At 72.8% G+C, this 113,783-nt stretch carries 99 protein-coding genes and 1 pseudogene (2 of these 100 cut by a window edge); 41 read left to right on the top strand and 59 right to left on the bottom strand.

Annotated elements, in window-relative coordinates; translation table 11 throughout:
• Positions 1–35, top strand: the 3' end of a protein-coding gene (locus tag JAO84_RS29165; RefSeq protein ID WP_370415495.1) for a class I SAM-dependent methyltransferase. 718 nt of this gene lie to the left of the window's left edge; only the last 35 of its 753 coding nucleotides appear in the window; the start codon falls outside the window, past its left edge; it ends in the stop codon at positions 33–35.
• Here JAO84_RS29165 and JAO84_RS29160 read toward each other — a convergent pair.
• Positions 32–397 (bottom strand): DoxX family protein, encoded by a 366-nt coding sequence (locus JAO84_RS29160; protein ID WP_370415494.1) that lies wholly within the window; start codon positions 395–397, stop codon positions 32–34. The two genes, JAO84_RS29165 and JAO84_RS29160, sit on opposite strands and share 4 nt — an antisense overlap.
• Before the next feature lie 101 nt (positions 398–498).
• Between JAO84_RS29160 and sigJ the strand changes: the two genes are divergently transcribed.
• On the top strand, positions 499–1,446 hold the full coding sequence (gene sigJ, locus JAO84_RS29155) for an RNA polymerase sigma factor SigJ (protein ID WP_370415493.1): 948 nt from the start codon (positions 499–501) through the stop codon (positions 1,444–1,446).
• Between the two features lie 57 nt (positions 1,447–1,503).
• Positions 1,504–2,865, top strand: a complete 1,362-nt coding sequence (locus JAO84_RS29150; RefSeq protein ID WP_370415492.1) for a hypothetical protein — start codon at positions 1,504–1,506, stop codon at positions 2,863–2,865.
• Here the strand turns inward: JAO84_RS29150 and JAO84_RS29145 are convergent.
• A complete protein-coding gene (locus JAO84_RS29145) occupies positions 2,862–3,266 on the bottom strand; it encodes a RidA family protein (protein WP_370415491.1) in 405 nt (134 codons plus the stop codon). The two genes, JAO84_RS29150 and JAO84_RS29145, sit on opposite strands and share 4 nt — an antisense overlap.
• Before the next feature lie 93 nt (positions 3,267–3,359).
• On the opposite strand from JAO84_RS29145, the gene JAO84_RS29140 reads away from it, so the two are divergent.
• Together JAO84_RS29140 and JAO84_RS29135 are read left to right on the top strand one after the other, a co-directional pair.
• On the top strand, positions 3,360–4,355 hold the full coding sequence (locus JAO84_RS29140) for a helix-turn-helix transcriptional regulator (protein WP_370415490.1): 996 nt from the start codon (positions 3,360–3,362) through the stop codon (positions 4,353–4,355).
• Positions 4,336–4,722 carry a VOC family protein gene (locus tag JAO84_RS29135; protein WP_370415489.1) on the top strand — a complete coding sequence of 129 codons (387 nt, stop codon included), beginning with the start codon at positions 4,336–4,338 and terminating at the stop codon, positions 4,720–4,722. The genes JAO84_RS29140 and JAO84_RS29135 overlap by 20 nt, the downstream gene beginning before the upstream one ends.
• Here the strand turns inward: JAO84_RS29135 and JAO84_RS29130 are convergent.
• Positions 4,717–5,148, bottom strand: coding sequence for an ATP-binding protein (locus JAO84_RS29130; RefSeq protein ID WP_370415488.1), 432 nt, complete (start codon positions 5,146–5,148; stop codon positions 4,717–4,719). The genes JAO84_RS29135 and JAO84_RS29130 overlap by 6 nt on opposite strands.
• 137 nt (positions 5,149–5,285) lie before the next feature.
• On the opposite strand from JAO84_RS29130, the gene JAO84_RS29125 reads away from it, so the two are divergent.
• The 3 genes from JAO84_RS29125 to JAO84_RS29115 are packed head-to-tail and all read left to right on the top strand — an operon-like array spanning position 5,286 to position 7,122.
• Positions 5,286–6,107, top strand: a complete 822-nt coding sequence (locus JAO84_RS29125) for a Scr1 family TA system antitoxin-like transcriptional regulator (protein ID WP_370415487.1) — start codon at positions 5,286–5,288, stop codon at positions 6,105–6,107.
• The gene (locus JAO84_RS29120; RefSeq protein WP_370415486.1) at positions 6,104–6,349 is read left to right on the top strand and encodes a DUF397 domain-containing protein; all 246 of its coding nucleotides are present in this window, start codon (positions 6,104–6,106) and stop codon (positions 6,347–6,349) included. The genes JAO84_RS29125 and JAO84_RS29120 overlap by 4 nt, the downstream gene beginning before the upstream one ends.
• Positions 6,349–7,122, top strand: a complete 774-nt coding sequence (locus JAO84_RS29115; RefSeq protein ID WP_370415485.1) for an SDR family NAD(P)-dependent oxidoreductase — start codon at positions 6,349–6,351, stop codon at positions 7,120–7,122. Before JAO84_RS29120 ends, JAO84_RS29115 begins: the two co-directional genes overlap by 1 nt.
• Before the next feature lie 36 nt (positions 7,123–7,158).
• Here the strand turns inward: JAO84_RS29115 and JAO84_RS29110 are convergent, their stop codons facing one another.
• From JAO84_RS29110 to katG, 3 genes are all read right to left on the bottom strand, one after another.
• A complete protein-coding gene (locus JAO84_RS29110) occupies positions 7,159–7,431 on the bottom strand; it encodes a hypothetical protein (protein WP_370415484.1) in 273 nt (90 codons plus the stop codon).
• 23 nt (positions 7,432–7,454) lie between these two features.
• Entirely contained in the window at positions 7,455–8,219 is a 765-nt protein-coding gene (locus tag JAO84_RS29105) for a hyaluronoglucosaminidase (RefSeq protein ID WP_370415483.1), read from the bottom strand.
• A gap of 119 nt (positions 8,220–8,338) precedes the next feature.
• The gene (katG, locus tag JAO84_RS29100) at positions 8,339–10,564 is read right to left on the bottom strand and encodes a catalase/peroxidase HPI (protein ID WP_370415482.1); all 2,226 of its coding nucleotides are present in this window, start codon (positions 10,562–10,564) and stop codon (positions 8,339–8,341) included.
• Between the two features lie 158 nt (positions 10,565–10,722).
• Here katG and JAO84_RS29095 point away from each other — a divergent pair, with 158 nt between their 5' ends.
• Positions 10,723–11,163, top strand: coding sequence for a Fur family transcriptional regulator (locus tag JAO84_RS29095; RefSeq protein WP_370415481.1), 441 nt, complete (start codon positions 10,723–10,725; stop codon positions 11,161–11,163).
• A gap of 77 nt (positions 11,164–11,240) precedes the next feature.
• On the opposite strand, the gene msrB is transcribed toward JAO84_RS29095, so the two are convergent.
• The 4 genes from msrB to JAO84_RS29075 form a co-directional block, all read right to left on the bottom strand.
• Positions 11,241–11,654, bottom strand: a complete 414-nt coding sequence (msrB, locus tag JAO84_RS29090) for a peptide-methionine (R)-S-oxide reductase MsrB (protein WP_370415480.1) — start codon at positions 11,652–11,654, stop codon at positions 11,241–11,243.
• Positions 11,655–11,665: 11 nt separating this feature from the next.
• A complete protein-coding gene (gene murC, locus JAO84_RS29085) occupies positions 11,666–13,060 on the bottom strand; it encodes a UDP-N-acetylmuramate--L-alanine ligase (RefSeq protein ID WP_370415479.1) in 1,395 nt (464 codons plus the stop codon).
• A 142-nt stretch (positions 13,061–13,202) separates the two neighbouring features.
• A complete protein-coding gene (locus JAO84_RS29080) occupies positions 13,203–13,673 on the bottom strand; it encodes an indole-3-glycerol phosphate synthase (protein ID WP_265868410.1) in 471 nt (156 codons plus the stop codon).
• A 106-nt stretch (positions 13,674–13,779) separates the two neighbouring features.
• Positions 13,780–14,610, bottom strand: a complete 831-nt coding sequence (locus JAO84_RS29075) for a pyrimidine reductase family protein (RefSeq protein ID WP_370415478.1) — start codon at positions 14,608–14,610, stop codon at positions 13,780–13,782.
• A gap of 51 nt (positions 14,611–14,661) precedes the next feature.
• On the opposite strand from JAO84_RS29075, the gene zapE reads away from it, so the two are divergent.
• The 3 genes from zapE (at position 14,662) to JAO84_RS29060 (ending at position 17,738) form a co-directional block, all read left to right on the top strand.
• Entirely contained in the window at positions 14,662–15,747 is a 1,086-nt protein-coding gene (gene zapE, locus JAO84_RS29070) for a cell division protein ZapE (RefSeq protein ID WP_370415477.1), read from the top strand.
• Positions 15,748–15,781: 34 nt separating this feature from the next.
• Positions 15,782–16,210 carry an OsmC family protein gene (locus tag JAO84_RS29065; protein ID WP_370415476.1) on the top strand — a complete coding sequence of 143 codons (429 nt, stop codon included), beginning with the start codon at positions 15,782–15,784 and terminating at the stop codon, positions 16,208–16,210.
• Positions 16,211–16,328: 118 nt separating this feature from the next.
• Positions 16,329–17,738, top strand: a complete 1,410-nt coding sequence (locus JAO84_RS29060; protein WP_370415475.1) for an alkaline phosphatase PhoX — start codon at positions 16,329–16,331, stop codon at positions 17,736–17,738.
• Here the strand turns inward: JAO84_RS29060 and JAO84_RS29055 are convergent, their stop codons facing one another.
• A complete protein-coding gene (locus JAO84_RS29055) occupies positions 17,739–18,692 on the bottom strand; it encodes an oxidoreductase (protein WP_370415474.1) in 954 nt (317 codons plus the stop codon).
• 68 nt (positions 18,693–18,760) lie between these two features.
• Between JAO84_RS29055 and JAO84_RS29050 the strand changes: the two genes are divergently transcribed.
• Both JAO84_RS29050 and JAO84_RS29045 read left to right on the top strand, forming a co-directional pair.
• Positions 18,761–19,393: a TetR family transcriptional regulator gene (locus JAO84_RS29050; RefSeq protein ID WP_370415473.1), complete on the top strand. Its 633-nt coding sequence runs from the start codon at positions 18,761–18,763 to the stop codon at positions 19,391–19,393.
• A gap of 26 nt (positions 19,394–19,419) precedes the next feature.
• Complete coding sequence (locus JAO84_RS29045) at positions 19,420–20,304, top strand: PPK2 family polyphosphate kinase (RefSeq protein WP_370415472.1); 885 nt, start codon at positions 19,420–19,422, stop codon at positions 20,302–20,304.
• On the opposite strand, the gene JAO84_RS29040 is transcribed toward JAO84_RS29045, so the two are convergent.
• On the bottom strand, positions 20,290–21,792 hold the full coding sequence (locus tag JAO84_RS29040; RefSeq protein WP_370415471.1) for a helix-turn-helix domain-containing protein: 1,503 nt from the start codon (positions 21,790–21,792) through the stop codon (positions 20,290–20,292). The two genes, JAO84_RS29045 and JAO84_RS29040, sit on opposite strands and share 15 nt — an antisense overlap.
• An 84-nt stretch (positions 21,793–21,876) precedes the next feature.
• Between JAO84_RS29040 and JAO84_RS29035 the strand changes: the two genes are divergently transcribed.
• Both JAO84_RS29035 and JAO84_RS29030 read left to right on the top strand, forming a co-directional pair.
• Entirely contained in the window at positions 21,877–22,074 is a 198-nt protein-coding gene (locus tag JAO84_RS29035) for a hypothetical protein (protein ID WP_265868421.1), read from the top strand.
• 27 nt (positions 22,075–22,101) lie between these two features.
• Complete coding sequence (locus tag JAO84_RS29030) at positions 22,102–22,980, top strand: polysaccharide deacetylase family protein (RefSeq protein WP_370415470.1); 879 nt, start codon at positions 22,102–22,104, stop codon at positions 22,978–22,980.
• A gap of 7 nt (positions 22,981–22,987) precedes the next feature.
• Here the strand turns inward: JAO84_RS29030 and JAO84_RS29025 are convergent, their stop codons facing one another.
• The 4 genes from JAO84_RS29025 to JAO84_RS29010 are packed head-to-tail and all read right to left on the bottom strand — an operon-like array spanning position 22,988 to position 25,335.
• Entirely contained in the window at positions 22,988–23,182 is a 195-nt protein-coding gene (locus JAO84_RS29025) for a hypothetical protein (RefSeq protein WP_370415469.1), read from the bottom strand.
• A 14-nt stretch (positions 23,183–23,196) separates the two neighbouring features.
• Positions 23,197–23,847, bottom strand: a complete 651-nt coding sequence (locus JAO84_RS29020) for an ABC transporter (protein ID WP_370415468.1) — start codon at positions 23,845–23,847, stop codon at positions 23,197–23,199.
• Positions 23,844–24,641, bottom strand: coding sequence for an ATP-binding cassette domain-containing protein (locus JAO84_RS29015; RefSeq protein ID WP_370415467.1), 798 nt, complete (start codon positions 24,639–24,641; stop codon positions 23,844–23,846). Before JAO84_RS29015 ends, JAO84_RS29020 begins: the two co-directional genes overlap by 4 nt.
• A 19-nt stretch (positions 24,642–24,660) precedes the next feature.
• Positions 24,661–25,335, bottom strand: coding sequence for an AIM24 family protein (locus JAO84_RS29010; protein ID WP_370415466.1), 675 nt, complete (start codon positions 25,333–25,335; stop codon positions 24,661–24,663).
• A gap of 87 nt (positions 25,336–25,422) precedes the next feature.
• Between JAO84_RS29010 and JAO84_RS29005 the strand changes: the two genes are divergently transcribed.
• Positions 25,423–26,139 (top strand): peptidyl-tRNA hydrolase, encoded by a 717-nt coding sequence (locus JAO84_RS29005; RefSeq protein ID WP_370415465.1) that lies wholly within the window; start codon positions 25,423–25,425, stop codon positions 26,137–26,139.
• Between the two features lie 15 nt (positions 26,140–26,154).
• Here the strand turns inward: JAO84_RS29005 and JAO84_RS29000 are convergent, their stop codons facing one another.
• Positions 26,155–26,916, bottom strand: a complete 762-nt coding sequence (locus JAO84_RS29000; RefSeq protein WP_370415464.1) for a MerR family transcriptional regulator — start codon at positions 26,914–26,916, stop codon at positions 26,155–26,157.
• Positions 26,917–27,129: 213 nt separating this feature from the next.
• On the opposite strand from JAO84_RS29000, the gene JAO84_RS28995 reads away from it, so the two are divergent.
• Genes JAO84_RS28995 through JAO84_RS28980 form a run of 4 tightly spaced genes read left to right on the top strand, consistent with a single transcriptional unit; the run spans position 27,130 to position 32,102 of the window.
• Entirely contained in the window at positions 27,130–28,518 is a 1,389-nt protein-coding gene (locus JAO84_RS28995) for a DUF692 family multinuclear iron-containing protein (protein WP_370416888.1), read from the top strand.
• Positions 28,515–29,537, top strand: coding sequence for a TIGR04222 domain-containing membrane protein (locus JAO84_RS28990; RefSeq protein WP_370415463.1), 1,023 nt, complete (start codon positions 28,515–28,517; stop codon positions 29,535–29,537). The genes JAO84_RS28995 and JAO84_RS28990 overlap by 4 nt, the downstream gene beginning before the upstream one ends.
• 42 nt (positions 29,538–29,579) lie before the next feature.
• Entirely contained in the window at positions 29,580–30,362 is a 783-nt protein-coding gene (locus JAO84_RS28985) for a TIGR04222 domain-containing membrane protein (RefSeq protein ID WP_370415462.1), read from the top strand.
• Positions 30,363–30,422: 60 nt separating this feature from the next.
• A complete protein-coding gene (locus JAO84_RS28980; protein WP_370415461.1) occupies positions 30,423–32,102 on the top strand; it encodes an alpha/beta hydrolase in 1,680 nt (559 codons plus the stop codon).
• A 25-nt stretch (positions 32,103–32,127) separates the two neighbouring features.
• Here JAO84_RS28980 and hemQ read toward each other — a convergent pair whose 3' ends face one another.
• The gene (gene hemQ, locus JAO84_RS28975) at positions 32,128–32,841 is read right to left on the bottom strand and encodes a hydrogen peroxide-dependent heme synthase (protein WP_370415460.1); all 714 of its coding nucleotides are present in this window, start codon (positions 32,839–32,841) and stop codon (positions 32,128–32,130) included.
• 17 nt (positions 32,842–32,858) lie between these two features.
• Positions 32,859–34,364: a protoporphyrinogen oxidase gene (gene hemG / locus JAO84_RS28970; protein WP_370416887.1), complete on the bottom strand. Its 1,506-nt coding sequence runs from the start codon at positions 34,362–34,364 to the stop codon at positions 32,859–32,861.
• 173 nt (positions 34,365–34,537) lie between these two features.
• Here hemG and JAO84_RS28965 point away from each other — a divergent pair, with 173 nt between their 5' ends.
• Both JAO84_RS28965 and JAO84_RS28960 read left to right on the top strand, forming a co-directional pair.
• Positions 34,538–35,911, top strand: a complete 1,374-nt coding sequence (locus JAO84_RS28965; RefSeq protein WP_370415459.1) for an FAD-dependent oxidoreductase — start codon at positions 34,538–34,540, stop codon at positions 35,909–35,911.
• Positions 35,912–35,977: 66 nt separating this feature from the next.
• Positions 35,978–36,469: a hypothetical protein gene (locus tag JAO84_RS28960; RefSeq protein ID WP_370415458.1), complete on the top strand. Its 492-nt coding sequence runs from the start codon at positions 35,978–35,980 to the stop codon at positions 36,467–36,469.
• Positions 36,470–36,564: 95 nt separating this feature from the next.
• Here the strand turns inward: JAO84_RS28960 and hemE are convergent, their stop codons facing one another.
• Positions 36,565–37,641, bottom strand: a complete 1,077-nt coding sequence (gene hemE, locus JAO84_RS28955; RefSeq protein WP_370415457.1) for a uroporphyrinogen decarboxylase — start codon at positions 37,639–37,641, stop codon at positions 36,565–36,567.
• A gap of 91 nt (positions 37,642–37,732) precedes the next feature.
• Between hemE and JAO84_RS28950 the strand changes: the two genes are divergently transcribed.
• The 9 genes from JAO84_RS28950 to JAO84_RS28910 all read left to right on the top strand — a co-directional run bounded on the left by JAO84_RS28950 (position 37,733) and on the right by JAO84_RS28910 (position 49,020).
• Positions 37,733–38,485, top strand: a complete 753-nt coding sequence (locus tag JAO84_RS28950) for a DUF3000 domain-containing protein (protein WP_370415456.1) — start codon at positions 37,733–37,735, stop codon at positions 38,483–38,485.
• A 329-nt stretch (positions 38,486–38,814) separates the two neighbouring features.
• The gene (locus JAO84_RS28945) at positions 38,815–39,480 is read left to right on the top strand and encodes a response regulator transcription factor (RefSeq protein ID WP_017242457.1); all 666 of its coding nucleotides are present in this window, start codon (positions 38,815–38,817) and stop codon (positions 39,478–39,480) included.
• A 197-nt stretch (positions 39,481–39,677) separates the two neighbouring features.
• Positions 39,678–40,958: an HRDC domain-containing protein gene (locus JAO84_RS28940; RefSeq protein ID WP_370415455.1), complete on the top strand. Its 1,281-nt coding sequence runs from the start codon at positions 39,678–39,680 to the stop codon at positions 40,956–40,958.
• Positions 40,959–41,087: 129 nt separating this feature from the next.
• On the top strand, positions 41,088–41,825 hold the full coding sequence (locus tag JAO84_RS28935; protein WP_370415454.1) for a ferritin-like domain-containing protein: 738 nt from the start codon (positions 41,088–41,090) through the stop codon (positions 41,823–41,825).
• A 334-nt stretch (positions 41,826–42,159) separates the two neighbouring features.
• Positions 42,160–43,305, top strand: a complete 1,146-nt coding sequence (locus tag JAO84_RS28930) for a helix-turn-helix domain-containing protein (protein ID WP_370415453.1) — start codon at positions 42,160–42,162, stop codon at positions 43,303–43,305.
• The gene (locus JAO84_RS28925) at positions 43,302–45,059 is read left to right on the top strand and encodes a hypothetical protein (protein WP_370415452.1); all 1,758 of its coding nucleotides are present in this window, start codon (positions 43,302–43,304) and stop codon (positions 45,057–45,059) included. The genes JAO84_RS28930 and JAO84_RS28925 overlap by 4 nt, the downstream gene beginning before the upstream one ends.
• Before the next feature lie 168 nt (positions 45,060–45,227).
• Positions 45,228–46,442, top strand: a complete 1,215-nt coding sequence (locus JAO84_RS28920) for an acetyl-CoA C-acyltransferase (RefSeq protein ID WP_265868438.1) — start codon at positions 45,228–45,230, stop codon at positions 46,440–46,442.
• Complete coding sequence (locus JAO84_RS28915) at positions 46,439–48,577, top strand: 3-hydroxyacyl-CoA dehydrogenase NAD-binding domain-containing protein (protein ID WP_370415451.1); 2,139 nt, start codon at positions 46,439–46,441, stop codon at positions 48,575–48,577. Before JAO84_RS28920 ends, JAO84_RS28915 begins: the two co-directional genes overlap by 4 nt.
• 71 nt (positions 48,578–48,648) lie before the next feature.
• On the top strand, positions 48,649–49,020 hold the full coding sequence (locus tag JAO84_RS28910; protein ID WP_370415450.1) for an NTP pyrophosphohydrolase: 372 nt from the start codon (positions 48,649–48,651) through the stop codon (positions 49,018–49,020).
• A gap of 20 nt (positions 49,021–49,040) precedes the next feature.
• Here JAO84_RS28910 and JAO84_RS28905 read toward each other — a convergent pair whose 3' ends face one another.
• The 9 genes from JAO84_RS28905 to ngcE all read right to left on the bottom strand — a co-directional run bounded on the left by JAO84_RS28905 (position 49,041) and on the right by ngcE (position 61,116).
• Entirely contained in the window at positions 49,041–50,555 is a 1,515-nt protein-coding gene (locus JAO84_RS28905) for an amino acid permease (protein WP_370415449.1), read from the bottom strand.
• Positions 50,556–50,699: 144 nt separating this feature from the next.
• A complete protein-coding gene (gene dxs, locus JAO84_RS28900; protein WP_370415448.1) occupies positions 50,700–52,619 on the bottom strand; it encodes a 1-deoxy-D-xylulose-5-phosphate synthase in 1,920 nt (639 codons plus the stop codon).
• Positions 52,620–52,823: 204 nt separating this feature from the next.
• Complete coding sequence (locus JAO84_RS28895; RefSeq protein WP_370415447.1) at positions 52,824–54,170, bottom strand: sugar ABC transporter permease; 1,347 nt, start codon at positions 54,168–54,170, stop codon at positions 52,824–52,826.
• Positions 54,167–54,961 carry an ATP-binding cassette domain-containing protein gene (locus tag JAO84_RS28890; RefSeq protein ID WP_265868444.1) on the bottom strand — a complete coding sequence of 265 codons (795 nt, stop codon included), beginning with the start codon at positions 54,959–54,961 and terminating at the stop codon, positions 54,167–54,169. Before JAO84_RS28890 ends, JAO84_RS28895 begins: the two co-directional genes overlap by 4 nt.
• Positions 54,962–55,112: 151 nt before the next feature.
• Positions 55,113–56,213: a substrate-binding domain-containing protein gene (locus JAO84_RS28885; RefSeq protein ID WP_370415446.1), complete on the bottom strand. Its 1,101-nt coding sequence runs from the start codon at positions 56,211–56,213 to the stop codon at positions 55,113–55,115.
• Between the two features lie 122 nt (positions 56,214–56,335).
• Entirely contained in the window at positions 56,336–57,556 is a 1,221-nt protein-coding gene (locus tag JAO84_RS28880; RefSeq protein ID WP_370415445.1) for an ROK family protein, read from the bottom strand.
• 156 nt (positions 57,557–57,712) lie between these two features.
• Entirely contained in the window at positions 57,713–58,657 is a 945-nt protein-coding gene (locus JAO84_RS28875) for a carbohydrate ABC transporter permease (protein WP_370415444.1), read from the bottom strand.
• Positions 58,658–58,672: 15 nt separating this feature from the next.
• Positions 58,673–59,602 carry a carbohydrate ABC transporter permease gene (locus JAO84_RS28870; RefSeq protein ID WP_370415443.1) on the bottom strand — a complete coding sequence of 310 codons (930 nt, stop codon included), beginning with the start codon at positions 59,600–59,602 and terminating at the stop codon, positions 58,673–58,675.
• A gap of 74 nt (positions 59,603–59,676) precedes the next feature.
• Positions 59,677–61,116, bottom strand: coding sequence for an N-acetylglucosamine/diacetylchitobiose ABC transporter substrate-binding protein (ngcE, locus tag JAO84_RS28865; RefSeq protein WP_265868449.1), 1,440 nt, complete (start codon positions 61,114–61,116; stop codon positions 59,677–59,679).
• 392 nt (positions 61,117–61,508) lie between these two features.
• Here ngcE and JAO84_RS28860 point away from each other — a divergent pair, with 392 nt between their 5' ends.
• Complete coding sequence (locus tag JAO84_RS28860; RefSeq protein WP_370415442.1) at positions 61,509–65,345, top strand: GH92 family glycosyl hydrolase; 3,837 nt, start codon at positions 61,509–61,511, stop codon at positions 65,343–65,345.
• A gap of 76 nt (positions 65,346–65,421) precedes the next feature.
• Here JAO84_RS28860 and acnA read toward each other — a convergent pair whose 3' ends face one another.
• Complete coding sequence (gene acnA / locus JAO84_RS28855; protein ID WP_370415441.1) at positions 65,422–68,142, bottom strand: aconitate hydratase AcnA; 2,721 nt, start codon at positions 68,140–68,142, stop codon at positions 65,422–65,424.
• 293 nt (positions 68,143–68,435) lie between these two features.
• On the opposite strand from acnA, the gene JAO84_RS28850 reads away from it, so the two are divergent.
• A complete protein-coding gene (locus JAO84_RS28850) occupies positions 68,436–68,792 on the top strand; it encodes a VOC family protein (protein ID WP_370415440.1) in 357 nt (118 codons plus the stop codon).
• Between the two features lie 96 nt (positions 68,793–68,888).
• Positions 68,889–70,418 carry a helix-turn-helix domain-containing protein gene (locus JAO84_RS28845; RefSeq protein WP_370415439.1) on the top strand — a complete coding sequence of 510 codons (1,530 nt, stop codon included), beginning with the start codon at positions 68,889–68,891 and terminating at the stop codon, positions 70,416–70,418.
• Here JAO84_RS28845 and JAO84_RS28840 read toward each other — a convergent pair.
• The 5 genes and pseudogenes from JAO84_RS28840 to JAO84_RS28820 all read right to left on the bottom strand — a co-directional run.
• On the bottom strand, positions 70,415–71,227 hold the full coding sequence (locus JAO84_RS28840) for a hypothetical protein (protein ID WP_370415438.1): 813 nt from the start codon (positions 71,225–71,227) through the stop codon (positions 70,415–70,417). The two genes, JAO84_RS28845 and JAO84_RS28840, sit on opposite strands and share 4 nt — an antisense overlap.
• A 91-nt stretch (positions 71,228–71,318) precedes the next feature.
• Positions 71,319–72,872 carry an MFS transporter gene (locus tag JAO84_RS28835; RefSeq protein ID WP_370415437.1) on the bottom strand — a complete coding sequence of 518 codons (1,554 nt, stop codon included), beginning with the start codon at positions 72,870–72,872 and terminating at the stop codon, positions 71,319–71,321.
• 115 nt (positions 72,873–72,987) lie between these two features.
• On the bottom strand, positions 72,988–73,833 hold the full coding sequence (locus tag JAO84_RS28830; RefSeq protein WP_370415436.1) for an alpha/beta fold hydrolase: 846 nt from the start codon (positions 73,831–73,833) through the stop codon (positions 72,988–72,990).
• Between the two features lie 39 nt (positions 73,834–73,872).
• Positions 73,873–74,271 carry a RidA family protein gene (locus JAO84_RS28825; protein WP_370415435.1) on the bottom strand — a complete coding sequence of 133 codons (399 nt, stop codon included), beginning with the start codon at positions 74,269–74,271 and terminating at the stop codon, positions 73,873–73,875.
• A gap of 332 nt (positions 74,272–74,603) precedes the next feature.
• A pseudogene (locus JAO84_RS28820) lies at positions 74,604–75,737 on the bottom strand (acyl-CoA dehydrogenase family protein); the annotation flags it as partial.
• 138 nt (positions 75,738–75,875) lie between these two features.
• Here JAO84_RS28820 and JAO84_RS28815 point away from each other — a divergent pair.
• The 3 genes from JAO84_RS28815 to JAO84_RS28805 are packed head-to-tail and all read left to right on the top strand — an operon-like array spanning position 75,876 to position 78,824.
• A complete protein-coding gene (locus tag JAO84_RS28815; RefSeq protein ID WP_370415434.1) occupies positions 75,876–77,570 on the top strand; it encodes an AMP-binding protein in 1,695 nt (564 codons plus the stop codon).
• A gap of 4 nt (positions 77,571–77,574) precedes the next feature.
• Positions 77,575–78,405, top strand: coding sequence for a PaaX family transcriptional regulator C-terminal domain-containing protein (locus JAO84_RS28810; protein ID WP_370415433.1), 831 nt, complete (start codon positions 77,575–77,577; stop codon positions 78,403–78,405).
• A complete protein-coding gene (locus JAO84_RS28805; protein ID WP_370415432.1) occupies positions 78,402–78,824 on the top strand; it encodes a hypothetical protein in 423 nt (140 codons plus the stop codon). The genes JAO84_RS28810 and JAO84_RS28805 overlap by 4 nt, the downstream gene beginning before the upstream one ends.
• A gap of 69 nt (positions 78,825–78,893) precedes the next feature.
• On the opposite strand, the gene JAO84_RS28800 is transcribed toward JAO84_RS28805, so the two are convergent.
• From JAO84_RS28800 to JAO84_RS28780, 5 genes are all read right to left on the bottom strand, one after another.
• Entirely contained in the window at positions 78,894–79,292 is a 399-nt protein-coding gene (locus tag JAO84_RS28800; protein ID WP_370415431.1) for a hypothetical protein, read from the bottom strand.
• Between the two features lie 21 nt (positions 79,293–79,313).
• Positions 79,314–79,703 (bottom strand): VOC family protein, encoded by a 390-nt coding sequence (locus JAO84_RS28795; protein WP_265868683.1) that lies wholly within the window; start codon positions 79,701–79,703, stop codon positions 79,314–79,316.
• Complete coding sequence (locus tag JAO84_RS28790) at positions 79,700–80,029, bottom strand: helix-turn-helix transcriptional regulator (RefSeq protein WP_265868684.1); 330 nt, start codon at positions 80,027–80,029, stop codon at positions 79,700–79,702. The genes JAO84_RS28795 and JAO84_RS28790 overlap by 4 nt, the downstream gene beginning before the upstream one ends.
• A 70-nt stretch (positions 80,030–80,099) precedes the next feature.
• On the bottom strand, positions 80,100–82,394 hold the full coding sequence (locus JAO84_RS28785) for a bifunctional salicylyl-CoA 5-hydroxylase/oxidoreductase (protein ID WP_370415430.1): 2,295 nt from the start codon (positions 82,392–82,394) through the stop codon (positions 80,100–80,102).
• Entirely contained in the window at positions 82,391–83,218 is an 828-nt protein-coding gene (locus JAO84_RS28780) for an enoyl-CoA hydratase family protein (RefSeq protein ID WP_362528143.1), read from the bottom strand. The genes JAO84_RS28785 and JAO84_RS28780 overlap by 4 nt, the downstream gene beginning before the upstream one ends.
• Positions 83,219–83,497: 279 nt before the next feature.
• Between JAO84_RS28780 and JAO84_RS28775 the strand changes: the two genes are divergently transcribed.
• Positions 83,498–83,956 (top strand): ATP-binding protein, encoded by a 459-nt coding sequence (locus JAO84_RS28775; protein WP_370415429.1) that lies wholly within the window; start codon positions 83,498–83,500, stop codon positions 83,954–83,956.
• Here JAO84_RS28775 and JAO84_RS28770 read toward each other — a convergent pair.
• Positions 83,913–84,788 (bottom strand): MBL fold metallo-hydrolase, encoded by an 876-nt coding sequence (locus JAO84_RS28770; protein WP_370415428.1) that lies wholly within the window; start codon positions 84,786–84,788, stop codon positions 83,913–83,915. The two genes, JAO84_RS28775 and JAO84_RS28770, sit on opposite strands and share 44 nt — an antisense overlap.
• Positions 84,789–84,858: 70 nt before the next feature.
• Here JAO84_RS28770 and JAO84_RS28765 point away from each other — a divergent pair, with 70 nt between their 5' ends.
• The gene (locus JAO84_RS28765) at positions 84,859–85,290 is read left to right on the top strand and encodes a MerR family transcriptional regulator (protein ID WP_370415427.1); all 432 of its coding nucleotides are present in this window, start codon (positions 84,859–84,861) and stop codon (positions 85,288–85,290) included.
• Between the two features lie 32 nt (positions 85,291–85,322).
• On the opposite strand, the gene argF is transcribed toward JAO84_RS28765, so the two are convergent.
• The 15 genes from argF to mmuM form a co-directional block, all read right to left on the bottom strand.
• Complete coding sequence (argF, locus tag JAO84_RS28760) at positions 85,323–86,333, bottom strand: ornithine carbamoyltransferase (RefSeq protein WP_370415426.1); 1,011 nt, start codon at positions 86,331–86,333, stop codon at positions 85,323–85,325.
• 106 nt (positions 86,334–86,439) lie between these two features.
• A complete protein-coding gene (locus tag JAO84_RS28755) occupies positions 86,440–87,672 on the bottom strand; it encodes an arginine deiminase (protein WP_265868691.1) in 1,233 nt (410 codons plus the stop codon).
• A gap of 48 nt (positions 87,673–87,720) precedes the next feature.
• Positions 87,721–89,442, bottom strand: a complete 1,722-nt coding sequence (locus tag JAO84_RS28750; RefSeq protein ID WP_370415425.1) for a hypothetical protein — start codon at positions 89,440–89,442, stop codon at positions 87,721–87,723.
• Between the two features lie 3 nt (positions 89,443–89,445).
• Positions 89,446–91,707 (bottom strand): hypothetical protein, encoded by a 2,262-nt coding sequence (locus tag JAO84_RS28745; protein WP_370415424.1) that lies wholly within the window; start codon positions 91,705–91,707, stop codon positions 89,446–89,448.
• On the bottom strand, positions 91,704–94,358 hold the full coding sequence (locus JAO84_RS28740) for a hypothetical protein (protein ID WP_370415423.1): 2,655 nt from the start codon (positions 94,356–94,358) through the stop codon (positions 91,704–91,706). Before JAO84_RS28740 ends, JAO84_RS28745 begins: the two co-directional genes overlap by 4 nt.
• Positions 94,355–97,642, bottom strand: coding sequence for a tubulin-like doman-containing protein (locus JAO84_RS28735; RefSeq protein ID WP_265868696.1), 3,288 nt, complete (start codon positions 97,640–97,642; stop codon positions 94,355–94,357). Before JAO84_RS28735 ends, JAO84_RS28740 begins: the two co-directional genes overlap by 4 nt.
• Positions 97,639–100,302: a VWA domain-containing protein gene (locus JAO84_RS28730; protein WP_370415422.1), complete on the bottom strand. Its 2,664-nt coding sequence runs from the start codon at positions 100,300–100,302 to the stop codon at positions 97,639–97,641. Before JAO84_RS28730 ends, JAO84_RS28735 begins: the two co-directional genes overlap by 4 nt.
• 7 nt (positions 100,303–100,309) lie before the next feature.
• The gene (locus JAO84_RS28725; protein ID WP_370415421.1) at positions 100,310–100,864 is read right to left on the bottom strand and encodes a Pycsar system effector family protein; all 555 of its coding nucleotides are present in this window, start codon (positions 100,862–100,864) and stop codon (positions 100,310–100,312) included.
• The gene (locus tag JAO84_RS28720) at positions 100,861–102,135 is read right to left on the bottom strand and encodes a hypothetical protein (protein WP_370415420.1); all 1,275 of its coding nucleotides are present in this window, start codon (positions 102,133–102,135) and stop codon (positions 100,861–100,863) included. The genes JAO84_RS28725 and JAO84_RS28720 overlap by 4 nt, the downstream gene beginning before the upstream one ends.
• The gene (locus tag JAO84_RS28715; RefSeq protein ID WP_370415419.1) at positions 102,132–104,456 is read right to left on the bottom strand and encodes a hypothetical protein; all 2,325 of its coding nucleotides are present in this window, start codon (positions 104,454–104,456) and stop codon (positions 102,132–102,134) included. The genes JAO84_RS28720 and JAO84_RS28715 overlap by 4 nt, the downstream gene beginning before the upstream one ends.
• A complete protein-coding gene (locus JAO84_RS28710) occupies positions 104,453–105,568 on the bottom strand; it encodes a hypothetical protein (protein WP_370415418.1) in 1,116 nt (371 codons plus the stop codon). Before JAO84_RS28710 ends, JAO84_RS28715 begins: the two co-directional genes overlap by 4 nt.
• 131 nt (positions 105,569–105,699) lie before the next feature.
• Positions 105,700–106,425, bottom strand: coding sequence for a Crp/Fnr family transcriptional regulator (locus tag JAO84_RS28705; RefSeq protein WP_370415417.1), 726 nt, complete (start codon positions 106,423–106,425; stop codon positions 105,700–105,702).
• A 270-nt stretch (positions 106,426–106,695) separates the two neighbouring features.
• Positions 106,696–109,272, bottom strand: a complete 2,577-nt coding sequence (locus JAO84_RS28700) for a polynucleotide kinase-phosphatase (RefSeq protein WP_370415416.1) — start codon at positions 109,270–109,272, stop codon at positions 106,696–106,698.
• Positions 109,269–110,756, bottom strand: a complete 1,488-nt coding sequence (locus tag JAO84_RS28695) for a 3' terminal RNA ribose 2'-O-methyltransferase Hen1 (RefSeq protein ID WP_370415415.1) — start codon at positions 110,754–110,756, stop codon at positions 109,269–109,271. Before JAO84_RS28695 ends, JAO84_RS28700 begins: the two co-directional genes overlap by 4 nt.
• A 93-nt stretch (positions 110,757–110,849) precedes the next feature.
• Positions 110,850–111,758, bottom strand: coding sequence for a homocysteine S-methyltransferase (mmuM, locus tag JAO84_RS28690; protein WP_370415414.1), 909 nt, complete (start codon positions 111,756–111,758; stop codon positions 110,850–110,852).
• 348 nt (positions 111,759–112,106) lie between these two features.
• Between mmuM and JAO84_RS28685 the strand changes: the two genes are divergently transcribed.
• A complete protein-coding gene (locus JAO84_RS28685; RefSeq protein WP_265868708.1) occupies positions 112,107–112,283 on the top strand; it encodes a hypothetical protein in 177 nt (58 codons plus the stop codon).
• Between the two features lie 13 nt (positions 112,284–112,296).
• Here JAO84_RS28685 and JAO84_RS28680 read toward each other — a convergent pair whose 3' ends face one another.
• The 3 genes from JAO84_RS28680 to JAO84_RS28670 all read right to left on the bottom strand — a co-directional run.
• A complete protein-coding gene (locus tag JAO84_RS28680; protein ID WP_370415413.1) occupies positions 112,297–112,779 on the bottom strand; it encodes a DUF6099 family protein in 483 nt (160 codons plus the stop codon).
• Between the two features lie 126 nt (positions 112,780–112,905).
• Positions 112,906–113,277, bottom strand: coding sequence for a nucleotide pyrophosphohydrolase (locus JAO84_RS28675; protein WP_265868710.1), 372 nt, complete (start codon positions 113,275–113,277; stop codon positions 112,906–112,908).
• Positions 113,264–113,783 carry the 3' end of an ATP-binding protein gene (locus JAO84_RS28670; RefSeq protein ID WP_370415412.1) on the bottom strand. 782 nt of this gene lie beyond the right edge of the window, so only the last 520 of its 1,302 coding nucleotides appear in the window; the start codon falls outside the window, past its right edge; the stop codon is at positions 113,264–113,266. The genes JAO84_RS28675 and JAO84_RS28670 overlap by 14 nt, the downstream gene beginning before the upstream one ends.

Below are 113,783 nucleotides of genomic sequence, written 5' to 3'. Positions count from 1 at the left end.
TGGAGATGCTGCGCTGCCGGGCCGAGGAGCGCTAGAAGCGCCCGGCGGCCACGACCACCAGCAGCACCAGATAGACCAGGTCGACGCCCACCAGGGAGTACTCGCGGCGCCGCAACCGCAGCGCCGCGGCCCCGACCATGATCAGCCCGAGTCCTACGGCCGCGAACGGCACAAGCCCCGGCGCGATGTCGAGCGCGGCCGGCAGGACGAGGCCCAGGGCGCCGAGCATCTCCAGGGCGCCGATGCCCTTGACGCCCGCCGCCGGGAAGTCCTCCACCCAGGCCCCGCTGTGGCCGAGGGCGGCTATCTTCTCCTTCGGCGTGATCAGCTTGAAGCCGCCGCCGAGGAAGTAGGCGGTGGCGAGCAGTCCGGTCACGATCCACAGCGCGATGTTCATGGGGTTCACTCTCTTCCGGTGAGTCGGTGGATTCGGTGTCGCCCTCTTGGACAGAGGACGTCCCCGCGCTGTGACACGGAGGGGGAAATAAGTTGGCGGAGATGACGGACCGGACCCCGGACCGGAACCCGGCGGGGGCCGCGGCGGCGAGCTACCGGCCGCTGCTCTTCTCGATCGCGTACGGCATGACGGGCTCCGTCGGCGACGCCGAGGACCTGGTGCAGGACGCGTTCCTCGGCATGACCAAGGCCCAGCGGGCGGGCACGGTGATCGACGCGCCCAAGGCGTATCTGACAACGGCGGTCACCCGCCTCGGCATCAACCATCTCGGCTCGGCCCGGGTGCGCCGCGAGACCTACGTCGGGGACTGGCTCCCCGAACCCCTCGTCACCCATGACGACGGCCCCGCCGGCAGCCCCGCCGAGCACGCCGAGCTCACCGACGCGCTCTCCATGGCCCTCCTCGTCCTCCTCGAAGCGCTCTCGCCCATGGAGCGGGCGGTGTTCGTGCTCCGCGAGGTCTTCGGCCACGACTACCCGGACATCGCCCGGAGTACCGGCAAGACCGAGGCGAACTGCCGCCAGATCTTCGCCCGCGCCCGCCGCCGCATCCCCGCCGACGCCACCGCCCGACTCCCCCGCGAGCGCCGCGCCGAGGGCGCCGAACTCGCCCGCCGCTTCTTCACGGCCGCCGACGGCGGCGACCTCGACGCCCTGCTCGGCATGCTCGCGCCGGACGTCGTCTTCCACGGCGACGGCGGCGGCAAGGCCCAGGCCATCAGCCGTACGGTCCACGACCCGCACCAGACCGCCGCGCTCCTCGTCGCGGGCTTCCGCCGCCTCCGCACCCTCGGCGCGACCCTCCGCCCGGCGCAGGTCAACGGCGCCCCGGGGATCGTCCTGTACGACGCCGAGGGCCGCGTCCTCAGCGTCGTCGAACTCCACCTCCAGGACGGCACGGTCGGCGCGATCCACTCCCTCACCAACCCCGACAAGCTCACCCACCTGGGCCCGGTCTCCGACCAGGGCCTGCTCCCCCGGTTCCGCTGAGCCGACCCCACGCCCGTCATGGCCGGGGAGTCAGTGGGTCGTTCTACGCTTCCCGTCATGAACGTGGACGATCTTGACTGGCAGGCGAGCAACTACGGCGGCATCGCCCCGGGAAGCGTGCGCCTCCTGTTGGAGCACGGTCACCTGGGCCTGATAATCCAGACGGCGGCGGAACGCGGCGAGTGGTTCTGCGCGGAGGGCGCGGCAGAGGAGTTGTGCCGGGCGGGGGAGTTCGGACGGGCGCTTGAGGTGGTGGAGCCGTTCGTCGCGAGCGGGTGGCGGGCGGCTCTGTGGGCGAAGGCCGACGTCGTGCTCCAGGCAGGCCGGACGCAGGAAGCGCTGGATCTGGTACGTCCGGATGAAGCCGGTGGGACAGCCAAGGTCCATCGATTCGCCAGGCTGCTTACCAGGGCAGGCCGCATCGACCAAGCCATCGCGCTACTCGTCCCGCACCTCGACGGAGGGTGGGCCCGGTTCCTTTTGGTGGAGATCACCGAAGGCCAGGGCCGCGACGAACAGGTCCTTGAGCTGATCGCCCCGCACGCCGAGAGCGCGCGGCAGGCTCGGGGAGAGGGCCGATGGAACAGCGACCTCTCCAACGCGCAGGAGCTCCAGGCCCAGGTGATGGAGCGCGCCGGTCGTGCCGACGAGGCGATCCGGACCCTCGGCGAGGACATAGCCGAGCGCCGGTTCCTCACCCAGAACACCCTCATCGCCTACGCCGAGCTGCTGGCGCGCCATGGTCGGCTCGACGAGCTGCGCGAGCTGGCCGTCCAGAACGCGCACGAGCTCCTGGACGTCTATGCCGACGCCCTTCGCACCGGCGGCCGGGCCAAGGAGGCCGAGACCGTGATGTGCGAAGCCATCGCCGCCGACGACTGGGTCGGGTACCGAGCCTGGCTCTCCTCGGCCTTGCTGCAGGACGGGCGGCTCGACGACGCGGTCGCGGTCGCCGAACCCGGCTTCAGCTGGTACGACTGCTCCAACCTCCTGGCGCCACTCGTCCACCAGCTTCACGACCGCCCCGAGGAACTGCTCCGGCTCCTGGAGCACCCCCTTACCGTGCCCCACCACGGCCACGAGGAGTTCCAGCACAACTGGCGAGCTTGGGCCCTCGCCGAGCTCGGCCGCATCGACGAGGCGATCGCCGTGGCCGAAGCCGACCCGGCCCCTTGGAAGGACCCCCGTATCGTCAAGGCCGGCCTCCTCGCCACCGCCGGCCACCTCGACGCCGCCGCCACCGAACTGCGCGCCCTCGGCACGATCGAGGCACGGCAGGAACTGTTCGACGTCCTGGTCCGGCAGGGCCGAGCGGCCGAGGCGGTGGCCGTCCATCCCACCGTGGCCGAGCAACGGGCTGCCAAGCCGAAGCCCGTCCCGCTGGACGAAAACGGGTACTCCTCGGAACCTCCCTTCTAGTCCGCGACGGCGGTGCCCTCCAGTTCGACCAAGAGGCCGGGGACCGCGAGGCGCGTGACGCCGAGCATGGTGCTGGGCGGTGCGACGCCGGCGGCGGCCAGGCGGGCCGCGAGCAGGCCGTAGTGGGGGAAGAGGGCGTCGACGTCGGTCGTGTAGACGTTGAGGCGGACGAGGTTCGCGAGGGTCATGTCGGCGGCGGTGAGGACGGACTCCAGGTTGTCGAGGCTCAGGGCCAACTGGGCTGCCATGTCGGCCTCGTGCTCGGGCTTGCCGTCGGGGTTCGTCGCTGTCTGGCCCGAGATGTACAGGGTGCGGGTGGGGCCGGAGACGAGTTCGGCCTGGTTGAAGCCCAGTTCCACCGACCAGGGCACCGGGTTGATCGCCGTGCGTTCGACTGTCACGTCAGCTCCGTTCCGTTCGATTCGGATGTCGTGGGGACGAGGCTCGCAAGGAATCACGACACCCTTCGTCAGGTATTCCGTTACGGTTCCGGGATGCGCGCCGACCGGTTGGTCTCCCTGGTACTCCTGCTGCGGCAGCGCGGGCGGATGACCGCCGACGCGCTCGCCCGGGAGCTGGAGGTGTCGACCCGAACCGTGCTCCGGGACATCGAGGCGCTGTCCGCGGCCGGCGTCCCCGTGTACGCCGAGCGCGGCCGGCACGGTGGCTTCGGGCTGCTTCCCGGCTTCCGGACCGAGCTCACCGGCCTGAACCATGACGAGGCGTTGGCCCTGCTGACCGCCGGATCGGGGCGCGGGGAGCAGGCGTTCGGGCTCGGGGCGGCGCTCGCGTCAGCGATGAGGAAGGTGGTGGACGCGCTGCCGGAGGGCCCTCGGGGGACCGCGAGCGATGCGGTGCAGCGCATCCTGATCGAGCCGGAGACCGATCTGCTCTCCCGCCGGACTACGACGGACGACGAGGACATCCCCGGCCCCGCGATGGCCGAGGTCCGGCGCGCGGTGCTCGCCGGACGCAAGCTGCGCATCCTGTACGCGGCCACGGACCAGGACCCGCGGTGGCGCACGGTGGACCCGATCGGGCTCGTCACCGTACGGGACAAGGCGTATCTGCTGGCCACGCGGTCCGGCAAGGACCGCACGTACCGCCTGTCGCGGGTGCGGGCCGCCGAGGAGCTTCCCGAAGCGGCGGAGCGGCCGGGCGAGATCGATCTGGACCGGATCTGGCGGGAGCGCTCGGCGCGCTTCCTCGCCGACGGCGACCACGTCACCGTACGGATGCGGCTCGCCCCGGCGCGCCGGGAGGAGCTGCTCAACACCGCGCTCGCCGTACGGATGGAGGAGCCCGGCACCGACGACTGGCTGCGGCTCGAAGTGACCTTCCAGGACGCCCGGCACGCCGAGTGGGCGCTGTGGCAGCTCGGTACGGACGCGAAAGCGATAAGCCCGGAGTCGCTGCGGGCCGCGCTGCGGGACCGGGCCGGCGCGCTGGCCGCGCACTACGATGCCGTGCATGGCCTGCCGCATCAGTGAACTGATCCTTGACTGTGCCGATCCCGAGCGGCTCGCCGCGTTCTGGAGCGAGGTGCTCGGGTACGTGGAGATCGAACGGGAGGAGGACGGCAGCATCGCGATCGGGCCGCCCGATGCCGGGTTCGGCGGCCCGCAGCCGACGTTGATCCTCAGCCCGAGCGACACCCCGAAGGCGGGGAAGCTGCCGCTGCATCTCGACGTGAACCCCACCGACCGCGACCAGGACGCCGAGTTGGAGCGCCTGCTGGCGCTCGGTGCCCGGCACGCGGATGTCGGGCAGACAGGTGAGGAGAGCTGGTACGTGCTCGCGGACCCGGAGGGCAACGAATTCTGTCTCCTGAGGACCCGGCTCAAGCCGGTCTCATAGATCAAGCTCGGCGCGGACCGTCTTGCCGATGGGCAGGCGGTCCAGGATGTCCCAGCGGGTGGCGAGCGCGTCGACGAGGAGCAGGCCGCGGCCCGAGTCGGAGAGCGGCAGCGGGGCGACGAGGCCGGGCCGGCGTTCGGTGCGGGTGTCGGAGACGTCGACGACCAGACGTCGTTCCGGCGTGTACGAGAGCGTGAGCTCGAAGTCCCGGCCGGGCACCCGCCCGTGGGTGACCGCGTTCGCGGCGAGCTCGGCGACGATCTGGGCGACGGTGTCGGAGAGTGGCGTTCCGTAGGCGTGCCCCCAGCGGTCGAGCTGGTGGAGAGCGAGCCGGCGGGCGAGGCGGGCGCCGCGCGGGGTCGAGCTGAAGCGCTGGGTGAACACACGTACGGTAACCGGCACTTCGCGGGTCTGAGGGGGAGTCATGAGGCCAATGTGGCGACTTCCAGGCCGCTCCCCCAGGTCAGAAACTCGTACGCTCCGCAAGCGTACGACCTCGGAGGGTAGACAGTACTCATCACGGCCCGTGACGATGTGCGCACCAAGCATGAAGGAGGTGCGTGATGACAGACAGCGACGCGGAACCGGAGACCTCGGACAGCCTGAAGGCCTTCGGAGAGGTGATCAAGGCATTCCGCAAGCGGGCGGGGCTCACCCAGGAACAGTACGCCCCGCAGGTGGGGTACTCGGTGGAGACGGTCTCGTCCGTCGAACAGGGACGGCGGTTCCCGTCGCCGAAGTTCGTGGACCGGTCGGAGGAGTTCTTCGACGCCTTCGGGGCGATCAAGGGTCCGGCGAAGCACCTGTCGCGGGAGCCCCTGGCCAACTGGTTCCGGCGGTGGGCGGCGCTTGAGGCGAAGGCGCTCTGCCTCTACACGTACGAGAACCGATTCGTACCCGGACTGCTCCAGATCGAGGAGTACCAACGCGTCCTCTTCGAGGAGCAGTTGCCGCCGTTGGGCGACGAGGAGATCGAGGAGAACCTCGTCGCCCGCGTGAAGCGGCAGAAGCTGCTCACCGAGCGGCCCAACACCGCGTACAGCTTCATCATCGAGGAGAACGTGCTGCGGAGGGAGACCGGCGGACCTGCAGTCCACCGCGCGCAGATCGAGCACATCCTGCGGATGTCCGAGCGGCGCAACATCGAGATCCAGGTGATGGAGCAGAGGCGGGGCAACCACGCGGGGCTCGCCGGAGCTATGCGGTTACTTGAGACCCCCGAGAACCGCTGGTACGGGTACGTCGAGGGCCAGGAGAGCGGGGTGCTCATCTCCGACGCCAAAGTCGTCGGCATCCTCCAGATGCGGTATGCCAGGATGCGGTCACAGGCTCTTACGCTGGAAGACTCCCAGAGCCTGTTGCGGCAGATGCGAGGAGCGACATGAGCACCACTGACCTGTCCTGGTCTAAGAGCAGTTACAGCAGCAGCGGCGACGGCGACTGCGTGGAAGTCGCCCTCGCCTGGCACAAGTCGACCTACAGCAGCGGATCGGGCGACGACTGCGTCGAGGTCGCCACCTGCCCCACCACCGTCCACGTCCGTGACTCCAAGCGGCCCGAGGACGCCCAGCTCGCGCTCGCGCCCGGCGCCTGGAGCGCGTTCGTCGGCGGCTGCGAGCAGCTGTAGTGGCGTACCTGGACCAGCTGTTCTCCCTCTCCGGGCGCAAGGCCCTCGTCACCGGCGGCAGTTCGGGCATCGGGCGGGCCATCGCGCGCGCCCTTGCCCGGGCCGGGGCGTCCGTGGTGGTCGTGGCGCGGCGTGAGGCGGAGCTGAAGGAGACGGTGGACGAGCTCACCGGGCTCGGCGGCACGGCGACGTGGGTGAGCGGGGATCTCGGGAGCCGCGAGGGCGTACGGGCGGCGGCCGAGGCCGCCGTGGAGGCGCTCGGCGGCGAGCCGGACATCGTCGTGAACTCCGCCGGGATCAATCTGCGGCCACCGCTGTCCGACCTCACCGACGAGGTGTGGGACCGGACGATGGCGGTGAACCTGGAGGCGCCGTTCCTGCTCGGGCAGCGCTTCGGGCCCGGCATGGCCGAGCGGGGCTTCGGGCGGATCATCCATGTGACGTCCCAGCAGGCGCACCGGGCGTTTGTTCAGTCCGGGGCGTACGGGGTGTCGAAGGGCGCCCTGGAGTCGCTGGCGCGTTCGCAGGCCGAGGCCTGGTCGCCGTACGGCGTCACCGTGAACACCCTCGTACCCGGGTTCGTGATGACCCCGCTGAACGAGCGCCTGTCCGCCGACCCGGACCGGGTCGCGGATCTCGCGGCCCGCACCCTGGTCGGGCGCAACGGTCTGCCGGAGGACTTCGAGGGCGCCGCCGTCTTTCTGGCGAGCCCTGCCTCCGCGTACGTCACGGGGCAGGCGGTGTTCGTGGACGGCGGGTTCTCCGTCCACTGAGTCCGCAGCGCGGCGCCCCGAGGAGGGCCGGTGGCGTTACTGCCCCGGCTCTCCCTGGCCCTGCCCGCCCGAGAACCACTGCTCGCCGGCGGGGTCGGCGGGGTCGGCGACGGGGGCGGCCTCGACCGGCATCTCGACCGGCATCTCCTGGGGCGGCACGGTCGCACCCGCAGGAACGGGGGCCGTCAGGCGCGCCGTCAGGTCGGCGTTCTCGGCCTCCAGGTTCGCTATGCGCTTGCGCGCGAAGTAGAGCTCGACGACTGCGTCCTGGAACTCGGCGACCAGCTGGTCCGGGGTGAGCTGCACCATCGGTGGGTTTCCTCTCCTGTGTCCTATGCGGGGGCGATACGAGTGGGGGTTCCGGCGGGGCCGCGCCACCACAGCTCGCCGTTCTGGGCGTAGAGGGTGCCGCCGCCGTGAGAGGAGACGGTGCCGGTGGGCGGGGTGGTGACGTTGCCGATCTCGACGGTGCCGTCGACGAGCAGGCCCGGCTTCTCCGTCCGCTGGACGATGTGGACCTGGGCGCGCGGGGTGGCGCCGCGGTCGATGCCGATGCCGATGAGGCCGGTGCCCTTGACGGTCAGGTCTTCCAGGCCCGCGTTGTTGCGCAGGACGATCAGGGCTCCGGTGGTGGGGCCGTTGGTCGCGGTGACATAGATGCCCTGCGAGGCGGTGCCCTGGGTCTGGAGGTCGATGGACAGGGCGGAGGCGCCGCTGTCGGAGCCGTCGGCGTAGCCGACGTGCGCGATCTTCAGGGTGCCGCGGCTGTTGCGCTCCTTGCCGCTGAGGTACATGGCCGAGCTGTCGGCGTTGTAGGAGCTGACGTTGAGCGCGGAGCCGCCGCCGGAGGTGGCGGCCAGGAAGACGGTGGCCGCGTTGTCGACGGTGTTCGTCGACTTCACGTACAGGCCCTCGCCGTCCGTCGTGGCGTAGAAGCGGGGTGCGGTCACCTGGCCCTGGGCGACGACCGGGCCGGGGAAGTTCGTGGTCTCCCCCACCGCCTCGGCGGCCCCCGCCTCCCCCGCGGTCGCTCCGACGGCCACGGTCACGGCTCCGGCCGTGAATCCGCCCATGAACAGTCTGCGTGTGACAGTCATGCCCCCTCCTTCGATCGATTCGGGTGATCGATTCGGGCGCCATTCTGTCAGGGCGACGCGACCGGGCCCCGGGCGGAGGAACCGCCCGGGGCCCGTCGGCTACCGAGAGCCGGTCATGCTCAGCGCAGGTCGAACCGGTCCAGGTCCATGACCTTGGCCCAGGCCGCGACGAAGTCCGTCACGAACTTGTCCTTGGCGTCGTCCGAGGCGTACACCTCGGCGACGGCGCGGAGTTCGGCGTTGGCGCCGAAGACCAGGTCGGCGCGGGTGCCGGTCCACTTGACGTTGCCGTCGGCGTCGCGGGCCTCGAAGGTGGACTGGTCGTCGCTGGTGGACTTCCACTCGGTGTCCAGGTCGAGCAGGTTGACGAAGAAGTCGTTCGTCAGCTTGCCGGGGGTCTCGGTGAGGACACCGAGGGAGGTCTGCGGCTGGGTGACCCCGAGCGCGCGCAGACCGCCGACCAGGACGGTCATCTCCGGGGCGGAGAGGGTGAGCAGGTTCGCCTTGTCGACGAGCAGGTACTCGGCGGGGAGGCGCTGGCCCTTGCCCAGGTAGTTGCGGAAGCCGTCCGCGGCGGGCTCCAGGTTGGCGAAGGAGTGGACGTCCGTCTGCTCCTGCGAGGCGTCGACGCGGCCCGGGGAGAACGGCACCTCCACCGTCACGCCGGCGTCCTCGGCGGCCTTCTCGACGCCCGCGGTGCCCGCGAGGACGACGAGGTCGGCGAGGGAGACCTGCGTGCCGCCCTTGGCGTTGAAGGACTCCTGGACGCCTTCGAGGACGCGCAGGACCTGGGCGAGCTCGTCGGGGTTGTTGGCCTCCCAGTTGCGCTGCGGCTCCAGACGGATACGGCCGCCGTTGGCGCCACCGCGCTTGTCGCTGCCGCGGAAGGAGGAGGCGGCGGCCCAGGCGGCGGAGACCAGCTGGGTCACCGTGAGCTCCGAGCCGAGGATCTGCTCCTTGAGGGCGGCGATGTCCGCGGCGCCGAGGGTCTCACCGGTGGCCTGCGGCAGCGGGTCCTGCCACAGCAGCTCCTCGCTCGGGACCTCGGGGCCGAGGTAGCGGACGACCGGGCCCATGTCGCGGTGGGTGAGCTTGTACCAGGCGCGGGCGAAGGCGTCCGCGAACTGGTCGGGGTTCTCGTAGAAGCGGCGCGAGATCGGCCCGTAGATCGGGTCGAGCTTCAGCGAGAGGTCGGTGGTGAGCATCGTCGGGCGGTGCTTCTTCTCCGGGTCGAAGGCGTCCGGGATGGTCTCCGGGGCACCCTTGGCCACCCACTGCTTGGCGCCGGCCGGGCTCTCGGTGAGCTCGTACTCGTAACCGAACAGGTTCCAGAAGAAGTTGTTCGACCAGCGGGTGGGCGTGCTGGTCCAGGTGACCTCAAGACCCGAGGTGATCGCGTCCTTGCCGACACCCGTGTTGAACGAGCTCTTCCAGCCGAGGCCCATCTGCTCCATCGGCGCGGCCTCCGGGTCGGCGCCCACGTGGTCGGCCGGGCCGGCGCCGTGGGTCTTGCCGAAGGTGTGGCCGCCGGCGATGAGGGCGACGGTCTCCTCGTCGTTCATCGCCATCCGGGCGAAGGTCTCGCGGATGTCGCGGGCCGCGGCGATCGGGTCCGGGTTGCCGTTGGGGCCCTCGGGGTTGACGTAGATGAGGCCCATCTGGACGGCGGCGAGCGGGTTCTCCAGGTCGCGGTCGCCGGTGTAGCGGGCGTCGCCCAGCCACTCGGTCTCCGGGCCCCAGTAGACGTCCTCGTCCGGCTCCCAGGCGTCGACGCGGCCGCCGCCGAAGCCGAAGGTCTCGAAGCCCATGGTCTCCAGGGCCACGTTTCCGGTGAGGACCATCAGGTCGGCCCAGGAGATCGACTTGCCGTACTTCTTCTTCACCGGCCACAGCAGACGGCGGGCCTTGTCCAGGCTCGCGTTGTCGGGCCAGCTGCTCAGCGGGGCGAAGCGCTGCTGGCCGGTGCCGGCGCCGCCGCGGCCGTCGCTGACGCGGTAGGTGCCGGCGGCGTGCCAGGCCATGCGGATCATCAGCGGGCCGTAGTTGCCGAAGTCGGCCGGCCACCAGTCCTGCGAGGTGGTGAGGACCTCGGCGATGTCCCGCTTGACGGCCGGGAGGTCGAGGGCCTCGAAGGCCTCGGCGTAGTCGAACTCCTCGCCGAGGGGGTTCGCCACCGCCGGGTTCTTGGCGAGGATCTTCAGGTTCAGCCGGTCCGGCCACCACTGCCGGTTTCCGCCGCCCTGGGTGGGGTGCGGGGCGCGGCCGTGCGCGACCGGGCAGCCGCCGGCGCCTTCCGACGCCGCCGGGTCCTCGCTGACAAGGGGTTCGTGCTTCTGCTCAGACATCGGTCTTTCCTTCCGAACCATTCCGGCTGTTCCGGCTGTACACCCTCTTGGCTACTACTGGAGTCGATCCTATGCTGGACGCAGTCCAAGTCAATACGACAGCCGGACTCCTACGGATGACGCGCGCCGCCATCACTCGCGCAGCAAGGCTGGTGACCATGAGCAACCTGCTGGAACGGCTTCGCCGACGCGGCTGGCGGATGACCGCCCAGCGGCGCGTGGTCGCCGAGGTCCTCGACGGCGAGCACATCCACCTCACCGCGGACGAGGTGCTCGCGCGCGCCACCGCGAGACTGCCCGAGATCTCGCGTGCGACCGTGTACAACACGCTGGGCGAGCTGGTCTCGCTCGGCGAGGTGATCGAGGTGTCCGGCGTCGGCCGCGCCAAGCGTTACGACCCGAACGCGCACCGGGACCACCAGCACCTGGTCTGCGCGGGCTGCGGCACGGTGCGCGACGTGCACCCGGAGGGCGACCTCCTGGAGGGGCTGCCGGCGGCGGAGCGCTTCGGCTTCACGGTGACGGGGGTGGAGATCACGTACCGCGGGCTCTGCCCGGTGTGCGGGGCGGAGGAGGCCGTGGAGTCGGCCACGGAATAGCGCCCCGAAAGCAGCTGAGCCGACCGGCGCGGGTCGCGCCGATCGGCTCAGGTGCTGGTGGTGCTGGAGCATCTCGCTCAGCTCTCGTCCTCCGCAGGCTCCAGGCGGAGCGAGATCGAGTTGATGCAGTACCGCTGGTCGGTCGGGGTGGGATAGCCCTCCCCCTCGAAGACATGTCCGAGGTGGGAACCGCAGCGTGCGCAGCGGACCTCGGTGCGGATCATGCCGTGCGAGGTGTCGGAGACCAGCTCGACCGCCTCGCTGTCCTTCGGGTCGTAGAAGGACGGCCAGCCGCAGTGCGACTCGAACTTCTCGGTGGACGTGAAGAGCTCGGCGCCGCACGCCCGGCAGGAGTAGACGCCCTTGGTCTTGGTGTCCGTGTACTCACCGCGGAAGGCCGGCTCGGTGCCGGCGAGCCGCAGCACCTGGTACTCGGACGGCGTCAGCTCGGCCTGCCATTCCTCGTCGGTCTTCTCGACCTCGTACGCCATGAGTGCGCTCCTCAGTTCGTGGCCAGCCGGTCCAGGATCTTCGGGCCCAGGTCGGTGACGTCGCCCGCGCCCATGGTCAGAACCAGGTCGCCGGGCTTCGCCATTCCCGCCACGACCTCCGGGACGGCTTCCTTCTCGTGCACGGGCGTGACGTCGGCGCCGGCCGTACGGGCCGCGGCGACGATCAGCTCGCTGGTGATGCCCGGGATCGGGTCCTCGCGGGCCGGGTAGATGTCGAGCACGACCGAGGCGTCCGCGAGGGCGAGCGCGTCGCCCATCTCCTTGCCCAGTTCCTGGGTGCGGGAGAAGAGGTGCGGCTGGAAGACGACGAGGAGGCGGGAGGCTCCGGCGGCGCCGCGCATGGCCTCCAGGTCGGCGGTCATCTCGGTGGGGTGGTGCGCGTACGAGTCGATGACCTGCACGCCCGCGGCCTCGCCCTTGAGCTGGAGGCGGCGGCCGACGCCGGTGTAGGCGGTGAGCGCCTGGGCGAGGGCGGCCGGGTCGACGCCGGCGCGGGAGCCGGCGGCGAGGGCGGCGGCGGCGTTGTGGGCGTAGTGGCGGCCGGGCACGGAGACGGTGAAGATGTGCTCGGCGCCGTCGAGGGCGACCGTGACCTCGCTCTTCATCCCGTTCGGGACGATCTTCAGGATGCGGGCGTCGGCGCCCTCGTCCTCGCCGACGGTGAGGACGGTCAGGCCCTCGCGGCCGGCGACCCGGCGGGCCAGCTCTCGGGCGCCCGCGTGCTCGCCGACGACCAGGGTGCCGCCGGGGCGGATCTTGGCGGCGAAGGCCTCGAAGGACTCGTAGATCTCGTCCATGGAGGCGTAGTTGGCGTGGTGGTCCAGCTCCACGTTGAGGACGATCGCCACGCTCGGGTCGTACTTCTGGAAGCTGCGGTCGCTTTCGTCGGCCTCGGCGACGAAGACCTCCCCCTCGCCGTGCCGGGCGTTGGTGCCGGGGCCCGCGAGGTCGCCGCCGATGGCGTACGACGGGTCGAGGCCGAGCTCGGTGAGCGCGACGGCCAGCATGGAGGTGGTGGTCGTCTTGCCGTGCGTACCGGCGACGGCGATCGCACGCAGGCCGTCCATGAGGGAGGCGAGCGCGTCGGAGCGGTGCACGACCGGGATGCCGAGCTCGGCGGCGCGCGCCAGCTCCGGGTTGTCGGCGCGGATGGCGCTGGAGACGACGACGGCGGAGGCGTCGTCGGCCAGGTGCTCGGCCGCGTGGCCGATGTGCACGGTGACGCCCAGGGCACGCAGGGCCTCGGCGGTCGCGGACTCCTTGGCGTCGCTGCCGGCGACCTTGGCGCCGCGCTGGGCGAGGATCTTCGCGATGCCCGACATGCCGGCACCGCCGATGCCGATGAAGTGCGGCCGTTCCATGGCGGCAGGGATGGCGGGTGCCATGCGGTTCTCTCCCCGAGTGCGTGTCGCTGTCGTACGTGTCGTTGCCTGAGAGTGCTTGAAAAGCCAAGCCTAGTGGTTCGGGGTGGGCGGGCCGGGCGGCGAGCCCGGCCCTCCCACCCCGTGAGGAATCAGTCGCTGTGCGTCAGTCGCTGTGTGCGAACAGCTTCAGGACCGGCACCCCCACCTTGTGGCGGGCCCGGGACGCCCAGTCGCGGTGGAAGAACTCCTCCACGTAGTGCGGGGCGGTCAGCACGATCACCTCGTCGGCCTCGGACTCGTCGACCACCGATTTCATCTTGTTCAGGGGGTGGTCCTCGACCACCTGTCCGACGGCCTCGCAACCCGCGGCCCGCAACGCCTGGAGCGAGGCCTCCAGGGCCTGCTCGGCGAGCGGCCGGGCCTCCTTGCCCTCGGGCTCGTCGCCCTCGCGGGTCGCCTCTTTCAGTTCGCCCATCGCCACGTCGTCGATGGCGCGCAGCAGTAGATCGGCCTGGTCACCACGCGGCTGCATCAGAACGATGAACGAGACGACCTCGTCACCGTGGAGCGTGGTGACGAAGTCCACGTCGGTGGACGTGAGGGGCTTCTCGATCATCAGAACGCTTGTGAACACCTCAGGAGCCCTTCTGCGGAAACCATCCTTCCCCGTGGCCCCACGGGGATTGCGAGAGTGATTCTGCCCAGCGGACGCTAAGCGGAACGACAAATTCCGCCGATTGTCAGATCCGACGGTAGCGGGTGAAGAGGAAGCCGTCCTGCTCCAGCACCGACGCCACGGCGAAGCGTTTCGGAACCGCGACGGACGGGCCCCCGGCGATCCGCTGCGCGGCGCCCGCCGTCATGGTCGGGGAGAGGGTCAGACACAGCTCGTCGAGCACCCCGGCGGCCACGAACTGCCCGAGCAGGCGCGGCCCGCCCTCGGTCAGCTGGCGCCGCAGTCCGCGCTCCGCGAGGGCCGTCACCGCGCGCTCCGGATCGATGCCGCGGTCGTCGCCGGCGATCACCACCTCGGCGCCCGCGCGCTCGGCCTCGGCACGGCGTTCGGCGGAGGAGCCGGCGCCGGTGAGGACGAGGGTGGGGACGAGCGGCTCGGTGAAAAGCGGAAGCGAGAAATCCAGGTCGAGCGAGGCGGTCACGACCGCGATCACCGGCGCCGGGCCCTGGCCCGCCGCCGCCCGCCGCGCCGCGAACGCGTCCCGCGCCCGGGCCGGGCGGTAGCCCTCGCTCCGTACCGTCTCCGCGCCGACGACCACGACGTCCGCCAGACCCCGCAGGGTGCCGAAGATCCGCATGTCGGCCTCGGAGGACAACGGCTGCGAGCGGCCGTCGTGCTGGCCGGCGCCGTCGAGCGAGGAGACCATGTTGGCCCGCAGCCAGCGCCCGGTCGCCGCCTCGGGCGGGTACGCGTAGGCGTCGGCGAGCTCGTCGAGCGACCAGTCGTGGACCGAGGGGCCGGCATGGTCGGTACGGGCGGTGCGGTCGGCGCTGGGAGCGGCAACGGTGTCGGGGGCTGTCGCTGTCATGTCCGTCACAGGAAGCAAGCGTCGCATCCCGGCAGTCTGACACGGCGCTTACAGTGGATAACTGTGTCGACCCGTGCCATGACAGAAGCCGCTTCCCTCGATTCCACCGAGGCGGCCCCGCTCTCGCTCTGCTCCCGGGAGCCCCGCGTGCCCGCCGACCGCCTTGTGGCGGAGATGGTGCCGCCGCCGCGGTTCGACTCGGTGCGCTTCGACACGTACATCCCGGACCCGAACCAGCCCAGCCAGATCGAGGCGGTCAAGGTCCTGAGCGGCTTCGCCGAGGGCCTGGGCGGCGCGCACGCCACCGGCGCCGGCAAGCGCCGCTGGTTCTCCCGCGCCCCCAAGGCCACGGCCCCGGCCGGACCGCGCGGTGTCTACCTGGACGGCGGCTACGGCGTCGGCAAGACCCACCTGCTCGCCTCCCTCTGGCACGCCACCCCGGCGGAGCCCGCGCTCAAGGCCTTCGGCACCTTCGTGGAGCTGACAAACCTTGTGGGCGCGCTGGGCTTCCAGCAGACCGTGCAGACGCTGAGCGGGCACCGACTGCTGTGCATCGACGAGTTCGAGCTGGACGACCCGGGCGACACCGTCCTGGTCTCCTCCCTGCTCAGCCGGCTCGTGGAGCACGGCGTGGCGCTCGCCGCGACCTCCAACACCCTGCCCGGCAAGCTCGGCGAGGGCCGCTTCGCCGCCGCCGACTTCCTGCGCGAGATCCAGGGCCTGTCGGCGCACTTCCGCCCGCTGCGGATCGACGGCGAGGACTACCGCCACCGCGGCCTGCCGGAGGCCCCCGCGCCGTACGACGACGAGACCGTGACCCGGACCGCGTACGCCACCCCCGGCGCCTCGCTCGACGACTTCCCGCACCTGCTCGAACACCTGGCCAGGGTTCACCCGAGCCGGTACGGGGCGCTGACGGACGAGCTGACCGCGGTCTGCCTCACCGACGTGCAGGCGGTCCCCGACCAGTCGACCGCGCTGCGGCTCGTCGTCCTCGCCGACCGGCTCTACGACCGCGAGATACCCGTGCTCGCCTCCGGACTCCCCTTCGACAAGCTGTTCAGCGACGAGATGCTGAACGGCGGGTACAAGAAGAAGTACTTCCGGGCGATCTCCCGGCTCACCGCCCTCGCGCGGGACGCGAAGGGGCTCGTGGCGCAGTAGCTTGGGGGCCATACCCGATCGAAAGGGACACACCATGGCCGCTACGCGTACCGCCCACAACGTCTGGGAGGGCGACCTGCTCAGCGGGAAGGGCGTCGTGACGCTCGACTCGTCCGGTCTCGGCACGTACGACGTCTCCTGGCCGGCTCGCACCGACGAGGCGGCCAACGGGAGGACCAGCCCCGAGGAGCTGATCGCCGCCGCGCACTCCTCCTGCTACAACATGGCGTTCTCCAACGTCCTCGCCAAGAACGGCACCCCGCCCACCCGTCTGGAGACCAGGGCCGACGTCACCTTCGTGCCGGGCAAGGGCATCACGGGCATCCACCTCACCGTGCGCGGCGAGGTGCCGAGCCTGGACGCGGACCGGTTCCAGGAGCTGGCGGAGGACGCGAAGAAGAACTGCCCGGTGAGCCAGGCGCTGACGGGCACGACGATCACGCTGACGGCCGAACTGGCGTAAGCGTTCCTCGTTCTCACGAGGCGACGTGCGGCCCGCGTGGTTCACGTGTCACCACTGTGCGTGGTACACACATGCGGGTCGCACGTCATTTCCTGTACCGCCAGACAGGAGTTGCCTCATGTCCGCAACACGACGTCAGATCCTCACCGGAACCGGCGCGTCCGTCGCCGGGATCGTCTTCTCCGGCGCGCTGTCGGAACTCTTCGCCGGCACGGCCGTCGCCGCGCCGCCCCTCCGCTCCAGCGGCTACGGCCCGCTGGTCCCCGACCCGGCCGGGCTGCTCGATCTGCCGGCCGGCTTCTCGTACCGGGTCCTCTCCCGGGAGGGCGATCGGCTCCGCTCCGGCGAGGGGCCGGTGCCGAGCAACCACGACGGGATGGGCGCCTTCGCGGGGCGCCGCGGCCGGGTGCATCTGGTCCGCAACCACGAGAACCGGGTCACCGGGAGGATCGGCGTGCCGGTCGTCGACGGCCTGACCTACGACCCGGCCGCCAAGGGCGGCTGCACGGCCCTCACCCTCGACGGGCGGAAGGACACCGTGCTCGACGAGCGGGTCGCCATCGCCGGCACCGCCGTCAACTGCGCGGGCGGGCCCACCCCTTGGCGTACCTGGCTGACCTGCGAGGAGACCGAGGACCGGGCCGGCACCAACGGCTACACCAAGGACCACGGCTTCATCTTCGAGGTCGACGGCGCCGATCCGCGCCGTACGGGCGCGGTGCCGCTGACCGCGATGGGCCGCTTCCAGCACGAGGCCGTCGCCGTCGACCCGCACAGCGGCATCGTCTACGAGACGGAGGACGCCTTCGAGCGCCCCTTCGGGCTCTTCTACCGCTTCCTGCCCAAGAAGCCGCTGGGCGGTACGGGTTCGCTGCGCGCGGGCGGCGCCCTTGAGGCGATGCGGGTGCCGGGGGTGCCCGATCTGTCGGTGGTGCAGGAGCCGGGCACGCGGTTCGAGCGCGTCGAGTGGGTGCCCGTACCGGATCCGCTGGCGGCCGGGACGCCGATCCGGCTGCAGGACTTCGGCCCGAGAGGGATCACGCACGCGCAGAAGCTGGAGGGCTGCTACTGGGGCGGGGGCGAACGCTCCGGAGGCGCCGTCTACTTCGTGTCGTCGTTCGCGCGGACCAAGGACGGCTCGGCGGGCGCCCACTTCGGGCAGGTGTGGAAGTACGAGCCGGGGCGGCGCCGGCTCACCCTCGTCGTCGTCTTCGGCCCGGACACGGATGTGCAGCTGCCGGGCGAGTCGCCCGACAACATCTGTCTGTCGCCGACCGGCGGTCTGATGGTGTGCGAGGACGGCAACGGCGCGCAGCACGTGTTCGGCGTGAGCCGGCGCGGCGAGGTGTACGCGGTGGCGCGCGGCGCGCAGGCCGTGACATCAGCCGCTACCGCGGCGGGCGGCACTCCGGATGCCCCGGAGTGGGGCGAGTTCGCGGGGGTGACGTTCTCGCCGGACGGCTCGACCATGTACGTGAACTGCTACACGCCGGGGACGACGTTCGCGGTGCGCGGTCCTTGGTGCTGATCAGGCGGGGTCGTACCGGACGCCGGTGAGGCGTTCGGACAGCTCCCACAGGCGGCGGCCGTTCTCCGGATCGGTCGCCGCCGGCGCGTAGGCGACCGGCTTGGGCGCGCCGCGCAGTTCGCCGGGGCCGTCGGGCCCGTAGAAAGCGCCGCTCTCCATGTCCGGGGCGGTCGCCACGTACAGCTGCGGCAGCGCGCCGCGCTCCGGCGCCTGGGCGAGCAGCGGGCCGAGGACCCGGCCGTACAGCCAGCGGACGAGGGCGACCGGGGTGTCGTTCTGGAGGTTGGTGGCGGTGTAGCCGGGGTGGGCGAGGACGCTGCGGACGGGGCTGCCGGCGGCGGTGAGCCGCCGGTGCAGTTCATGGCCGAAAACAGTGTTCGCCAGCTTGGACTGGTTGTAGTGGCCCATGGGCGAGTATCGGCGTTCGCCGTCGATGTCGGCGAAGTCGAGGGTGCCCTTGCGGTGCTGGAGGCTGCTGACGGTGACGACCCGGGGGTCGCGGCCGGTGGCGGCGAGGCGGTCGAGCAGCAGCCCGGTGAGCGCGAAGTGGCCGAGGTGGTTGGCGGCGAACTGGAGTTCGTGGCCCTGGGCGCTGAGGGTGCGGGGCGGGGCCATGACGCCCGCGTTGTTGACGAGGACGTCGAGGCGGGGGCGCTCGGCGCGCAGCTTGGCGGCGAACTCGCGTACGGAGTCGAGGTCGGCGAGGTCGATCCGGCGGACGTCGAGCCGCTCCCGGGCGCCGGGGAGCCGGCGGGCGATCTGTTCGGCGGCGGTGTGCCCCTTCGCCTCGTCGCGGACGGCGAGGACGACGTCGGCGCCGTGGCGGGCGAGGGCGCGGGTGGTGGCGAGGCCGAGGCCGCTGTTGGCCCCGGTGACGACGAAGGTCCGGCCGGTGAGGTCGGGGATGCGGGCGGCGGTCCACTTCGAGGGTTCGGTCTTGGACTGTTCGGTCATGCGGCACACGTTGCCGCTGGTGTCACTCGGTGTCAAGCTTTTCGCGGAGTGACAGGGGTGTCGCTAGGATGCGTTCCATGACCTCCGACTCCCCTCTCTCGCTGGCCGAGCGCAAGCGCCTCCTCGTCGCGACCGAGCTCTCCGAGGCGGCGCTCCAGCTCCTCGCCCTGCGCGGCTTCGACGCGGTCACCGTGGACGAGATCGCGGCCGAGGCGGGGGTGTCGAAGCGGACCTTCTTCCGCTACTTCGCGTCCAAGGAGGACGTGGTCGTCCAGTTCCTGTCCGGGATGGGCGGCGACATCCACGCGGCCCTCGCCGCCCGCCCGGCGGACGAGCCCGCGTCCGCGGCGCTGCGCCACGCCCTCGCCGTACCCCTCCTCGCCTGCACCGACCAGCACCCCGACCACGCGGCCCGCGCCCTGCGGGTGGTCCAGCTGATCCTGCGCACCCCCGCGCTGCTCGCCCGCTTCCTGGAGCGCCAGGCCGAGTGGCGCGAGGCGCTCGCGGCGGAGCTGGCCCGCCGCCGGGGCCTCGACCCGGCCGCCGACCTCTACCCACGGCTCGCGGCCGGCACCGCGCTCGTCGCCTTCCACACGGCGCTGCAGCGCTGGGGCGACAGCGACGCGGCGGACGACCCGCTCGACCTGCTCGACCGGGCCTTCGCGGTGGTGCGACCGGCGCTCGACGCGCAGGATCGGTGACAGGACCGAGAAGGGCGGGCGGGCGTATGCCGAAGAAGAAGCGGGATCAGCGGGACGAGCAGGACCAGCGGGACCGGTCCGTGCGGGAGCTGCTGCGGCTCCCCGTCGGCGAGCGGATCGACCTCTCCGCGTACGACGCGGGCGGGACGCCGGGCGGCCCGGACGGCAAGAAGGCCGGCGCCGCCGCCACCGCCGCGCTCGGCCCGCGCCTCGCCGAACTCCAGGAACGCCTGTACGCGGCGAGCACCGCGGGCGACGGGCGCCGGCTGCTCCTCGTCCTCCAGGGCATGGACACCAGCGGCAAGGGCGGCACCGTCAAGCACGTCATCGGCCACTTCAACCCCTCCGGCTGCCGCATCCGCGCCTTCAAGGCCCCGACGGAGGAGGAGCGCGCCCACCCCTTCCTCTGGCGCATCACCCGCGCCCTCCCCGTCGCCGGCGAGATCGGCATCTTCGACCGCTCCCACTACGAGGACGTCCTCATCGCCCGGGTCCGCGAGCTGGCCGCGCGTGAGGTGATCGAGGACCGCTACGGCGAGATCGACCGCTTCGAGAAGTCCCTCGCCGACGAGGGCGTCACCGTCATCAAGGTCTTCCTCCACATCTCCTACGAGGAGCAGCGCGCCCGCCTCCTGGAGCGCCTGGACAACCCCGACAAGCACTGGAAGTTCAACCCGGGCGACATCGAGGAGCGCGCGCTGTGGCCCGCGTACCAGGAGGCGTACGGCATCGCGCTGGAACGCTGCGCCACCGACCGCACCCCCTGGTACCTGGTCCCGGCGGACCACAAGTGGTACCGGAACTGGGCGATCAGCTCGCTGCTGCTCGAGCATTTGGAGGAGCTGGACCCGAGGTATCCGGAGGCGGATTTTGATGTGGCGGGGTGCCGGGCGAGGCTAGTCGCCTCGTGAGCGGCGCCATTTCCTGATGCGGCGCGCAAGGTCGCGCGGGACCTGCTCTTCGAGCGGGTCGAGCCCGCCGTGTGCCTCGACGGCGGCGAGGAAGCGGTCGAGGAGGGCGGTGTCGTCGGCGGCGGCAAGGACCTGGGCGGCGGTGCCGGTGCCGCGTCCGGGTTCGAGACCGGCCATGACGTCGAGCAGGGTTCCGACCCGGGCCTCGGGCAGCTCCATGAGCGCCTGGACGGTCCGTTCGAGCGTGTACCGCGAGTGCCGCCGCACCAGGTAATCGGCCATGACGAGTACCGCGACATCGGTGCGTCCCGCCTCGGCGAGGCCGGCCATGGCGGGGAAGGAGAATACTCTGGCCGACCTCGAAGGCCCTCCCAGGGCACGCAACGTCCGCGGGAGCCGGTCGGGTGACGGCTCGTGCGCCAGTGCGCTCACCACGAGACCGGTCACCCGATCGGTCTCCCGGAGGCGTCGCACCGCCGTGGCCAGCACCCAGTCCGCGTAGGTACTCGAACCCGCCTCGCACCTCTTCAGCCCGTCGTAAAGGACAGCCGCATTACGTTCGGTCATCCTTGACGCGAGAGCGAAGGCCCAGGCCTCCGCGACGGCCGGCCGAACCCGCTCGCCGGCGAGTTGCGGGGCGAAGCACAGCAGATCGTCCAGGGGCCTCAGCCGCCCGACATCGGACACGAAGTGCTGCGTCACGTCGGCACGGCCGCTGCTCCGCAGCCACTCCAGCAACGCCCCCACCTCCTCCAGCGGCCGCGCCCACGCCGCCTCCGTCAGCTCCCGCCCCGCCTCCGCGAACTCCTCCGCCTCCCACAGCGCCTCCAGCTGCTCCTGGAACACCGCCAGCGGAAGCCGCCCCGCCGCGCCGCCCTCCGGGTTCCGCCGCGACAGCTCGCCCTCCAGGCGCAGGACCTCCTCCCGCAGCTCCTCGCCACGGCGCTCCGCGTCCCGGCGCAGGTCCTCCGCGTCCGCGAGGTCCTGGCGGAGGGCGGCGATCTCGGCGCCCCAGTCGAGGCGGAGGCGGTCGAGCTCGTCGGTGGCCGCGCGGGCCTCCGCCTCCTTCTTCTCCAGGAGCGCGTGCAGGGCCTCGACGTTCCGGTCGGCGCGTTCGGCGTCGCGCCGCGAGCGGGCCAGCTCGCCGCGGAGCTTCTCCAGGCGGAACTCGTCCGGGTCGGTGACGCTCAGCGCCTTCAGACGCTGAGCCTTGACGACTTCCTTGGCCTCCAGTTTCACCGGGGCGCCAAGGTGGGCCTCCACCTCGGAGAAGAGCCTGTCGATGAACTCCTGCGAGGCAAGCCGCCGGCCACTGAGGAAGCGGGAGACCACCGACTTGTCGAGGTGGACACGGTGGGCATACTGACTCTGGGAGATGCCGAGCTTGTTGAACAGCTCCCTCAACACGTTGCCGAGCTCCGCAACTTCGGGCACGACCCCGCGTTCGATCTCGGACGTGTTGACCCGCGCACGGGCGACTTCGGTCATGGTGCGATCCCCCGGTGGTATTGACTCCGAACCGGCAACGGTTGCGGCTTCCGCATCATCCCTCAGACGGCCGAGCCTCTCCCCATGCGAACTCTCCGCTGGGCCCAGCGCGCCCTCATCGTCCTCGTGTCCACCCTCCCCCTGCTCCTCGTGACGCTCGCCTTCCTCCCTGCCCTGCTCGTCCTCCCCTTCCGCCGCGACCGCGCGGCGCACGCGCAGGCCATGGTGCGTCAGCTCACCGCGTGGACTCGGGCGCTGCTGCTGTCGAGCCGCGAACGATAGGGGCATCTGATCGGATATTTTCCGGGTGTGACCATTCCTGTACGAAGACTGTCGGCACTCGCCCTGTTGGGTGCCGTACTCGTCGGCTGCGGCGGGGGCGCGGCCGACACTCCGGCGCCCGCGAAACCCTCCACGCCAGCCACCCAGTCGGCCAACCCGGCCGCCGCGCCCGCCCCGCCCGTCCGCAAGGCACCCGCCCGCAAGGCCCCGCCGACGCTCGCGCCGGCGGCGGGCGGGCTCGCGGCCGTGTACACGCACCGCGCCAAGAGCCCGGAGAAGGTCGTCGCGCTCACCTTCGACGCCGACATGACGGCCGACCAGGGCCCGCGCGCGGCGCGCGGGGAGCACTTCGACAACCCGCAGCTCATCGCCACGCTCCGCCGCCTGAAGGTGGACGCGACCGTCTTCATGACGGGCCGCTGGGCCGAGGAGTACCCGGAGCAGGCGAAGTCCATCGGCAACGATCCGCGGTTCGAGATCGCCAACCACTCCTACAGCCACTACGCCTTCGCGGAGCCCTGCTACGGCCTGCCGACCGTCGCCCGCCCCGACATGGCCGCCGACGTCCAGCGCGCCTTCGACGCCTTCCGCGACGCCGGGGCCACCAACGTCGTCCCGTACTTCCGCTTCCCCGGCGGCTGCTACGACGACACCGCCCGCCGCGCCCTCGCCCCGACCGGCGTCACGGCGGTCCAGTGGGACGTGGTCAGCGGCGACGCCTTCGCCAAGGACCCGGACGCCGTCGCCGACCAGGTCCTCGACGGCGTCAAGCCGGGCTCCCTGGTCGTCATGCACTGCACCCGCAGCGCCGCCCCGGTCACCGAGCAGGCCATCCGCCGCATCGTCCCGGAGCTGCGGGCGAAGGGCTACCGCTTCGTGAAGGTGTCGGAGCTGATGAGCCGGTAGCGACCGGCTACCCCGAGCAGGCCGTGCGCTGGGCCTCCTGCCACTCGCACACCGGGCAGAGCACGATGCCCTTGGTCGACTCGGGGTACTCGGTCGGTTCCTGGCACAGGACGCAGGCCGCGAAGGGGCCGTCGGCGGCCGTGGGCGTGGCCGGCGGGGTGGGTCCGTCCGCCGGGGCGCAGTACGAGGTGTCCTCGGTCATGTCTTCGAGCGTACTCACTCGCGCCAGGCCGTGGCCTTGCATGCCAGGGTCACGGCCGCCGCCGTGAGGGCCACGGCACCCGCCAGGGCCGGCCAGGGGTACGGGACCGCGCCCGGGGTCGAGGCGGCGACCAGGGACGAGACCGCCGAGGCGGCCGGGGAGCCCGTCGTCACCAGGCCGAGGAGCGAGGCGAGGAGCAGGGTCGTCAGGGACCAGCCGCGGGCCCGGATCAGGGGGCGGGTGGTCAGGGCGCCGATCGCGGTGCCCGTCAGGACGCACACGGTCGCGCCCACGATGCCCGCCACGGCTGCCGGAAGCGGGGCGACCACACGGTGGTCGCTCATCCCGGTGACCGCGAGGACGGCGGTGACGCCGACGAGGAACGTGGCGCCGGCGGCGGTCAGGACCGCCGCCAGATGGGCGCGGGCCCGGCCGGAGGCCGCCGCGATGACGGTGCGGGCGGCGGGCGGCTCCTGGTTGAGGCAGATGCGGACCGCCCAGGCCGCGACCGGGACCAGGCCGGCCACCGCGTAACCGAGGGCGCCGAGCACCGGCTCGCCCGCCTGGATGCCGACGCCCACGAAGGCCGCGTACAGGAGGAAGGGCGCGAGCCAGCGCTGGGAGCGCAGGAGCAGCGCGGCCTGGTAGCGGAGCAGCGCGCTCATGGCCGTACCCCTTCGATGTGCCAGCCGGTGTCGAGCAGCGTCCGCAGCACCTTGTCGGAGTGTTCGGCTGCGACGGTGAGGGTCAGCCGTCCGTCCCGGGTGTCCTCCACCGTGCCGTCGGCCGGGAGCTCGGTGCCTCCGGACGCGGTGATACGGAGCCGGGGAGGCGGCACCGGCGCGGGTTCCGCGCGCCGGACCCGGCCCTGCGTCACCTCGTACGCCGCGTCCGGCTCGCCCGCGAGGCGGCGCGGGTCGTGGTCGACGAAGACGACCCGGGCGCCGGCGGCGACGCGTTCGCGCACCGCGCGGTCGAGTTCGGTGCGGGCGGCGGCGTCGAGGCCGGTCCAGGCCTCGTCGAGGACGAGGAGGCCCGGCTCGGCGAGCAGGGCCTGCGCGACGGCCACCTTCTGGCTGGTGCCCTTGGAGAGTTCGGCGAGCGGGGTGTCGCGGTAGCCTGCCGCGCCGAAGCGTTCCAGCCACTCCCCCGCCCGGGCCCGGGCGGTCCGCCGGTCCAGGCCCTGGATGCGGCCGAGGTGGACGAGGTAGCCGGCCGCGGTGAGCGGGAGGGCGGCGGGGAAACGCTCGGGGACGTACGCGGTACGGGCCGGGCGGCCGGTGATCCGGCCCTCGCCGGGCGCGTCGATGCCCGCGACGAGCCGCAGCAGGGTCGACTTGCCGCTGCCGTTGCCGCCGCCGATCCGGACCAGGGTGCCCGCGGGCAGCGCGAACCCGACCCCGCGCAGCACCCAGGGTCCGCGCGGCCCGTACCGCCGCCCGACGCCTTCGAACCTCACGCCGCCATAATCCCTGGTGTCAGTTGGACACCTTCGGCGGGGTGGCCTCGCTCGGGCGGACGACGACGAAGCCCTGGCCGTCCAGGCGCAGTTGCACCGCCTCGCCCGAGCCGCCGCGGATCATCGAGCCGAAGGACTGCGAGCGGTGCAGCGAGGTCTGCAGATCGGCGCTCCAGCCGACGACGGCGTCGGTGTCGACGAAGACGGGCGCCTGCGGGGTGACCGGGATGACGATCGGGTTGCCCTCGCACATCAGGGCGAGCTTGCCGTAGCCGGTGAAGACGCTGTTGAACAGGCCGCCGCCGGTCATGCCGGCGCCCTTCACCGTCTTGATCTCGTAGTGCAGCGTGGCGTCGAAGCACAGCACGTTGCGGCCGTTGACGGTGAGCGCGTCGCCCTGCTCGATCTCGACGATGAAGCAGTTCTGCGCCTCGTGCGCGAACCACGCCTCGCCCTGGCCGCGTACGGCCATCAGCGCCAGGCCCTCGCCGGTCACGGCGCGCTTGAGCAGCCCGCCGAGGCCCTGGCTCTTGTGCTCGAACTGCAGGTTCCCCCGGAAGGCGACCATCGAGCCCTGCCGGGCGTGCATCTCCCCGTTGACGGTGTACTTGACCGACTTGGCGTTCTGGAGGGTCATCCCCGGTATCTGCGCCGCCTCGGCGAGGTGTTCCTTGCTGAAAAGGTCGCTCTTCATGGCAGGCATCCTGTCCCGGAACGTCCCGTTCCCACAAGGAACCCTCCCTCGGGGCAGGCTTCCGCCGCGCGGTGGCAGACTTGCCGGGTGAGCAGCAACGACCTCCCTGACAACGATCCCCGTGACGAGAAGCCGCAGTTCGTCCTCCCCCTCGTGGTGCGCATCGAGCGCGCCGCGCCCCCGGCCCGTACCGACGCCCTGGAGACCTCGGCCCGCGCGGTCCTGGAGATCCTGGCGGACGAGCGCTCGCAGGGCGAGGGCGAGTGGGCGCGGGCCATCGAGGACTGGCAGGACGCCCGGATCCGCAAGGTGGTGCGCCGGGCGCGCGGTGCGGAGTGGCGCCGCGCGGAGGCCCTGCCGGGTCTGACGGTGACGAGTGCTCAGGGCACGGAGGTACGGGTCTTCCCGCCGGTCCCGCTGGACGGCTGGCCCAAGGACCTGGCCCGGCTCCAGGTCTCGGGCACCGACCTGGAGGACCCGGCGGCGCCGGGCCCGGCCCCGGCGGAGTGGCCCGTGCTGTGGCTCAACCCCGAGCTCGACATGTCGGCCGGCAAGACGATGGCCCAGACCGGCCACGGCGCGCAGCTCCTCTGGTGGCGTCTGTCCGACGCCGACCGCAAGGCCTGGCGCGCCGCCGGCTTCCCCCTCTCCGTCCGCACCGCCGACCCGGCCCGCTGGCCGCACCTCACGTCGGGCGAGCTCCCGGTGGTCCAGGACGCGGGCTTCACCGAGATCGCGCCGGGCTCGTGCACGGTGGTGTCCGAGTACCCGGCGCTCGGGATCCGGGCGGCCGACGGCGCCTGATCGGCGGAAGGACGGTCAGTCGCCGAGCCGGCTCGCGGCATGGGCCTCGATGGCGTCCCGCTGGTACGCGGCCAGGCCGGGCGCGACGGCCTCGTAGGCCGCGCGCCAGGCGGGGTTGTCGACGCAGGAGCGGCCGATCGCGCGGTACTCCTCGGCGGTCACCGGGCGCAGCGCGATCAGGGCCCGGTACTGGGCGTCGATCTCGGCCCGCACGGGCTCGGCGTCGGCGGGGTGGCCCGCGGCCATGAGTTCGGCGAGGCGGATCATCTGGGCCGTGCGCTCGCGCTGCCCGGCCTCGATGTCCTCGGGGGTCATCGCGGCGACCCGGCGGGCGACCGCTTCGGCGTGCTCGGGGAAGTCGCGCAGGGACTCCTCGTACTGCGCGGGCCGGACGCCGTCGAACAGGTTCTCGGGGCGGTTGACGGTCATGGGCGCGTCGTCCTTCCTGGACTGCTCCAGTTCGGCGATCGTGCAGGAGACGGTGGCGGCCAGGGTGTCGAGCCGGTCCCGTTCGGCGAGCAGCCGCCGGTGGTGCCCGCGCAGGGCCGCCACCTCGTCGACCTGCTCGGCCAGGACCCGGCCGATGTCATCGAGGCCGAGGCCGAGCCCGCGCAGGACGAGGATCTGCTGCAGGAGCAGCAGCTGGCGCTCGCCGTAGTAGCGGTGGCCGTTGGAGCCGATCCGCGCGGGCGGCAGCAGGCCGATCTCGTCGTAGTGCCGCAGGGTCCGGGCGGTCACGCCCGACATCCGGGCGACCTCCGCGATCGGCCAGTCCATCCCCGCCTCCTCCTCACGATCGCTTCACCGGGCCGGTCTCTCCGGCCCTGGTCACGACCGTAGAAGCTGCCGCAGCGGCAGCTTCAAGTCCCACCACCATGGGCATCCCGTGCCGCGAACCTCAAATCAAGCTCTGAAGGTGCGGCGGTGCGGATTCGAACGACGGCTTCGGGGCCATCACCCCAGGGACCGAAGGAGGGGGACATGGGGGACATGAAGAAGCTCGGGGTCGGGATCGGGTGGCGGCCGGAGATCGCGGAGGCGGTCGAGGCGCTGGCCGGGGTCGACTGGGTGGAGGTCGTCGCCGAGAACATCTGCGCCGGCCACCTGCCCGACTCCCTGGTACGGCTGAAGGGGCGCGGGGTCACCGTCGTGCCGCACGGGGTGTCGCTCGGGCTCGGCGGGGCGGACCGGCCCGACGCCGGGCGGCTCGACGCGCTCGCACGGAAGGCGGAGGCGCTGGGGGCGCCGCTGGTGACGGAGCACATCGCGTTCGTACGGGCCGGGGGCCCGCTGACCGCGACGCCGCTCCTGGAGGCCGGGCACCTGCTGCCGGTGCCGCGCACCTGGGACGCCCTCGACGTGCTCTGCGAGAACGTGCGGATCGCGCAGGACGCCCTGCCGGTGCCGCTGGCCCTGGAGAACATCGCCGCCCTGGTCGCCTGGCCGGGCGAGGAGCTGACGGAGGGGCAGTTCCTGGCCGAGCTGGTGGAGCGCACGGGGGTGCGGCTGCTCATCGACGTGGCCAACCTGCACACCAACCACGTCAACCGGGGCGAGGACCCGGCCGAGGCGCTGTCCGCGCTGCCGGTCGAGTCCCTCGCGTACGTGCACGTGGCGGGCGGCCTGGAGCGGGACGGGGTCTGGCACGACACCCACGCGCACCCGGTGTCCCCGGCGGTGCTCGACGTGCTCGCCGACCTGTCGGCGCGGGTCGCCCCGCCGGGCGTGCTCCTGGAGCGGGACGACCGGTTCCCGGCGCCGGAGGAGCTGGCCGCCGAGCTGGCCGCGATCCGTACGACGGTGGAGACCGCCCGGTCCCGGCCGCTGCTGATCGGCGCGGGCGCCCGGGCCTCGGGCGGCGCGATGCCGGTCGCGCCCGTGCCTGTACGCACGCCGGCACCCGTGCCCCCACCCCGTACGGTCGACGCGGCGGCGGCCCGGCAGCGGGTCGGCCTCGCCGAGGCCGCGCTGCTTTCCGCGCTGGTCGCCGGGACGCCCGCGCCGGAGGGCTTCGACGTGAAGCGGCTCGGCGTGCAGAGCCGGGCGCTCGCGGCCAAGCGGGCGGACGTGGTGGCGAAGGTGGCGCCGGAGCTGCCGGAGATCCTCGGCGCGGAGTACCGGCCGGCCTTCCTCGCGTATGCCCGGAAGCGCTCCATGACCGACGGCTACCGGCACGACGCCCTCGACTTCGTCGAGACGCTGCTCGTCGCCGGCCGCCCCGAGGACGACGCGGCCCGCGCCCGCCTCACCGCCTGGTGGCGGGAACGGGCGGGCATCCGGCCGCCCGGCCCGGCGGCCCGCCTCGGCCACCGGATCCGTACCGCACTGAGCAAGACCGCACTGGGCAAGACCGCACTGGGAAGGGGTGAGAAGGAGTGAACACCATCGCCTTCCTCTACTACCTGTTCTTCACTCCGTTCGCCGCCGTCCTCGTCGCCAAGCTGCGCCGGATCCGGCGCACCCCGCCCGGCGGCGTCGCGGTGCACGACCGTTACGAGACGGCGTTCCTCAACGGCGGCCCGGCCCGGGTCGCCGACACGGCGATCACCGCCCTGCATGCGGACGGGCGGCTCATGGTGGGCGGCCCCGGCATCGTGCAGGTGCTGCGGCCGACCGCGTACGACCCGGTCGAGCGGGCGGTCCTCCAGGAGCTGTCGAGTGCGCTGACGGCGGCCCTTGGCCCGCTGCGGTTCGCCGTGATGCGGCACCCGGCGGTGCAGGAGATCGGCGACGGGCTCGCCGCGCGCGGGCTGATCCTGCAGCCGCGGGCGTGCCGCTCGGCGGGCGTGTGGGGGGCCTTCGTGGGCATGTTCTGCGGCATGGCGACGCTGTTCGCCCTGATGTTCTCGCTGCCCGACCTCGTCGGCTTCGGGCCGCGGCAGGTGCCCTTCGTCCTGAAGGTGCTTCCGGTGCTCGCGGTCACGCTGACCGCGGCCGTGATGTGCGCGGTCGCGGGGAAGCGGCGGGTCACTCCGGCGGGGCGGGCGGCGGTCGACGCCTTCGCCCGGTCGCAGGCCGTCGCGGACCCGGCCCTGCTCGTGACCCTGCAGGGCCTGCCCGGGCTGCCCGACCCCGTACTGCGCGACCAGCTCGCCACGACGGCCCGCAGCTACCGCCCGGCGCCGCCGCCGCGCCGCTCCGCCGCGCACCACCACCACCCGTCCACCTCCTCGTCCTCGTCCGACGCCGCCCTGCTGCCCGTGATGTGGTGCGCGGCGGCGGCCGGCGGCGAGGGCGGCGGCTGCGGGGGCGGCGGGAGTTCGTGCTCCAGCGGCAGTTCGTGCTCCGGGGGCGGCGGCGTCAGCGGCTGCTCCTCGTCCAGCGGCAGTTCGTGCTCGTCCTCGTCGGGCAGTTCCTGCTCCTCCAGCAGCGGTTCGAGCTGCGGTTCCAGCTCGTAGTGCGCTCCTGGGGCGCCGGACAGGCCCTAGGACCGTTTTCCGGTGGCGGGCCCGGCCCCGCTGCCGTACAACCGGATCATGGTCTGGGTCCCGCTGTTCCTCGTCGCCCTCGTGGTCACCGGCATCGCCTGCGCGCGGGCCTGCCGGGACGCCGTCACGGCCGACCTGCTGGGGCGGGGCGCGGCGCCCGAACTGACCGTCCTGGAGGCGGCGTACCTCGCGGGCGGGCCGCTGCGGGTCGCCGACCTGACCCTGGTGAGCCTGCACCGGGCGCGGCTCGTGCTGCTCGCGCACACCGGCTGGGCGACGGTCGTGGACGCGGCCGGCGGGCGGGACGAGCTGGAGCGGACGGTGCTCGGGGCGATCGGCCCGGACGGGCAGTCGCCGATCCCGGCGGTCCGGCCGCTGGTGGCCGAGGCGGCCTGTGTACGGGCGCTCGCGGACGGCCTGGTGGCGCGCGGGCTCGCGCTGCCGGAGCCCGCGCGGCGGGCCACGGTGGCGGGCGGCCGGGGACTGCGGGCCGCGTTCCTGCTGACCCTGGGGCTCGGCGCGGCGGCGGCACTGCTGGTGCCGGAGGGCGAACGCGGCCCGGTGCTCGCCTGGTTCGCGCTGCCGCTGCTCGCGGCGGGCCTGTGCCTGCTGGTCGCCCGCGCCGACGCGCCCGGCTGCTGGGCCTCCCCCGCCGGGCGCCGGCTGCTCGCGGAGCTCTCGCCCCGCGACCCGATGACGGCCCTGGCCCGCCGGGGCACGGCGGTGCTCGAACCGGAGCTGCGGGCCGCCTTCCGGACCGCCTTTCGGGTACATGACACCCGACACCGGCCGTAGATCCTTTACTTGGGCGGTGCGCTGGGGTCCGCTGAAGCCCCGCCCCGCACCTAGAAGGGGATGCGCATGAAGTCCGTCGCGCTCGTGCTGTCCGCTCTCCTCGCGCCCACCGCCGTCGCCGTGCCCCGCGCCGACGCCCCGCCCTCCGAGAGCCGGGGCGTCACCGCCGCCGCCCGGGCCGCGGCGGCCGCGGGGATCGCCTTCGGGCCCTGTGCCAAGGCAGAGAAGCTGCCGGCGCCGGTGGAGTGCGGCACCGTGCGGGTGCCGCTGGACTACGCGGACCCGGACGGCACCCGGATCCCGCTCACCGTCAGCCGGGTGAAGGCCTCGGGGCCGGCGGCCGAGCGGCAGGGCGCCCTGGTCTACAACCCGGGCGGGCCGGGGGCCTCGTCGACGTACTTCCCGCTGGCCGCCGGGCTCCCGGCCTGGCAGCGGATCTCCGCCGCGTACGACCTGGTGGGCTATGCCCCGCGCGGGGTGGGCCGGTCGGCGCCGGTGTCGTGCCAGGACCCGGCGGACCGTACGAAGGGGCCGACGCTCGCGCCCACCGTGCCGTCGGAGGTGTTCAAGCAGGAGCGGATCGCGCGCGCCAAGACGTACGCCGACGGCTGTGCCCGGCGTACGGGCGCGGCCCTGCGGCACTACCACTCGCTGAACAACGCCCGCGATCTGGAGGTGCTGCGGGCGGCGCTGGGCGAGCGGCGGCTGACGTACATGGGCGCGTCCTACGGCACGTACTTCGGGGCCCTGTACGCGTCGCTGTTCCCGCACCGGGTGCGGCGGATGGTGTTCGACGCGCCGGTGAACCCGGCGCCGGAGCAGGTCTGGTACGTGAACAACCTCGACCAGTCGCTGGCGTTCGAGCGGCGCTGGACGGACTTCCGTACGTGGGCGGCGAAGCACGACGAGGTGTACGGGCTCGGCGCGACGGCCGGCGAGGTGGCGCGGAGCTACGAGAAGGTGCGGGCCGAGCTGGCGGCGGCGCCGGCGGGCGGGAAGGTCGGGCCCGGGCAGCTGCATTCGGCGATGCTGCAGGCGCTGTACGACGACCGGTTCTGGGCCGCGCGGGCGGGCGCCCTCGGCGCGTATCTGAAGGGCGATCCGAAGCCGCTGGTCGCGCAGGCGGGTCCGGCCGATCCGCCGCCCGGGCGTGCGGAGGGCGCCGAGGTGGCCGATCCGGGGAACGCGGGGGCCGTCTACACGGCGGTGGAGTGCAACGACGCGCCGTGGCCCGAGGACTTCGCGCTCTGGGACCGGGACAACACGCGGCTCGCGCGCCAGGCGCCGTTCGAGACCTGGGACAACGTGTGGGCGAACCTGCCCTGCGCGTACTGGACGACGCCGCGGCAGAAGCCGCTGGACGTACGGACGGGGCCCGGGGTGCTGCCGCCGGTGCTGATCCTGGCGGCGGAGCGGGACGCGGCGGCGCCGTACGAAGGGGCCCTGGAGTTGCAGCGCAGGCTGGGCGGCGCGGCGCTGGTGACCGAGCGGGACGCCGGGTCGCACGGCATCGGGGGCGGCGCGAACGCCTGCGTGAACGCCTATCTGGAGCGGTATCTGCTCACCGGCGCCGTGCCGGACGCGGCGAGGGTCCCGTCGGAAGGGACGCCGGTGCGGCGCGCGTCATGCGCGCCGCACCCGGAGCCGGACCCGGTGTCGCTGGAGCGGGCGGCGAAGCTTCGCCGGCCGTCTGATCTTCCGGGTCAAGGGGTCACCGCCCGGCTGGGCGCCGGGCGGTGACCGGGTCAACGGTGCGGGGAGGCCGTCAGGCCAGGCCCGCCACCAGGTCGGCGACGCTCTTGCGGCGGCCGGTGTAGAACGGGATCTCCTCGCGGACGTGCATCCGCGCCTCGGAGCCGCGCAGGTGACGCATGAGGTCGACGATGCGGTGCAGCTCGTCGGCCTCGAAGGCGAGGATCCACTCGTAGTCGCCGAGCGAGAAGGAGGCGACCGTGTTGGCGCGCACGTCCGGGTAGCCGCGGGCCATCTTGCCGTGGTCGGCGAGCATCCGGCGGCGGTCCTCGTCGGGCAGCAGGTACCAGTCGTACGAGCGCACGAACGGGTAGACCGAGACGTAGTCGCGGGGGGTCTCGTCGGCCAGGAAGGCCGGGATGTGCGACTTGTTGAACTCGGCGGGGCGGTGCAGCGCCATGTTCGACCAGACCGGCTCAAGGGCGCGGCCCAGCTTCGTACGGCGGAAGAGGCTGTACGCCTCCTGGAGCTCGTCGCTCGTCTCGGCGTGCCACCAGATCATCACGTCGGCGTCGGCGCGCAGACCGGACAGGTCGTACGTGCCGCGGATGGTGATGTCCTTGGCGGCGAGCTGGTCGAACAGCTCCTGGACCTCGTCGGCGTAGCCGCTCCGGTCCTCGGGCAGAACGTCGCGCAGCTTGAACACAGACCACAGGGTGTAGCGGATGACCTCGTTGAGGTCCTTCGCCTTCTTACCGGCGTTCGGGATCTTTTCGGGCGCACTCATACGCCTATTCTCGCCCGTCACGATGCGTGCCCCGCACCAGGGTGGGTGGTTTTCGACGTGGCGATGATCTCGTCGGCCGCGCGCTCGGCGGAGGCGACGCAGGCGGGGATGCCGACGCCCTCGTAGACGGCGCCCGCGAGGGCGAGTCCGGGCAGGCCGGCGACGGCGGCGCGGATCCGCTCGACGCGGGCGAGGTGGCCGACCGGGTACTGGGGCAGCCCTCCGAGCCAGCGGGTCACGGTGGAGGCGACGGGCCGGGCGGTGAGTCCGGTGGCGGCGGCCAGGTCCTTGAGGGAGACGTCGACGAGGTCGGCGTCCTCGCGGTGCACCTGCGCCTCCTCGCCGTGCCGGCCGACGGAGGTGCGCAGGACGAAGAGGTCGGGGGCGCCGTCGGTCACCCAGCGCCACTTCGCGCTGGAGAAGGTGGAGGCCTTGATGGTGTGGCCGTCGACGGGCGGGACGAGGAAGCCGGAGCCCGGGAGGGCCGAGATCTCGCTGCGCTGGAAGGCGAGGGTCACCAGGGCCATGGAGGCGTACTCGACGGCGGCCAGTTCGGTGGCCGCTGCCGGGGCGTGGGCGCCGAGGAGCGCGGCGGCGGGCCCGGCGGGGGTGGCGAGGACGACGGCGTCGGCGGTGTACGTACGGTCCGGGGTCACGACCTGCCAGCCGCCGGTCGCGCCGGTGCGGCGCAGTTCCGTGACCGGGGTAAGGGTCAGGATCGTGCCGCCGGCGGCGCGGATCGCGTCGGCGACGGCGAGCGGGAGGGTGCCGACGCCGCCTTCGAGGCCGGCGAAGGGGGCGCCGCCGGGGCCCGGCGTGGGGCCCGCGGTGGAACCGGCCCCGCCCAGGCCCGTACCGGCGCCGGCCGCGTCGCTCGGGGTGGCCGCGCCGGCCCGCTGCACGGCGCGGACGGCCTCGCCGAGGGTGGCGTGCGCGCGGGCGGCGTGGAAGAGCGCGGGGACGGCGGCCTTCATGGAGATGCGGTACGCGTCGCCCGCGTACACGCCGCCGAGGAGGGGTTCGACGAGCCGGTCGACGACCTCGTGGCCCATGCGCTCGGCGACGTACGCGCCGATGGCGATGTCCTCGCCGATCTCGGTCGGCGGGAGTTCGCGGTCGCGGCCGATCCGCTCGACCGCCTCGGCGGAGAGCAGCCCCTCGACGGCCCGGCCGTCGGCGGGGACGCCCATGACATGGCCCTTCGGCATGGGCACGAGCTCGCCGCGGGACCAGACGGAGGCGGTGGTGGTGGCGGGGGCCTGGATGCGGCCGGCCAGGCCGACCCGTTCGGCGAGCGCGACGGCCTCGGGGCGGCGGGCGAGCAGCGACTCGGCACCGAGGTCCACGGGGGCGCCGGCGATCTGCCCGGCGAGCAGTTTTCCGCCGATCCGGTCGCCGCCCTCCAGGAGGGTCACCCGGGCGCCCGCGGTGACGAGTCGGTGCGCCGCGGCGAGACCGGAGATGCCGCCGCCCACGACGACGACCTCGGGACCGCCCGCGACCTGCTGCGCGTTCGCGTTCATCGGGCTCATGCTCCTCGCTCCTGGGGACCGTGCTCAGGGGGCGGCGCTCCTGGGGACCGTGCTCAGGGAGGCAGCGCCCATGGGACCACTCTCTCAAATCGCCCGGGCGGGCCGGTTCCGGACCCTGGCCGAAGGGCCCCGGCCGAACGGACCCTTCGTCGTAGCGTGTTCGTATGAGCGAACGACTGGTGGTCATCGGGGGCGACGCCGCGGGCATGTCCGCCGCCTCGCAGGCGCGCAGGCTCAAGGGGCCGGACGAACTGGAGATCGTCGCCTTCGAGCGGGGGCACTTCAGCTCGTACTCGGCCTGCGGCATCCCGTACTGGGTCGGCGGCGACGTACCCGTACGGGACAAGCTGATCGCCCGCAGCCCGGAGGAGCACCGGGCCCGGGACATCGACCTGCGGACCCGGACCGAGGTGGTCGAGATCGACGTCGCCGGGCAGCGGGTGCGCGCCCGGGACCTGGAGTCGGGCGCGGAGACGTGGACCGGCTTCGACAAGCTGGTGATCGCGACCGGGGCGCGGCCGCTGCGCCCGCCGCTGCCGGGCATCGACGCGCCGGGCGTGCACGGGGTGCAGACCCTGGACGACGGGGAGGCGCTGCTGGCCTCGCTGGACCGGGCGAAGGGCCGGCGGGCGGTGGTGGTCGGCGCCGGGTACATCGGCGTGGAGATGGCGGAGGCGCTGCTCGGCCACGGCTTCGAGGTGACGGTCCTGAACCGGGGCGAGCAGCCGATGGCGACCCTGGACCCGGACATGGGGCGGCTGGTGCACGAGGCGATGGACGGTCTGGGCATCACCACGGTCGGCTCGTCGCCGGTGAGGAAGGTCCTCACCGGCGGGGACGGCCGGGTGCGGGCGGTGGCGACGGACTCGGGCGAGTACCCGGCGGACGTGGTCGTCCTCGGTACGGGTGTGGTGCCGGAGACGGGCCTCGCGCGGGCGGCGGGGCTGCCCCTCGGCGCGTACGGCGGGCTGCTCACCGATCTGGCGATGCGGGTGCGGGGGCACGAGAACATCTGGGCCGGCGGCGACTGCGTGGAGGTCCTCGACCTGGTGTCGGGCCGCGAGCGGCACATCGCGCTCGGCACGCACGCCAACAAGCACGGCCAGGTGATCGGTGCGAACGTGGGCGGCGGCTACGCGACCTTCCCGGGCGTGGTGGGCACGGCGGTGTCCAAGGTGTGCGACCTGGAGATCGCCCGGACCGGGCTGCGCGAGAAGGACGCCCGCGAGGTGGGCCTGCGCTATGTGACGGTCACGATCGAGTCGACGAGCCGCGCGGGCTACTACCCGGGGGCGGCGCTGATGACGGTGAAGATGCTCGCGGAGCGCCGCACCGGCCGGCTGCTCGGCGTGCAGATCGTGGGCCGCGAGGGCGCGGCGAAGCGGGTGGACATCGCGGCGGTGGCGCTGACGGCCGGGATGACGGTGGAGCAGATGACGGCCCTGGACCTGGGGTACGCGCCGCCGTTCTCGCCGGTGTGGGACCCGGTCCTGGTGGCGGCGCGGAAGGCGGTGACGGCCGTACGGGCGGCGGGGTGACCCGGGCGGCGGCGTTACGGATGGTGACGAGTTGCGAGCCTTCCGTCACCGTGCGCGACTGATCGCATGATGCGACAGACACTGCGCGCGCTCTGCGCCGCCTCCCTCGCCCTCGCCCCGCTCGCCCTCGGCGCCGCGCCGGCGCACGCCCAGACCTCGTGCACGGTGAACGGCGTGCCGGTCACCGGCCCGAACGTGAACGGCACACCCGGCAGCGACATCATCGTCTGCTCCCTGGTCGAATCCGGGGAGAGCGTCAACGGCGGCGCCGGCAGCGACTACATCACCCTGACCGGGCCCGTGAACGGTCTCGTCTACGGCGGACCCGGCCGCGACAGCATCACGGCGCAGTCGGCCGCCACGGTGAACGGGTTCATCGTCGGCGCCGAGGACTCCGACCTCATCAGGGTCGCCGGCACGGTGACCAACCTCGTCGCCGGCGGCTCCGGGAACGACTACATCCAGGTCGCCACGAACGAGGGCGTGGTCACCGGTGACAGCGGCCTCGACGTGTGCCGGATCGGCACGGGCAATCCGGCCTTCGACTGCGAGGTGTGACCCCCGTGCCCGTGCCCGTGCTCTCGCGCGGGCCGCCGTGCCGGCTCGGGCCTCGCTCCGGCTCGGGCCTCGGTCCGGCTGCGGGCCTCGGTCCGTCAGACCGCCGTCCGCGTGTGGACGTGGTCGACCAGGCGGGTCAGCGCGTCCGGGTCGGTCGTCGGCAGCACCCCGTGACCGAGGTTGAAGACGTGCCCCTCCAGGCCCTTCGCGGCGGCCAGGACCTCGTCCGTCTTGGCCTCCACGGCCTCCCGGGTCGAGAACAGCACGGCCGGGTCGAGGTTGCCCTGGAGCGCCTTGCCCGGTCCGACCCGGCGGGCCGCCTCGTCGAGCGGGACCCGCCAGTCGACGCCGACGACGTCGGCGCCCGCCTCGCCCATGAGGCCGAGCAGCTCGCCCGTACCGACACCGAAGTGGATGCGCGGCACGCCGTACGAGGCGACCGCGTCGAAGACCTTGGTGGAGGCGGGCATCACCGAGCGGCGGTAGTCGGCCGGGGCGAGGGCGCCGACCCAGGAGTCGAAGAGCTGGACGGCGGAGGCGCCGGCCTCGATCTGCACCTTGAGGAAGGCCGAGGTGATCTCGGCGAGGCGGTCGAGCAGATCGGCCCACAGCTGCGGGTCGCCGTACATGAGCGCCTTGGTGTGCTCGTGGTTGCGCGACGGGCCGCCCTCGACGAGGTAGCTCGCGAGGGTGAACGGGGCGCCGGCGAAGCCGATCAGCGGGGTGGCGCCGAGCTCGGCGGTGAGCATGCCGATGGCCTCGGTGACGTAGTGCACGTCCTCCGGGGTGAGGTCGCGCAGCCGGGCCAGGTCTGCGCGGGTGCGGATGGGCTCGGCGACGACCGGGCCGACACCGGGCTTGATGTCGAGGTCGACGCCGATGGCCTTGAGGGGGACGACGATGTCGCTGAAGTAGATGGCGGCGTCGACCTTGTGGCGGCGCACCGGCTGCAGGGTGATCTCGGTGACCAGCTCGGGCCGCATGCAGGACTCGAGCATGGGGATGCCCTCGCGGACCTTGAGGTACTCGGGCAGGGACCGCCCGGCCTGCCGCATGAACCACACCGGGGTGTGCGGCACGGCCTCCCGCCGGCACGCCTTGAGGAAGGCGGAGTCGTACGTCTGCGGCTGGTGCTTCGTCTGCTGCCCCTCGGGGCCGTGGTTGGCGCTCACGCCCAGAATCTTCGCATGTGGCGAGAAGCCGCTCGCCCGGCCCGGGTGTCCCTCCCCGCACGCGGGCTCCGTTCCGCCTACTCTTCCCCGCATGGCTGCGGCTCAGGGACATTTTTCCGATCATTCCGACGGCGACAGAGGGACGAGGAAGACGGCGGGCGACAGGGTGAATCCCACGGATTCCACGGATCCCACGAACTCCGTGGATCCCCACGAGACGAACCCCGTGCCGGCCGCGTTCCGGCGGGCGGTCGAGGGGCTGCGCGCGGCCCGGCTGCGGCCGGAGATCGAGGTCGACCCGACCCGCCCGCCGCAGCGGCTCGCCCCGCACGCGTACGCCCTGGAGGCGGCGGTGGTGGCGGGCGAGGAGGACCTGGCGGACGGGCGGCTCGTGCTGCTGCACGACCCGGCCGGGCACGAGGCCTGGAAGGGCACCTTCCGGCTGGTGACGCTGGTACGGGCGGAGCTGGAGCCGGAGATGGCGGCGGACCCGCTGCTGCCGGAGGTGTGCTGGTCCTGGCTGACCGGGGCGCTGGACGCGCGGGGGCTCGCGTACGGGGAGGCGAGCGGGACCGTCACGATGGCGGGCTCCCACTATTTCGGGGGACTCGCGGAGCGGCGGCCGGCGACGCAGATCGAGATCCGGGCCTCGTGGTCGCCGGAGGCGGGCCCGGCGGGGGTGCCGGACACCGGGGCGCACCTGGCGGCCTGGTGCGATCTGCTGTGCCAGGTCGCGGGGCTTCCGCCGGCGCCGGCGGACCCGGGGGCGGGGCCGGGCGCGGGGACGACCTCGGGGGCGGGTGTGGTGTCGCTGCCGCAGCGCCGGGGGCCGCAGCAGGCGTAGCCAGTGTGGGGGCTGGGGCGCGGGGGCGTTTTTCGGACATTTTCGGTCGGGTCGCGGTCGGGGCGCGGGCGGCTTCGGGCCCGCGAGGGCTCGAAAGCGTTCGAAAGGGCCCGCCGGACCGTCCCCCGAAAGACTCACGACCGCGTGAGGCTCGTACGATGATCGATCACGCGTCCGAATTGCCCCAATTGTTACTCACCAAATCGTGATCTTTCCCTAAAGGCGGGCGGGCAAGGTGCCGAAGGAGTCAGTGACCCCTTCACAGCACGGGTTCGCCCCCGGCTTCTTCCCCGAGCCGGCTCCGTCCCGCACCTTCCCCAGGAGGCCTGGTGTCCGTTCTCCTCGAGCAGCCCGCAAGCCTGGTCGCCTACCGCCCGAACAAGCCGACGGCCATGGTCGTCGTGGCCGACCCGCGCGTCCGCTCCACCGTCACCCGCCACCTGTGGGCGCTCGGGGTGCGCGACGTCATCGAGGCGTCGTCCATCGCGGAGGCCCGTCCCCGCGTCGGCAATCCGCGCGACATCTGCGTGGCCGACGTCCATCTGCCCGACGGCAGCGGTCTGACGCTGCTGTCCGAGACCCGCGCGGCGGGCTGGCCCAACGGCCTCGCCCTCTCCGCCGCCGACGACATCGGCGCCGTGCGCAACGCCCTCGCCGGCGGCGTCAAGGGATACGTCGTCACCGGCACCCGCACCAACATCGGCCACCCCACCCGCCCGGGCGCGGCCCCCATCGGCTCGGCGGCCGCCCGCCTCGGCCACCGCCGCCCCCCGGGTGCCCCGAGCCACCCGGGCGGCTACCGCGAGCTCTCCGGCCGCGAGGTCGAGGTCCTGCGCCTCGTCGCCGAGGGCCAGTCGAACAAGGCGATCGGCGTCTCCATGGGCCTCTCCGCCCTCACGGTGAAGAGCCACCTCGCCCGCATCGCCCGCAAGCTGGGCACCGGCGACCGCGCCGGCATGGTCGCGGTGGCCCTGCGCACCGGGATCATCCACTGAGCGGCGGCCCGGTCTCCCGCCGGGCGTGAAGAACGGTGGGCGCCCACCGACGGAACGTTCCCTCTCATCGGGACGCCGGGTCCGCACGACGGCCCGGCGTCCCGGTCAGCTCCGATCCGACGCGAAACCGAACTCGGATCCGATGTCGCGGACTGTTCCGTCGCTGGGCGCTTGCCATTCACAGATACCCTTGACAGGTGACCGACGCCCAAGACACCGCGAGTGACACCGCACTGCGAACCACCGGGGGCGCCCCCTCGGACGACGACGTCCCTCCGCGTGGGCTGCCGATCCCGCTGCTCGAACCCCGCGAGGGCATTCCGCCCGTCGTGGCCTCCGAGGACGCCCTGGCGCAGGTGGTCGCCGCCTTCGCGGCCGGCCGCGGGCCCGTCGCCGTCGACGCCGAACGGGCGTCCGGCTACCGCTACGGGCAGCGCGCCTATCTGGTCCAGCTGCGCCGGGAGGGCGCGGGGACCGCGCTGATCGACCCCGTGGGCTGCCCCGATCTGTCCGGACTCGGCGAGGCGCTCGACGGGACCGAGTGGATCCTGCACGCCGCGACGCAGGACCTGCCCTGCCTGCGGGACATAGGCATGCTGCCGAGCCGGCTGTTCGACACCGAGCTGGCCGGGCGGCTCGCGGGCTTCCCGCGGGTGGGCCTGGGCGCGATGGTCGAGTCGGTGCTCGGTTTCGCCCTGGAGAAGGGCCACTCCGCGGTCGACTGGTCCACCCGCCCGCTCCCCGACCCCTGGCTGCGCTACGCGGCGCTCGACGTGGAGCTCCTCGTGGACCTGCGCGACGAGCTGGAGAAGGAGCTCGACCGGCAGGGCAAGCTGGAGTGGGCGCTGCAGGAGTTCGACGCGATCGCCTCGGCCCCGCCGGCGCCGCCGCGCAAGGACCCCTGGCGCCGCACCTCGGGCATGCACAAGGTGCGCCGGCGCCGTCAGATGGCGGTGGTACGGGAGCTGTGGACGACCCGTGACCGGATCGCCCAGCGGCGCGACGTCTCCCCCGGCAAGGTGCTGAGCGACGCGGCGATCGTCGAGGCGGCCCTGGCGCTGCCGCCGAACGCGGGCGCGCTCTCCGCGCTGCCCGGCTTCGGGCAGCGGATGGGCCGGCGTCAGCTGGAGCAGTGGCAGGCGGCGGTGGACCGGGCGAAGGCGCTGCCGGAGGCCGAGCTGCCGCAGCCGGGCCAGCAGGTGGCGGGCCCGCCGCCGCCGCGCGCCTGGGCGGACAAGGACCCGGCGGCCGCGGCGCGCCTGTCCGCGGCCCGTACCGCGGTCTCGGCGCTCGCGGAGCAGCTGCATCTGCCGCAGGAGAACCTGATGACCCCGGACACCGTGCGCCGGGTCTGCTGGGAGCCGCCGCAGCCGACGGAGGACGCGGTCGAGGCCGCCCTCAGCGGCTACGGCGCCCGCCCCTGGCAGGTGCATCTGGTGGCGCCGCTGCTTGTGCAGGCGCTGCGGGCGAACGCGTAAGGGAACCGGCAGAAGCCCCCGGTGCCTCGGGAGAGGCACCGGGGGCTTCTGCGTGTCCTGTGTCCCGGTTCTGTCACCGCTCCGGCGAAGTCGTTTTGAACACGCTCAACCGCCGCTAGGTTTCTGAACATGATCAAAACGATAGGCACGACGAACGGGTACGAGGACTGGGTCGACGACTTCACCGCCGAGCGCGCCCGCCGGGACGCCCTCGGCGACCCCGACTGGACCCGCGGCGCCCGGCTGCCGGCCGCGCTGATCCGGAGCGTCCAGCGCTTCCAGGTCGGCGAGGACGGCGACGGCGCGCAGCTCAAGGCCAAGGCACGCCGGGCCGGCGACCCGGTGTACGGCGAGGCGGTCGCCCTCTTCGTCGCCGAGGAGCAGAACCACGCCCGACTCCTCGCCTTGCTGCTCGCCGCGGCGGACGCCCCGACCCTGCCGGGCCACTGGACCGACACCGCCTTCGTACGCCTGCGCCGCCTGCTCGGCCTGCGTACCGAACTCCTGGTCCTGATGGTCGCCGAGGCGGTCGCCCTGCACTACTACCGCGCCCTGCGCGACGGCTCCCCCGACCCGCTGACCGCCGAGGTCGCCGCCCGCATCCTCGCCGACGAACAGCGCCACGTCCCCTTCCACTGCCGCCGCCTCCGCGAGTCCCTGGCCCCCTTCCCGCCCCCGGCCCGCCGCGCCGCCACCCTCGTCTGGCAGTCCCTCCTCACCGCCGCCGCCCTCACCGTCGCCCACGACCACGGCCCGGCCCTCCGCGCCCTCGGCCTCCGCCGCACCGCCTTCGTCCGGGCCGTCCTGCGGGACTCGGGACCGATGGCGGCGGCGATGGACGGGCGGGCACCTCTGCCGGATCACTGACCCGGCCGGCACCGAGCAACTGGGCGAGCACGCCCGCGGCGGCCCGGCGACGGGCCGGGCGCGCGGACCAGACCGCCGGCAGCGCGACGGCCGCGAGAAGGAGCGCGGGCCAGAGCCCGATCAAGCTCAGCGCCAGCACCATCGGCCAGGACGACATGGGAACTCCCCTCGGTCGGGCGGCGGTTCCGGACCACCGCCCGACCGACTGTGGGCCACCGGCCGCCCCGGGCGGCGAGTGGCCGAAGATTCCCGAAGCATCGGGCGGTCCTGGCAGGTCAGCACGTACGCTGCTGCTTCTGGGGCCGAAGTCGTCCGAATGTCGGGGGGCCAGTTCGTGACCGATGCTCCGGGCGCCGTCGCCCATTTCTGTGCCGCGCTGCGCCATCTCGTCCAGGCACACCACGTGCCGCAGTCGGCTCTGGCGCGGGCCCTGCACCGGAGCGAGTCGACTGTCTCCGAGCTGCTGGCCGGACGCCGTTCCACCGCTCCCCGGCTGGACGACGTCTTGCGGATCGTCCGGTTCTGCCGCGAGCACACGAGCGTCCCCGATCTGCCCGGTCTCTCACTCGACCCGGCCTACTGGCGGTTCCGCCATGCGGAGCTGGAGGTGCTCGCCGACGCCGAGGCCGGCGAGCAGCGCCGACAGCGCCCGCCGCGTCCCGAGGTGGACCGGCGGGCCTGGCTGGAGGAGGACGGGGGTGATGTCGCCGGCGCGGTCGCCGTCCTGGCCGGGAGGCGGGCGCGGCTGCAGGACTTCGCCGAGGAGCTGCTGGCGCCGCTGACCCTGGACGGTTCTCCACCGGCGGACCTGCGGGCGCTCCTCGACGGATACCCCGGCCGGGTGCGCGCCGCCCTGGGCACGGAGCGGACCGCGCTGCTGTGCGCGGCCGACGTCGTCCTGCATGTCGCCGCGTTCTGCGAGGCCGTGGCCCGGGCGGGCTTCACGCCTGCCGAGGATTGGAGCGCCGGTCCGGCCGATGTCACCACCGACGTCCTCCACGAGCTCGGCCAGATCGAGCTGGGCTCGTTCCGGGTCCGGGAGCCGGCGGAGCTGCGCGCCGAGCTCGCCGCCTCGTACCGGGCGGCGGGGGAGGTCGTACGACGCCCGGCCGCTCCGGGCGGCCCCGCACCCGAGCAGCTCGCGCGGGAGGCGATGCGGAGGTACGACGCCCTGGTGTCCGGCCTCTGCTGGGACTGCCCGGAGTTCCGTCTGACGTCCGACAGCATGGTCGTGCCCATGGAGGAGGACGAGCCGCCCGCCCGCGAGGACCGCACGGGGCTCGGCAGGATGGGCACGCTGCTGAGCGCGTTCGCCGACGGCGGGCGCGCGCCCGACCGGGCGCGGGCACGGCTGCGGGCCCCCATCGCCGCCGTCGAGGGTTCGGGTCTCGTGATCCCCAGCCTCGCCGAGGGATATGTGGCGCCGTCCTTCCGCTTCGCGCCCCGCCCGGTGGACCGTCATCTGGCCGGGAGGTCGTGAAGCACGCGGGCCCGCTGCCGGAAGCCGCGGAGGCCGGAGCCGTGGAGGACGAGCTGCGGCGGCTCGCGGTGATCGCGACCGGCATGTTCCATCGCGGCAGCCAGAGCATCACGGCGCAGGAGGCCGAGCGGGATGTCGCGCTCCTTCTGGAGGCCGAGCCCTCGCCGCTGGTCTTCGGGCGCTTCTTCTTCGTCCACGAGTCCCAGGCGGTGGTGGCGGAGGCGGAACTGCGCTCGTACGAGTTCCTTCACGCCACCTTCGGCGAGCATCTGGCGGCCCGGCTGATCAGCCGCGAGCTCGCCGCCCTGCTGTCCGCTCATTCCGCCGACGGGCGCCCACCGGTCGGCCGGCGGCTGCGCGCCCTGCTGTCCGTGGTGCCGCTGACCGACCGCGCGGAGGTGGTGCGCAATGTCCGCGAGCTGATCGCGGCGGACGGTGGGGATGTCCGCCGGTCGCTCGTGGAACTGCTGCGGGCGCTCTTCGCGCAGGCCGGGCAGGACGGCTCGCGCGGCCGGGATCTCGCGTACCGGCCGATCGGCCAGAGCGCCGTGGAGCGTGACGCGATCTACGGCGCGAACCTCCTGCTGCTGGCCGTCGCGGTCGCCGGGGAGCTCGACCTGACCACTTTTCTGTGCGGGCACCGGGAGCCGGCCGACGCCTGGTCGCGTCACGCCCATCTGTGGCGGTCGCAGTTCGGTGACGCCTCATGGACCTCGTTCAGCCGGTTCCTCTCCCTGCGGCGTGGACTGCGGGTCGCCGTGCGCGAGGAGGGCGCGGACGACCCGGACGTCGCCGGATACGGGGACGTCCCGGCCCGGTCCGCACCCGTGCGGGCGCCCCGTCAGGGCGGATTTCACGTGCCGGACGCGGTCTCCGCGACGGAGTTGATGCGCCGCGTGGCCTTCGTGGGCGACAGCGACGCCACGGACCTCCTCCACCTCGTGGTCCCGTTGCTCGATCGGCTGCCCGGCACGCTGCGGACGTACCACTCGGACGGGGCCGGAGAGAGCCGCTCCGCGGCCCACCTGCTCGTGTCGCTGCTGAGCCGGAGCCATGGGACGGCCACGGAGCTGGCGGGCGCGTATGCCGGTCTGGTCGTGATGCTGCCGGACCTGCCCGAGGAGGATCTGCCGCGGATGCGCGAGGCCGTGGCGAGGCAGCTGGTCCACGACGCCGCCCGGCTGCCGGGGCCCGCGGCCGTGGAGGTCCTGCGGGCCCTGACCCTGTCGGCGGTGCCGGACCCGGCTCCCGGGCGGCACGCGGCCACGTGGCGGCTGCTGCTCGGCTGCGTCCAGGAGCAGGCCGGACGCCCCGACGTGGCCCAGGCCGAGCTGGACACGATCGCCTCCCGGCTGGGCGCATTCCTCCGGACCGCCGGCGAGCAGTCGGACCTGGCCACCGCCGTCGCCCAGGCGGACACCACCCATGTCTGGCAGCACGCCGGGCCGGGCCGGGCACGCGGTGTTCTGGACCGGCACCGGGCCGCCCTGGCCGGCGTCCCGGCGGCCGAGCGGCCACGTCTGACGGTCGGGCTGCTGCGGCTGGCCCGGGAGCTGGGCCGGGACGACTGGCTGGCCGAGCACGCCGAGGCGTTGCTCCTGACGCTGGACCTCGCCGCTCTGGGGCGGCTCCGGCCGACGGACGCCGACGTTCTGCTGCCGTTCGTCAGGGAGACGGCTCTGCGGCGGCTCCTCGACCGCATCCGTACCGTCTGGCGGGGCGACCCTGCGGCGATCCCGACGGCGGACACGTGACCCGTCCGGTGCGTCGGGCGGGTGTGACCTTCGCCGCTTGGGGCGGGGGGACTGGGCAGTCTGGTTACCCGCAAGTAGCATGGGGGGAGCAAGCGCGCGCTTAGGTGCGTGTCGGGCCGTGTGCCCGCGCAGCAGCAGTGCCATCCCGCACCCTGGAGGAGAGCCATCGTGCCTCGTACCGTCAGGGACGTCGTCTTCGTCGACGGCGTCCGTACCCCGTTCGGCAAGGCGGGCCCGAAGGGCATCTACCACGAGACCCGCGCCGACGACCTCGTCGTCAAGGCCATCCGGGAGCTGCTGCGCCGCAACCCCGGCCTCGACCCCGCGAAGATCGACGAGGTCGCCATCGCCGCGACCACGCAGATCGGCGACCAGGGCCTGACCCTCGGCCGCACCGCCGGCATCCTGGCCGGTCTGCCGCAGTCCGTGCCGGGCTACTCGATCGACCGCATGTGCGCCGGCGCGCTGACCGCCGTGACGACGACGGCCGGTTCGATCGCCTTCGGCGCGTACGACGCCGTCATCGCCGGTGGTGTCGAGCACATGGGCCGCCACCCCATGGGCGAGGGCGTGGACCCGAACCCGCGGTTCGTCAGCGAGAAGCTGGTCGACGAGTCCGCCCTCTTCATGGGCATGACCGCCGAGAACCTGCACGACCGCTACCCGAGCATCACCAAGCAGCGCGCCGACGAGTACGCCGTGCGCTCGCAGGAGAAGGCCGCCAAGGCGTACGCCGACGGCAAGATCCAGCAGGACCTGGTGCCGATCTCGGTCCGCCGCACCTCCCCCGAGGGCGGCGAGACGGGCTGGGGCCTGGTCACCGCCGACGAGCCGATGCGCCCGGGCACCACCCTGGAGTCGCTGGCGAACCTGAAGACGCCGTTCCGCGTCCACGGCAACGTCACCGCGGGCAACGCGGCCGGCCTGAACGACGGCGCCACCGCCTCGATCATCGCCTCCGAGGACTTCGCCCGCGAGAACAACCTCCCGGTGAAGATGCGCCTGGTCTCCTACGCCTTCGCCGGCGTGGAGCCCGAGGTCATGGGCTACGGCCCGATCCCGGCCACCGAGAAGGCGCTTGCCAAGGCCGGCCTGTCCATCTCGGACATCGGTCTCTTCGAGATCAACGAGGCCTTCGCCGTCCAGGTCCTCGCGTTCCTGGAGCACTACGGCATCGCCGACGACGACGCGCGCGTCAACCAGTACGGCGGCGCCATCGCGTACGGCCACCCGCTCGCCTCCTCCGGCGTCCGTCTGATGACGCAGCTGGCCCGCCAGTTCGAGGAGAACCCGCAGGTCCGCTACGGCCTCAACACCATGTGCGTCGGCTTCGGCATGGGCGCGACGGTCATCTGGGAGAACCCCCACTGGGAGGGCAAGTGAGCACCACCGCCGAGCTTCTGAAGGGCGCCGCCGAGCTCTTCCCGGACGAGGTCGTGACCTCGGCCCACGTACGGCACTTCGAACTCCCGGCCAACGCCGGCCGGTTCGCGCTGATCACGCTGGACAACGGCTTCGACCACACCAAGCCGACCACCTTCGGCCCGCAGTCCCTCGCCAACCTGAACACGGCGATCGACCAGGTCGAGGCGGAGGCCGCCAACGGTGAGATCGTCGGCGTCGGCATCACCGGCAAGCCGTTCATCTTCGCCGTCGGCGCCGACCTCAAGGGCGTCGAGTTGCTGAAGCAGCACGACGAGGCGCTGGCCATCGGCAAGGGCGGCCACGACGTCTTCAAGCGGCTTTCCGCGCTCGCCGTGCCGACCTTCGCGTACTACAACGGCGCGGCCATGGGCGGCGGCGTCGAGGTCGGTCTGCACTGCAGCTACCGCACCGTCTCCAAGGCGCTCCCGGCCTTCTCGCTGCCCGAGGTCTTCCTCGGTCTCGTCCCCGGCTGGGGCGGCTGCGCGATCCTGCCGAACCTGATCGGCGCGGAGAAGGCCGTCTCGGTCATCATCGAGAACAGCCTCAACCAGAACCGTCAGCTCAAGGGCAAGCAGGTCTTCGAGCTCGGCATCGCCGACGCGATCTTCGAGGGCGCCGACTTCCTTGAGCAGTCGCTCATCTGGACCGCCGGCGTGCTGAACGGCTCCGTGACCGTCGAGCGTCCCGAGGTCGACCGCGGCGAGGCCTGGGACCAGGCCGTCGCCAAGGGCCGCGCCATCGCCGACTCCAAGGTGCACGGCGCCGCCCCGGCCGCCTACCGCGCCCTGGCGATCATCGAGGCCGCCAAGGACGGCGACCTGCAGAAGGGCTTCGACGCCGAGGACCAGGCCCTCGCGGACCTGATCATGGGCGGCGAGCTGCGCTCCGGCATCTACGCCTTCAACCTGGTGCAGAAGCGCGGCAAGCGCCCGGCCGGTGCCCCGGACAAGAACCTGGCCCGCCCGGTCACCAAGGTCGGCGTCGTCGGCGCCGGTCTGATGGCCTCCCAGCTGGCCCTGCTGTTCCTGCGCCGCCTGGAGGTGCCGGTCGTCCTGACCGACATCGACCAGGAGCGCATCGACAAGGGCGTGGGCTACGTCCACGGCGAGATCGACAAGCTGCTCGGCAAGGGCCGCATCAACCAGGACAAGGCCAACCGCCTCAAGGGCCTGGTCACCGGTGTCCTGGACAAGGCCGCCGGCTTCGCGGACGCGGACTTCATCATCGAGGCCGTGTTCGAGGAGATGTCGGTCAAGCAGACGGTGTTCGCGGAGGTCGAGGCGGTCGCCCCGGCGCACGCGATCCTCGCCACCAACACCTCCTCGCTGTCCGTCAGCGAGATGGCCTCCAAGCTCCAGCACCCGGAGCGCGTGGTCGGCTTCCACTTCTTCAACCCGGTCGCGGTCCTCCCGCTCCTGGAGATCGTCCGCGGCGAGAAGACCGACGACGCCTCGCTGGCCACCGCGTTCGGTGTCGCCAAGAAGCTGAAGAAGACCGCGGTCCTGACGAAGGACGCCCCGGCGTTCGTCGTGAACCGCATCCTCACCCGCTTCATGGGCGAGATCCAGAACATCATCGACGAGGGCACCCCGGTGGCCGTGGCGGAGAAGGCGGTCGAGCCGCTCGGCCTGCCGATGTCCCCGCTGGTCCTCCTGGAGCTCGTCGGCCCGGCCATCGGTCTGCACGTCTCCGAGACCCTGAACCGCGCCTTCCCGGAGCGCTTCAAGGTCTCCCCCAACCTGAAGGCCGTCGTCGAGGCCGGCAAGCGCGGCTTCTATGTCTACAAGCCGGAGAACGGCTTCAAGCCGGAGCTCGACCCCGAGGTCGCCGCGCTCCTCAAGCAGGGCGACGTCGTCCTGACCGAGGAGCAGGCCCGCGACCGCGTCCTGGACGCGGTGGCGCAGGAGATCGGCCTGATGCTGGAGGAGGGTGTCGTCGCCGAGGCGCAGGACATCGACCTCTGCCTGATCACCGGTGCGGGCTGGCCCTTCCACCTGGGCGGCATCACGCCGTACCTGGACCGTGAGGGCGTCTCGGAGCGCGTCAACGGCAAGCGGTTCCTGGCGCAGGGCGTGGCGAGCGTCCCGGCGTAACGCCACCGCGTAACCCGTACGGGTGGCGGCCCGGTACCACGATGGTGGTGCCGGGCCGTCATGCTGTCCCCATGGACCTGCTGCCTCTCCTGATCGTCGACGGTGCCAACGTGGTGGGCTCGGTGCCCGACGGCTGGTGGAAGGACCGGCGCGGGGCCGCCGAGCGGCTGCGGGACCGGCTCGCCGAGCGGGGCGGGCCGGTGGAGGGGCCGTACCCCGGGCCGTACGAGATCGTGCTCGTCCTGGAGGGGCGGGCGCGGGGCGTTACGGCGGTGCCGGGGGTACGGATCGAGGAGGCGTCTGGCAGCGGCGACGACCTGATCGCGGAGCTGGCCCGGAACGCCGAAGGCCGGCCGTGCCTGGTGGTCACGGCCGACCGGGAACTGCGGCGGCGGGTGGAGGAGAGCGGCGCGAACTGTGTGGGTCCGCGCGCTCTCCCTTAGGCCGAACGGGTGCGGGGGCTTCAGTACTTCGCGTCCTGGCCCAGCTTGCCGAGGCGGCTGTGCCGGCGGCCGTACAGGAAGTAGACGACGAAGCCGATGATCATCCAGATGGCGAAGCGGAGCCAGGTCTCGCCCGGCAGGTTCAGCATCAGCCACAGCGAGGCGGCGATGGAGAGGATCGGCAGCACCGGCACCCACGGGGTGCGGAAGGCGCGGTGCAGGTCGGGGCGGGTGCGGCGGAGCACCATCACGCCGGCGGCGACCACCACGAAGGCGAACAGGGTGCCGATGTTCACCAGGGTCGCCAGCTCGTTGATGCTGGTGAAGCCGGCGACGATCGCGATGATCACGCCGAGCAGGATGGTCGGGCGGTACGGGGTGCGGAACTTCGGGTGGGTGATGGAGAAGAACCGCGGCAGCAGCCCGTCGCGGCTCATCGCGAAGAACACCCGGGTCTGGCCGAGCAGCAGGATCAGACAGACCGTGGTGAGGCCGATGGCGGCGCCGAAGCTGATCACGCCCGCGTAGAACGGGTGCCCGACGGCCTTGAAGGCGTCGGCGAGCGGGGCGCTGACGGACAGTTCGGTGTAGTGCTGCATACCGGTGACGACCAGGGCCACCGCCACGTACAGCACCGTGCAGATGAGGAGCGAGCCGAGGATGCCGCGGGGCATGTCGCGCTGGGGCAGCTTGGTCTCCTCGGCGGCGGTGGCGACCACGTCGAAGCCGATGAAGGCGAAGAAGACCACGGACGCTGCGGTGAAGATGCCCATCACGCCGAAGTTGGTGGGCTCGTAACCGAACATCAGCTGGACCAGCGGGGCGGTCTCCCAGCCGCCGCCGGTCTCCGGGGTGACCGCGTCGGGGATGAACGGCTTGTAGTTGTCGCCGACGATGAAGAACAGACCGGCGACGATCACGATCATGACCACGGTGACCTTGATCGCGACGACCAGGGCGGTGATCCGGGCGGACAGCTTCATGCCGAGGACCAGGACCACGGTGAGGACCAGGACCAGGATGAAGGCCAGGATGTCGAAGGTGCCTCCCGGCACGTCCGGCCCTTCGAGTGACGCCGGTAGGTGCCAGCCGATGTTGTCCATCAGCGAGCGCACATAGCCGGACCAGCCGACCGCCACCACCGCGGTGCCGAGCGCGAACTCCAGGACGAGGTCCCAGCCGATGATCCAGGCCGGCAGCTCGCCGATGGAGGCGTACGCGAAGGTGTACGCCGAACCGGCGACGGGCACCGTCGACGCGAACTCCGCGTAGCACAGGGCGGCGAGGGCGCAGACGATGCCCGCGGCGACGAAGGCCAGGGCGGTCGCCGGTCCCGCGTTCTCCTTCGCCACCTTGCCGGTGAGGACGAAGATGCCGGTGCCGATGATGACGCCGACGCCGAACACGGTGAGGTCCCAGGCGGAGAGGGACTTCTTGAGCGCGTGCTCGGGCTCCTCGGTGTCGCGGATCGACTGTTCGACCGACTTGGTCCGGAACAGACCGTCGTTCGCTCGTGGCTGCTGGTCCGTACTCACGTAGCACCTCCCTGGCGCGGGCCCTGGCAGGGGGCTGCCCGCCCTCAGGCCAGGATGCACGCGGAAGGGCCGGTCGGCACTCCGAAGAGTGAGCCGACCGGCCCAAGGGTGACGCCGTGTGAGGTACGGGCGTCTCAGGATCCGTCAGTCCCGGGCGGGCTCCACGGCCTTGCTGCTGCTCTCGTACCGCCCGTCGAGGCGCGAGACCAGACCGGTGACCTGGCGCGCGATGTCCGGGGCGGTCAGACCGATCTCGGCCAGGACCTCGCCGCGGGAGGCGTGGTCCAGGAAACGCGGCGGGATGCCGAAGTCACGCAGCGGAACGTCGACGCCCGCGTCGCGCAGGGCCTGCGCCACGGCGGAGCCGACGCCGCCGACGCGGCTGTTGTCCTCGACGGTGACGACCACCCGGTGGCGCTCGGCGAGCGGGGCCAGGGCCTCGTCGACGGGCTTGACCCAGCGCGGGTCGATCACCGTGGTGGAGATGCCCTGCTGGTCCAGGAGACCGGCGATCTCCAGGCACATCGGGGCGAGCGCGCCGACGGAGACCAGGAGGACGTCGGGCTTGTCGCTGCCCGCCTCGCGCAGCACGTCCATGCCGCCGATCCGGCGCAGCGCCGGGACCGCGGGGCCGACCGCGCCCTTGGAGAAGCGCACCACGGTGGGCGCGTCGGTGACCTCGACGGCCTCGCGCAGCTGGGCGCGGACCTGGTCGGCGTCGCGCGGGGCGGCGAGCCGCAGGCCGGGCACGACCTGCAGGATCGACATGTCCCACATGCCGTTGTGCGAGGCGCCGTCGGTGCCGGTGACGCCGGCCCGGTCGAGCACGAAGGTGACGCCGCACTTGTGCAGCGCCACGTCCATCAGGACCTGGTCGAAGGCGCGGTTGAGGAAGGTCGCGTAGACCGCGAAGACCGGGTGCAGACCGCCGGTGGCGAGGCCGGCCGCGGAGACCGCGGCGTGCTGCTCGGCGATGCCGACGTCGAAGACCCGCTCCGGGAAGGCCTTGGCGAACTTGTCGAGGCCGACCGGCTGGAGCATGGCCGCCGTGATGGCGACGATGTCCTCGCGCTCCTTGCCGAGCGCGACCATCTCCTCGCCGAAGACGCTGGTCCAGTCGGCGCCCGAGGAGGAGATCGGCAGACCGGTGTCGGGGTGGATCTTGCCGACCGCGTGGAAGCGGTCGGCCTCGTCCTGCAGGGCCGGCTGGTAGCCGCGGCCCTTCTCGGTGAGGCAGTGCACGATGACCGGGCCGCCGAAGCGCTTGGCGCGGGTGAGCGCCGACTCCAGGGCCTCGATGTCGTGGCCGTCGATCGGGCCGACGTACTTCAGGCCGAGGTCCTCGAACATGCCCTGCGGGGCGATGAAGTCCTTCAGGCCCTTCTTGGCGCCGTGCAGGGTCTCGTAGAGCGGCTTCCCGACGACCGGGGTGCGCTCCAGGATGTCCTTGCCGCGGGCGAGGAAGCGCTCGTAGCCGTCGGTGGTGCGCAGGGTCGCCAGGTGGTTGGCGAGTCCGCCGATGGTGGGGGCGTAGGAGCGCTCGTTGTCGTTGACGACGATGACGACCTGGCGGTCCTTGGCGTCGGCGATGTTGTTGAGCGCCTCCCAGGCCATGCCTCCGGTCAGCGCGCCGTCGCCGATGACGGCGACGACGTGGTCGTCCTTCTTCAGGACCTCGTTGGCCTTGGCGAGGCCGTCGGCCCAGCCGAGGACGGTCGAGGCGTGCGAGTTCTCGATGACGTCGTGCTCGGACTCGGCCTGCGAGGGGTAGCCGGACAGGCCGCCCTTCATCTTGAGCTTGGAGAAGTCCTGGCGGCCGGTGAGCAGCTTGTGCACATAGCTCTGGTGGCCGGTGTCCCACAGGACGCGGTCCTTGGGCGAGTCGAAGACGCGGTGGAGGGCGATGGTCAGTTCGACCACGCCGAGGTTGGGGCCGAGGTGCCCGCCGGTCTTGGAGACGGCGTCCACGAGGAAAGTCCTGATCTCCTCGGCCAGCTGTTCCAGCTGTTCCGAGGAGAGCCGGTCCAGGTCTCGCGGTCCCCTGATACGGGTCAGCAGAGCCACCCGTGCCTCCTTGCTTTGAACTGGTCGAGCTTGCCGATTTGTCGAGTCTAATGTTCCGTCTTGGATCGTGGGCATCGGGCCGGGGACTCGGTCCTCACCCGGATGGCCGACACACCGCTGATCCGTGCGGTCGCCACGTTGATCCGGACGCAGCAGCGCCCGGCGCCGGTTCTCCGGCGCCGGGCGGACTGTGCGTGATGTCGGTTACGCGCGACCCGCGGTCTTCTGCGTGCGGCGGGAGACCGAGTCGATCACGACGGCGGCGAGCAGCACCGCGCCGGTGATCATGTTCTGGATGGCGTTGGACATGCCGATCATGTTCAGGCCCTGCTGGATCGACTGGATCACGATCATGCCCAGGAGCGCCGACCAGACCTTGCCGCGGCCGCCGAAGAGGCTGGTGCCGCCGATCACGGCCGCGGCGATGACCAGCATCAGCGTGTTGCCGCCGCCGAGGCTCTTGGTGGCGCCGCCGGAGAGGCTGGCGATGAACAGGCCGCCGAAGGCGGCGAGGGTGCCGGAGATCGCGAAGACCGCGATCCGGACGCCGTCCACGCCGATGCCGGCGCGGCGGGCCGCCTCGGCGTTGCCGCCGACCGCGAAGACCTTGCGGCCGAAGAGGGTGCGGCGGGCGACGAAGTCGGCGAGGACCAGGACGGCCAGGAAGAGCACCAGGGCGAGCGGCAGGCCGCGGGCGCCGGCGGGCTCGTTCATCACGTACGCGACGGCGAAGACCAGGAGGGCGACGACGGCGGTGCGCAGCACGATCTCGCTGACCGGGCGGGCCGGGAGCAGTGCGGCCTTGCGGCGGCTGCTGTCGCGGAGCAGCGAGAACAGGTAGGCGGCGACCGCGACCAGGGCGAGGCCGTAGGCGGCGATCTTGTCGGCGAAGAAGTAGTTGGTGAGGTTCTCCACCACGCTGCCGGACGGCGTGTTGATGGAACCCTCGCCGCCCATGAGCCATTCCTGGAAGCCCATCCAGCCGAGGAAGCCGGCCAGGGTGACCACGAAGGCGGGGACGCCGATCTTGGCGAAGAAGAAGCCGTGCAGCGCGCCGATGGCGGTGCCGGAGAGCACCGCGAGCACGATGGCCAGCCATTCGTTCATGCCGTTGCTGACCTGGAGGCCGGCCCAGACGGCGGCGCCGACACCGGCGACCGAGCCCATGGAGAGGTCGATCTCGCCGAGCACGAGCACGAAGACGATGCCGACGGCCATGATGCCGAGGCCGGAGGCGTAGACCGTGACGTTGGCGACCGAGCTCGCGGACAGGAAGTTGCTGTTCTGGAGCTGGAAGACGATCGCGATGACGATCAGGCCGAGGACGACGGGCAGGGAGCCGAGCTCGCCGCCGCGGATCTTGCGGGTGAACTCGGTCCAGTAGCCCTTGAGGCCCTCCTCGCGGACGAGGAGGCGGGGGTCGACGGCCGGGACGGGCGCCGCGGACTCGGCCACGGCGGCGGTCTCGACGGCGGTCTCGGTGGCTTCCGCCTCCGCGACAGCGGTCTCGGGGGCCTCGGAGGCTTCGGGGGTCTTGGCGAGGTCACTCACTTGGCGTCCTCCTTTGCAGCCGTACGGGCCTGCCGGCGGGTCACGGCGTTGTCCGTGGCCCCGGTGATGGCGGCGATGATCGTCTCGTGGGTGGTGTCCGCGACGTCGAAGACGCCGTTGTTGCGGCCGAGGCGGAGCACGGCGACCTTGTCCGCGACGGCGCGGACGTCGGCCATGTTGTGGCTGATGAGGATGACGCCGTGGCCGCGCTCGCGCAGCCGCTCCACCAGGTCGAGCACCTGTGCGGTCTGCTCGACGCCGAGGGCGGCGGTGGGCTCGTCCAGGATCACGATCTTCGGGTCGCCGATCAGGGCGCGGGCGATGGCCACGACCTGACGCTGGCCGCCGGAGAGGGCGGCCACGGGTATGCGGACCGAGGGGATCCGGATGGACAGGGTGTCGAGCAGCTCCCGGGCGCGCTTCTCCATGGCGATCTCGTCGAGGACGGTGCCGGAGCTGAGCTCGCTGCCGAGGAAGAGGTTGGCGACCACGTCGAGGTTGTCGCAGAGCGCCAGGTCCTGGTAGACGGTCGCGACCCCGAGGTTCTGGGAGTCGTGGGGCTTGGTGATCTGGACCGGGCGGCCGTCCCACTCGATGGTGCCCTCGTCGATCGGGTGGACGCCCGAGATCGTCTTGACGAGGGTGGACTTGCCGGCGCCGTTGTCGCCCACCAGGGCGACGACCTCTCCGGCGTGGATCTCCAGATCGACATCGGTGAGCACCTGGACGGCGCCGAACCGCTTGGAGACCCCGCGCAACGCCAGCACGGGCGTAGCGGACACGTGAATCATCTCCTTCGCCGCCTGACCGGCGGGGATGTGGTGCGGGGCACCCTCCCGACAGGGGCGGTGGGGGGTGCGAGGGGAGTCCGGCGCCCCGCCCCCGCTTGCGGGGCGTGGAGTGGGGCGGGAGCGCCGGACCGGTTCCGTGGGGCGGCAGGGGTTACTTGATGCCCGCCGCGTCGCAGGCCGCCTTGTACTCGGCGGTGCAGATGTCGGCCGCCTTGTAGACGTTGTCGGCGATGATCGTGGAGGCGATGTTCTCCTTGGTCACGACCTGCGCGTCGTACAGCTTGGCCGGGATGCCCTTGAACTCGCCGGTGAGGCTGTCGACCTTGACCGGGACGAGGTCGTCGATCTTCTCGCCCTTGAGGAGCTTGACGGCGATCTCGGCGGTGGTCTCGGCCTCGGGCTTGATCTGCTTGTAGATCGTGAAGGCCTGGTCGCCCTTCAGGATGCGCTGCAGACCCGCGAGTTCGGCGTCCTGGCCGCCGACCGGGACCTTGACGCCCTGCTTGGCGAGGGCGGTGATGATGCCGCCGGCCATGCCGTCGTTGGCCGAGTACACGCCCTGGAAGCCGGTCTTGCCCAGGGAGTCGATGGCGGCACCCATCTTCTTGTTGGCCTCGTCCGGGGACCAGTCCGGGATGTCCTGCTCGTAGACGACCTTCTTCACGGCGCTGTCGATGGCGCTGTGGGCGCCCTTCTTGAACAGCGGGGCGTTCGGGTCGGTCGGCGAGCCGTTGATCATGACAACGTTGGCGTCCTTGGCGTTGGCGCCGAGCGCCTTCACCAGGGCCTCGCCCTGCAGGCGGCCGATCTTCTCGTTGTCGTACGACACGTAGGCGGAGATCGGGCCCTCGGCCAGGCGGTCGTACGCGACGACCTTGACGCCCTTCTTCTCGGCCTGCTGCACCCAGGACTTGGTGGCCTTGTAGTCGACCGAGTCCAGGATGATGACCTTCACGCCCTGCGTGACGAGCGCGTCGAACTGCTTCTTCTGCGTCTCGGTGTCCTGCGCGGCGTTGTTGTACTTGACCTCGCAGTCGGCGCAGAGCGCCTTGATCTTCGCCTCGATGATCGGGCGGTCGAAGGTCTCGTAGCGGGTGGTCTTGTTCTCCGGCAGGAGCAGACCGATGGTCTTGGTGTCACCGCCGGCGGCGGCGCCGTCCGCGTTGTCGCCGGCCTTGCCACAGGCGGCGATCGAGAGGGCCATGGAAACCGCGGCCGTGCCTATGACGACGCGTCGCGTCACTGCGTTCATGTGGGGTTGCCTCCCTGACGAGGCCGCGACGTTGCGGCCGAGGTGGCTGGAAGTCAACTCGGCCGCGGGGCAACCGTCAAGAAGTAAATCCTTAACGAGATGGCAACGGTGCCATTCGTTATCTAAGTGAACGCAGGCGTACGGGTCGCCGAAGGCCCCTGCAGCGTCCCCTCAGAACCGTGCAGAAGCGTCGAATCACCCATCTCGCTGAGTACGAGGGCGAGTGCGCCGAGCACCTCGGCGCGGCCCCCCAGGGCCCCTGGGGCCACCGAGAGCTGCCGGGCGGCGCTGGGGATCGCGTAACGCGACACGGAGTCCCTGATGGGCGCCAGGACCAGCTCACCGGCCTCCGCCAGATCGCCGCCGAGGACCACCCTGCTCGGGTTCAGAAGGTTGCAGAGGTTGGCGACACCGCTGCCGATGTGCCGGCCGACGTCCGCGATCACCCGGCGGCAGCCCGGATCGCCCTCGCGGGCCAGCTGGACCACCCGCTCCATGGTCAGATCGGCCCCGTGGCTCGGCTGGAGCAGCGGCAGTACGTAGCGGGCGGCCGTGAAGGTCTCCAGGCAGCCCCGGTTGCCGCAGCGGCAGACCGGGCCCGACTCGTCGAGCGTGATGTGCCCGATCTCGCCGGCGGTGCCGCCCGGGCCCCGGTAGACCCGCCCGTCGATCACCAGGCCGGCACCGACACCGCTGGCCACCTTGATGTACGCGAGGTCCTTGACGCCCCGCCCGCTGCCCCAGACCAGCTCGCCGAGCGCGCCGAGGTTGGCGTCGTTGTCGACGTGCACGGGGACGCCCAGGCGGGCCGAGAGCTCGTCGGCCGGGTTGATCCCGCTCCAGCCCGGCAGGATCGAGGTGGAGCCGAGCAGGCCCGAGGAGACGTCGATCGGGCCCGGCACGCCGAGGCCCACCCCGACGACCTTGTCCCGGCCGATGCCGGTGGCCGCGATCAGGCGGCTGACCAGCTGCTCGGCCCGGTCGAAGCCCTCCGCGGACGAGGCGTCCACGTCCAGCGGCTCCGCTTCCTCGGCGAGCACCTGGTGCGCCAGGTTGCCGACCGCGACCCGCAGGTGCGTGTGGCCGAAGTCGACGCCGATGACGATGCCGGCGTCGCCGCTGAGCGAGACGCTGCGGGCCCGGCGGCCCCCGGCGGAGGTCGGGGTGACCTCGACCGTGCCGCCTTCCTTCAGCTCCCGCACGATGTTGGAGACCGTGGCGGCGGACAGGCCGGTCGTCCGGGCGATCTCCGCCTGGGTGAGCGATCCGGCCATCCGTACCGCCCGGACGACCCGCTCGAGATTGGCCCGGTGCAGCGACGACTGCGACCCCGGAGTCTCCATTGACTCTCTCCACCCTACGACGTGTACAAGTTATGAACTCCAAGCTCCGCTGTAGGGCTTGTCGCCGTCAAGTCCTCGACGGTAGTGGAATCCGGAAGCAAAAAGTCCGGCCCCGAGGACCGTGTCCTCGGGGCCGGACGTCGAGCGGCGTTTTCGTTACTTGAGCGTGGCCGAAGTGAGACCCGCCTGGACCTGCCGCTGGAAGGACAGGTACACCACAAGCATCGGGATCATGGCGATGGTCACGCCGGCGAAGAGCACCGGCAGATCCGTCTCGTACCCCTGCTGCTGCTGGAGCTGGATCAGGCCCTGGGTCAGCACGTAGCGCTCGGGGTCGTCACCGGTCTGCGGCTGCATGAGCACGGTCGGCAGCACGAACTGGTTCCACTGCCCCAGCGTGTTGAAGATGCCCACGCTGATCAGACCCGGCTTCGCCATCGGCAGCATCACCTGGAAGAAGGCCCGGGTGTGCGAGGCCCCGTCCAGGATCGCCGCCTCGAAGACCGCCGTCGGCAGGGTCCGGAAGAAGGAGTGCATGAAGAAGACGGTGAACGGCATCGAGTAGGCGACGTACACCAGGATCAGACCCTGGTAGGTGTTGAGCATCCCGAGCATCTTCACCATGAAGAAGAGCGGGACCAGGGCCAGGAAGACCGGGAACATCGCGCCGGCCACGAAGAAGTAGTAGATGAGCCGGTTGCCCCAGAACTCGTAGCGCGCCAGGACGTAGGCGGCCATCGAGCCGAAGAGCATGGTCAGCGGCACCGAGAACACCAGGACGATCACGGTGTTCAGGAAGTAGTCGCCGATGCCCTTGTCCCAGGCCCGGGTGAAGACGTCGAAGGACCAGTTGGCCGGCCAGCCGAACGCCGAGCCCGCGATCTGGGAGTCGGTCTTGAAGGAACTGAGCACCAGCCACAGCAGCGGCAGCACGATCAGCAGGGCCCAGACGGCGAGGAAGCCGTGCGAGAAGACGTTCAGGACCATGCCCTCGCGGGCCGGGCCGGGGGCCGGGGTGCTGCCCTTGCGGGCGGCGCGCTGGCGCGGCACGGCGGCGCCGCCCGCCGTGGGGGCGTCGGACTTCTGGATGGGTGCAGTCATCGAGGGTTCTCCCGCTCAGAACTCGAGGCGCTCGCGGCGGGTGGCGCGCAGCGTGACCACGGACACGATCAGGGTGAGCAGCAGCATGACCACGCCCATGGCACACGCGTAACCGCTCTTACCGAAGTAGAGGAAGTTCCGCATCATGACCGTGGACATCGTCTCGCTGTGGTGGTCGGGGCCGCCGCCGTAGTCGCCCGAGGTCATCGTCGAGACGAGGACGAACATGTCCATCGCCACGATGCCGAGGTAGACCCAGGCGGTCTGCACGGAGTCCCACAGCAGCGGCAGGGTGATGCGGAAGAAGGACTGGGCGCGGCCGGCGCCGTCGATCAGCGCCGCCTCGTAGATGTCCTTCGGGATGGACTGCATGGCGGCCGAGAACAGCACCAGGTAGAAGCCGACGCCGTGCCAGACGACGACCGCGATGAGCGCCCACAGCACGAAGTTGGGCTCGTTGAGCCATTCGACCGGCCGGTCGGCGTCGATGAGGCCGAGCTTCAGCAGGAATCCGTTGAGCATGCCGCCGGTGTCGCTGCGGTACACGGCGCCGAAGAGCACCGCGAGGATCGCGAGCGAGAGCACCTGCGGGAAGAAGTACACGATCTTGTAGAACTTCGACCCGGCGACGCCCGCGACGCCGCCGGCCTTGCTGCGCCCGCCCGCGTTCACCATGAAGGCGAGGAAGAGGGCGAGCAGGATGGTGATCACCGGGATGAACACCAGGAACAGGATGTTGTGCCAGACCGCTCCCAGGAAGACGTCGTCCTCGAAAAGGGCCACGTAATTGTCGAGGCCGACGAAGGAGAAGGTCTGCGACTGGCCCTTCCAGTCGGTCAGCGAGTAGCCGAACGTCTGGATGTACGGCCAGATGACGAAGACCAGATAGAGGGCCACGGGTATGAAGAGGAATCCCGTGACGAACTTGTACTGCCCTTTGCGCATGGCGTTCCTGTCCCTGATGTCCCCGGCGGAGTGCGGCGCGAGGTGCGACCGCTCCGCGAGCTCTGTCCGCTCGGTCAGTCGCGGTGGTTGTTCTTGGCCGCCGGGTCCTTGGCCGCCTTGTCGACCGCGGCCTGGGCCCGCTTCAGCCATTCCGCGGGCTGGATGCGCTTGGCCATCAGCTCGTTGGAGGCGTTCTGGATCTCGGTGTCCATCTCGCTGTACCACTCGGTGTACAGGAAGCGGAAGGTGTTGCTGCCGGCCTTCTTGGAGGCCTCGACCGTGGACTGGGTGCCCGGGCGGAGCTTGACGCTCGGGTCCACGCCGTCGGCGAGGATGGTGAGCGAGTTGGCCTCCTTGGCGAAGAGCGTCGACCACTCCTTGGAGAGCATCATCCGCATGAACTCCTTCGCCTCGGCCAGGTTCTTGGCCTTGGCCGGGATGATGAAGGGCTCGCCGGAGCCGGCGCGGATCGCCTCGTACGGCATCTTGCTGCCGGGCAGCAGCGGCATCGGCATGAACTTCATGTCGAAGTCGGCCGGGGTCTGCTTCAGCTGCTCGTTCTCCAGCCAGGAGCCGGAGGTGATGAAGGCGGCCTTGTACTGGTTCCACCGGGTCTGCGACTCGGTGTGGGTGAGGCCGTTGGTGCCGGGCATGAGGTAGCCCTTCTCGACCACCTCGTAGATCGCCTCGACGGCCGCCTTGGCCGCGTCGGAGCCGACGAAGGCCTTGGGGTCGAGGTTGTCGATCGCCTTCATGGCGTCCAGACCGCCCTTCTTGGCGATCAGGTCCATGATGGCGACGTTGATGTAGTACGGGTACTTGCCCTGGTGGGCGAGGCCGCCGATGCCCTGCGAGGTGGCGTCCTTGCAGATGGCCAGGAACTCGTCCCAGGTCTTCGGCTCGGTCCAGCCCTTCTCCTTGAAGAGCTTGCCGGAGTACCACAGGCCCCACACCGTGTAGATGTAGTTGAGGGCGACGGTCTTGCCCTCCAGGATGCCCGCGTCGAGGGTGCCGGGGATCAGGGTGTCCCGGACCTTCTTGTTCGGGTCGTCGATCGACGGCGCGTCGAGGACCTCGGCCAGGTCGAGCAGCTGCCCGTTCTTCTGCAGCACGTCGATCTTGATCTTCTGGGCGCCGGAGTCGTCGACGATGTCCGGCGGGTTGCCGGCGTTGAAGCGCGGCTGGAGCTTGCCGGTGATCTCCTGGGTGCCGGTGTGGGTCGCGCTGACGCCCCACTTCTTGTTGAAGCTGGCCTCCCACGCCTTGGCGTAGTCGTCGCCGTAACCGCCCTTGAAGACGACGACGTCGATCTTGCCGCCCTTGGCGACGCCGAACGGATTGTCCTTCGTCTTCTCGCCCTTGGGCTTGTCGGACGCCGAGTCGTCGCCCCCGCTGGACGCGCACGCGGACAGGAAACTCATCGTGGGCACCGAGATCAGACCGAGGGCGGCGGAACGCTTGATCAGATCGCGACGGCCGAGGCCCTCATTCTTCGGGGCGGAGGTGGATCCCATGCTCAAGTCCTCGCCTTCATTCAGGACTCAGGCGGTGTACCGGTCGCCCGTACAGAGTTCGCCTCAGGCGAAGGGCCCCGCCACCGCGGTCAATTGCAGCTGGGTCGTGCAGGCGTCGGGCCGCCGTTGGTTTCCGCGTTTCCGCGACGACGGGCTGGACGCCGACAGGTATAGTCCACTTCCCTTCGCGGGAGCAAGATCGAAACCAGCTTTCCCGTGCAGTCTTCTCCGAGTTGAGACCTCCGAATCGACGATGGCGTTTCTGCCCCGTTTCCTCCTTCCGATCGGCGTCAACACCCTTGACAACGGGCATCATTCGCCCTTCTCCTGGGGACTCGCGCAATCGGTTTGACAACGTTGTCTAGAACCAGCGGCAGGAGCGACGACACGGCATGCGTCCCCATCTCAGAGCGGTCTCTCTTGCGGCCTCGGCGGCACTCGTCCTGAGCCTCACCCCCACGGTGGCTCAGGCGCTTCCGGGCCGAACGGGTGAATCCGACACTTCCGCACGGGAGTTCACCACCTCCTTCGAAACGGACGAAACCCAGCCGACCTGGCGGAACACCGTCGAAGTCGGCCCCGACGGAAAGAAGCGCACATCGGGGGTCGACGGCGGATTCGTCAGCGGCATTCCGGGCAATGTGACCGACCGGGTCACCGCGGTGCGCGCCAGCGGTGAGAACGCCGGCTCCGGCGAGGTCAAGGAGAACCTGGTCGACCTGCAGCCCGGCACCAAATGGCTGGTCTTCGAGCCCACCGCCTGGCTCGAGTTCGACACCGACGAGCCGGTGAAGCTCGCCACCTACGCGCTCACCTCGGCCAATGACGCCGCCGAGCGCGACCCCAAGGACTGGACCCTGAAGGGCTCCGCCGACGGGAAGACCTGGACCGTGCTCGACACCCGGAGCGGCGAGAGCTTCGCCAAGCGCTTCGAGACGAAGGCGTACGACATCCCGGGCGCGGCCGCCGGCGGCGCGACCGCCTACGCCCACTACCGTCTGGAGATCACGAAGAACGCCGGCGCGGGCCTCACCCAGCTCGCCGACCTCCAGTTCTCGAACGGGGACACCTCCCAGCCCGTCCCCGAGGACATGCGCAGCGCCGTCGACCGCGGCCCCAGCGGCTCCCCCACCGCCAAGGCCGGCGCCGGCTACACCGGGAAGCGCGCGCTGCGCTACGCGGGCACGCACCAGGGCGAGGGCCGGGCGTACTCGTACAACAAGGTCTTCGACGTCGACACCCGGATCGTCCGCAACACCGAGCTCTCCTACAAGATCTTCCCGTCGATGTCGGCCTCCGAGACCGATCTGAACTATCCGGCCACCAACGTCTCCGTGGACCTGGCCTTCACCGACGGCACCTATCTGAGCGAGCTCGGCGCGACCGACTCGTACGGCGGGCCGCTCACCCCGCAGGGCCAGGGCGCGGCCAAGCGCCTCTACGTCAACCAGTGGAACCAGGTCACGGCGCGGATCGGCGACGTCGCCAACGGCAAGACGGTGGACCGGATCCTGGTGGCGTACGACTCCCCCAAGGGCCCGGGCAAGTTCCAGGGCTGGCTCGACGACGTCTCGATCGCGCCGAAGGCCCCGCAGCAGCCTTACGAGCGCCTGTCCGAGTACGCCTCGACGACCCGCGGCACCAACTCCTCGGGCTCCTTCTCACGCGGCAACACCTTCCCCGCCACCGCCGTCCCCCATGGCTTCAACTTCTGGACGCCGGTGACCAACGCGTCCACGCAGAGCTGGATCTACGAGTACGCGCGCGGCAACAACGCCGACAACCTGCCGACCCTGCAGGCGCTGTCCGTCAGCCATCAGCCGAGCCCGTGGATGGGCGACCGGCAGACCTTCCAGGTGATGCCGTCGGCGGCGGCCGGGACCGTGCCGACCGACAAGGCGGCCCGCGCGCTGCCGTTCCGGCACACCGACGAGTCGGCGAAGCCGTACGGGTACGGGGTGAGCTTCACCAACGGCCTGAAGGCGGAGGTGGCGCCGACCGACCACGCGGCGCTGATGCGCTTCAGCTACCCCGGGGACGACGCGAGCGTGGTCCTGGACAACGTCACCGAGCAGGGCGGGCTGGCCCTCGACCCGGCGACCCGTTCCTTCACCGGCTTCTCGGACGTGAAGAGCGGACTGTCGGCGGGCGCGGGCCGGATGTTCGTGTACGGCGTCTTCGACGCGCCGGTCACGAGCTCGGCGGCGCAGGGCGTGAAGGGCAGCCTCCGCTTCGACGCGGGCGCCGACCGGACGGTGAACCTGCGGATCGCGACCTCGCTGATCTCCGTCGAGCAGGCGAAGGCCAACCTGGCCGGCGAGATCCCGGAGGGGACCTCCTTCGACGCGGTGCGCGAGCGGGCGCAGGACGCCTGGGACGAGGTGCTGGGCCGGGTGACGGTGGAGGGCGCGAGCCACGACCAGCTGGTCACCCTCTACTCCAGCCTCTACCGGCTCTACCTGTACCCCAACTCGGCCTCGGAGAAGGTCGGTTCGACCTACAAGTACGCCAGCCCCTTCTCCGCTCCGGCCGGGCCCGACACCCCGACCCGTACCGGCGCGAAGATCGTCGACGGCAAGGCGTACGTCAACAACGGCTTCTGGGACACCTACCGCACCACCTGGCCGGCCTACTCCTTCCTCACCCCGGAGAAGGCGGGCGAGCTGGTCGACGGCTTCGTGCAGCAGTACAAGGACGGCGGCTGGATCTCCCGCTGGTCCTCCCCCGGCTACGCGGACCTGATGACCGGCACCTCCTCGGACGTGGCCTTCGCGGACGCGTACGTGAAGGGCGTCGACTTCGACGCGGAGGCGGCGTACGAGGCGGCGCTGAAGAACGCCACCGTGGCCCCGCCGAGCGGCGGCGTGGGCCGCAAGGGCACGGCGACCTCCACCTTCACCGGCTACGCCTCCACCGCCACCCACGAGGGCCTGTCCTGGTCCCTGGAGGGCTACCTCAACGACTACGGCATCGCGAAGATGGGCGAGGCGCTCTACAAGAAGACCGGCAAGAAGCGGTACGCGGAGGAGTCGGCGTACTTCCTCGACCGGGCCCGCAAGTACGTCGGCCTCTTCGACGCCAAGGCCGGCTTCTTCCAGGGCCGGGACGCGAACGGCGCCTGGCGGGTGCCCTCGGAGTCGTACGACCCGCGGATCTGGGGCTACGACTACACGGAGACGAACGGGTGGGGCTATGCCTTCACCGCCCCGCAGGACTCCCGAGGACTGGCCAATCTGTACGGCGGGCGGTCCGGCCTCGCGAAGAAGCTGGACGCCTACTTCTCGACGCCCGAGACGGCCTCGCCCGATGTCTCCGGCTCGTACGGCAGCGTCATCCACGAGATGACCGAGGCCCGGGACGTGCGGATGGGCATGTACGGGCACTCCAACCAGGTCGCGCACCACGTGCCGTACATGTACGACGCGGCCGGGCAGCCCTGGAAGACCGCGGAGAAGGTACGCGAGGTGCTCTCGCGGCTCTACACCGGCAGCGAGATCGGGCAGGGCTACCACGGCGACGAGGACAACGGCGAGCAGTCGGCCTGGTTCCTGTTCTCGGCGCTCGGCTTCTACCCGCTGGTGATGGGCAGCGGGGAGTACGCGATCGGCTCGCCGCTCTTCACGAAGGCGACCGTGCGGATGGACAACGGCCGCACGCTGGTGGTGGAGGCGCCGCGCAACAGCGCCACCAACATCTACGTCCAGGGCGTGAAGGTGAACGGCGTGGCGTGGAAGTCGACGGCGCTGCCGCACGAGCTGCTCGCCAAGGGCGGCACGCTGAAGTTCGACATGGGCCCGAAGCCGTCGGCGTGGGGCACGGGCGCCTCGGCGGCGCCGGTGTCGATCACCAAGGACGACAAGGTGCCGGCGCCTCGGGCGGACCTGGTGGCCCGCGGTACCGGGGCTGCGGGGGCGCTGTTCGACGACACGTCGGTGACGGCGGGGCCGGTGGCGGGCACTCTCGATCTTCCCGTCACCGGTCCGGTCAAGGCGGTCCAGTACACGCTGACCTCGTCGGCGGACCGGGCGAAGGCGCCGGCCGGCTGGGTGCTCCAGGGCTCGGCGGACGGCGTGACCTGGACGGACCTGGACCGGCGGGACGGTGAGTCCTTCGCGTGGGCCCGGCAGACCCGGGTGTTCTCGGTGGCGAAGCCGGGGGCGTACGCGAAGTACCGGCTCGTGGCGACGGGTTCGGGGGCCGAGTTGGCGGAGGTGGAGCTGCTGGGCTGAGCCCCGTGACCCCGTAGAACGAGTAAGGGCCGGTCTCCATGGACCCCGGCCCTTACTCATGGGCTACCGCTGATCCTTAGCCGCGGATCAGGTTGCGCAGCACGTACTGCATGATGCCGCCGTTGCGGTAGTAGTCCGCCTCACCGGGGGTGTCGATGCGGACGACCGCGTCGAACTCGACACCGGTGTCGGTGGTGACCTTCACCGTGCTGGGGGTGGTGCCCTCGTTCAGCTCGGTGATGCCGGTGATGGAGAAGGTCTCCTCGCCGGTCAGGCCGAGCGAGTCGGCCGACTGGCCGGCCGGGAACTGCAGCGGGAGGACGCCCATGCCGATGAGGTTCGAGCGGTGGATGCGCTCGTACGACTCGGTGATGACGGCCTTGACGCCGAGGAGCGCGGTGCCCTTGGCGGCCCAGTCGCGGGACGAGCCGGAGCCGTACTCCTTGCCGCCCAGGATGACCAGCGGAGTGCCGGCGGCCTGGTAGTTCTGCGAGGCGTCGTAGATGAACGACACCGGGCCGTCGGCCTGGGTGAAGTCGCGGGTGAAGCCGCCCTCGGTGCCCGGCGCGATCTGGTTGCGCAGGCGGATGTTGGCGAAGGTGCCGCGGATCATGACCTCGTGGTTGCCTCGGCGCGAACCGTAGGAGTTGAAGTCACGACGCTCCACACCGTGCTCGGTGAGGTACTTGCCGGCCGGGGTGTCGGCCTTGATGGCACCGGCCGGGGAGATGTGGTCGGTGGTGACCGAGTCGCCGAGCTTCGCGAGCACGCGGGCGCCCGTGATGTCGGTGACCGGGGTGGTCTCCATCGTCATGCCCTCGAAGTACGGGGGCTTGCGGACGTAGGTCGACTCGGCGTCCCACTCGAAGGTGTTGCCGGTCGGGATCGACAGCGCCTGCCACTGGGCGTCGCCGGCGAAGACGTCCTGGTAGGACTTGGAGAACATGTCCTCGCCGATGGCGTTGGCGACGACGTCGTTGACCTCGGCCTCGGACGGCCAGATGTCCTTGAGGAAGACCGGGTTGCCCTCGGTGTCGACACCGAGCGCGTCCTTGGTGATGTCCACCTTCATGGAGCCCGCGATGGCGTACGCGACGACCAGCGGCGGGGAGGCCAGGTAGTTCATCTTGACGTCGGGGTTGATGCGACCCTCGAAGTTGCGGTTGCCCGAGAGCACCGAGGTCACGGCGAGGTCGTGGTCGTTGACGGCCTTGGAGACCTCCTCCGGCAGCGGGCCGGAGTTGCCGATGCAGGTGGTGCAGCCGTAGCCGACGAGGTTGAAGCCGACCTTGTCGAGGTACGGGGTGAGGCCCGCCTTGTCGAAGTAGTCGGTGACGACCTTCGAGCCCGGGGCGAGGGTGGTCTTGACCCACGGCTTGCGGGTCAGGCCCTTCTCCACGGCCTTCTTCGCGACGAGCGCGGCGGCGACCATGACGTACGGGTTCGAGGTGTTGGTGCAGGAGGTGATGGCCGCGACCGTCACCGCACCGTGGTCGAGGGTGTAGGTCGTGCCGTCGGGGGCGGTGACCTGGACCGGGTTCGACGGGGCGCCACCGTTCGGGTGGTTGGCCGGGGCGTCGGAGGCCGGGAAGGACTCCAGCTCGGCCTCGTCGGCGGTGGAGACGTAGTTGAGGACGTCGCTCTTGAACTGCTCGGCGGCGTTCGCGAGGACGATGCGGTCCTGCGGGCGCTTCGGGCCGGCGATCGACGGGACGACCGTGGAGAGGTCGAGCTCCAGCTTCTCGGAGAAGTCCGGCTCGGCCTTCGGGTCCAGCCAGAGGCCCTGCTCCTTGGCGTACGCCTCGACGAGCGCGACCTGCTGCTCGGAGCGGCCGGTGAGCTTGAGGTAGTTCAGGGTCTCGTCGTCGATCGGGAAGACCGCGGCGGTGGAGCCGAACTCCGGCGACATGTTGCCGATGGTGGCGCGGTTCGCGAGGGAGGTGGCGGCGACGCCCTCACCGTAGAACTCGACGAACTTGCCGACGACACCGTGCTTGCGCAGCATCTCGGTGATGGTCAGCACCAGGTCGGTGGCGGTGGTGCCGGTGGGCAGCTCGCCGGTCAGCTTGAAGCCGACGACGCGCGGGATGAGCATGGAGACCGGCTGGCCGAGCATCGCGGCCTCGGCCTCGATGCCGCCGACGCCCCAGCCGAGCACACCGAGGCCGTTGACCATGGTGGTGTGGGAGTCGGTGCCGACCAGGGTGTCGGGGTAGGCCTGGCCGTTGCGGACCATGACCGTGCGGGCCAGGTGCTCGATGTTCACCTGGTGGACGATGCCGGTGCCCGGCGGGACGACCTTGAAGTCGTCGAACGCGGTCTGGCCCCAGCGCAGGAACTGGTAGCGCTCCTTGTTGCGGCCGTACTCCAGCTCGACGTTCTCCGCGAAGGCGGAGTTCGTGCCGAACTTGTCGGCGATGACGGAGTGGTCGATGACCATCTCGGCCGGGGACAGCGGGTTGATCTTCGCCGGGTCGCCGCCGAGCGCCGCGACGGCCTCACGCATGGTGGCCAGGTCGACGACACAGGGGACACCGGTGAAGTCCTGCATGATCACGCGGGCCGGCGTGAACTGGATCTCCTGGCTGGGCTGGGCCTGGGAGTCCCAGTTGCCCAGGGCCCGGATGTGGTCGGCGGTGATGTTCGCGCCGTCCTCGGTGCGGAGCAGGTTCTCCAGGAGGACCTTCAGGCTGTAAGGGAGGCGCGCGGAGCCCTCGACCTTGTCCAGCTTGAAGATCTCGTACGACTCGTCGCCCACGCGCAGCGTGCTGCGGGCGTCGAAGCTGTTCGCCGACACGACAGTCTCCTTCATATATGTGCGCGTTCCACCACATCCTGCCGCCACGTACTCGTCGTCGATCCGCTAAGGTAAGGCTAAGTTAGGTAACCCTTACCAGGGTGGCGGCAGCGGTGCGCCTCGGCAGATATCTCGATGTCGAGATAACTCTAGTACATCACCGGCGGTCGGTCATGCCCGGACCGCCTCCGATGCCGCGCGTCTCCCGCACGTCCCCCGCGCACACGGGACACAGGGGTCCATTCGGACGCGCGCGCGTTGCCGGGGGCGTGGGGCGGATCGAGGATCGGAGCATGTTCAGCGGCGCGCACGTCATCCTCTACACCCGCGACGCGGAGGCCGACCGGGCCTTCCTCAAGGACGTCCTCGGCTTTCCGCACGTGGACGCCGGCCGGGGCTGGCTCGTGTTCAAGCTGCCGCCCGCCGAGATCGCGGTGCATCCGACGGAGGACGAGCCGAAGCACGAGGTCTATCTGATGTGCGAGGACCTCACCCGCACGCTTGCCGACCTGGAGGACCGGGGCGCCGAGATCTCACGGCCCATCACCGAGCAGTCCTGGGGCCTGCTCGCGGCGGTACGGCTGCCGAGCGGGACCGAGCTGCCGCTCTACGAGCCGCGACACCCCACGGCGCTCGACCTCCCCGCGTAGGCCGAATCGGTCATATAGCCTCATAAGTAACGACACGTCACCCGATTGCCGCACCCCGATGATCGTCACATCTCATATCTGAGATAACGTGACGCCATGGCAGACGACTACCTCGTACGCATCGGCAAGCTCATCCGTGACGCACGGCAGCACCGCGGCTGGACCCAGACGCAGCTCGCCGAGGCCCTGGCCACCAGCCAGAGCGCCGTCAACCGGATCGAACGCGGCAACCAGAACATCAGCCTTGAGATGATCGCCCGCATCGGCGAGGCCCTCGACAGCGAGATCGTCTCCCTCGGCTACGCCGGCCCGATGCATCTGCGCGTGGTCGGCCGCCGCCGGCTCTCCGGCGCCATCGACGTCAAGACCAGCAAGAACGCCTGTGTCGCGCTGCTCTGCGCGTCGCTGCTCAACAAGGGCCGCACGGTGCTGCGCCGGGTCGCGCGGATCGAGGAGGTCTTCCGGCTCCTCGAAGTCCTCAACTCCATCGGCGTCCGCACCCGCTGGATCAACGAGGGCGTCGACCTGGAGATCGTGCCGCCGGCCGACCTGGACATGGAGTCCATCGACGCCGAGGCCGCCATCCGCACCCGCTCCATCATCATGTTCCTCGGCCCGCTGCTGCACCGCCTGGACCGCTTCAAGCTCCCCTACGCGGGCGGCTGCGACCTCGGTACGCGCACGATCGAGCCGCACATGATCGCGCTGCGCCGGTTCGGCCTCGACATCACCGCCACCGAGGGGCTCTACCACGCCCAGGTCGAGCGCGCCGTCGCCCCGGACCGCCCGATCGTGCTGACCGAGCGCGGCGACACGGTGACCGAGAACGCCCTCCTCGCCGCCGCCCGCCACGACGGCGTCACCGTCATCCGCAACGCCTCCTCCAACTACATGGTCCAGGACCTGTGCTTCTTCCTGGAGGCCCTGGGCGTACGGGTGGACGGCATCGGCACCACGACGCTGACCGTCCACGGCGTCCCGCAGATCGACGTCGACGTCGACTACTCCCCCTCCGAGGACCCGGTCGAGGCGATGAGCCTGCTCGCCGCCGCCGTCGTCACCGAGTCGGAGCTGACGATCCGCCGGGTCCCGATCGAGTTCATGGAGATCGAGCTCGCGGTCCTGGAGGAGATGGGCCTCGACCACGACCGCTCGGCCGAGTACCCCGCCGACAACGGCCGCACCCGCCTGGTCGACCTGACGGTCCGCCCCTCCAAGCTGGAGGCGCCGATCGACAAGATCCACCCGATGCCCTTCCCGGGCCTCAACATCGACAACGTCCCCTTCTTCGCGGCCATCGCGGCGACTGCCCAGGGCAAGACCCTGATCCACGACTGGGTCTACGACAACCGCGCCATCTACCTCACCGACCTCAACCGCCTCGGCGGCCGCCTCCAGCTCCTCGACCCCCACCGCGTCCTCGTCGAGGGCCCCACCCGCTGGCGCGCCGCCGAGATGATGTGCCCCCCGGCCCTCCGCCCGGCGGTGGTCGTCCTGCTCGCGATGATGGCGGCCGAGGGCACCTCGGTGCTGCGCAACGTCTACGTCATCAACCGCGGCTACGAGGACCTGGCGGAGCGGCTGAACTCGGTGGGCGCGCAGATCGAGATCTTCCGGGACATCTAGCCCGCGCGCTGCCAGGTGACCGGGAGGTTGACCTCGGGGCCGCCGTTGCCGCCGTCGCCGCCGAAGCGGAGGGTGCCGGCGAGGGCGGAGACGGTGGCGTCCCAGCAGTTCACGTCGGTGACGCGGATCTCGGGCATCTTGAGGGTGGCGCCGGGGACCACCGGGCGGAAGGGCTTGAGGGCGTTCGTGTCCAGCTCCAGGGGCACCGGGTCGGCGGCCGTCCAGGCGCCGCCGGCCGGGGCGAAGCGGGTGAGGATCCGGTCGTCGGTGAGGACACCGGTGGCCGGGTCCGGCTTCGGGGCGAAGGACAGTTCGACCAGGGTCGCCTTGTTGCCGTTGGGGAGGGTGCCGGCAGGGATCAGGGCGACGAAGGTGCCGGTGAGCGGCTTGCCGTCGGGGTTCCAGCAGGCGGCCGCGGTACGCGGGATGCCGCTGGTGGGCGGCTCCCCCGAGTCCGTCGGGGTGGGGGTGGGGCTCTCCGTGGGGTCGACGCCGCCGGTGGTGACGCCGCCGGTGGTCTCGCCCGAGGTCGAGCCCTCGCTGACGCCGACGGTGCCGCCGCTGTCGAAGCCCCCGTCGACACCGCCGTCCGCGGTCCCGCCTTCGGTCACGCCCACGGTGCCGCCGCTGTCGACGCCGACCGACACGCTGCCGACGTCCCCCTCGGTCGGCTCGGCCGTCGCGGCGGCCGCGCTCAGGCCCGGCGCGAGGCCGTCGCCTGAGGCGGTCAGGAACACGGTGGCGGCGGCGACCGCCGTCGCCGCCGCCACCGTCAGGGAGATCCGTCTGATACGTCGCTGCTCGCTCAACTTGCCTGCCCCCACCTGTCGTTCGGACGTCTTTCGTCTGTCCTCACGCTGTCTCGGGCGGGGTACGGGCAAACCGTGATCTACGCCTCAGTCACCCGCCCGGCATCATCGCGCCGCCCTTGAGGCGTTCCATGTCCGAGGGCCGGACCTTGATGGCGAGGATGGAGATGATCGCGGCGAGGATGGCGAAGACCGCGGCGACGACGAAGCCGGAGGTGACGCCGCTGGTCAGGACCTGGTCGCCGAAGGGTGGGGGAAGTTGGCCGGTCTTGGCGAACTGGGCCTTCTCCAGGGGGCCGGCCTGGGCGAGGAAGGCGGGGACCTGGACGTCGGCCTCGTTGCGGCTGGCGGTGCCGAAGACGGTGACCAGGATGGAGAGGCCGAGGGAGCCGCCGACCTGCTGGGTGGCGTTGAGGAGGCCGGAGCCGGCGCCCGCCTCGGCCGGCGCGACCCCCGAGAGGGCCATCAGGGTCAGGGACACGAACATCATGCCCATGCCCGCGCTGAGGATCAGCATCGGGCCGAGGATGCTGCCGGCGTAGGTGGAGTGGACGTCGACCTGGCTCATCCAGGACATGCCCGCCGCCAGGCACAGCGAGCCGATCACCATGAAGGGCTTCGGCCCGAACCTGGGCAGGGTCTGGGAGGTCACTCCGGCCAGGACCGCGATCACGGCGCTGACCGGCAGGAAGGCCAGGCCCGTGCGCAACGGGCTGAAGTCCAGGACGCCCTGGACGAACAGGGTCAGGAAGAAGAACATCCCGAAGATCGAGGCCGCCAGGCAGAGCATGATCCCGTACGTGCCCGCCCGGTTGCGGTCCGCGAACATGTGCAGCGGGGTGATCGGCTGCCGCGAGCGCCGCTCGACGAACACGAAGCTCACCAGGAGCACGATCGCCGCACCGAACGAGGCGATCGTGTACGGATCGCGCCAGCCCTCCTGAGCGGCGCGGATGAACCCGTACACCAGCGCCACCATGCCGAGCGTCGAGGTGAACGCGCCGAGCAGGTCGAAGTGGCCGGGATGGCGCTCGGACTCCTTGACATGGCGCGGGGTGAGGAAGGCGATCAGAAGCGCGATCGGCACGTTGACGAAGAACACCCAGCGCCAGTCGAGCCATTCGACCAGGATTCCGCCGGCGAGCAGACCGATCGCACCACCACCGGCCGAGACGCCCGCGAACACGCCGAAGGCCCTGTTGCGTTCGGGGCCCTCGTCGAAGGTGGTCGTGATCAGCGACAGCGAGGTCGGGGACGCGATCGCGCCGCCGACGCCCTGCAGCGCGCGGGCGGCGAGCAACTGCCAGGACTCCTGGGCGAATCCGCCGAGCAGCGAGGCCAGGCCGAAGAGCAGCACGCCGAAGATGAAGACCCGGCGGCGCCCGAGGATGTCACCGGCGCGGCCGCCGAGCAGCAGCAGGCCGCCGAAGGTCAGGGTGTAGGCGTTGACCACCCACGACAGGCTCGTGGTGGAGAAGTCGAGCGCGCTCTGGATGTGCGGGAGCGCGATGTTCACGATGGTGATGTCGAGCACCACCATCAGCTGACACGAGGCGATCACGAACAGGGCGATGCCCTTGCCGTCGTCTCCCGACTTCTTCGGGACCGCGGTCTGCTGCGGGGTGCTCGGCTTGGGGGTAGTCATGGCGCATCGCGCCCTCACCGGAGGGAGCCGTGGGCCGGTCAGTCCACCTTTCGACACTAAGCCCCGGCCACGGGGCCGACCAGTTGATCAAGCGGCCTCGTTCAAGGCCCGCTGATCAAGAGGCCGTCTCCGGCGGCTCGGTGACGAACGCGCGCAGTTCCGCCGCCAGTCGTTCCGGCTGGTCCTCGGCGATCAGTGTGCGGGCGTCGGCGATCTCCACGTACCGGCCGCGCGGCAGCAGCGCGGCGAGCCGGCGTCCGTGCGCGGGCGGCATCATCAGGTCGTCGGCGGCCCACACCACGAGCGCCGGGCGGTCGAAGGAGCGCAGGCCCTCGGCCGCCCGCAGCAGTTCGTCCTTCCGTACGGCCAGGTTGTAGCGGCGGAAGTCGTGCCGGACCGCCGGGTCGGTGCGCAGCGGGCGCAGCCAGCCGTCGACGACCGCGTCCGGGACGGGGCGGCGGGTGAGCGCGCCGAAGCCGACGGGGAGGCGGCGCAGGGCCTTGAGGCCGAGGACCCGGGCGAGGAGGGAGACCCCGCCGGGAATGCGGCAGGCGAGCGCGATCAGCTTGCCGGGCACGCCGGGCGGGTAGTTGTCGAAGGCCTCGCAGGAGATGAGGACGAGGCGGGCGAGGCGATCGGGGTGGCGGACGGCGACGGTCTGCGCCCGGCCGCAGTCGCTCTCGACGAGGGTGACGTCGTGCAGGTCGAGCCGGTCGAGGAGTTCGGCGATCAGGTCGACGACGGAGTCGGGCGAGAGCGGTACGTCGGGGCGCAGCGCGATGCGGTGCGAGCCGTACGGGAGGGTGGGCGCGATCACCCGGTGGTCCGGGGCGAGTCGGGCGGTCACCGCGCGCCAGGCGGTGGCGTCGTGGACCAGGCCGTGGAGGAGGACGACCACGGGTCCGGGGCCGCCGGTGTCCTCGTACGCGACTGGTCCCGCGGTCAGTTCGATCTCCGGCATGCCGGCTCTCCCCCTGTTCGCCGTCGGTGCGCGGCCGGGTCAGTCCACGACCGCGAAGCCGTCCAGTTCCACCAGGGCCTGATCGTCCCACAGCCGTACGACACCGATCACGGCCATCGCCGGATAGTCCCGGCCCGCCAACCGGTGCCAGATGCGGCCGAGTTCGGGCGCGTGGTGGCGATAGTCGGCGACGTCCGTGGCGTACACGGTGACCCGGGCCAGGTCGGCGGGCGAGCCGCCGGCGTGGCGCAGCGCCACGAGCAGGTTGGTGAGCGCGGTCTCGAACTGCTCGGGGAGTGTCTCGCCGGTCACCTTGCCGTCCCGGTCGAGACTGGTCTGGCCGGCCAGGAAGACGAGCCGGCTGCCGGTGGCGGTGACGGCGTGGCTGAAGCCGGTGGGCGGGGAGAGATCGGCGGGGTTGTGGCGGTGCAGGCTCATAGGGTGCCTCCTCCTGTCGGGACGGGGGCGGAGCCCGAGACGGGCGCGGGCGCCGGGGCCGGTGCGGCGGCCGGAGGGTCGCTCGCCGCCCCCGGTCCGGGGGTCGGGCTCGCGCCCTCGACAGAGGCGGGGGCAGGCGAGGGCGCCGGGGCCATCGTGGTCCCTGAGGCCGGACCCGGGCCGGCGGCGGTGGTCGGGAGGCTCGCCCCGGCGGCGGCCCGGGCGCTCGCCGGCGAGCGACCCTCCGGGCTCGCGCCCGCGGCAGGCGCGGGCGGCGGGCCCGACCCGGCGGCGGCCACGGCGCCCGCCCGAGTGCCGTCCCCGGCAGCCGCCGCCCGGTAGAGCTCCTTCGCGATGATCGTGCGCTGGACCTCTGTGGCGCCCTCGTAGATGCGGGGGGCGCGGACCTCGCGGTAGAGGTGTTCGAGGAGGTGGCCGCGTTGGAGGGCGCGGGCGCCGTGGAGTTGGACGGCGGTGTCGACGACGTACTGGGCGGTCTCGGTGGCGAGGAGCTTGGCCATGGCGGCGCGGCGGGGGACGTCCGGGGCGCCGTGGTCGTACGCCTCGGCCGCCGCGTAGACGAGGAGCCGCGCGGCCTCGGTGCGGGTGGCCATTTCGGCGACCTGGTGGGCGACGGCCTGGAGGTCGGCGAGGACGCCGCCGAAGGCGGGGCGGGCGGCGGTGTGGGCGAGGGTGGCGTCGAGGGCGGCCTGGGCCATGCCGACGGCGAAGGCGCCTACGCTCGGCCGGAACAGGTTGAGGGTGTGCATCGCGACCCGGAAGCCCTGCCCGGGCTCGCCGAGGACGTCCTTCGGCCCCACCCGTACGCCGTCGAAGACCAGGCTGCCGAGCGCGTGCGGGGCGAGCATGTCGAGCGCCTCGCCGCCGAGCCCCGGCCGGTCGCCGGGAACCAGGAAGGCCGTGACCCCGTGGGAACCGCGCCCGCCGTTCCCGCGCCCGCCTTCGCCCGTTCGGGCGAACACGGTCATCACGTCCGCCTCGGGCGCGTTCGAGATCCAGCACTTCTCCCCGTACAGCCGCCAGCCACCGCTCTCCGCGTCCGGTACGGCCTCCAGGGCCAGCGCGGCGGCGTCGGAGCCCGCGCCGGGCTCGGAGAGGGCGAACGCGGCGACGGCGCGCCCGGCGGTGACCTCGGGGAGCCAGCGGGCGCGCTGCGCGTCCGTGCCGAAGGCGGCGATCGGGTGGGCGCCGAGGCCCTGGAGGGCGAGGGCGGTCTCCGCCTCCGTACAGGCCCGGGCCAGGGACTCGCGCATCAGGCACAGGTCGAGCGCGCCGGAGTCGAAGAGCCGGGCGATCAGGCCGTGGGCGCCGAGCGCGGCGACGAGCGGGCGGTTGACGCGGCCCGGCTCGCCCTTCTCGGCGATCGGTCGCAGCTGCTCGGCGGCGAGCGCGCGCAGCTCGGCACACCAGGTGGACTGTTCGGGATCGAGCGAGAATGCGGCCATGGGGGCCTCTCCATATCGCGAACCGTTGACTGTCGTCACCATCACGATACGCTCATGGGACGGTGGCCGACCCCACCTCGGCCACCCCGCACCGCCCCAGCACCTCACCGACGATCCCACCGACAGGGGGACGGACGCATGGAGCTGACGCCCTCGGCGCACCTGGACACCTTCGCCCGCGACCATCTGCCGCCCCCGGAACAATGGCCGCGCCTCCTCTTCGAGCTGCCCTCCCTCGCCTACCCCGACCGGCTCAACTGCGGCACCGAGCTCCTCGACCGCACGGTGGAACGATTCGGCGCCGACCGCGAGGTGTTCCGGGACGGCGAGGGCGGGGCGTGGACGTACGGGCAGCTGCGCGAGCGGGTGGACCGGATCGCCCACGTCCTCGCCGACGACCTCGGCGTCCGCCCCGGCAACCGGGTGCTCCTGCGCGGCCCCACCACCCCCTGGCTCGCCGCCTGCTGGCTCGCCGTGATGAAGGCGGGCGCGATCGCCGTCACCGTGCTCGCCCAGCAGCGCGCCCGCGAGCTGGCGGTGATGTGCGAGATGGCCCGCTGCACGCACGCGCTGTGCGACGTCCGGGCGGTCGACGAGCTGGTGAAGGCCGAGGTGCCGGGGCTCCGGATCACCCCGTTCGGCGGGGACGGGGCCGACGACCTGCTCAGTCTCGCGATCGGCAAGCCGGACCGTTACGAGGCGGTGGACACCGCCGCCGACGACGTGGCGCTGATCGCCTTCACCTCCGGCACCACCGGGCGCCCCAAGGGCTGCATGCACTTCCACCGGGACGTGCTGGCCACCGCCGACACCTTCTCCGCGCACGTCCTGCGCCCGGAGCCGGACGACGTCTTCGCCGGCTCCCCGCCGCTCGGCTTCACCTTCGGCCTGGGCGGGCTCGTCGTCTTCCCCCTGCGGGCCGGGGCGCGCGCGGTCCTCCTGGAACAGGCCGGACCGCAGCAGCTGCTCGCCGCCATCGGCCGGCACCGGGTCACGGTCCTCTTCACCGCACCCACCGCCTACCGGGTGATGCTCGACGAGCTCGACAAACCCGGCCACGGGGGCGGACCCGGACCCGCCCAAGACCCCGGCGAAGGCGAGGGCCCGGGCCCCGACCTGAGCTCGCTGCGCCGCTGCGTGTCCGCCGGCGAAAACCTGCCGGCCGGCACCTGGGAGGCCTGGCGGAAGCGGACCGGTCTGAAGCTGATCAACGGCATCGGCGCCACCGAGCTCCTGCACATCTTCATCTCCGCCGCCGACGGCGCGATCCGCCCCGGCACCACCGGCCGGCCGGTCCCCGGCTGGCAGGCCCGGATCGTCGGCGACGACGGGCGCGAGCTGCCGGACGGCGAGGAGGGGCTGCTCGCGGTGCGCGGCCCGGTCGGCTGCCGCTATCTCGCCGACCCGCGCCAGACCGAGTACGTGCGGGAGGGCTGGAACGTCACCGGCGACACGTACGTCCGCGAACCCGACGGCTACTTCCGCTATGTCTCACGCGCCGACGACATGATCATCTCGGCCGGGTACAACATCGCCGGACCCCAGGTCGAGGAGGCGCTGCTCGCCCACCCCGACGTGGTCGAGACGGCGGTGGTCGGCCGGCCCGACGAGGTACGCGGGCAGGTCGTCGTGGCGTACACGGTGGTACGGGACGGGGTGCCGCGCGACGGCTCGACGGCGGCGGCGCTGCGCGCCTTCGTCCGGGCCCGGCTCGCCCCGTACAAGTCGCCCCGCGAGATCGTCTTCCTGGACGCCCTGCCGCGCACGGCGACGGGCAAATTGCAGCGCTTCCGGCTCCGGGACGACGAGGCCGGATCCGGACCCCTAAAGTGATCACGTGGCCGAGCAGCACACTCCCCGATCCCTGATCGTCTCGCTCTACGGCGCGTACGGCCGGTCGCCGGACGGCGCGCCGCTCGCGGTGGCGGAGCTGATCAGGCTGCTCGGCGTGCTGGGCGTGGACGCGCCGAGCGTGCGTTCCTCGGTGTCCCGGCTCAAGCGGCGCGAGCTGCTGATCCCGCGGCGTACGGCGGAGGGCGCGGCCGGGTACGCGCTCTCGGACGACGCCCGGATGCTGCTCGACGACGGCGACCGGCGGATCTACGCCCGCGACGAGCCGCGCCTCTCCGACGGCTGGGTGCTCGCGGTGTTCTCGGTCCCCGAGGCGGAGCGGCACAAGCGGCATCTGCTGCGCTCGCGGCTGGCCCGGCTCGGCTTCGGGACGGCGGCGCCGGGTGTCTGGATCGCGCCGGCCCGGCTGCACGAGGAGACCCGGCACACCCTTGAACGCCTTGACCTCGCCCCGTACGTGGAGCTGTTCCGCGGCGACCACCTGGGCTTCGCGGCGACGGCGGAGGCGGTGTCCCGGTGGTGGGACCTGCCGTCCATCACCAAGCTGCACGAGGAGTTCCTGGACGTCCACGAGCCGGTGCTGCGGGCCGGGCCGCCGGCCACGCCGGAGGACGCCTACCGGGCGTATCTGCTCGCCCTCGACTCCTGGCGGCGGCTGCCGTACGCCGACCCGGTCCTTCCGCTGGAGCTCCTCCCGGAGAACTGGCCCGGCACCCGCTCGGCGCAGGTCTTCCTCGCCCTGCACGAACTGCTGCACGCGCGGGGCGCGGAATTCGTGCAACCGTCCGGGCCCGGCGCCCGTCCCCAGGGGGCATGAGCGCACACACCCCGCCGCGCGCGGTCTCCCGGTGGCAGAAGCTGGCCTGGTCGGCGACGGTGCCGGTGGGCCTGGCCGGCGCCTTCGCAGCGAGCGCGCTCGCTGCGCGCGCCCGCGCCTACTGCGACGCGGCCTGGGAGCCCCCGCACCGGCTCGTCCACCTCGTCGAGTTCGTGGTCCTGTCCGGTGTGACCGTGGCGGCCGCCCTGGGGGCCGCCGTCCTGGCCCGCCGGCTCTCCCTACGGGCATCCCGGCCGGCGCGCGCCTCGGCCCAGCTGGTGGCCGTGCTCACCGTGGTCCTGCTGCTCAGCTGGGCCTACCTGGCCGTCCAGGGCACACCGGCCGGCTATCCGGGCGACTCGGGGCTGTGCCCGGCGAGCAATGTGCCGCCGTGGTGGCCGGCCTGGGTGCCGGTGTGACGTACGGGGGGGCAGGCACCGGGTCCATACGGCCGATGCCGGCGCCAGGCCCGTACGGTACAAGCCCTGCTAGCCGCCCAGGCGGCTGAAGCCCGCCTCGTGGGTGTGCAGGGTGAGCGTGGCCTCGGGCCCGCCCAGCAGCTCCGCCTTCGCGCGGAGCCGGGTCACGACCGCCGGGCTCGGGCGGCCGTACACGTCGATGGTGCGCAGCCGGAGGTGCGCGCCGAGGGCGCGGAACTTCGGGCCGCCGAGCTCCAGGTGGAGCTCCAGGGACGCCGAGTCGGGGTGGACGGCCACCACGCTCATCGTGGCGGCGGAGTCGTCGAGGTAGAAGTGGTACGCGAGCAGCCTCGGCTCGCGCTCCTCGACGAACGCGGCCAGATCGCGCATCCCGGCGCGCAGCTCGTCGAGCCCGCCCGGGCGGACGTCGGAGCGGTCGACGTAGTAGAGCGGTAGCGGTTCGGTCATGCCGGCCGCCTCCCTCGTCGGTCAGTCCTTGTACTCGGCGATCTGGAGCAGGTTGCCGCAGGTGTCGTCGAGGATCGCGGTGGTGACCGGGCCCATGTCGACCGGTTCCTGGGTGAAGCGGACGCCCAGCGCGCTCAGCCGCGCGAACTCGGCGTGCACGTCGTCGACGGCGAAGGAGTTCACCGGGATGCCGTCGGCGGCGAGCGCGTCCTGGTAGGCCTTGGCGGCGGGGTGCTGGTTGGGCTCCAGGACCAGTTCGACGCCGTCGGGGTCCTCCGGCGAGACGACGGTGAGCCAGCTGTGCTCGCCGAGCGGGACCTCGGTCTTCTTCACGAAGCCGAGCACCTCGGTGTAGAAGCGCAGGGCCTTGTCCTGCTCGTCGACGAAGACGCTGGTCAGGTTGATCCTCATGGGGTGCGCTCCGGAGTGTGGGGAGGGGTGCGGGGAGGGGAGTCGGGGGGTGCGAGCCACCGGGTCGCGATGCGTCGCAGCGGCTCGGTGTTCAGGTCGTGGAACTTGTAGCGGCCCTCGCGCCGGGTGGTGACCAGGCCCGCGGCCTCCAGGACGGCGAGGTGCTGGCTGACTCCCTGCCGGGAGATGCCCAGGCCGTGCCGGGTCGCGAGGCGCGCGCAGATCTCGAAGAGGGACTGTCCGTCCCGCTCCGCCAGCTCGTCGAGGACGATCCGGCGGGTGGGGTCGGCCAGCGCCTTGAAGAGTTCGTCGTCATCGTCCGCCACGACTCCACGATAGGCAAGCACCGACTTGCCTATCAAGTCGATCACCGCCTCGCCGAGCGAACCTCAGACGTCAGACGTCCTTGCGACCCGTCGGCGGGCGGCGGCTGCCCGCCCGGTACGGCGCGGGCCACGGCGCCGCCGGGCCCTCGTAGCCCTGTTCGGCGGCGGCGTGCAGGGTCCAGTGCGGGTCGTAGAGGTGGGGGCGGGCGAGGGCGCAGAGGTCGGCGCGGCCGGCCAGGAGGAGGGAGTTCACGTCGTCCCAGGAGGAGATCGCGCCGACCGCGATCACCGGGACTCCGAGGGCGCTGCGGATCCGGTCGGCGTACGGGGTCTGGTACGAGCGCCCGAACTCGGGGCGCTCCTCGGGGACCACCTGTCCGGTGGAGACGTCCAGGGCGGCGGCGCCGTGCGCGGCGAAGGCGCGGGCGATCTCGACGGCGTCCTCGGCGGTGGTGCCGCCCTCGGCCCAGTCGGTGGCGGAGATCCGGACGGTGAGCGGCCGGTCGGCCGGCCACACCTCCCGTACCGCGTCGAAGACCTCCAGGGGGAAACGCAGCCGGCCGGCGAGGTCGCCGCCGTAGGCGTCGGTGCGGTGGTTGGTGAGCGGGGAGAGGAAGCCGGAGAGCAGATAGCCGTGGGCGCAGTGCAGTTCGAGCAGGTCGAAGCCGGCCCGGGCGGCCCGCCGGGCGGCGGCGGTGAACTCCTCGCGCACGGCGGTGAGTCCGGCCCGGTCGAGGGTCTGCGGGGTCTGGTTGACGCCGGGGCGGTACGGGAGCGGGGAGGCGGCGACCAGGGGCCAGTTGCCGTCCGGCAGGGGCTGGTCGATGCCCTCCCACATGCGGCGGGTGGAGCCCTTGCGACCGGAGTGGCCGAGTTGGACGCCGATCGCGGTACCGGGGGCCTGCGCGTGCACGAAGGCGGTGATCCGGGCCCAGGCGCCGGCCTGCTCGTCGGTCCACAGGCCGGTGCAGCCGGGGGTGATCCGGCCCCGCTCGCTCACGCAGACCATCTCGGTCATGACCAGGCCGGCGCCGCCGAGGGCACGGGCGCCGAGGTGGACGAGGTGGAAGTCGCCGGGAACGCCGTCCTCGGCGACGTACAGGTCCATGGGCGAGACGACGACCCGGTTGCGCAGGGTGAGGCCGCCGAGCCGGAAGGGGGTGAACATGGGCGGGGTGCCGGGCGGGCAGCCGAACTCGGTCTCGACGGCGGCGGTGAAGGCGGGGTCGCGCAGCCGCAGGTTGTCGTGGGTGACCCGGCGGCTGCGGGTGAGCAGGTTGAACGCGAACTGGCGGGGCGGCCGGTCGAGTTGGCCGGCGATCTCCTCGAACCAGCGCAGGCTCGCGGCGGCGGCCCGCTGGGTGGACTCGACGACCGGGCGGCGCTCGGCCTCGTACGCCGCCAGCGCGTCCGTGAGGTCGGGATGCCGGTCGACGGCGGCGGCGAGGGCGACGGCGTCCTCGACGGCGAGCTTGGTGCCGGAGCCGATGGAGAAGTGCGCGGTGTGGGCGGCGTCGCCGAGGAGGACCGTGTTGCCGTGCGACCAGCGGGCGTTGACGACGGTGCGGAAGGCGGTCCAGGCGGACTTGTTGGAGCGCAGCGCGCGTCCGTGCAGGGCCTCGGCGAAGATCTTGGCGCAGCGGGCGGCGGACTCGGCTCCTGCCTCGCCCTCCCCCTCGGACTCCTCGATCTCGTCGAAGCCGGCGGCCCGCCAGACCTCCTCGCGCATCTCGACGATGACGGTGGAGGAGTCGGCGGAGTACGGGTAGGCGTGGAGCTGCATCACGCCGTGCTCGGTCTCGGCGATCTCGAAGCGGAAGGCGTCGAGGGCGAAGTCGGCGGCGAGCCAGATGTAGCGGCAGCGGTGGGTGGTGAGGGTGGGCCGGAAGACGTCCGCGTGCGCCTCGCGGGTGCGGCTGTGCACGCCGTCGGCGGCGACGACCAGGTCGTACGAGGCGGCGAGTTCGGCCGCGGGCGGGGCCTCGGTGCGGAAGCGGAGCCGTACGCCGAGCTCGGCGCAGCGGGCGTGGAGCAGCTCCAGGAGACGGCGGCGGCCGAGGGCGGCGAAGCCGTGGCCGGTGGAGGTGAGCAGCCGGCCGCGGTGGACGACATGGACGTCGTCCCAGTGGACGAGTTCACGGCGGAGCCGGTCGTGGACGGCCGGGTCGGCGTCCTCGATGCCGCCGAGGGTCTCGTCGGAGAGGACGACGCCGAAGCCGAAGGTGTCGTCGGGGGCGTTGCGCTCCCAGACGGTGACCTCGCGGGCCGGGTCGCCGCGCTTGAGCAGCGCGGCAGTGTAGAGGCCGCCGGGGCCGCCGCCGATGACGGCGACGCGGAGGGGCCGGGGGGACGGCACGGGGGTCACCGTCCCCGCCACTTCGCGGGGCGTTTCTCGGTGAAGGCGGCATGGAACTCGGCGTAGTCCTCGCCGTGCATGAGCAGCGCCTGGGTGGCGGCGTCCATCTCGACGGAGGCGGCGAGCGGCATGTCGAGCTCGGCGGTGAGCAGGGCCTTGGTCTGGGCGTGGGCGAGGGCGGGCCCCTCGGCGAGGCGGCGGGCGAGCAGCGCGGCGCGCTGGTCGGCGGCGCCCTCCTCGGTGAGTTCGCTGATCAGGCCGATGCGTTCGGCCTCGGCGGCGCCGACGGGGTCGCCGAGCATGAGGAGGCGGGTGGCGTGGCCGAGGCCGACGACCCGGGGAAGGAGATAGGCGGCGCCCATGTCGCCGCCGGAGAGGCCGACCCGGGTGAAGAGGAAGGCGAAGCGGGCGGTGGGGTCGGCGACCCGGAAGTCGGCGGCGAGGGCGAGCACGGCCCCGGCGCCGGCGGCGACGCCGTGGACGGCGGCGATGACCGGGAAGGGGCACTCGCGCAGCGCGCGGACGGTCTGCCCGGTCATCCGGTTGAAGTCGAGGAGCTGGGCGGTGTCCATGGAGAGGGTGGCGCCGATGATCTCGTCGACGTCGCCGCCGGAGCAGAAGCCGCGCCCCTCGCCGCCGAGGACGAGGGCGCGGACGGCGCGCTCCCGGGAGAGTTCGGCGAGCAGGTCGCGCAGATCGGCGTAGGCGCCGAAGGTGAGCGCGTTCAGCTTCTCGGGGCGGGCGAGGGTGATCGTGGCGACCCCGTCGTCGACGGTCAGGCGCAGGTGCCGCCAGCGTTCGGTCCGGGTCGCGGAGCCGGTGAAGGGGCTCATTCGGGAGGACCTCCCTGTTGTGTGCACGTACCGGTACGGCATCACCTCCAGGAGGGTATCACTCATGTGTGACTGTCGTCACGAGTACGCGATAGCACGTGCCGATCGACTCTCGGCGCGCCCCTTGACCCTGCCGAACGTCCCGGACGCTGGTCCACACCAAAGCGGGCGACCGCCTCTGTATCCAGATTTTTGACTCCGTAAGGTTGAAACCAGGACGTCGCCCCCCCACCCCCACGCCCGTCCACCCCCACGAACCGCCCGAACGGAACCCCCACCGTGTCCGAAGTGTCCGAACTCTCCTGGCGGGTGCGGCTGCCGCACACCACGGCCGCCGTACCGATCGCCCGCGCCCTCGTCCGTACCGCCCTCACCGCCATCGAAGGCCCCGCACAGGCCGCCGCCGACAGCGACACGGCCGAGCTGCTGACCGCCGAACTCGTCGCCAACGCCGTCGAGCACACCCCCGGCGACGAGCCGATCGAGCTGGTCGTCGAGCTGCTTCCGGCCCCCGGCGGCGGCTGCCAGATCGAGGTCCACGACGGCGGCCCTGCCACGCCCGGCGACCTGATCTGCCCCGATCCGGCCATGCCGGTCGACCCCTGGCAGGAGCACGGCCGCGGGCTGCTGCTGATCCGCGCGCTGAGCATCGCCTGCGGACACCGCCCCACCCCGCACGGCAAGGCGGTCTGGTTCACGCTCCCGGCGGTGCCGGCGCAGCGCCGGCCGTCGGGCTGACGGTCGGGCCGGCGGTCGGACCGAAGTGGGCGAACTCCCAGGGGTCGTGCGCCGAGAAGACCTCGACCTCGTCCGCGTGTGCGCGGACCAGCTCACGCAGCCGGGCCTGGGTGCCGAGCCGCAGGTCCCGGTGGACCTCGGAGCTCGTCTGGACGACGTCGAGGAGCGGGTGGGGTTCCTTCGTCTCCCCCATCTCGCGGTGGTAGTAGTACGCGTCGCCGCAGTGCAGCAGCCAGCGGTCGCCCCGGTGCACGGCGATCCCGGTGTGGCCGGCGGTGTGGCCGCCGAGCGGGACCAGCCGGAACTCGGGCGGCAGGCCGCGCGGCGGGAGCGAGGCGAAGCCGAACCAGTCCTCGGCGACGTCGGCAAGGGTGGCGGCGTCGGTGTCGTACGTGACCCAGTGGGGCTCGTGGGCCCAGTGGCACGGGCGGTAGCGGCGGCTCGGGCCCTCGGCGCGGGCGGCGGCAAGCTCGTCGGCCAGTACGTGGACCCGGGCGCCGGGGAAGTCGGGCAGGCCGCCGCAGTGGTCCACGTCCAGGTGGGTCACCAGGATGTGGCGCACGTCAGCGGGGTCGTACCCGAGACGGGCGACCTGACGGATCGCGGTCTCCGCCTCGTCGAGCACCGGCGCGGCCAGCTCGACCCAGTCGGCCCCGAGCGTGCCCCCGGGGTCGCGGACGTCGCCGAGCCCGAGACCGGTCTCGACCAGGACCAGCCCGTCGCGGTCGGTCTCCACGAGCAGGCAGTGGTTGACGGCGGGCGCGGGAGCGGGGCCGTCGTAGGTGGCGTCGATCGTGCGGACCGACCCGCAGTTCAGGTGATGGATCTTCATGCCGACTAGGCTGCGTCTTGAACCGCGCTTCAAGTCAAGGCCGGTCGGAGACCGGCCCCGGGAGGCAGTCGTGCAGGACGATCCGCATCCGCTGCTCGACATCGCCGAGGTCGCCCGGCGCTCCGGGCTCGCGGCCTCGGCGCTGCGCTTCTACGAGAAGAAGGGGCTCATCACCCCCGCGGGCCGCAACGGCCTGCGGCGCACGTACCGGCCGGAGGTCCTGGAGCGCCTCGGCCTCATCACGTGCGCGCGCAGCGCCGGGCTGTCGGTCGCCGAGATCGGCCGCTTCCTGGCGGCGCGGCCGTCGGACGGGGACCTGCGGGAGCGGATGGCCGCGAGGGCCGAGGACCTGGACGAACAGATCGGCCGCCTGACGCGGCTGCGGGACAGCCTGCGGCACGCGGCCGGCTGCACGCACGAACCGATCGTCGACTGCCCGGACTTCAAGCGGGCGATCGGCGCCGTGGCGACGGCCGGAGCCACGCGGGTCGGCGAGCCCTAGGGCCTGTCCGCCCCTGATCCGCCGGACAGGCCCTAGGCGACGGGGTCGCCCATGGTCGCCACCATGACGGCCTTGATGGTGTGCATCCGGTTCTCCGCCTCGTCGAAGACGACCGAGTGCGCCGACTCGAAGACCTCGTCGGAGACCTCCAGTTCGGTCAGTCCGTGGCGGGCGTGGATGTCCCGGCCGACGGCGGTGCCGAGGTCGTGGAAGGCCGGCAGGCAGTGCAGGAACTTGACGTCCGGGTTGCCGGTGGCGCGCAGCACGTCCATGGTCACGGCGTACGGGCCGAGGGCGGCGATCCGCTCGTCCCAGACCTCCTTGGGCTCCCCCATCGAGACCCACACGTCGGTGGCGACGAAGTCGGCGCCGCGCACGCCCTCCGTGACGTCCTCGGTGAGGGTGATCTTCGCGCCGCTGGTCTCCGCGAGGCGGTGCGCCTCGGCGACGAAGGACTCGGCCGGCCAATACTCCTTGGGCGCGACGAGCCGGACGTCCATGCCGAGCAGGGCGCCGGTGACCAGATAGGAGTTGCCCATGTTGAAGCGGGCGTCGCCGAGGTAGGCGAAGGTCATGGCGTCGAGCGGCTTGGCGCAGTGCTCGGTCATGGTGAGGACGTCCGCGAGCATCTGGGTGGGGTGCCAGTCGTCGGTGAGCCCGTTGAAGACCGGGACGCCGGCGTACGCGGCGAGCTCCTCGACGGCGGTCTGGCTGTCGCCCCGGTACTCGATGCCGTCGAACATCCGGCCGAGCACCCGGGCGGTGTCCTTCATGGACTCCTTGTGCCCGATCTGCGAGCCGGACGGGTCGAGGTAGGTGGTGGCGGCGCCCTGATCGGCGGCGGCGACCTCGAAGGCGCAGCGGGTGCGGGTGGAGGTCTTCTCGAAGATCAGGGCGACGTTCCGGCCGCGCAGCCGCTGCACCTCGGCGCCCGCCTTCTTGGCCGCCTTGAGCTCGGCGGCGAGCGCCACCAGGCCGCGGAACTCCTCGGCGGTGAAGTCCAGCTCCTTGAGGAAGTGGCGGCCGATGAGGTCGGTGGCCATGGGGCGCTCCTGGGTTACGGTCGGGGACGTCGAGGGACGAGGACTCTGGAAGTGTATACGTAATTCAGCATTCTTATACAGCCCCTGTCCCGGCTGGTCTGTCCCGCTAGACCGCGTCCCGCTCCACCGGGCAGCTCATGCAGCGCGGGCCGCCCCTCCCCCGGCCGAGCTCGCTGCCCGGGATCTCGATCACCTCGATGCCCTGCTTGCGCAGATGCGTGTTGGTGGTGACGTTGCGCTCGTACGCCACGACCACGCCCGGCTCCACGGCGAGCACGTTGCACCCGTCGTCCCACTGCTCGCGCTCCGCCGCGTGCACGTCCTGGGTCGCGGTGAGCACCCGGATGTCCTGCAGGCCGAGCGCCGCCGCGATGGCGCTGTGCATCTGCTCCGGCGGGTGGTCGGTGACCCGCAGGGACTGACCCTCGTCGCCGGGCTCGATGGTGTACGAGCGGAGCATGCCGAGGCCCGCGTACTGGGTGAAGGTGTCGGCGTCCACCATCGTCATCACCGTGTCCAGGTGCATGAAGGCCCGGCGCTTCGGCATGTCGAGGGCGATGATGGCGCGCGCCGAGCCCGCCGCGAACATCCCGCGGGCCAGCATCTCCACGGCCTGCGGGGTGGTGCGCTCGCTCATGCCGATGAGCACGGCGCCGTTGCCGATGACCAGGACGTCGCCGCCCTCGATCGTCGACGGATAGTCCGCCTGCCCCTCCGACCAGTGGTGGAACGGCCCCGCCTCCGGGCCGGTGAACAGCGGATGGTGCTTGTAGATCGCCTCGAAGTGCACCGTCTCGCGCTGCCGGGCCGGCCAGCGCATCGCGTTGATCGACACCCCGTCGTAGATCCAGGCCGAGGTGTCGCGGGTGAAGATGTGGTTCGGCAGCGGGCCGAGCACGAAGTCGTCGAGGTCCAGGGCGTGGAAGCGCACCGAGGTCGGCTCGCGGTGCGCCGCCAGGAACTCCCGCTTGGTCATCCCGCCGACCAGCGCCTCCACCAGGCCGCCGGTGTCGAGCGCGTCGAACGCGGCGCGCAGATGGTCGGCGGCGAGCGGGCCGTACTCCTTCTCGTCGAAGACCCGGTCGAGGACGAGCTTGCGGGCCGCGGGCACGTCGAGGACCTCGCGCAGGAGGTCCCCGAACAGATGCACCTCCACCCCGCGGTCGCGCAGCACGTCCGCGAAACCGTCGTGCTCCTGGCGGGCCCGGCGCACCCACAGCACGTCGTCGAAGAGGAGGGCGTCCTTGTTGGTCGGGGTGAGCCGCTTCAGCTCCAGATCGGGGCGGTGCAGGATGACGCGGCGCAGCCGCCCGGTCTCGGAATCGACATGGAATCCCATGCGCCCATCCTGGCGGAGCGGGGCGGCTCGCGCGTGGTACTCCGCGTGTCACGAGGCCGCGATGACGACCACCACCAGGATCACGAGCAGCACCAGGGCCGCGCCGAGGAACGCGAAGGCGAGCCACCCGTCCTTCGCGTGCGGGGCGGCCGCGGTGCGTACGGGGACGGTGGTGCGGGTCGGCGGGGCTTGTGGCTTGGACTTTGGCTTGGACTTGGGGTGTGGTTGGGGCTGGGGGTTCGGCTGGGGCTTCGGCTGTTCCGGGTGCGGGGTCACATGGACCGGGGGCGGGATCGCCGCCCGTACCAGCTCGCGCCACACGCGCTCGGGCAGCCCGGGGCGTTCGAGGGCCACGATCTCGCGGAGCACGGCCCGGCCCTCCGGCTCGGTGCGGGTCGCGAAGCGCAGCAGCAGGGCGCCGAGCCGGTCGGCGGCGCCGGGGTCGCCCCGGTGGTCGAGGAGCGGGCCCACCGCCCAGTCGTGCAGCGCGGCCGCGTCGGCGCCGCGCTCCGCGGCCGGGATCCACTCCTCGGCGACGGGCCGGGCGAGGAAGTACTCCTCGTCGATCACCAGGTCCCGGAACGCGCACTGCTGCGCGGGTGTCCAGCCGGGGAAGCGCCGTGCCGCCTTGCGGACGAGGACCTGGGTGTCGGCGTACGAGTACCCGGGGTCGCGCAGCACGGCCAGCAGCTCCGCGTCCCCGAGCCGGGCGGGCTCGGTCCGCCGTACCGGCTCGGTCCTCCGTACGGGCGGGTCCGCCGGCGCGCGTCTCGGCCGGTCCTCGGTGCGCGGCCCGCGCGCCTTGTCCCGGTCGAGGGCGGCCAGGGCGGCGCGGGCGCAGGCCAGGAAGGAAGCGTCGGGGAGGTGGCGGCGGGCTTCGGCGAGCCGGGAGCAGACGGCGTAGTCGCCGTCGCCCGCCGCGACCCCGCGGAGGTGGTGGGCGACCAGCCGGCCGGCGATCGAGTCGGCCGCGTCGCCGAGGCGTTCGCGCGGATCGCTCCGGTGCCGGTCGGTGTTGGGGCCGGCCGCGCCCGCCCAGCGGCCGACGAACACGAAGTTGAGGTGGGTGCTCTCGGCCGTGTCGTGGGTGGCGAAGGACCAGCGGCGGGCGAGGAGGTCGCCGAACATGCCGTACAGGCCCCACAGCACCGGCAGCGCCCGGTCGGCGTCCTCGTCGAGGAACATGAAGCGGCCGCCCGGACGCCGCAGCAACTCCGCCACCGCGCCGCCGAGTTCGACCTCGGCCCGGGCCAGATCCGCGTCGAGGGCGCGGAGTCCCGCGTCCCGCGACTCGACGAGCACGCTCTCCGGTATCCGGTCGAGCGCCTCGCCGCGCACCCGGCCGAGGTCCACCTGGGAGCCCCGCCACCGCCACGCGTGCAGGCCGAGACAGGTCATCGGGTCGAGCAGGCCGGCCGGGCCGACCAGGGCGTGGCAGACGGTGGAGGCGCCGCCGCCGGGGTCGGTCCAGGGGATCCGGCGGATCAGCATCGCGTCGGTCTCGCTCTGCAGCCGGATCAGCGCGGGCCGGACCTCCTCGCCGCTGGCCCGCAGCATGGGGCCGGCGACATGGAAGAGTTCGTCCACGTCGATCCCGCCGCCGGACCAGGCGACCGGGCCGAAGCCGGTGGTGCCACCGGCGTTCATGCCGTCCCAGCGGAAGACGATCTGGTCGAGCAGCTCGTCCGCACCGCCCCCACCACCGCCGCCCGGCGGCCCGCCCGGTGATCCGCCCGGTCCCCTCGATGCCCTCGCATCCGTCGGTGCCATCGGTCAGTCCCTCCCTCGGATCAGCCCGCACGCGGCGAAGACGGACAGCAGGGGCGCGAGCACCCGCCGGGGCCGGGCCCCGTGCGGGAAGCGGTCGCCGCGCGCCTGCCCGCCGGTCGCGGCGACGAAGTGCAGGGTGCAGCGCGCGCAGTCGTCGAACGGGCGCAGCCAGGCCGGGCTGGCGTGGTGGTCCAGGAAGGCGTAGGCGTCGCGGCTCTCGGCCGTCTCCGCCCCCGGGTCGTGCCGGCCCGGCAGCGCCCGGCCCAGCCAGCGGTCCACGGCCGGTTCGAAGCGCATCAGGTCGCTCTTGTTGACGGCGAGCGCGGCGGGCGCGGCGATCCGGCCGTCGGCGGACCGGGGCAGCCGGTTGAGGACGGTGGTGAAGGCCTCGTCGCCGAGGTCGCGGCGGGAGAGCCCGTACCGCTGGCGCAGCGGGTCGAGCGAGGGCATCCGCAGCGCGCGCAGCGGGTCGACGACGAACACGAAGGCGTCCACGCCCATCAGGAAGCTGGTCACCGGCCCGTCCTGGGCCAGGTCCTCGCCCGCGAGGTCGAAGAAGACCACCGGGCGCGGGGTGCGGCCGGGCGCGGAGACGAGCAGGCCGTCGGCGAAGCGGGCGAAGGTCTGCTGCCCGGTGCGGCCGAGCTGCCGCCCCTGCTGGAGGCTCTGCACCCGTTCGCGCAGGAAGGTGCGGTGCGCCTCCGGGTTGAGCGGCAGGCATTTGAGTCCGTACGGCTCCAGGCCGCCGAGTTCGACCTCGCCGAGCATCGCGGCCATCAGATGGGTCTTGCCGACGGCGGAGCTGCCGACGAAGGCGATCGACAGCGGGCGCCCGTTGGTGAGGTAGGGGACGGGCAGTTCGTGTGCCTCGTCGCCCTCGCCGCCGTGCGGGCACAGGTGGTAGGCGGTGCGCAGCAGGTCGTTGCGGCGGCCGGGGCGGTGTTCCCTGGACAGGTCGAGCGGGATGCGGTTGCCCTTGGCGTCGATGGTGACGAGCAGGCTCTCGTCGTAGACCACGGGCAGCAGGCAGTGCGGGCAGGTCCGGGCGGGCGGTGCGCCGGGATCGACGCCCGGATCGTCCAGGCCGGTCGCGGCACCGGGGCCGTGACCGGGGTTGTGAGCGGAGTCGGGGGTGAGGGTGACGGGCGGGCGGGCCGGCTGCTCGCCGAAGAGCAGCGCGCGCAGGCCGCGCCGGGGCGGGGCGCCCTGTTCGGCCCGCCCCGCCGGATCGCCCGGTTCGTAGCGGTCGTACGGGTCGTACGGGTCGTACGGGCCATATGCGTCGCCCGGATCGTCCGGGTCGGTGTCGCGGCGCAACGGCTCCCGGCGGCGGGCGATCTCGGCGTCGTAGCGGGCCCGGCCGGCGGCGAGCGGGTCGGCGGTGGCGACGGCGTGGGCGAGAGGGTCGGGCAGCCGCAGCAGCCGGAGCAGCTCGGCGGGCGCGGGCCGTCCGCCGGCCGCGGGCGCGAACAGGCCGCTCTGCGCGAGCGCCGCGAGCCGCCGGTAGTCGCCCAGGTCCTCCGGTGGCCCGTCGGCCCGGTCGGGGCGGCCGGGCGGGCTCGGGTGCCCGGAAAGGAGCAGATAGGCGAGCCGGGCGAGCGACCACAGGTCGTCGCGGGGGTCGGCGGTGCCGTGCCCGGCGCGCTGCTCGGGCGAGGCCCAGGGGGCGGTGCCGAAGGGCTCGCGGGGCTCCCCGGCGCGCAGCGCCGCGTGCGGTTCGGCGAGCCGCACATGGCTGCCGTCCCACCGTACGGAGTCGGGGGCGAGCGCCCGGTGGACGAGCCCGGCGTCGTCCAGGAGCCGTACGGCCAGGGCGAGCTGGCCCACGATCCGCTGCTGTTCCTCGGCGCCGAGCCGGGGCAGCCACTCGGCGAGCGGCGCCCCGGCGGCGCGCCGGTAGAGCACGAACGGCTCGGCGCAGTCGAGGTCGTAACCGACGATCCGGGTGAACAGCTCGGCGAACTTCTCGCCGCCGTAGCGCCGTTCGAGGACGACGGCGGCCGACACCTCCCGTTCGAGGAGGGTGTACGCGCGGGGGTCGGCCTGGGCGGAGGCGGGCAGCCGGAACTGGACGACGGGCCAGCCCGCGCCGAGCGTGACGGCCCGGGTCCGCAGGTGCGGCCGGCCGGGCGGGCGGGCGTCCTCGCCGTACCGCACGGAGAAGCGGACCGGTTCCTCGCGCGGGGTGAGGAACTCCAGCTCCTCGTCGGGACCTTCGGGCGGCGGTTCGGGTGGGAACCCGGGGGTGGGCGGGTCGGCGGTCATGGTGCTCCGTCCTCCTCTGCCAGGACCGTGTGCACGACGTCCGCGCGCAGCGGTACGAGGCGCAGTACGCCCGCGTGCCGGCCGGCGTCCGTCCACACCACGTCCTCGGTGGTGCCGCGCCAGATGTCGTCGCCGGTCGTGCCGCGGCGCATGGTCTCGGGCACGAACCGGACCCGGCGTACGGCGCCGGGTTCGTGGGAGAGCAGCCGCAGGTGCTCGGGCCCGCACAGCGGGACGGTCAGGCCCGGGTCGTCGTCGGCGGCGAGGAGCCGGGCCACGCCGTCCGGGGCGACTCCGGTGAGCCGCGCGGCGTCGGGCCGGTCGCCGCGCTCCCGGCCGGGCGGCGGGGACGCGGCGGCGTCCCGCTCCAGGCGGGAGCGGGTCTCGTCGAGGAGGGCGGTCATGGGCTTGTCCAGGGACAGTCGGGCCGCGTTGCCGGGGTCGCGTTCGATGCCGGCCCAGCAGCCGCGGAGCAGCCCGGCGACCCCGTCGGACAGATCGCCGTGGAGGGTGTCGACGAGGGCCGGCCCGCCGTCCCCGTACCGCCGCTCCAGCCAGCGCGGCGCGGCGGCGGGCCCGGAGTCGGGGTCGGGGTCGGGGTCGGTCTCGCGTACGGACCCGCGTTCGGGCTCGCGTACCGGCTCGGGCCGGACGGGCTCCGGCGGCGCGGGCGGTTCGGGGGGCGCGGCCGCGGGGCGCGGGTCCGGGACCGCGTCGGACCAGCCGGCGTCGGCCGGGGCCGCGCGGTCCGTCCACGCGTCGGAGACGGCGTCGGACCACGCCCGGTCGGACCAGTCGACCGGGTCGGACCAGCCGGCCGCTTCGGCCCGCCCGGCGCCGCCGCCCGGGCCCGGGGCCGGGGCCTGGTTCGATGCCCGGCCCGGGGCCTGGCCGCCGCCGTCCGTCCAGTCGTCCCAGTCCCATGCGCCCCGCCCGTACCCCTCGGGCTCCGGGCTCGTGCCGGGGCCCTCGTACGCGCCGGGCACGCCGGGTCCCTGGTAGGCGTCGGCCGTCGCGGCGAGGGCGCGCAGCAGCCGGGCCACCGCGCCGGCGCCGTCCGAGCAGTGGTGCCGTACGTCGGCGAAGAGCCAGTCGTGCACGGCGGCCGTGACGAGCAGGTGACGGACCTCCCGCAGGGCGCGGTCCGCGTCCTCGGGGTCGGCGCGCTGCCACCAGTCGTCGACGCCGTGGGTCCAGTCGCGCAGGGCGAGCAGCACGACCGCGGCGACGGAGACGGCGAGGGCGGTCGCCGCGGCCCAGACGGGCGGATCGAGGGCCTGGCCGAGGACGGCCCCGGCGACACCGCCGATCAGGCCGCCGAACAGCCGGGGCGCCGAGCCGGTGGCGCCGCCGCCGTCGAGGCGTCCGTCGGGCGAGCGGTTGGGGCGGCGGCGCAGCATGAGCAGGGCGAGCACGGCGGCGAGCAGGCCGACGGCGGGACCCAGGCCCCAGCCGAGGCCCGGCCACACCCCGGCGAGCAGGGCGAGGACGCCGGTCACGGCCGCGGCGACGGACCGCGGGCCGCCCGCCCGGAACGGCTCCTGCGCGGTGAGCCGGTCGAGCCGGTCCGGGCCGCAGACGGCGTCGAGCGCGGCCAGCCGGGCGGCGCTGCCGGCCGGCGCGGTGCGGGCGGACAGGGCGGCGAGCCGGGCCGCGACCGAACGCAGCGGCAGTCCGCTGTCGATGAGTCCGTGGGTGTGGTCGCGCAGCGCGGGCACGATGCCGGTGCGGCTGATCTCCCGGGGCATCTCCGGGAGGTGGACGCCCCGTTCGGCGAGGAGTCCGCGCTCCTCGACGGTGGGCCGGCTGCCGCCCGCGAGGGCGAAGGCGTCGGCGACGGTGGCGCGGAAGCGGCGCAGCGCGAACGCGGCCCGCTCGATGTCCCCGGGCAGGTCGAGGCCGCGGCCGGCCCGGGTGAGCAGTCCGGCGGGGCCGCGCACCCGCTCGTAGCCGTCGAGGGCGTCGTCGAGGGCGTCCCGGCAGGCCCGCTCCTCGGCTCCGGCCCGGCCCTGGGCGGGCAGCCAGTCGTGGGCGGAGAGCGAGCGGGGCACCGACTCGTCGAGGAGCAGGGAGAGTTCGCCGGGGACGGTGCCGACCGTGCCGGCGACCGGGACGTCGGGGCCGGTGAGGGCTTCGACGGCCTGCCGCCAGGCCCGGGCGCGGGCCTCGTCGCTGAGGTCGTGCTCCACGACCCGCGCGGCGGGCACGGCGACCCCGCCCGCCACGCGCGCGAGGGCCCGGAGGACCGCGTCGAACACCTCGGGGGTGGCGAGCACGTCGACCAGCGGGCGCAGCGCGGCGGCGTCCGGGCCGCGGAAGCCGTCGAGCAGCCACAGCACTCCGCCGTCGGGCGGCCACGGGGTGCGGGTGCGGCGCAGGGTCCGCTCGCCGGGTGCGCCGACAGCCAGGCAGACCACCCGGGCCGGGCCGTAGGAGGAGAGGCGCTCGTGCAGGAGCTGGTGGGCGACGAGCCGGTCGGCGTCGTCGACGACCAGGAAGCGGCGCTCGTCGGGGGGCTGCGGGACGGCGAGGGCGCGGCGGACCGCCTCCTCGGGTGCGTACCGGTCGGCCGGGTCGTACGCCTCGGCGCGCAGGTCGAGGCAGACGGCGTGGCCGGGGGCCGGCCGGCCGGGGACGACGCTCGTGCTCACTCCTCCTCACCGTCCTCCTGGTCCCACGGGTAGCCGCCGCCTCCGAACTCGGGCACGGCCTCCCGTACGGGCTCTCGCACGGGCTCCCGGACCGGCCCCTGCTCGGTCTCCCGTACGGGCGCGGGAGCGGGCGGCAGCGGGTCGGGCGCGGGAGCGGCGGACGGGGCGTGGCGCTCGTACAGCGCGCGGAGGGTCGGCCGGGTGGGCCGGCCCGCGCCCGCGAAACGCATGTCCAGGGCGGCCGGGTAGGTGACCTCCCAGAAGTCCCGCAGCGGCGCCAGCCATTCGGCGTCCTCGGGCCCGTACTCCTGCGCCATCTCCTCGAGCAGCCGCCGCTGGCGCGGCGCGATCTCCTCGACGAAGCGGACGAAGAGCGGCGAGGGGCCCGCCGGGGTGTGCGCGAGGCCCTTGGGCAGGGCCTGCATCAGGCGTCCGCAGAACTCCTCGATGATCTGCCCCTCGTCGAGCAGCGCCCACCGCTCGTAGGCCCGCAGCAGCCCCGCCCAGCTGGACAGCGCGCCGTCGAAGTCCTCCAGGCGCAGCGACATGGTCGCGCCCTCGCCCTCCTGGAGCCGGATCCGCACGCGGTGCGGCGAACCGTCCGGGCCCTCGGTGTGGATGTGTCCGTTCCACATCGTGCAGAGCAGGCGGTGCAGTATCCGCCGGCGGTCCTCCTCGGTGGAGACCAGCCAGTCGTCCTGGTGGCCGAGCCGCTGCCGCCAGTGCAGGAAGTCCTCCTGGCCGCCGCTGTCGCGGGCCTCCGCCCAGAGGGTGAGGACCGAGCGCACCTCGGAGATGTCGGTGAGGTTCATGCCGCTGCGGAACAGCACCACGGTGATGGACTCGGTGTCGACGGCCCGGTACTCCTGGGCGGCGCGCGGCGGCAGGTTGAGCTCCTGGCGCAGATAGTCGGAGGCCCGGCCGTCGGACTCGCTGGCCGGGTGCACGATGAGGATCTTCAGCGGGCCGCCGCCGTCCGGGGTGAAGCCGACCGGCAGGAGCCCGGCGAGCGCGGCCCGGAACTGGTCGAGCCAGCGTCCGTCGACCTTCGACTCGGCGGACTCGTCACCGGCCGCCGCGCGGAGCAGCAGGCCCATGGAGGGCAGCAGCGGCCGGGCGAACCGGTCGTCGTTGGCCTCGCCGAACAGCCGCTTCACCCGCCGCTCGACGACCTGCTTGATCTCCTTGACGGCGGCGCCGGGCGAGCGGCGCACCGCGTCCAGGGCGCCGCGCCACTCCTCGGGCCGGACGAGCCGTTCGAGCAGCCCGGCCGCGTCGGTGTTCTCGGGCAGGCCCTCGCTCTGCACGAGCCGGTCGAGGACGTCGTCGTAGAAGGCGCGCAGGCTGTTCTGCGGCGGCAGGAGGTAGGAGACGCCGGTACGGTCGTCGCGGTAGAGCTCGCGGCGCCGGTCGGCGAACAGCTTGCCCTCGTCCTGCTCGTGGGCGCGCAGCCCCTTGGCGAGCTCGCCGAGCTCGTGCAGCACCTTGGTGAGCGCGGGCCGCCACTGGGCCTCGCCGGCCTGCCAGGCCCGGTGCCACAGCGACCGGGCCCGCCACTGGTACCAGGCGTCCTGGCGGGCGAGGGCGTCCTGCACGTCGGGATCGCTCCAGCGGGCCGGTACGAGGCCGCCGGCGCCGCGCCGTACGTGCGGGATGGCGGGGGCGAGGGCCTGCACGTCCGGGGGCCGTTCGGCCTCGTTGCGCCGGTTGTCGAGCATGCCGGTGAAGCCGGCGGCGGCGACCCGGTCCGGGTGGCCGGGGTGCCCGTTGAGGATCATCTCGACGTGGAACGGGCTGACGATGCCGAGGAGTTCGCGCACCGCCGTGCCCGGCTTGAAGTCCTCGGTGAGCCGGGGCACGTCGCGGGACAGGTCCGACTCCAGGCGGCGCAGGGCGTCCTCCATGTCGCCGAGCCGGTTGCGCAGCTCCTGGGTGATCGCGCCCCTGCCCTTGGGGAGCTGCTCGGGCAGCGCCACGTCGGGGGCCTCGCGGCTCCACAGCGGGCCGACGCCGGAGCGGGTGAACAGCTCCTGGACCTGGGTCTTGTCCTGGGGCGTGGTGCGGCGGGCCTTCTCGCCGAGGCCGCGGACGGCCTGGGCGAGCAGCCGGCCGGCGACGATCTCGGCGAGGTCGTCGACGGGCACGGTGAGGGAGGCGGCCAGGCTGGTGGACATGCCGCGGTAGCCGATGCCGGTGCGGGCCGGGGTGGAGCGCTCGACGCTCTTGTTGATGAAGCTGGCCGCGAAGGACTGGTAGTCGTCCTCGGCGCGGGCGGCGGCGCCGGTCTCCTCGCTGAGCTCGGTGCCGATCAGGGACATCACCATGGCGGTGATGGAGCGGCGCAGGTCCTCGGTGCCGATGACGGCGGGCTTGGAGAACAGGAACGCGGTCTGCACGGTGGAGGGGCGCAGCGCGACGACCCCGTCGACGGGGTAGTGGACGCTGATCCGGCCGCGCTGCTCGACGTCGCCGACGTCGTCGAGGGCGTCCGGCACGTTCTGGTCGTCGACGAGGCGCGACAGGTCCACGAGGGCGCGGGCGGCGTTGAGTTCGGCCTCCCGGCCGCCGCCGCCCTCGGGCGGGAAGGCGGAGGGCATGACGACCAGCGGATAGATCTTGACGCCGGGCACCTTGCCCTTGCGGAACTCGTGGCCGATGAGGTGGAGGAAGTCGTAGTAGATGCCGGCGCCGGTGCCGCCGGCGACGGAGAAGGCGACGAAGACGTCGCAGCCGCGGATCCGGCTGCCGCCGACCCGCTGGAGGTCGCCGGCCGAGTTGCCGATCGCGCCGATCGCCTCGCGCAGCTGCCGCAGCACCGGTTCGAGACCGGAGCGCATGGTCGCGAACAGCGCCGCGCGGCCCACCGTGGGCAGCTGGCCGGCGCCGCTGTGCAGCGGCGCGACGCGCGGCTGCCGGGCCTGCGGCGGCAGCCACAGCTTGGTCTCCTCGTGCAGGGCGACCCGCAGCATGCGGGTGACCTCGGGCGAGGAGTCGTAGTCGGTGGGCAGCAGGTCGCGGACCATCCGGGAGGTGCGGGAGTACGCGGCGCCCTCGGCGCCCTTGGCCCGGAACTGGGGCTGGCGGGTCAGCTCGGCCTCGCTGAAGTCCGCGTACACGAACTGCAGGCAGTCGGGCAGCTGGAACGGCAGCCGCCGTCCGCCGTCGACGAGTTCGGTGCCGTCGGGGCCGCACAGCTCGCGGCGCAGGCTGCGTTCGAGCTCGCTGCCGATGCGGCCGCCGGTGCCGCCGAGGCCCACGAACAGCATGGGCTGGTAGATCTTCATGTCGTCTCCCCTGGGGCCCCTGAGGACCTTTCGTTCGTACGTGCGTGGGGCGTCGGTCGTGGGTGTCGGGCGTGGGTCCGGGTCCGGTGCGCCGGTCCGGTGGCGGTCTCGCCGGTCAGAAGTCCGGGTCCCAGGCAGGCGTCGTGGTGGGCGCGTTCGGGGCGTCGGGTCCGGGGCCGTGCGGGCCGCCCGTGGTGGGCGGCCGGGCGTCCCCGGCCGGGGCGGAGCCGCGGGGGCGGGCGGGGCGCCCCCGGGGCCCCCCCCCCCCCGGCCCGGCCCGTACCGCCGCGGCGGGCGCCGGGGAGCAGCCGGCCGGCGGCCGGTATGCGGCCGCGGGCCGCCGGCCGGCGGTCCCGTACGACCAGCTCGCACTCGTCCACGGCGACCGGCCGGCCGGCGCGGATCGGCGCCTCCCGGCCCCGGTGCGGGCGGAACAGCAGCTCGCCCGCGCCGGTCCGGCGCAGCCGGTGCGCGCCGCCGCCCCGGGAGCCGCGCCGCAGGGTGGGGGCGGCGCCGCGCGGCTGGTCGATGCCGAACTCGTACTCCCCGCCCGGGCTCTGTCCGGCGTGCACGACCAGCGTGTGCAGGACGACCCCGTCCCTGAGGAGTTCGATCCGCACCCCGGTCAGGTCCTTCGTCCGCCGGCCGACGGCGATGCGGACGGCGGCGACGGCGGCGAGCAGGGCGAGCGCGATCGCGCCGCCGACGGCATACGGCCACCAGCGGTCCCACCAGGTGGGGGGCGCCTCGACGCGGACGTCCAGGAAGACGGCGTCGAGCTTGCTGTCGCCGCGCCCGGTGTCCAGGACGACGAGCCGGCCGCCGAGCGCGCCGAGCGGGGCGTCCTTGCCGACGGTGAGGGTGAACTCGGCTCGGGTCGCCGGGCCGGGCTGGGCGACGACGGTCGCCGGGGCGAGCCTAAGCCCGGAACCCGGCCCGGAGTTGGATCCCGTTCCGCCCGGTTCGTCCTCCAGGGCGAGGCGGAGGGTGTGCGGGACGCTGTCGTGGTTGGTGAGGTCGACCCAGCCGTGCACGGTGTCGCCGGGGTGCACAGTGACCCGGTCGACCGAGACCTGGGCCTCCAGGAGCGGGGTGCCCTGGGTGACGGTGGTGTGGAAGGGGCGCCGGTCGGAGGTGACGCCCGGCGCGGCCATGTCCGCGACGATCTCCAGGTCGCCGGTGGCGGTGGCCGGCACGGTGAGCCGGCCGGTGAAGCGGACGTCCCCGGCCGTGCGGTCGGGTGCCTTTCCGTCGTCGGCGAGGCGGACGGTGACCGGGGCGAAGCCGCCGTCGCCGGTGATCCGGGCGCTCACGGTGACGCCCCGCAGCTGGCGCGGGTCGGTGATGACGACGCCGCGCCGGGTCTGCATCCGCACCTCGACCACGGCCTCCTGGCCGGCCCGCGGTGCGACCGGGTCGAGGACCACGGCGGACCGCAGCCTGCCCTGCCAGATGGCCCGTACGGCGACCTCGCGGTCCCGGTGCCCCTCGGGGGCCTCGATGTGCACCCGCCAGCGGCCGGGCAGCGGGTTGCGCACGCGCAGCGCCTCGACCGGCCCGTCGGCGCCGCTGACCTCGAAGGCCGAGCCGTCGAAGTCGCCACGGGTGGGCACCGGCCGGTTCCGCGGGTCGAAGTAGGTGACCCGCACCTTCGGGTCGTGCTTGGCCACGGTGAGGGAGCCGTCGGTGGCGATCGGCGGGATGGTCACGAACAGGTCGGCGGGCGGCTTGCCGGCGGTGCCGTCCACGATGCTGGCGCAGCGGGCGGCGGCGAAGGTCTCCTGGAGCGCCTTGTCGATCTGGCCGGAGCCGGCGACCACCCGCATCCGGGGCGCGGAGCCGGGCACGTCGGAGCAGGCGCCGCGGTAGCCGCCCTGGGCCATCGCGGTGAGCGCCGCCCGGTCGATCTCGCCGCCGAAGCCCAGCGGCCAGATCTGCACCCCGGCCGCGCGGGCCCGGGCCAGCTCCTCGGCCAGCCGCTTCTCGCCGTTGGACTGGCGACTGGGCGCGTCGGTGCCGTACTCGGGGCTGTCGCTGACGTCGAGCCGGCCGTCGGTCAGCAGGAAGACCACCTTGGGGGTCTTGGCCGGGCCGCCGGCGGCCGTGCCGCCGTTCTCGGTGAGCCGGGTGACGGCCTGTCGGACGGCGGCCGGGAAGTCGGTGCCGGGGCCGAGCCGGGCCCGGTCGCGGCGGTTGAGCTGCTTGACGCAGTCGCTGAGCCGCTGGCGTCCGGCGGCGTCGACGACGGCGAGCGGGCAGACCTCGTTGACCGGCGACTGGCCGGCCTTCTCGGAGCTGCCGAAGCCGATGACGGCGGCCCGGGAGCGTTCGGAGATCTCGCCCTGGCCGATCAGCGCGGCGGCCTCGGTCTCCCGGGCCAGGTCCTGGTCGGCCAGGCTCTCCGACTGGTCGACGAGGACGACGAAGTCGATCGGGTCGGCGCCCTCGGCGGGGTCGGCCGCCGCCGCGCGCGCGGCGGGCACGGCGCCGGCCGGGCCGGCGAGCGGCCCGGCGACGACGAGCAGCGCGGCGGCGAGCAGCGTCCCGCCGGTCCTGAGGCTCCGCCCGACGGCCTGTCCGAGCCGGGCGCTCGGGCGGGCGCTCGGGCGGTGGTTCTGCGGCGGGGTGCGCCACGGCTTCGACTGCACGGTCACCTTCATGGGCGTGTCACCACAGTTCGCTGAGGAGGGCCAGGAGGGCGCCGAGCACGAGGGCGGCGACGCCCAGCCGCAGCCATCGGTACTTGGCGGCGAGGACGAGGCCGTGGACGCTCGCCTGGTCCAGAAGCCAGCCGGTGGCGTCCGGTCCTGCGGCCTCCAGGCGGGTGCGCAGGGCGTCCGCCGAGGTGCCGGAGACGAGCGTGCGGAGCAGGGTGCGTTCGGCGCCGGGCCGGGTGCGGGGCAGCACGACGGAGACGAGCATCAGCACGCCGGCGGTCCACAGCGCTCCGGCGGCGACGAGCAGGACGCGGCCGGCGCCGCCGGGCAGCGGGCCGTGGTCGCGGGAGAAGACGATCGCGAGGAAGGCGAGCGCGCCGGACAGCAGGATCGCCGCCTTGGTGTCGGCGCGTCCGATGTCCTCGCGCACGGTGGTGAGCAACTGCTCGGCCATCCGCCGCAGTTCGCCGGGCTCGGGCGCCTCGGCGGGACGGGCCGCCCGGGCCGGAGCAGGCGTGGGTGCGGGCACGGGCCTGGGGGCGGTGCCCCCGGTCGGGGTGCTCATTCGTCGTCCCAGTCGTCGAACGCGTCGCTCGGCTGGGAGCGGGGAGCGTCGTGGCGGTCGCGGGCGTCGTACGGGTCGTCGTACGGATCGGGCCCGGACGCGGACGCGGGCCGGACGTCGGTCGGTTCGTAGATCCGCCGGTCCTGGGGCGCCGCCTCCGGTGCGGGCTCGTCGTCCCAGTGGGGCGCGGCGGGCTCGGGCCGGGCGGGCTCCAGGGCGCGCCGGCCGGAGCCCCGGTCGCCGTCCAGGACCTGGGAGGCGACGCCGCCGAGGATGGCGCCGGTGGAGCCGCGCAGATGCTGCAGGACCTGGAAGGCCTGCTCGTCGATCTCGTGGCGTTCGAGCACGCCCGCGTCGAGGAGCTTGGTGAAGACGGTGAGCAGGTCGGCCTGGCCCTCGCGCTTCTCGCGCTGGAGCTGGGTGCGGATCTCCCACTCCCGATCGGGGTTGCTCGCCATGTGGTGGGCGATCTGGGCCAGGTCGCCGCTCCGGAAGACGGCCATCAGCGCCTCGGCGCGGGCCTCGATCCGCTTGCGGTCCCACGCCTCCTGGCGCAGTTCGCGCTCGGCGACCCGGGCGTCGGAGCCGCTGGCGACCCCGGCCTGGTCGCCCCGGGCCACCTCGATCCTGGTCTGCTCGGCCAGGTCGAAGAAGACGTAGACCTGGGTGCGCAGTCCGATGTCCCGGCCGATGACGAGCCGGCCGGAGGCCAGTTCGTCCCGGACGGCCTCGTCGGCGCGCTGGGCCTCGGTGAGCCGGAAGCGGCGGGACAGCGAGCGCAGCCCGTCGAGCAGGTCGTCGTGCAGCAGCTCGGCCACGTTCCACGCCTGTTCGCGGACCACGAGGTAGGGGTCCTCGACCGTCCACTGGATCCGGACCCGGACGTCGAACCAGGAGCCGTCGCCGGCGGCGGGCAACCGCAGCGCGAACTCGGTGATGTTGCGGCCCAGTTGCACCTCGAAGACGGTGTACGGGGGGCGGAGCAGCGGCTTGTCGACGTCGTCCGTCCGGTCCGGCCACACGATCCGGTGCCCGCCGTTGCGGTAGAGCAGGACCGCCGCGATCTGTCCGCTGGTGCGGCGGTACGGGGGCGCGCTCTCGCGCAGCAGCGGTCCGAGCGGCCCGGTGCCCGCGCCGTCCCCGGCCTCGGCTCCGCCCGCCGCGGGGCCCGGCGACTTCCGCTCCTGGGCGGGGTCCGCCCGCCGCTCGCGGCGCTCGCGCAGGCCGTCCGGCTCGCGGCGGACCTGCCCCTCCTCGTGCGGCCCGTTCATCGGTGCGCTCCTTCCGCGACGGCGTCCCACATGCGACGCGCCGCGCTCTTGTCCAGGGGCCGGTCCCGGTCCCGTACCAGGTCGTTGAGAAGCCCGCGGAGCCGGTCCCGGTCGCGGCGCTCGACGGAGATCAGGGGCAGCAGCCCGCAGACGAGGTCGAGGGCGGTGGGGTCCTTGGCGGCGCGGCGCAGCAGGCTGCCCAGGCCGTCGAGGGCGGCCTCGCCGGCCCGCGCGGTGACGAGGCTGTGCCGCAGCAGCCCGCCGAGCACCGGGGCGAGGTCGGGCCGGGTCGCGAGCAGCGCGACCATCAGGGGCCGGGCGGCGTGCTCGTCGAGTTCGGGGACGTCCCGCAGGCCCCACAGATAGGTGGTGCGGGTGGTGAGGCTGCGGATCACGGTCAGGTGCACCAGGTTGGCCAGGTTCTGCCGCCCGTCGGTGAGCCAGCGCCGCATCCGGCGAAGGACCGGCTCGGGGTCGCCGGAGGCGAGCAGCCGGGTGACGCTGAACGAGGCGGGCACAAGGACGTCGAAGTCGGTCGGCTCCTGCTCGCGGACGACGCGGGCGACAGCGTCGAGCGAGCGGCGCAGGCCGCCGGCCGCGTACTCGTAGCCGTGGGTGAGCAGCGCGGTGTCGCGCAGCTGCGGGTCGTCCGAGGCGGCCCAGTCCTTGAGGGTGGCGGCGACGGCGGGCCGCACCTCGGGGTCGCGGGCCGCCTCGGCGAGGGCGGTCGCCGCCGCCATCCGGGCCACCGGGTCGTCGGTGCCGGCGAGCGGCGCGACCAGCTCGTGGTAGCCGTGGATCCAGTCCCAGGAGCAGAGCACCCCGGCCGCGATGGAGGCCCGTACCCACACCTCGGGGCGGGGGTCGTCGCAGAGGCCGCGCAGCCAGCGGGCGACCGGTCCGCGCACGTTGTGGTACCCGTGCCAGACCTCGGCGAGGACGGCGGTGGCGAGCGCCGTGCCCTGGAAGCGGACGGCGCGGACCGGCACCTTGGCCCGGCCGAGGTCGAGCTCGCCGTCCTCCAGGACGGACCGGGCGAGCACCGGCCGGTGCTCGGCGTGGGTGCCGAACAGGCGCCGTCCCGCCGGGTGTTCGGGGTCGAGGGTGACGGCGAGCTCCCAGGCGAGGAGCTCGGCGGCCTCGGTGGCGATGCTGTAGGCGGAGCCGTCGAAGACGGCCACGGCGATCCGGAAGGCGGCGGCGTTGAGCAGCGGCAGGGCCTCGGGCAAGGTGCCGGGCCGGTCGGCGCCCGCGAACCAGTCGCGGGCCTGGGCCCGTACGAAGGAGGCGCACTCCGCGAGGAGTTGCTCGTCGGTCAGGGAGCCGCGCCGGTGTCCGGCGAGGTGGTCGGCGAGCCGGGCGGCCTCGCGCGGCCGCAGCTCCTCCAGGCCGAGGGCGTCGACGACGTCGGCGCGGACCGCGAGGGCCCGGGCCTCGGCCGTGGCCTCCTCCGGCGCGCCGCGCAGCAGCAGCCGCAGATGGCGGTGGAGGACGTCGGCGGCGGGCGGCGGCGCGCAGTACATCCCGTACCGGCCGCGCAGCAGCCGGTCGGCCAGGTCGCCGTTGCCGAGGACGACCACCGCGTAGCCGTCGACACCGCGGAGCAGGTCGGCGAAGCGGTCGAGGTGCAGCTCGGACAGGCGCACCGGAGGGCGCGGGGCCGGTTCGCCGCGCTCGCCCCGGGCGCGCCGGCGCCCGTCCTCGGCACGGATGTCGTCGGGGCGGTGTTCGAGGAGGTGGCCGGACTTCTCGTGGAGGGCGTCGGCGGTGATCTCGTCGACCCCGTGCCGGGGGTCGAGCCGGTGGACCCGCCGCCCGGTCTGCTCGGCGAGCAGCGCGAGGGCGGTGGCGGTGCGGCCGCTGCCCGGCTCGCCGCAAAGGACCAGGACCCGGTGGCTGCGCAGCCGGTCCTTCATGCGCTGGTAGCCGTCCGTCTCGCAGTACACGTCGTCGAGATGGTCCAGGGTCTCGGCCGGGACCGCGCCCTGCACGAAGTGCGGACGGTCGCCGAGCAGCAGCTCGTACCGGTCGCCGTAGTGGACGTGGGCATCGCGGCCGGCGGCCGTCCGGTGGTCGCCCGGCGAGCCCTGCCCGAGGGAGCGGCGCGCGGCGCGCGCGGTCCCGGCGCCGCCGGTGGTGCCCGCGCCGCCGAGCGGGCTGCGGTCGGCCCGGTCGAAGGGGTTGGGCTCCCGGGCCGCGTCGCCGGACGGGCCGTCGCCGGTCGTCGACGGCGTCCCAGGGGTGCCTCCCTGGGCCTCGTCGGCCTTGGGCTCCGCGTCGGGCGCCGCACCGCCGCCGTGGTCGAGGTCGTCGTCGCTCATGCCCGCTCCTCCCGCCCGCCGTCCGGATGGCCGTCGCCCTCGCCGTACGTGTGCTCGCGCCGCTCCTCGGGGACGCCGGCATACGAGTCGTCGGCGTCCGGGTCCTCGTCGTCCCAGTCCGGCTCCCACTCCTCCTCCGGCACGTCGTCGCCCGTTCGCCCGCGCGAGCCCCCGCCGCGAGCCCCCGGGCGCGAGGACCCGCCCGGCTCCCCGTCCCTCGTCCCGTCCCGCGTCTCGTTGCGGATGCCGGTGATCGGGCCGTGGATCGTGGTGGCCTCGATCACCTGGATGTCGCGCCCCGCCGTGAACGTCCTGCTTCCAGCCGGGGCCTTGGGCCTGGGCTCGGCGGTGCCGGGCGGTGAGCCGTCCCCCCGCGACGGCCCACCGCCGGTCTGTGGTGACCCGTCCGGCCGCGGCCCCGGCCCGGCGGCGCGCGGGGCGCCGGCCAGGGCGGGCGGCTCGGGCAGGCCGGGCACGTGGAACCAGGCGTCCTCGTGGGTCTCCTTGGCGACCACCGGGGCCCGCCGGTAGCGGTCCGGCTCGACGAAACGGCCGCCCTCGATCACCACGTTCCGGTAGAGCGAGTCCGAGACGACGATCAGCAGATCGACCTCCGGGGCCTCCGTCATCACCTGGCGGGCGGGCACGCTGTCGCACAGCCGGCAGGCCAGGTCCACGGCCCGCCCGACCAGGCCGCGTCCGTCGTCGAGGACGAGCCCGGCGTTCATGCCGACCCGCAGCCGCAGCCTCCGGCCCCCACCGCCGCCCCCACCGCCGCTGCCCGCTCCCCCGCCGCCGTGGAGGGCGTTGTACGCGCGCAGGACGGCGTGCAGGGTGGCGATCCAGCGTCCGACCATGAGGGCCGGGGGCACGTCCGGGCGGAGCGCGGCGAGGATGCCGTCGCCGCGGTCCTCCTGGTGCACGGTGCCGGGCTCGACGCCGACGGAGGCGTACGCCTCTCCGAAGGCCTCATACATGGCGGCCCGGACGAGCCGTTTCTCGTCCATGCCGAGGCGCCCGGAGCCGACGACGTCCCCGAAGACGACGAGCCGGTGGAGGGCACCCGCGCTCGCCCCCACATCCGCTCCCGTGCTGGCTCCCGTACTGGTCACTCGGACTCCTCTGATGTCGTTCAGGCGGTTCCGTCGTGCGGAGGTCAAGGGCCCTTGCCGCCCCGCGCCCTGGCCTTGGTGGTGGTCACGGGTCCAGCGTGGCGGCTTTCGCACCAGGGCGATGTAGCCGTTTACACAGCCGGGGGTTGTTTGTCCGACGAATGTGCGCCGGGGTGTGCGCGCCCCTGCGCGAGCAGCACGAGCAGGGGCATGTCGACGACGACCACGGTGCGTTGGGCGGTGCGGACGACCCCTTGCTCGCGCAGCAGCCGCAGCGCCTTGGCCACGGCTTCGCGGGTCGCCCCGATGGCCGCCGCCAGATCGTGCTGGGGCAGCGGCAGTTCGAGTACGGTGCCGGACTCGGCGCGCCGGCCCGCCCGTTCGGCGAGTTCCACGAGCCGGGCGGCGAGCCGCTGGAGGACGGTTTCGGAGGCCAGCGAGCGGCGCTCGACGTCGGCGCTGCGCAGTCGGGTGGCGAGCTGGCGCATGATCAGCGAGGTGGCGTGCGGCCGGGCGGCGAGGAAGCGCCGGAACCGGTCGCCGGAGATCGCGACGGCCTCGACCCGGCCGAGCGCGGTGACGGTGGCGCTGCGCGGCCGGCGGTCGACGGCGGCGAGGTCGCCGACCACCTCGCCGGCCCCGCGCAGCGCCAGGATCAGCCGGGCGCCGCGTTCGGTGCCGACCGAGACGACCGACCAGCCGGAGAGCAGGGCGAGGACGAACGCGGTGGTGTCCCGCTCCCGGATCATCACGTCACCGGGTTCGTAGGTGCGCGGGGCGCCCTCCGCGAGCAGCGCGCGGCGGTCGGCCGCGGGGAGGGCGTGCAGGAAGGACCGGTCCTGGCCGAAAAGACTCAACGGTCGCTCACACCCCCGCACGACTTCGCGCATTCGCGTGCTTGTTCCCACATCAACGAGCAACCAGAGTCACATTGTTGACGCTGCGTCACTCCGTGGGGTGAAGAACGCTAGGCCCACCCGAAGAATCACGTCAACGCGGGTGGGGGCGGACACGAGGGGCGCAAGGGAGCGCTGATTTCCGCCCCCTTGCGCCCCCTGTGTCCTGCCTGTGACCGGCCGCGGACCCCTTCGGAACGAAGGGGTCCGCGGCGGCTGCGCTCAGTCGGCTCAGAGCCGCGGGTCGACCGGCTCCGACTCCAGGGCGAGGACCGCGAACACGGCCTCGTGGACCCGCCACAGCGGCTCCCCTGCGGCCAGCCGGTCGAGCGCCTCCAGGCCGAGCGCGTACTCGCGCAGGGCGAGCGAGCGCTTGTGGCCGAGGAACCGGTTCCGCAGCCGCTCCAGGTTGTCCGGACGGGTGTACTCCGGGCCGTAGATGATCCGCAGGTACTCCCGGCCGCGGACCTTGACGCCCGGCTGCACCGGCCGCCCGTCCTTACCGGTGGCGACGGCCGCGAGCGGCTTGACGACCATGCCCTCGCCGCCGGCCGCGGTCAGCTCCAGCCACCAGTCGACTCCGGCCCGTACGGAGGCCTCGTCGGCCGGGTCGACCACGAGCCGCCGGGTGACCTGGAGCAGTCCGGTCGGGTCGTGCTCGACCAGCAGGTCGAGCCAGGCCAGCTGCTCGTCGTGGGGTACGGCGGCCAGCGAGCGCCCCTGCGCCGCGAGCACCTGGAACGGCGCGAACCGCACGCCCTCCAGGCCCTCGGTCGGCCAGCAGTAGCGCCGGTACGCGTCGGTGAACGCCGCCGCGTCCGCCGCCCGCTCCCGCTGCCGGCCGAGCAGCGCGTCCACGCCCGGCACCCCGCGTGCGGCCGCCTGTTCGAGCGCCCCCAGCGCGCCGGGGAAGACCACCCGGGAGGCGGCGCCGACCGCCGCGTACTGCGAGCGGAGCAGACCGGCCGACTTCAGGGACCACGGCATCAGCTCGCCGTCGAGCAGCAGCCAGTCGGTGTCGAGCTCCTCCCACAGCCCGGCGGCACCGATCGCCGCCCGCAGCCGCGCGAGCACCTGCTCGGTGGTCGCCCGGTCGTCGAAGAAGGGCCGGCCGGTGCGGGTGTGCACGACGCCGGTCACCCCGGCGCCGGCGGCCACGCCGAATCGTTCCGCCGCCACCGCCGCGTCCTTGCAGACGAGGACGACGGCCCGCGACCCCATGTGCTTCTCCTCGCACACGACCCGTCCGACCCCGTCGGCCGCGTACTGCGCGAACGCCTCCGCCGGGTGCTCCAGGTAGCCGTCCACCTTCGAGGTGGCGGTCGGCGCCATGGTCGGCGGGAGGTAGGCGAGCAGCCGCGGGTCGACGGCGAAACGGCTCATGACCTCCAGGGCCGCCGCCGCGTTCTCCTCCCGAACGGCGACATTGCCCATCAGGCGGGTCTCCACGATCCGGCGTCCGTGCACGTCGGCGAGGTCCAGCGGCCGGCCCTGGTGCCCGCCGGGCGCCTCGGGCGCGAGCGGCTTGGCCGGCTCGTACCAGACCCGCTCCGCCGGTACGTCGACGAGCTCGCGCTCCGGCCAGCGCAGCGCGGTCATCTTCCCGCCGAACACGGCACCCGTGTCGAGGCAGAGGGTGTTGTTGATCCACGAGGTGTTCGGCACCGGGGTGTGGCCGTAGACCACGGTCGCCCGGCCCCGGTAGTCCTCGGCCCACGGGTAGCGCACCGGCAGCCCGAACTCGTCGGTCTCGCCGGTGGTGTCCCCGTACAGCGCGTGCGAGCGCACCCGCCCCGAGGTCCGGCCGTGGTACTTCTCCGGCAGACCGGCGTGACAGACCACCAGCCGGCCCCCGTCGAGGACGTAGTGGCTGACCAGGCCGTCGACGAAGGCCGCGACCTCGGCCCGGAACTCCGCCGGCTCGCGCTCCAGCTGCTCGATCGTCTCGGCGAGTCCGTGCGTCTGCTGCACCTTGCGGCCGTGCAGCCAGCGCCCGAGCTTGTTCTCGTGGTTTCCGGGCACGCACAGCGCGTCCCCGGCCGCCACCATGCCCATCACACGGCGCAGCACGCCCGGGCTGTCGGGGCCGCGGTCGACCAGGTCGCCGACGAAGACGGCGGTCCGGCCCTCCGGGTGGTGCCCGTCCACGTATCCCAGCTTCGCGAGCAGCGTCTCCAGCTCGGAGCGGCAGCCGTGCACGTCGCCGATGATGTCGAACGGGCCGGTGAGGTGCCGCAGATCGTTGAACCGCTTCTCCAGGACGACCTCGGCCGCGTCCACCTCCGCCACGCTGCGCAGCACGTGCACCTTGCGGAAGCCCTCGCGCTCCAGGCCCTTCAGCGAGCGGCGCAGCTCGCGGCGGTGCCGCTGGATGACGTGTCCGGGCATGTCCGCGCGGTCGGGGCGGGCCGCGTTGCGCGCGGCGCAGACGTCCTCGGGCAGGTCGAGGACGATCGCGATCGGCAGCACGTCGTGCTCGCGGGCGAGCTGCACGAGCTGCCGGCGCGCCTCGCGCTGCACATTGGTGGCGTCGACGACGGTCAGGCGTCCGGCGGCGAGCCGCTTCCCGGCGATGTAGTGGAGGACGTCGAAGGCGTCCTTGCTGGCGCTCTGGTCGTTCTCGTCGTCGGCGACGAGCCCGCGGCAGAAGTCGGAGGAGACGATCTCGGTCGGCTTGAAGTGGCGCCGCGCGAAGGTCGACTTGCCGGAGCCGGTCGCTCCGACCAGGACCACGAGGGAGAGATCGGTGACGGGCAGGACGCGCCCGGTCTTCGGGGTGGTGCTGGTGGTGGTGTCGTCGTCGGTCATGCCTCCTCCTTCGTGATGTCGGCGTTGCGAGTGGTGTTGTCGTTGTCGTTACGGGTGAAGGTGGCCATCTGCGTGGGCGGGCCGACCTCGGGGTCGTCCGGGCCCACGGGCAGGAGCGCGACCTCGTAGCCGTACCGCTCCCCCACCGCCGCCGCCCATTCCCGGAACTCGGCCCGGTTCCACTCGAAGCGGTGGTCGCTGTGCCGGACGTGCCCGGCGGGCAGCGACTCCCAGCGCACGTTGTACTCGACGTTCGGGGTGGTCACGACCACCGTGCGGGGCCGGGCGGCGCCGAACACCGCGTATTCGAGGGCCGGCAGCCGGGGCAGGTCGAGGTGCTCGATCACCTCGCTGAGCACGGCCGCGTCGTAGCCGGTCAGGCGCTTGTCGGTGTACGTGAGGGAGCCCTGGAGCAGCTTCACGCGGGCGGCCTGCCGCTCGCCCATCCGCTCCAGGCGCAGTCGGCGCGCGGCGACCGAGAGGGCGCGGGCGGACACGTCCACTCCGACGACCTCGGTGAACCGCACGTCCTTGAGCAGCGCCTGCACCAGCTGGCCCTGGCCGCAGCCGAGGTCGAGCACGCGGGCGGCGTCGGCGGCGCGCAGCGCGCCGAGGATCGCCTCGCGGCGCTGCTCGGCGAGCGGCACGGGCTTCTCTTCGGTGTCGGTGGTCTCGTCGACCGCGTTGTCGACGTCCTCGACGTCCAGGCCGTCCGCCTCGGCGAGCCGGACCAGCTCCAGACGTTCCGTCGCCGCCCGGGTCAGACCCCAACGGCGGGACAGATAGCGGCTGGTGATGAGGGCGCGGTCGGGGTGGTCGGCGAGCCAGCCGTCACCGGCGCGCAGCAGCTTGTCCACCTCGTCCGGCGCGACCCAGTAGTGCTTGGCGTCGTCGAGCACCGGGAGCAGCACGTACAGCTGGTTGAGGGCGTCGGCGAGCCGCAGCTCGCCCTCCAGGACGAGCCGTACGTAGCGGGAGTCGCCCCAGGCCGGGAACTCCGGGTCGAGCGTGACCGGTTCGGCGGTCACGCGCGTCCAGCCGAGCGGCCCGAACAGCCGGGTCACCAGCTCCGCGCCGCCCCGGGCGGGCAGCGCCGGCACCTCGATGAGCAGCGGCAGCGGTTCGGCGGCCCGCTCCGGCAGGGCGGCGCAGCTGCCGTGCAGGGCGCTCTTGAAGACCTTGGCGAGCGCGACGGCGAGCAGCGAGGAGGCGGCGTACGGGCGGTCGTTCACGTACTGCGCGAGTGCCGCGTCCGGGGCGCCGCCCCGGCCCTTGCCCTTGCCGCGGCGCACCAGCGCCACGGGGTCCACGTCGAGCAGCAGCGCGGCCGTGCACCGCTCCGCGCCGGCCTCGGGGTAGAGGACGTGCGCGGTGCCGTGCGAGGTCGAGAAGGACTGCGCCTTCCCGGGATGCTTGTGCAGTAGAAAGCCCAGGTCAGTGGCGGGTTTCTCGGCGGTGCCGGTGGTGCTGATCGTCAGGAACATGCGTTCAAGGATGACCTTTCGCGCCGCCCCGTCACAACGTATTTCGTGCCCGCCGGGTCCCCGTCCCCGCTGTCCCCGTCCCCGCTGTCCCCGCTACCGCTCCGTCGCGAGTTCGGCGGCCAGGGCGGCGATCGCGGTGGGGCCGACCCGGCAGCAGCCGCCGACGAGGCGGGCGCCGGCGGCGCGCCAGGCGGAGGTCGTGGCGGTGGTGAAGGTGGCGCCGCCGTGCCAGCGGCGGGTGCCGGCGTCCCAGCGCTCGCCGCTGTTGGGGTAGACGACCACCGGCTTGCCGGTCACCGCGGCGGCGATCTCCGCGGCGGGCCCGGCGTCGTCCGGGTCGCAGCAGTTCACGCCGACCGCCACCACCTGGTCGAGCCCCTCGGCGAGACCGAAGGCGGTCTCCAGGCGCTGCCCGGCCCGGGTGTGCACCCCACTGACCGTGTACGAGAGCCACACGGGCACCCCGCACCGGCCGGCGGCCCGCAGCAGGGCCTCGGCCTCGTCGACGTCCGGCACCGTCTCCAGGGCCAGCAGGTCGGCCCCGGCCTCGGCGAGGACCTCGACGCGGGGGCGGTGGAAGCGCTCCAGTTCGGCGACCGAGAGCCCGTACCGCCCGCGGTACTCGCTGCCGTCGGCGAGCATCGCCCCGTACGGCCCGACGGAGGCCGCCACCCACACCTCACGGTCCGTCCGCGCGCCCGCCTCCCGGGCGAGGGCGACGCTGCGTTCGAGCAGCCGCACCGTCTCGGCGTGCCCGAGGCCGCGCCGGGCGAAGCCCTCGAAGGTGGCCTGGTAGCTGGCGGTGATGAGCACCTGGGCCCCGGCCCGTACATAGGCCGCGTGCGCCGCCTCGATCTGCTGCGGCGCGTCGGCGAGCAGCCGCGCCGACCACAGCGCGTCGGACAGGTCGCAGCCCTGCGCCTCCAGCTGGTTGGAGAGCCCGCCGTCGAGGACGAGCGTGCCCTCGGCGAGGGCGGCGGCCAGCGTGCGTTCGGGTCTCATCGGCTCACCCCAGCAGCGTCGTCCCAGCTCGGGAACCGCCCGGACCGCGGCCCCCACCAGCACGGTACCTCCCGGGCCCCGCCGGGGCCCCTCCCCCTCCCTCCTCCCCTCCCCCTCCTCCCCTCCCCGTCAACCGATTCGTCAGCGGATGATCTCCGCCGGCACGGTCGGGTGAATATCCGTCCACCTGACGGGCGGCGTCCGGCCGGGCCAGTGACCGGGGCCGGGCGGGCGTCGTTGGCTCGGGCGGAGCCGGACCGCCCGGCCCGCGTGCCGGCGGAGGTTGCCGGTGCGTCGCTCTCTTGTGGCCCTCTCCGTAGGGAGGGGCCCCGGGCCGAGGAGGCCGCCATGTCCCAGGAAGCCGCGCCGGAGCAGCCCCTGCCGTCGCAGGGGCCGTCGGGTGGCGCCCCGAAGGGGCTGCTGCAGCAGATGGAGGAACTGATGGCGGCGCTGACCGCCGACCTCTCCCAACTCGACGCCGACCTCCAGTCCTCGGCCGGCCGGCCCGAGGACACGCCGGCCTGACGGCCGGGGGCGCTCAGCGCGGGCCCGGGCCCGCCCGGCCGCGGGCCGGGTCGGGCGGGCGGTCCCGCTCACGCTCGCGCTCCCGTATGGCGAGGCGGCGGAGCATGGCGCGGACCCGGTCGCCCGCCTCGTCGGCCGCGTCGATGGCCTCGATGCACTGCCAGTAGAGCCCCTCCTCGTCGGTGGCGCAGGCCACGCCGACCAGGGCGATGCCGACCTCGCCCAGGAGCGCGCCGAGCGCGGTCAGGGCCGCGCGGACGTCCCCGAGGGTGGTGAGCTGCGCGGCGCGCGGCGGCCCCACGGCTCCGCGTCCGCCCCCTATCTCGCTCAGTCCCCGCGCCTCGCTCCGCAGCTCCATCGGCCCGCAGAGCGCGAGATGACTCCCTATCGCCTGGGCGAGGGTCTGGGCCTGCCAGGCCTCCGCCACGATGTCCAGCGCCACCCGGCTTTCGGCCAGCGCGTGCCGCCCCGTCGCGATCAACCTCTCCGCTTCCATCAACGCCGCCCCCGTTCCCCGGACTTACCGCTCATTCATTCCATTACCCAGCGTGAGGCGGCCTGAGCCCAAACACCAGGGGAATTCGGAAATCTGTGGACAGGAATCTCGTTGGGGAAAACTCGATCACTCCGAAGAGTGACGATCGGTCCCGCCGGCGGGCCCTGACGGGCCCCGGCGCGGCGGGAAGCGGAGTTCGTTGCGGTCGATCTTGGCCGAGAGGGCCTCCAGCGGATCGATCCCCAACACCTCGCAGAACTGCAGCAGATAGGCGAGGACGTCGGCGACCTCGTCGCGGACCCGGTGCGCGCTGTCCGGGTCGGTCATCACCCGGGCGGCCTCCTCGGGGGTCGACCACTGGAAGATCTCCAGGAGTTCGGCGGCCTCGACGCTCAGCGCCGCGGCCAGGTTCTTCGGCGTGTGGTACGGCTGCCAGTCGCGGGCGGCGGCGAACTCCGCGAGGCGGCGCTGCAGTCCGGGCACATCATGTTCGGTCACGCCCCAGGTCTACCACCGTCACCCCCGGCACCTCCGGCCCCACCGGTGCCTCCGAAGCCGAACCCGAAGCTGTCGCCGAAGCCGTCGCCACGAGGCGCAGATGGCCGGACCCGCAGATCTCCCCGGCGAGGGCGAGCAGGGCGCGCACCTGCCGGGCGTCGAGTCCGCGGTCGAGGCCGTCGGCGAGCACGGTGAGGGTCTGCATGGCCTGCGGGACCTCGTCGACCGGGTCGACCGTGAGCACCGCGGGCCCGGTGAGCAGGACGAGCCCGAGGGCGAGATAGCGCAGTTCGCCGTCGCCGAGGCGGCCGAACGGGGTGGCGGGGGCCGTCCCGCGGGCGGTGCGCTCCAGGACGGCCTGGACGAGGGAGCCGTCCACCGACTCCCGTAAACCGAGACCGGTGACCGGGCCCGCGCAGCCGGCGGCGGCGAACGCGGCGAGCCGGGCGTGCCGGCGGGGGCATTCGGTGGCGGTGCGGTGCAGCACTTCGGCGAGGTTGCGGCAG

Origin of the sequence: Streptomyces fradiae (genome assembly GCF_041270065.1) — a bacterium.
Classification (GTDB): Bacteria; Actinomycetota; Actinomycetes; order Streptomycetales; family Streptomycetaceae; genus Streptomyces.
The sequence above is the reverse complement of the archived record's forward strand: the minus strand, read 5'-3'. Positions and strand labels throughout refer to the sequence as shown.

Bases quoted from the DNA above. Each gene is read 5' to 3' on its own strand.
- JAO84_RS29150 (WP_370415492.1), top strand. From the start codon at position 1,504: ATGAACGTGGACGATCTTGACTGGCAGGCGAGCAACTACGGCGGCATC.
- JAO84_RS28830 (WP_370415436.1), bottom strand. From the start codon at position 73,833: ATGCCGGAGATCGAACTGACCGCGGGACCAGTCGCGTACGAGGACACC.
- JAO84_RS29040 (WP_370415471.1), bottom strand. From the start codon at position 21,792: ATGACCGAAGTCGCCCGTGCGCGGGTCAACACGTCCGAGATCGAACGC.
- JAO84_RS29060 (WP_370415475.1), top strand. From the start codon at position 16,329: ATGTCCGCAACACGACGTCAGATCCTCACCGGAACCGGCGCGTCCGTC.
- JAO84_RS28980 (WP_370415461.1), top strand. From the start codon at position 30,423: ATGCGCATGAAGTCCGTCGCGCTCGTGCTGTCCGCTCTCCTCGCGCCC.
- JAO84_RS29125 (WP_370415487.1), top strand. From the start codon at position 5,286: ATGACAGACAGCGACGCGGAACCGGAGACCTCGGACAGCCTGAAGGCC.
- JAO84_RS28735 (WP_265868696.1), bottom strand. From the start codon at position 97,642: ATGAAGATCTACCAGCCCATGCTGTTCGTGGGCCTCGGCGGCACCGGC.
- katG (WP_370415482.1), bottom strand. From the start codon at position 10,564: ATGTCTGAGCAGAAGCACGAACCCCTTGTCAGCGAGGACCCGGCGGCG.
- JAO84_RS29110 (WP_370415484.1), bottom strand. From the start codon at position 7,431: ATGGTGCAGCTCACCCCGGACCAGCTGGTCGCCGAGTTCCAGGACGCA.
- JAO84_RS29035 (WP_265868421.1), top strand. From the start codon at position 21,877: ATGCGAACTCTCCGCTGGGCCCAGCGCGCCCTCATCGTCCTCGTGTCC.
- JAO84_RS28795 (WP_265868683.1), bottom strand. From the start codon at position 79,703: ATGAGGATCAACCTGACCAGCGTCTTCGTCGACGAGCAGGACAAGGCC.
- JAO84_RS29160 (WP_370415494.1), bottom strand. From the start codon at position 397: ATGAACATCGCGCTGTGGATCGTGACCGGACTGCTCGCCACCGCCTAC.
- JAO84_RS28750 (WP_370415425.1), bottom strand. From the start codon at position 89,442: ATGGCACCGACGGATGCGAGGGCATCGAGGGGACCGGGCGGATCACCG.
- zapE (WP_370415477.1), top strand. From the start codon at position 14,662: ATGACAGAAGCCGCTTCCCTCGATTCCACCGAGGCGGCCCCGCTCTCG.
- JAO84_RS28910 (WP_370415450.1), top strand. From the start codon at position 48,649: ATGGACCTGCTGCCTCTCCTGATCGTCGACGGTGCCAACGTGGTGGGC.
- JAO84_RS28800 (WP_370415431.1), bottom strand. From the start codon at position 79,292: ATGACCGAACCGCTACCGCTCTACTACGTCGACCGCTCCGACGTCCGC.
- JAO84_RS28835 (WP_370415437.1), bottom strand. From the start codon at position 72,872: ATGACTACCCCCAAGCCGAGCACCCCGCAGCAGACCGCGGTCCCGAAG.
- JAO84_RS28950 (WP_370415456.1), top strand. From the start codon at position 37,733: ATGGCTGCGGCTCAGGGACATTTTTCCGATCATTCCGACGGCGACAGA.
- ngcE (WP_265868449.1), bottom strand. From the start codon at position 61,116: ATGGGATCCACCTCCGCCCCGAAGAATGAGGGCCTCGGCCGTCGCGAT.
- JAO84_RS29105 (WP_370415483.1), bottom strand. From the start codon at position 8,219: ATGACTGTCACACGCAGACTGTTCATGGGCGGATTCACGGCCGGAGCC.
- JAO84_RS29055 (WP_370415474.1), bottom strand. From the start codon at position 18,692: ATGACCGAACAGTCCAAGACCGAACCCTCGAAGTGGACCGCCGCCCGC.
- JAO84_RS28680 (WP_370415413.1), bottom strand. From the start codon at position 112,779: ATGGAAGCGGAGAGGTTGATCGCGACGGGGCGGCACGCGCTGGCCGAA.
- JAO84_RS28935 (WP_370415454.1), top strand. From the start codon at position 41,088: ATGATCAAAACGATAGGCACGACGAACGGGTACGAGGACTGGGTCGAC.
- JAO84_RS28885 (WP_370415446.1), bottom strand. From the start codon at position 56,213: ATGAACGCAGTGACGCGACGCGTCGTCATAGGCACGGCCGCGGTTTCC.
- JAO84_RS29025 (WP_370415469.1), bottom strand. From the start codon at position 23,182: ATGACCGAGGACACCTCGTACTGCGCCCCGGCGGACGGACCCACCCCG.
- JAO84_RS29120 (WP_370415486.1), top strand. From the start codon at position 6,104: ATGAGCACCACTGACCTGTCCTGGTCTAAGAGCAGTTACAGCAGCAGC.
- JAO84_RS28695 (WP_370415415.1), bottom strand. From the start codon at position 110,756: ATGTTCCTGACGATCAGCACCACCGGCACCGCCGAGAAACCCGCCACT.
- JAO84_RS28780 (WP_362528143.1), bottom strand. From the start codon at position 83,218: ATGAGCCCCTTCACCGGCTCCGCGACCCGGACCGAACGCTGGCGGCAC.
- JAO84_RS28995 (WP_370416888.1), top strand. From the start codon at position 27,130: ATGAAGAAGCTCGGGGTCGGGATCGGGTGGCGGCCGGAGATCGCGGAG.
- hemQ (WP_370415460.1), bottom strand. From the start codon at position 32,841: ATGAGTGCGCCCGAAAAGATCCCGAACGCCGGTAAGAAGGCGAAGGAC.
- JAO84_RS29010 (WP_370415466.1), bottom strand. From the start codon at position 25,335: ATGAAGAGCGACCTTTTCAGCAAGGAACACCTCGCCGAGGCGGCGCAG.
- JAO84_RS28890 (WP_265868444.1), bottom strand. From the start codon at position 54,961: ATGATTCACGTGTCCGCTACGCCCGTGCTGGCGTTGCGCGGGGTCTCC.
- JAO84_RS28805 (WP_370415432.1), top strand. From the start codon at position 78,402: ATGAGCGCACACACCCCGCCGCGCGCGGTCTCCCGGTGGCAGAAGCTG.
- JAO84_RS29130 (WP_370415488.1), bottom strand. From the start codon at position 5,148: ATGACTCCCCCTCAGACCCGCGAAGTGCCGGTTACCGTACGTGTGTTC.
- JAO84_RS28725 (WP_370415421.1), bottom strand. From the start codon at position 100,864: ATGAGCACCCCGACCGGGGGCACCGCCCCCAGGCCCGTGCCCGCACCC.
- JAO84_RS28745 (WP_370415424.1), bottom strand. From the start codon at position 91,707: ATGACCGCCGACCCGCCCACCCCCGGGTTCCCACCCGAACCGCCGCCC.
- JAO84_RS28960 (WP_370415458.1), top strand. From the start codon at position 35,978: ATGATGCGACAGACACTGCGCGCGCTCTGCGCCGCCTCCCTCGCCCTC.
- JAO84_RS28755 (WP_265868691.1), bottom strand. From the start codon at position 87,672: ATGGGATTCCATGTCGATTCCGAGACCGGGCGGCTGCGCCGCGTCATC.
- sigJ (WP_370415493.1), top strand. From the start codon at position 499: ATGACGGACCGGACCCCGGACCGGAACCCGGCGGGGGCCGCGGCGGCG.
- hemG (WP_370416887.1), bottom strand. From the start codon at position 34,364: ATGAACGCGAACGCGCAGCAGGTCGCGGGCGGTCCCGAGGTCGTCGTC.
- JAO84_RS28700 (WP_370415416.1), bottom strand. From the start codon at position 109,272: ATGACCGACGACGACACCACCACCAGCACCACCCCGAAGACCGGGCGC.
- JAO84_RS29050 (WP_370415473.1), top strand. From the start codon at position 18,761: ATGCGTTCCATGACCTCCGACTCCCCTCTCTCGCTGGCCGAGCGCAAG.
- JAO84_RS29140 (WP_370415490.1), top strand. From the start codon at position 3,360: ATGCGCGCCGACCGGTTGGTCTCCCTGGTACTCCTGCTGCGGCAGCGC.
- JAO84_RS28720 (WP_370415420.1), bottom strand. From the start codon at position 102,135: ATGAACGGGCCGCACGAGGAGGGGCAGGTCCGCCGCGAGCCGGACGGC.
- JAO84_RS28850 (WP_370415440.1), top strand. From the start codon at position 68,436: ATGTTCAGCGGCGCGCACGTCATCCTCTACACCCGCGACGCGGAGGCC.
- JAO84_RS28715 (WP_370415419.1), bottom strand. From the start codon at position 104,456: ATGAGCGACGACGACCTCGACCACGGCGGCGGTGCGGCGCCCGACGCG.
- JAO84_RS29020 (WP_370415468.1), bottom strand. From the start codon at position 23,847: ATGAGCGCGCTGCTCCGCTACCAGGCCGCGCTGCTCCTGCGCTCCCAG.
- JAO84_RS28880 (WP_370415445.1), bottom strand. From the start codon at position 57,556: ATGGAGACTCCGGGGTCGCAGTCGTCGCTGCACCGGGCCAATCTCGAG.
- JAO84_RS29065 (WP_370415476.1), top strand. From the start codon at position 15,782: ATGGCCGCTACGCGTACCGCCCACAACGTCTGGGAGGGCGACCTGCTC.
- JAO84_RS28825 (WP_370415435.1), bottom strand. From the start codon at position 74,271: ATGAGCCTGCACCGCCACAACCCCGCCGATCTCTCCCCGCCCACCGGC.
- JAO84_RS28685 (WP_265868708.1), top strand. From the start codon at position 112,107: ATGTCCCAGGAAGCCGCGCCGGAGCAGCCCCTGCCGTCGCAGGGGCCG.
- JAO84_RS28845 (WP_370415439.1), top strand. From the start codon at position 68,889: ATGGCAGACGACTACCTCGTACGCATCGGCAAGCTCATCCGTGACGCA.
- JAO84_RS28965 (WP_370415459.1), top strand. From the start codon at position 34,538: ATGAGCGAACGACTGGTGGTCATCGGGGGCGACGCCGCGGGCATGTCC.
- JAO84_RS28815 (WP_370415434.1), top strand. From the start codon at position 75,876: ATGGAGCTGACGCCCTCGGCGCACCTGGACACCTTCGCCCGCGACCAT.
- JAO84_RS29000 (WP_370415464.1), bottom strand. From the start codon at position 26,916: ATGGACTGGCCGATCGCGGAGGTCGCCCGGATGTCGGGCGTGACCGCC.
- JAO84_RS28875 (WP_370415444.1), bottom strand. From the start codon at position 58,657: ATGACTGCACCCATCCAGAAGTCCGACGCCCCCACGGCGGGCGGCGCC.
- JAO84_RS28870 (WP_370415443.1), bottom strand. From the start codon at position 59,602: ATGCGCAAAGGGCAGTACAAGTTCGTCACGGGATTCCTCTTCATACCC.
- murC (WP_370415479.1), bottom strand. From the start codon at position 13,060: ATGGCACCCGCCATCCCTGCCGCCATGGAACGGCCGCACTTCATCGGC.
- msrB (WP_370415480.1), bottom strand. From the start codon at position 11,654: ATGGCGTACGAGGTCGAGAAGACCGACGAGGAATGGCAGGCCGAGCTG.
- JAO84_RS29075 (WP_370415478.1), bottom strand. From the start codon at position 14,610: ATGCGACGCTTGCTTCCTGTGACGGACATGACAGCGACAGCCCCCGAC.
- JAO84_RS29135 (WP_370415489.1), top strand. From the start codon at position 4,336: ATGGCCTGCCGCATCAGTGAACTGATCCTTGACTGTGCCGATCCCGAG.
- JAO84_RS28860 (WP_370415442.1), top strand. From the start codon at position 61,509: ATGCGTCCCCATCTCAGAGCGGTCTCTCTTGCGGCCTCGGCGGCACTC.
- JAO84_RS28770 (WP_370415428.1), bottom strand. From the start codon at position 84,788: ATGAAGATCCATCACCTGAACTGCGGGTCGGTCCGCACGATCGACGCC.
- mmuM (WP_370415414.1), bottom strand. From the start codon at position 111,758: ATGAGACCCGAACGCACGCTGGCCGCCGCCCTCGCCGAGGGCACGCTC.
- JAO84_RS29095 (WP_370415481.1), top strand. From the start codon at position 10,723: ATGAGCAACCTGCTGGAACGGCTTCGCCGACGCGGCTGGCGGATGACC.
- JAO84_RS28730 (WP_370415422.1), bottom strand. From the start codon at position 100,302: ATGAAGGTGACCGTGCAGTCGAAGCCGTGGCGCACCCCGCCGCAGAAC.
- argF (WP_370415426.1), bottom strand. From the start codon at position 86,333: ATGGCCACCGACCTCATCGGCCGCCACTTCCTCAAGGAGCTGGACTTC.
- JAO84_RS29045 (WP_370415472.1), top strand. From the start codon at position 19,420: ATGCCGAAGAAGAAGCGGGATCAGCGGGACGAGCAGGACCAGCGGGAC.